Below are 115343 nucleotides of genomic sequence, written 5' to 3'. Positions count from 1 at the left end.
TTTTGGGAAAGACTGTTTGGTAAAGGAGCAACGCTTAAATAAAGCCAAGAATAGATTAGAAGCGTTATCGCTTCGATCAGAAAGGACACAGAGAAAAAATAGTCAGTCACTAAACTATTTAGATCGCTATCAGGCAGAGTTGGCAGAATTAGAAGCAGAAGTAGCCGATTGCGCAGAAACAGAACCAAATAGCACTTACTGCCACCAAGTTAGACACAGATACAATGAATTAACCTACCTAATTCAGCGAGTCAAAACAGAAGCCATGGATAACGATTTTGGTGATAATGACACAACCATTAATTACGAGATAACAAGAAATAATTTCAATCGACGCTATGATGACTTCCTAGCCTTATGTCGAGATTCAAATGCACACTATTCACTGATTCAAAACCCAACAGCTTATGCAGAAGTTTGTTCTAATCAATCAGCAAAAGAATCCATAACTTGCTCTCTTTTCTAAAAAGAGAGCATCACAGGAAAACATTAACTGGCTGGTACATTACTGCTTTGCACTACATTAACCAACTTATCCATCGGGAAGCCTAGAGCTTCCGCTTTTAGCAGTAATCGACGCTTAACGTCTTCTGGCATCGTTGGGGTACGAGACAACAGCCAGAAATAATCACGACTCGGGCCAGAAATCATGGCGTATTGGTAGTCTTTTTTATCCAACTCAAAAATCACGTAGGCACCATAAAACGGCCCGAAAAACGATACCTTTAAATGGCCAACATCTGAAGAATTTACAAAATAAGCGCGACCTTCGGCTTCTCGCCATTTTTTATCTTCCGCAGAATAACCTCGGTTAAGCACTGCAACACCACCGTCACCACGCATAGAGTAAGTTGCCGTGACATTAGACAAGCCCTCTTCAAAAGCATGATCTTGGCGAACAATTTCATACCAAGTCCCTAAATAACGCTCTACTTGAAATTGCGTTACTGGATCAATATTTTTAGGCGCGCTAGTACAACCAACTAATAAAGTGCAGCCAGCTAATAAAATCGCCATTATCGAAACCATTACTTTCATCGAAGTATCCTTTATAAAAAATCGCAGCGTTTAAAGCATCATACAAATGTCACATTTTTATTGCAGTCTAGCAAAACCTATTGTGAGGGAAGAAACCTCTTGTTTAGTACTAGACTAATACGTCCATGGAATCAAAGACGACACAACATTCGCCAAAATAAATCACTTGTCGTTAATCTTAACAGCACAACGCCTATTACAACCATAGACCCTAGATACTTATCTTTCTCGATTGATATTTCAGTACTCGCGGGTGGTTTCTGGTGGGAAGGCAGTAAAGGAACGCAGTGCGGGCTTGGCACTCAGCGGGTTGAACCTCTCAACTTACAACAAGACAAACTCGATTTATTGGTAAAAGCGCTCGGCTCAGCTTATGTTCGAGTCGGTGGATCAGAAGCCGACAAGGTTCGTTACTTTACGAGCACTCCCCCTTCAACTAATAGCAACTCCCCATCTAATAGAAACTCCCCAGCTAATAGAAACTCAGACGCACTTATCATCACACAGGAAATGTGGCATCAGCTTCATGATTTTTGTCAGCGTAATGATTTAGACCTCATGTTCACTATGAAATACGGCCTGTTTGAACGACGTCAACAAGGCACATGGCAAGCAACAGAAGTTAAAAAATTATTAGAATACAGCCAAGCGCACGGACAAAACATAGACATTTGCGAACTGGGTAATGAGCTAAATGCCTATTGGGCATTTCATGGCTTAACCTCACAACCTAGCGCGCGTAATCTTGCCAAAGACTACGATACGTTTATCCGTTGTGTTCGCCAATGTAGCCCAGATAGCAAGGTTGCAGGTCCAGGCAGTGCTTTTTGGCCACGAATCGGCGAAGCCATCAAACCCTTAAGTAATATCTCCGCACCGTTCCTAGGCTATCTGGAAGAACATCTAGATATTGTTGATTGGCATTATTACCCATTTCAAAGCAGCCGCTCTCCGGTTAAAACTCGCGCAGCAACCATCAAAAATATTCTCTCTCCAAGCTCTCTCATGGATTATGAGCGATATTCGAAGCAACTCGAAAAACTTCGTGACCAGTATCAGCCTAGAGCTCAACTGTGGACAGGAGAAACTGGCTCAGCTCAATGCGGTGGACAAGCCAAACTATCAGACCGTTTTGTATCTTGTTTTTGGTGGGCAGATCAACTTGGTCGAGGCGCAAAAATCGGTCAGAAAGTCATGATAAGACAAAGTCTAATCGGCGGTGATTACGCCCTTATTAATCGACAAACTTTGAAACCCAACCCAGATTATTGGGTCAGTTGGCTATGGGGAAAGCTAATGGGAGAGCGCGTTTTTGACGTACAAAGCAACGACCCATTTGTACAGATTTATTGCCATAGCGCCAAAAAAGAAGGCAAATGCACCCTTCTTATTATTAATATGTCAGCCAACCCCAAAATTTTACACTGTAACGGTTTTGGCTCTAAAAAGCGTCGTTTTGAAATCACCGCGGACTCTCTCACATCAAAAAAGATTCGCATCAACGGCCTCAAGCCCAAATTTAAAAATGGCAAAGTCAAACTTAGCGATTTCCCCAAACTATCCAAGCTCGATCTTGTCAGCCCTTATAGCATTAACTTCTGGTGTTTTACTGTGTAACAAATAGAGACACTCAAAAAAATAAATAGAAATGATTATCAATAGTATAAATATTCCATTCTCATCTATATAATGACGCGCTCTTCTTGGTCTACAGGATTTTAGACATGGTTCGCTTTATGACACGCTTCACACCAGTTTTAGCTCTTCTTTTTTTAAGTCTTACTTTAGCAAGCTGTGATCAATCACCCACAGCCTCGCCAGACAAAACACAATTAAAAATAGATCAGGTAGAAAAAAGCACATCGGGTTGGCCAAGAAAAATCATGACTCCGGAAGGCCTGCTCACTCTCAATAAAAAGCCAACCAGAATTGTGTCCACCAGCGTCACCTTGACAGGTACTTTACTTGCCATCAAGGCCCCCCTTGTCGCTTCTGGTGCCACCATGGCGAATACCAGCGTAGCATCTGAACAAGGCTTCATGCGCCAGTGGGCAGATATCGCAGAAACTCGAGGTGTCACTCCCCTCTATCAAACCGAACCCAATGCCGAAGCGATTATCAAGGCCAACCCAGATCTAATCATCATTTCTGCAACAGGCGGCGATTCCGCCATCAAGCTTTATGAGCAACTTAAAGATATCGCACCAACATTGGTTATTGCGTATGACGACAAAAGCTGGATGCAACTTGCGAATATTTTTGGTGACCTTCTAGGTTTAGAAGAACAAGCGAAAACCATGATCCAACGCTTCAAACAAGAAGTTGAACGCACCAAATCAACCATCAATTTACCGCCTCAACCGACTACGGCCATGGTCTACTACCAAGACGACACAGGTGCCAACATTTGGACCTCAGAATCTGCACAAGGTCGATTATTACAAGAGCTTGGTTTTACTCTTGCCGACGTACCTGAGAGCGTAAAAGGCAATATCAGTATGGGCATTCGCCATGACATTATTATTGCTACTGGAGAGCGATTTCCTGATGCGGTAACAGGTAATACCACACTGTTATTTTCTGCCAGCACAGACCGAGAAAAAGCTTTTATGAATAACACTTATTTACATGAAACAAGATCCGTACAAAACAAACAGGTATTCGCTGTTGGCGATGATACCTTTCGCTTGGACTATTACAGCGCCACCAACTTATTAAAACGATTACAAATACTGTTTGGACGTGAAAAGTCATGACCAATAACACAATGTCTGCGTCAAAGAGCAAGCGATATGCTTGGTTATTCGTATTGCTGCTATTTTTACTCATTATTATGATCGTCAGTTTATGCATTGGGGCTAAGCCGATTTCCATGGACATGCTGTGGAATATACTCATGGGCGAAGAACATGGACTGGCCAAAACCATTGTTATTGAAGGTCGTTTACCACGCACGTTAAATGGGCTTTTTGTTGGTATGGCGCTTGGAACGTCTGGCGCACTGATTCAGGCAATAACCCGAAATCCTTTGGCGGACCCCGGTATTCTTGGCGTTAACTTAGGCGCCAGCTTAGCCATAGCGATTGCCATCGTCTTTCTAGGCGCAACTCAGCTGACCCAATTTTTTGGCTACGCGGCTCTGGGCGCTTTTTTAGCCAGTTTATTAGTATATTTCGTTGGCAGCATTGGCGGTGGTAAAACCGACCCTCTGAAACTTACGCTAGCAGGAGTTGCCATTGGCGCTGTGTTTGGCGGTATTAGCTCTGGCCTTACCCTTTTCAATCCTAGCGCATTTGATCAAATACGTTTTTGGGCAGTTGGTAGTCTAGATATTCGCTCATTATCTGTCCCATTATTTATCGCCCCTATTGTCATCGGCGGCTGTTTGTTAGCCGTATCGATTACCCCAGCTCTTAATGCATTTGGATTAGGCGACTCTTTGGCATCTGCACTGGGTAGCAAGCCCGCTCGGATTCAATTGTTAGGGCTCATAGCGGTTACATTACTTTGTGGCGCTGCCACTGCAGCGGCCGGACCCATTGGCTTTGTCAGTCTAATGATGCCACACATTGCTCGCTGGATGGTGGGCCCAGATCAACGTTGGATCATCCCCTTTTGCTTTATTCTAACGCCCATATTGCTATTAATCGCTGACATCATCGGACGTGTATTAATTGTCGGGGAGTTACGGGTTTCTATTGTGACAGCGTTTATCGGTGCACCTATTCTGATTTATTTAGTGCGCAGAAAAGGAGCTTCAGGGCTATGAAGGTCTATCGTACCCACACACTGACAATAACCAACTTTGTCAGCCACTACCCAAAGCAAATCATTTGTTTTTTTACTCTTGCGCTGGTCATTGCCACACTTTTTTTTGGCCAACACATTGCCGAAAATGTTCAAGATATTTGGCGGCTTCTCACAGGTCAAGCTGACCCCTATCAATCTATTGTTGTGTGGCAATGGCGAGCCTCTAGATTGTTTGCCGCCTTAGTAATCGGTGCAGCGCTAGGAATCAGCGGCGCCGTATTTCAATCACTGGTTCGAAACCCTTTGGGTAGCCCTGACATCACTGGCTTTAATGTTGGCGCCTTTACTGGGGTTTTGCTGTCTATTGCTTTGTTTGGCAATCTCTACTGGTTCAGTGTATTGGGCGCGATTCTGGGCGGTCTTTTTTCTGCCTTGCTCGTTTATATTTTTGCTTATAGAAATGGCCATTCCGGTTTTCGATTAATCATCGTTGGCATCGCGATTAGTGCCACCCTTTCTGCGTTTAACCAATGGCTGATTCTTAGCGTTTCATTAGAAACCGCAATGACCGCTGCGCTTTGGGGTGCAGGCACACTCAACGGTATAACCTGGGTGCGCATATTGCCCGCAGCGGTAATCATTGCGGTCTTTATCCTTTGTGCTTTTTTGCTTAATACTCGTATGAAATTGCTCGAAATGGGCGACGATACTGCGGCAGCTCTGGGCGTTTCAGTGAATAAAACCCGTCTCACCCTAATGTTTGTTGGCGTTGCTCTAACCGCTGTCGCTACCGCCATCACTGGCCCAATAGCCTTCATTGCCTTGTCCGCGCCTCAGATAGCAAAACGCCTTGAAAACAGCGCGAGTATCTCATTGGGATCATCTGCTCTAGTAGGAGGGTTGTTATTACTTAGCGCAGATTTTATCGCGCAACATAGTTGGGAAGGCTCGACATTACCGGTGGGACTCATCACTGTGAGCTTGGGGGGTATTTATCTAGTGTTTTTAATTATTCGAGAGGGAAGAAAATGACAGCAACAGTCACAGAAATTCAGCAGAACAAATCAAACGATACAGACTATCAAGCTTTGCCAGAACTTTCTTTGTCGACCCAATCTGTTACCCTCGGTTACGATCAAACCATTATCACCAACAATCTCTCGGTTGATATTCCTGAAGGTAAATTCAGTATTATTGTTGGCCCAAATGGCTGTGGTAAATCCACTTTACTAAGAGCATTGAGTAGACTACTGCCACCAAAATCTGGCCAAGTACGACTAAATGGCCAAGACATTCATACGTTACCAACCCGTGAGGTAGCAAAAATACTGGGGCTCTTACCACAAAGCGCAATTGCTCCAGATGGCATAAAAGTGGTCGATTTAGTCGCTCGTGGTCGTTTTCCCCATCAAAAGTGGTTTCAACCTTGGCGCGAACAAGACCAGATAGCCGTAGAGTCTGCAATGAAAGCTACGGGCATCATGGAGTTCGCTCAGCATCATGTTGATCAACTTTCTGGCGGGCAAAAACAACGCGTTTGGGTAGCTATGGCATTGGCTCAAGAAACGCCATTACTGTTATTAGATGAACCAACAACGTACTTAGATATCGCTCATCAAATTGAGCTGATGGATTTATTTCAAGACTTAAACCGCCTACAAGGTCATACCATGGTGGCGGTTCTGCATGACCTTAATCACGCTTGCCGATACGCTGACAATCTTATTGCTATGAAAGCAGGAAAAATCATTACTTCTGGCGCCCCCAAAGACGTAGTCACTGAAGCGCTTATTGAAGACGTATTTGGCTTACCCTGTATTATTATGGAAGATCCTGTTTCGGGTACACCATTAATCATTCCAAAAGGCCGACAAGTATAGTTGAGCTGAAAGCTATAAATAAAAAATGGCGGTGTCCTGCGACATCGCCATTTTTAAGATTACACCATCTAAAAAGTAATTACGCCGCCGCCTCTTTTGCCTCAACGGCTTCTTTCTTATCAGATCCTTCTTTAGCAACATTCTCATCAGGGAAGAGCGTGATATCGATCAAGCTGACATTTCGTAATGAGCGATTTCCGGCACTTAATAATACCGTTGCTGCAGCACAACCAAAGCCAAGGGCGACTAGCCCCATAATCGGTGACAACACCTTTACGAGTGCACCAATGCCTAATGCACCCGCAGAATCCCCTACCACATCTTGCGCCGTCCAGAAGCTACCAATTCGCCCTAACATGTTATCTGGCGTGTGGCCTTGTACAATGGTGTATTGCAGCAAGCCACCAATCGACCCTAGATAGCCAAACACAGCCAAGGCCAGCAGCATTAATACCAAATGCCCCATAAAACCCAATGCAGCGACACATAAGAAGGATAAAAATGCTGTGAACAACATCACCACACCTGGCCGTTTCGCATGACGAACCCAACCGCTAGTAAGTGCTCCTAAAGTCGATCCCACAGGCACCGCGGCGTACATGAGCCCCACTTCAAACGCCCCGCCACCAAACGCGGTTGCCGCTAAAGCAGGAAATAAAATACGAATAGATTTGGTGACCGCTTCTAGCGTACCCAATGCAACAACCGCACGAATAATTTTATGCGTAAACACAAAGCTAAATCCGTCCATTAAAGAGCGAATTGGATGCTCTTGAGGTCCACCTTCTTGCGGCTTCATGTTTGGCAAAGTAACCAAGGTAATTAACGTACAAAGCGTACCTATCGCTGCCAAGGTATAGTTCCATGTCACCCCAAATGACACAATCACTACACCAGCAACGGCGGGTGAAATGACGGAACCAATTCGAACAATCAACATGCTCAATGCTCCCGCTGTTGGCAGGTTTTCTCGTCCTACTAAATGAGGAATAGACGCCATTAATGCCGTCATTCCAATGGCACTAAAAAAGCCATCCCAGAGAGAGATAGCATACACAGCCCAAAGGCTTGGCTCTGATAAATACGCATTGGCTGCAAGCAAGACAAAACCAACTCCACAAATAAAACGTGAAAATAGAATCAACCACTTACGATCCATCCTATCTGCCAGAACGCCACCTAACATCAGGCCGATAAACATCCCAATACCATCTAATGCGACGGCAACACCTACCTGTAAACTGGAACCCGTTAACTCATATATTTGTACTGGCACGGCAACATTTAGCATGCCAATACCCAACACAGACATCAGCCGAGCAATGAAAATAGCGCGAAAGTTTCTGTTGGTTTTTAGCAAACTAAAGTCCAACATGATATTTGATTTTGACATAACGACTCAGTTAACCCGCCATATCAGCAGGAATCAAAAACGACAATCCCTTTATCAAACCAGAGCGCCACGAGAGCCAATCATGACCACCACAGAAGACCTCATATTGCACACGGCCCCCTTTTCCTCTAATGGCTTGGCACGTCTGCTCATTGTAAACACACATATCCCCTTCACCCGTTCCAACACTTTGATAAACCTTTAAATGCGAAACACTTACTCGGTCATTCAATATTTGCTCTGCAAGACTATTGGCTGGAATAGGTTTAGATGCAATAACCTTATCAGAATCAATCATTCTGTCTTTGTCAGGCCACCAAAAAGACCCTGATAAGCTAATCACCTTCGAAAAAACATCTGGAAAAGTCACGCCCGCATACAAAGAAGAAAGACCACCTAAACTCTGTCCCGCTACGAGATATTCTGAAACAGAACGGTTCGAAGCCGCTAATTTCGACTCTACTATTGGTAACAAACCATCAATCAAAGACTCCCAAAAAGGCCGATAGCAACCCAATTCATGCCAGCGAGTTTTGCTATCTATAGAAGGAATTAAAAGATAATGTGCTGGCGCAATTTTTCCAGTATCAGTCAAATACTGAAGAACCGATAACGTACCGCTAGCAGCATTCCACTTTTGTCCATCAAGTAAAATCACCAATGGAGCATCATCCATCGTAGTTGAGAAGAGCCAACAATCTCGCTGATTATCAAGTACGTAAGATTGCCACATAAGCGTCTGAATACGCGCTTCAGAAACGTCGTTCAGAAGCCCTTTTTCCCATTCATCCCAGCCTAATTCTAACGGTGCATGAGGAAGGTGTAGCACTGAGCTAACACCCCAACCAGAACTCACAGCTGGACGTTTATTTAAGGGGTCGAATGTCTGATTTTTAGCGACCCCCATCCACCAATTCCGCTGTGCCATTCTAGAGTTATCGCTCAATAAACGCACGACTTCGGGTAACTGATTTTTTTCTATAGGGATGAACGAATAGCTACCACGCCATTCTACGCCGATTTCTAGTTGACCGTACCAAACATCGGTTCCTTTTACTCTATGCATGCTAGCCGGTGTCCAGCTATGATGATCGGTGATTGAGTTCACATCCAACAATACGCTCGCCGTTGAAGATTTATCTTCCGTTCCTTGTGGATCCTGCCAAATAAATAGCACAACACTTGTTTGAGCGTTTTGTACTTTTATAAAAGGCGCTCCAATAGAACGAATATCTTTCCACCACTTACGACTACCAATCTGACTTTCAGGTAAAAGAAAACAACGCAACAGTTGTGGTAAACCCGTATTTTCGATCAATCCCCTTCCCTCCACAAAAAACATTCATGAATTAAGTATTTATAAGCCTTGCAAGACACATATGATAATGATTATCATAATCTTTAAATCTATCAATATCTACTTAAAGACATCATTTGTATTAGAGACTCTGATAATGACGCATAAAACTCAACGCCTTTTTCTCTGCGCCAGCCTGCTTTCACTATGCATGCTAATAACAGCTTGTGATGATACATCCAATATTGACGTTAGCACCCAAAATACCACTCAGCTGAAAATTGATGAAGTAAGTAAAGATATTTCAGGATGGCCAAGAACGATTATGACGAGCTATGGTCCTGTTACCCTAACCAAGCAGCCTACACGAATTATCTCCACCAGCGTCACCATGACTGGAACACTGTTAGCCATTGATGCTCCTATTATTGGCTCAGGTGCAACCATCCCTAATACCAATATCTCAGATGACCAAGGCTTTTTCACTCAATGGAGTGAACTTGCTACGCAGAAAGGCTTAAAGGCGCTCTATCAAACAGAACACAACGCAGAAGCGGTTATTCGGGAAAACCCTGATCTTATACTCATCTCCGCAACCGGTGGTGATTCGGCCCTTAAGCTCTATGATCAATTAAAGGACATCGCACCGACAGCCGTCATTAATTACGGAGATAAAAGCTGGATGCAACTTGCCAAGGTCTTGGGCAACTTCATTGGTTTAGAAGACAATGTAAACACACTAATCGACACATTTAATCTGCAAATAGATCAGTTCAAAAAAGTAGCCATATTGCCTCCACAACCAACCACGCCACTGGTTTATTATCGAGACGGCACAGGGGGCAACATATGGACATCCGAATCGGCTCAGGGTCAACTTTTAACTCAGTTAGGATTCACCTTGTCAGCTATTCCAGATTCGGTGCGCGGCGATTTAAGCATGGGAAAACGCAACGACATAGTCATCGCCAGTGGTGAACGCTTCCCTGATGCGTTAACCGGAAATACGTTACTTTTGTTTGCTACGGAACCACCTCAAGAAGCAATGGTAAAAAACAATGCTTACCTTGCTGAAACGCCAGCCGTCCTTAATAACTCCATCTATGCAGTAGGAAATGATACATTCAGGCTCGACTATTTTAGCTCGAGTAACATGATTCAGCGTTTAACAAACTTATTTAAAAAAGACAGCAGTGTGCTGACTTCCAATCCTTAAAAATCAACCCAAGACGCACACCCCTAAGATGAATTTAGACAATTCTATTTCACCGTAGAGTGGGTGCCTTTAAATAAAAAGTCATTATTAAAGTTAACACTATGCTGCAGACACAACCTATTAATCCTATATTCCATCGCCAAGATGTAGGCTCTCATGACTGGTGGCTGGATATTAAGCAAGCAGGGACACCTTTAATCGTAAAGGTCGATGAGAATAAAAGTATTGTCTCCTTTATTTGGCAAGATCCTTGTGGAAAGTGTTCTGATATAGATTCCGTTTATATTGATCTCTATTCGAAAACGCCTCATCCCACACAGCAGCTGACAGGTTTCGCCCGCCTTGAAGGTAGTGATGTTTGGTTCTGGGAAACAGAACTTGAAAACGACTGGCTTGGTAGCTATTTTTTAATGCCAGCCACACACAGTCAACGTCCACCAAAACACAAAACCCGTCAAGAAATTCGCCAATGGTGGATTCAGTTAATGGGCCTTAGTGCGCAGTCTGACCCATTAAACGTATTACCTGCCCATAGTAATGGAAACGGAGTAACACTCTCTGCTATTTGTCTAAGTGAAGATAAAAAAGCCGCATTCAAATATTCAAATGTAGAAACACAAGGCATCCTAAAAGAATCCGTATGGAAAAGTGAGCGGCTCAATAATGAACGCCGAATTTGGCTCTACAGAACAAGTCGCAACACTCAAGAGTCACTGCCTGTCGTACTTTTATTCGATGGGCAGTATTGGGCAAATCACCTACCAATTTATGCAGAGCTAGACGCACTTACCTTATCTTGTCAGATTCCAGAAGCTCAATATATCTTAATCGATTCGATTAGCTCCTCTCATAGAAATATTGAGCTCGCTTGTAATGTCGATTTTTGGATCGCCATCCAGAAAGAATTACTCCCATGGGTGAGAACTCAATACTCTATTACGGATAAGCCTGAAAAAACGATCGTCGCAGGGCAAAGCCTCGGTGGCCTTTGCGCTATTTTCGGAGCTTTTCACTGGCCTGAATACTTTGCTACAGCCATCAGTCAATCGGGGTCATTTTGGTGGCCTGATGTCGACTCTCAACCAGGAGAAGGCGAGTTAATTCAAAAAATTTCAAACGCGGATTTAACCACCGCCCCGCTAAATATTGTGATGGAGGCAGGATGCTATGAGAAAGACATGCTAGAAGTCAGTCAAATAATGGCAAAAACGCTCAAAGAAAATGGACACCGTGTTCGATATCGAGAATTTAGAGGCGGCCATGACTGGTTATGTTGGCGCCAAGGTCTTATTCACAGCCTATTACAGGCACTTAATAGCTGATTTCTAATAACCATACACCGCGTCATAAGGACCAAGCAAACATGGACAATAACCAATACCTCAACCCATTCGACAATGAAGATCTATCATTCCTTGTGCTACTAAACCAACAAGGACAGTACAGCTTATGGCCAGAATTCGCTTCACTTCCGAAAGGCTGGACAATAATTCTGGGACCATTACCTAGAAGTGAATGCATAACCTACGTTGAACAGCATTGGAAAGCGATCAACCCATTTGATAATACAGCACCAGAAAGCCGATAAGGAACCCTATTATGCGATCTAAAAGACTCCCTCTTACCAATACACAACAAGGGATATGGCTGGCTGATCAGGTATCAGAAGACAAACACCTCTACACTATTTCGCACTGCTTAGAAATGAAAGGTAATATTCAAAGTGGATATTTAGAACAAGCCATCCGTTTAGCACTTGGTGAAGCCGATACAGTTCTCGCTCATTACGGAAATGGAAAACAAACACTTCTTGACCCGAAAGAAGCCAATAACATCCACATAGAAAAAATCGACTTAACGCAAAACAATGCAGGTCGCGAACAAGCGCTGGCAATCATGCAAGCAGACACAGAACAAGACCTTCCACTCTCCAATGACGGCCAAAAACCGCTGCAGAAACAGATATTAATTTCCATCACAGAGAATGGTCATAGTGTCTGGCTTTGGTATCAGCGCTACCATCATATTATGTTAGACGGATTCAGCTTCACCGCTCTCACCAAACGAGTCGCCGATATCTACAATCACTTGTTAAAAAAACAACCTATTTCCGATTCGCCTTTTATTTCAGTCACCCAGGTAATAGATGAAGAAAGTACATATCAGGAATCCGAAAGATATCAGAACGATAAAATATTCTGGACCGACTATTGCGTTGACATGCCATCCCCTGTCAGCCTTTCAAATACACCCACTATAAACGATCTAGGTAAATCAAGCTTAATACGCCATATCACGCCAATAACACCTCATCAACTAGAAAAGCTGAACGTACTGGCTGACTCAATTAACAGCAGCAGCGCTGAGCTATTAATGAGCCTTATAACCGCCTACCTCTTCCGAGTAACTGGTCAAACTAGCCAAGTCATTGGAATGCCTTTTATGAGGCGCTTAGGCTCTGTATCTGTGTCATCCGTTGCGCCCATGGTCAATGTGCTGCCGATGAAAATAGACTTAGAACCCCACATGCAATGGCATGACATCACACAAGCATTTAAGCGCTCTTTAAAAACGATTCGTCGCCACCAAAACTACAGCGCAGAACAAATTCAGCGAGACATAGGTAAGGTAGGGTCATCTGGGCTTTATAACACGCTCATCAACTACAAACAGTTTGACTACGAACTCAATTTCGCAGGAATTGCAGGCATTACCCATCATTTGGCCACAGGCCCTGTGGATGATTTTGAGTTCAGCATTATTGTCGAAAAAGAAAAAACCTATTTCGAGCTAAGAGCAAATGCTCGTAAATATAATCGTGCTGCTCTAGAGCAGCACGGCCTACGCCTTTTTACCATGCTAACAAATTGGCTGAAAGCTCCCGAAACTCCATTAGCCCAACTATCCATTCTACCTGAAGAGGAACGCAAAGCTCTTATCGAATGGGGAAAAGGGCGCCAATTCGAACCCGAAAACGTATCCAATATTTTAGACGTTTTTTGGCAACAAGTAGTAGACAAACCAGAAGCGACAGCGCTTGTCTGCCGCCACCCAGACGAAGACATTGAAACACGTTTTACGTTTCTCGAACTAGGTCAAGCTATCAACCGCTTAAGTCATTTTTTACTAGCACACCCTAGTCTTCAAAAGACCGAAGGCAAAACTGTCATTGCCTGCGCCATGCCTCGTAGCGCTCAATCTGTTATCGCGATGATGTCTATTCTAAACACAGGAGCAACCTACTTACCGCTGGATTTAGATTACCCAAAAGAACGCATGGAAATGATGTGTGAAGATACAGATCCCGTTTTGCTATTGACCCATTCCAGTGTCTCGCTAGGGTTAAATATGCCTGTAATTAACCTAGACGATGAATCATTTGTCTCGTTACTCGCCACCCATCCAGACACCCACATTACAGAAGCAGATAGACCAACGCCCAGCAAGGACGACATCGCCTATGTAATCTTCACCTCAGGTAGCACAGGTAGACCAAAGGGTGTGATGAACACCCACGCCGCCATGCTGAACCTGCTACTTTCTCACCAAGAATCAATTTACCGTCCAGCCCAGAAAGTGGTTCAAGAACGTCACCCAGGGCGCGCTCTACGAGCGGCGCACACCCATTCATTTTCTTTCGACTCTTCATGGTTGCAGATTTTCTGGCTGATTCAAGGAGAAGAACTCTATGTGTTTGATGAAGAAACACGACGCGACGCCTATGCCATTGTAGAAGAGGTTCATAAGATCAAAATTGATGCCATGGACTTGCCGCCGTCTCTGTTAGCGCAACTACTTAACAATGGTCTGATGGCAGATCAATCAGGCACATCAAACCATCAACCAAGCCTAATATTGATTGGTGGCGAAGCATGCCCAGCAGCACTTTGGCAGCAACTGAGAAGCTACCCAAAACTAAAATCTCATAATCTTTATGGGCCAACAGAATACACAGTAGATACTCTGCGTGCCGACCTAACACAGCATAATATGCCTATCATTGGTCGCCCTATTGCAAACACACAAACTTATATTTTAGATACTCAGTTACAGCTTGCTCCCATCGGCGTCTTAGGTGAACTTTATATATCAGGCGCAGGCTTAGCCCACGGCTATTTGGCTCGAGCGGAACTCAGTGCTAGCCGTTTTATTGCTGACCCTTTTAGCGATCAAGCCGGCACCCGCATGTATCGAACCGGCGACATCGTACGCTGGAATCAAGAAGGCTACGTAGAGTTTATGGGGCGTGGAGACGATCAGGTTAAAATCCGTGGCTACCGAGTTGAAATAGGCGAAGTAGAGAATGCTCTCTCAAAATTAGAGCATGTCGAAAGCGCCATTGTCATTGCTGAAGCGCTAAATAACAGCCACAGACTAATTGGCTATTGCGTGATACCAGGCTTATCAACAGAACAACAGCAAGACCACGGACAAATATTATTAGCAGAATTACGCAATAATCTACCTGATTACATGGTGCCATCCAGCCTTTGCGTCATGTCATCTTTTCCGCGTAATGTCAGCGGTAAAGTAGACAAAAAAGCCCTACCTAAAATAGACGTTCAAACTTCACTAGAGGCCAAGGCCTTACCTGAAAATGAAGATGAAATACGGCTCTGTGATTGTTTTTCAAAGGTATTAAAAATAGACAAAATTGGCACGACGGACGATTTTTTTGTTCTCGGTGGCGACAGTATTAGCGCCATTATGCTTTGCACAGAACTACGAAATACAGGCTATACATTGCGTCCGAGCCAAGTTTTCAAACTACGCACTCCCCGACAAATTGCCATCGAAATTACACCTATTTCAGACACATCGTCATCCGATAACATCAAGAAATGGGCGCTCTCACAAGATCAGCTAAGTACACTATCATTACATTATGAACCGATTGGCGACATTGCACCGTTACTGCCATTACAAAAAGGCATGCTATTTGAAACCATGATGGATTCGGCTTCCGGTAATTACAACGCATATACGCGCCTAAACTTTACTGGTGAAATGGACCTCTCCACTTTACAGGATGCACTAAATGCCCTGCTAGTCCGCTACCCTCAATTAGCCGGTGCTTTTGATAGCGAACACTTAGCAGAACCTGTATTCATCATTCCCGATACTCAACAACAAACATGGCAATGGCCGCTGAGTACGCATGATATCAGCTTTTATCCTGACGATAAAAAATCAGCTGCATTAGAAGAGCTAGAACAAACATTGTTAAAAACACAACACAAGACAGATACATTCTGCAGTATGATCCACGCCGCTTATGTGGATTTAGGAAAAGATGAAACAACAGGAAAACCTAAATCGGCACTTATCCTAATTGTCCATCATCTTATTATCGATGGTTGGTCTACGCCCCTTTTATTACGCAGCCTACTTGATGCCTACCAGCAACAAACTAACTCTCTTAGCCCTATCCCCAATAGTTACACCGAGGTAATCAAGCAACTATACAATCGTGATCAACAGACGAGTTTAAAAAAATGGCAGGAAGTCATGCATCAAGCACAACCTTGCCTGCTATTTGAGCAGCGCCAAGATGAAGTCAACGAATTTAAACTCTCTTTAAATCACACCACAAGCAAACAATTAATGTCTCAACTTAAAGAGCGTGGTGTGACCTTAAATGTCTTCATGCAAGCACTTTGGGCCCAAGCCTTAAACCTATTATCCGGTAAAGAAGATATCATTTTTGGTTCGCCCGTCTCTGGACGAAGCAGCAATATCCTCGGTATTGAAGACCAAGTTGGCTTATTTCTAAATACACTGCCAATTCGCGTGGCACTAAATTCCACTTCGTCGCTCTGGGAACAGTTACCGATCATGCAAAAGCGTCATATCGAACTCTTAGAACATGACGCCATTGGTCTTGCTGAAATACAAAACATCGCGGGTAATCAAACCTTGTTTGATACTTTATTAGTGGTAGAAAACTACCCGGACAGCGAATATCTAGACACACAATTACAAGGTAAAGACGGCAATCCACTAGCAGTTAGCGACATTCATAACCGCGGCTACAGTCACTATCCATTGGCTTTATTAGTATTACCCGGTGAAGAAATTACTTTCCTTATCGAAAACCGTGGTGCATTAACGCATTTTGAAGTGGAAGCCTTAGCACATAGATTGCAGCAAACTATTGAAATCTGTCTTAAAGACCCTCGACGACCACTGTGCCGATACGAAAGTCTTAGCTCTCAGGAAGTTCGCTTCATTACCCGTATTAACGATACGAAGCAATCTGTTCCTGAATTAACCTTACAATCGGCATTAGCAATACAAGCACAAACTACGCCGGAGGCTCTCTGCCTTTCAGATCAACAACATCAGTTGAATTATCAAGAAGCTCGATATCAAGTGCAAGTCCTGGCATCAAAGCTGCGCAATGAAGGTGTTACTGAAGGTCACATTGTTGCCGTCGCCTTACCAAGAAGCTGTCACTTAAGCTTGGCCATTTGGGCCATTATTGAAGTGGGGGCGGCCTATTTACCTTTAGACCTTGGTTATCCTGATGATCGCCTCGCCTACATGCTCGACGATGCCTCACCTGTATTGTTAGTCACCCAGAGCTCTCAAAAAAACCGTTTTCTTAACATAAATACAAACACAAAACGCCTTGCCTTTGATGAGCTATTTGACCAGTCTTACGATAAAAACTCGGCACATCAATACAAAAACACCAAGCCAATAGCGGCCAGCGCGATTACAGGTGAACATCCTGCTTATTTAATTTATACGTCAGGTACCACAGGTCGTCCAAAGGGCGTATTGGTTTCCCATAAAGCAATAATCAACCGTATTTTATGGATGCAGCATGAATACCACCTCACCCCTGACGACGTCGTCTTACAAAAAACGCCCTGCAGTTTCGACGTTTCTGTTTGGGAGTTTTTTTGGGCGCCAATGGTTGGTGCATCTTTAGTCATGGCGGCCCCTGAAGCTCACCGCGATCCAGAACTACTCATGCAAACCATCGACCAATATGCTATCAGCACCTTGCATTTTGTTCCTTCTATGCTCGCTATTTTTACGGCAAGCATGCAAAGCAAGGACGATAATTCGCCTACTTGCAAATCACTTAAACAGGTATTCTGCAGCGGTGAAGCATTGCTAAAAACACAAGCCATTGCTTTCAAAGACTGCTCTAACGCTCAACTGCATAACCTTTATGGGCCAACCGAAGCCGCTGTTGATGTGACTTATAAACCCGCTTTTGAGGATTTGTCTTCACATGGCCAAGGCGTCGCGATTGGAAAACCCGTGTGGAACACAGAACTAAGGGTGCTAGATCAGTACTTACGGCCCGTCCCTATTGGTGCAACAGGAGAGCTTTATTTATGCGGTACTCAGTTAGCTATTGGCTATTTAGATCGCCCAGAACTCAATTGTGTTCGGTTTGTCGCTGACCCTTTTGGACAAGCCGGAGACAGAATGTACCGTACAGGCGATATCGTCCGCTGGTTAGAAAACGGGGATATTGAGTATTTAGGCAGAGCGGACAATCAAATCAAAATCCGTGGCCAACGCATTGAACTAGGAGAAATTGAAACGCTTCTTCTACAACAAAATACAATCGAACAAGCGGTCGTCGTAGCCCGTACATTGAATAATGAAACCGCCAACAATACGGGACAAGATAATCGCCAGTTAGTGGCCTATCTCACATTAAATGCTTCAACAAACTATGATGAATCAGCAGTTAAACTTGCGCTCTCCGAAGAACTACCAAGTCATATGCTGCCTGTCGCTTATGTCATATTGGACAGCCTACCACTCAGTGCCAATGGCAAACTTGACCGAAATGCACTTCCAGAACCCAACATAGCAAAAAACACGCTCACGTCCAACGTGTCTAGAGCACCATCGATCGGACTAGAAAGTCAGCTGGCACGCCTGTTTACAACGCTTTTAGGAATAGAAAACATCAAAGCTGAAGATGATTTCTTTGCACTAGGAGGTCACTCTTTACTCGCCATGAGGCTAGCTGCGGATATACGTAGAGAAGTGAAACGACCTATTACAGTAGGACAAATAATGGTTACCTCTACGGTTGCCAAACTCGCCCGACTCTTAAGCAAAGACACAGAGCAACATAGCCGCGAAAAGCTGGAAGCCATGATGGATGGCAGCAATGCAATGACTGCCAGTAACGCAAATGGCTTTGACCATTTGATTTACCTTCGTGAAGGGCAAGGTGAACCACTGTTTTGCTTCTATCCTGGATCTGGCTTTGCTTGGCAATACAGTGTGTTATCCCGCTATTTAAAAGGTGAACACCCTATTATTGGCTTACAATCTCCCAGACCCAACGGTTTAATCGCCAGTAGCGCAACGATGGAAGAACTAATCGACCAACAACTTCATGTCATTCGTCAAGAACAAGCACACGGTCCCTATTATTTATTGGGCTATTCCCTCGGAGGAACCGTTGCTTATGGCGTCGCAGCTAAGCTTAGAGAAATAGGGGAAGACGTTAACTTCCTCGGTCTATTAGATACTTATCCAGCCGAAGTTCATGATTGGAATGACCCGCAAGGAGAAGAGGCTGCTATGGGCGCGGAGCGAGAACAAACACAACTTCTAAGCACGGCAATAACAGATGAAGATGGCGACCCTGGTGAAATGGCACTTTTTGTAAAACAAGAACAAGATAAGATGCTTGAGCAAATTTTTGCCAACTATAAAGATGCGGTTCGCTTACTGAAAAAAACCACCACTCCTAACTATGATGCAAAAGTTGATGTCTTTATTGCACAGCAATCTCTTCCGGATTACATCAACCCGGCCATCAATTGGCCACCTTATGCAAGTCAAGTGTGTTTTCACCCTTTAGCTCATTGCAGCCATGAAGACATTCTATCCCCAGAACATTTAAAAACATTAGGACCATTGCTAGATCAACTTATTCATGATGCAAAACAAAATACATTATTAAGTTTAAAAGACCGTTCTGACACATCATCAGAACTGGCTTAACCATTTCAAAAAGAGAGTGAAACGTGAGCGATACCAAGAAAAAATCAATGTTTGTGGATTTCAGTTTATTAGCGACCCACAGGAATTTTCGCAATATATTTATTGCCCGTACCATTTCTATACTAGGTTTAGGCATGCTTTCCGTGTCCATACCTGTACAGGTGTATTCTTTAACCAACGACAGCTTGCATGTAGGCATCGTCATGGCACTAGAAGGAATAGGTCTATTTATTGGCCTACTTCTAGGCGGTGTTTTAGCCGACATGTATGAACGTAAGCGCATAATCCTTTTTGCGCGTACAATTTGTGGGTTAGGTTTTCTCGCTATGGCCGTCAATGCATGGTTACCAGAACCTTCTTTATGGGCCATCTATGTTCTATCAATTTGGGACGGCTTCTTTGGTGCATTAGGCGTCACGGCATTAATGGCGTGCATGCCTTTTATTGTTGGCAGAGAAAATCTCATGCAAGCTCGCGCAATCAGTATGGTAAGTGTTCGTTTAGCAACGGTCATTTCACCCGCTATTGGTGGCATTATTATTGCTGTTTCTGATGTGGCTTGGAACTATATGATTGCTGCTGTGGGTACAGGCATAACTCTTATGGCTCTTCTATCTTTACCAACAATGCGACCCAAAGAAGTAAAAAGTCACAATCCACTCAAATCATTATGGGACGGCTTTACATATCTATGCACCAATAAAATTGTTGCCAGCGTGGTAATAATAGGAACCTTAGTCACCTTAACAACAGCGATACGAGTATTGTTTCCTGCCTTAGCCGACACAGTGTATGGTGGAGGCGCTTGGACAGTTGGCTTGATGTATTCTGCCGTTCCATTGGGTGCAACGATGGGAGCTATTATTAGTGGCTGGACAAATCATATAGAAAAACCCGGTTTAGTAATGATGCTTACCAGCCTTGCTGCTTTTCTCTGCTTAATGGGGATTGGTAGTACAACCTATTTTCCTCTTGCCCTTATTCTTTTGGCTCTTTTTGGCTACCTAGTATCTATCGCATCCCTGTTACAATACAGTTTTGTTCAAGGGCATACACCCGACCACTATTTAGGTCGTATTAATGGCATATGGACAGCTCAAGACGCTTCTGGAGATTCAATTGGAACACTTTCCATTGGCGCTTTAGGGAAACTACTTTCATCATTGGGTAGTATCTTTGCTTTCGGTGCCGTGTCGATGGGAATTGGTCTCATCATGTTAGCTAGCTTAAAAACATTAAGAAGCAGCCCACTCAATGATCCTGAATTAGTAGAAGAAAACTAAACACGTCTAAATACTTACCCTTTTGTATAAGCCTCCTTTTTAGGAGGCTTATACTGCTGATAAAGTCTTCGCCTTCGTGCGAGGACTTTTTATAATAGCCTTATGCTAAAAGAACGCCCCAAACCCAATCGACTCTAGAGTTTGTCTCCATTGACGAGCTCGTTCCAAGTGATCATCTTCTTCGTAAGATTGATCGAACCATCGACTTTTCATTCTTACATGATCTTGTTAAGGATTTTTATTGCGCGGATAACGGTCGTCCTGCTCTAGATCCTACTCTCATGTTTAAGCTGCTATTTATTGGCTACCTTTTTGGTATTCGTAGTGAACATCAGTTAATTCGAGAGTTTCAAGTTAATGTCGCTTATCGCTGGTTCCTAGGCTTAGGCCTAACAAACAAAGTGCCTGATGCCTCAACATTAAGTGCTAATCGTACTCCAAGCAATGAAACGCAAGTTAGTCGGTGGGCATACCTTCTACACAGATTCCACTCATCTAAAGGCCAATGCCAACAAGAAGTATTTTGAGAAAGTTCATATTGAACAGTCTCGTCAGGCGTACATGGATGAACTAGATCAGGCTATTGAGGAGGATCGACTCGCTCACAGAAAAAAGTCACTTCCACCTGATAAAACTCAGTTGGACACACGAGAAATTAAACAGAGTACAACCGACCCTGACAGTGGTTACATGGTACGTGATACCAAGCCGAAAGGGTTCTTTTATCTAGCTCATCGAACGGTAGACAGTCGCTGCAACATCATTACGGATGTTCATGTTACCGCAGGCAATGTCCATGACGCCGTTCCCTATTTAGAAAGACTGGATCGAATCAAGAATCGATTTAACTTCGTTATTACGTCAGTTGGTGTGGATGCAGGGTATTTTACCTCGGTAGTTTGTCATGGATTAGAAGCCCGAAATATCTATGCAGTGATGGGCTATCGTCGTCCAAATCATAGAAAGGCTTCTTCTATAAACGCGAGTACAAATACGATGCAAAACATTTACCTCTACCCACAAGGCGAACCGCTCACTTACAAAACCACGTCAGAGAAGGTTATCGTCATTACGGCTCAAACGGACTGATCTGCCAAGCCTGTCCCGAGAGGCATCGCTGTACAACCAACAAAAAATCGGTGAATACCATCACACGCCATGTTTGGGAGGATAGCAAAGAGCGTATTAATGCCCACCGCTTAACGCCAGCAGGCAAGGCTATCTATGCAAGGCGAAAAGAGACGGTCGAAAGAAGTTTTACCGATGCAAAAGAGCTGCATGGTTATCACTACGCACGTTTTAGGGGAAAAGATATGATCGCCTCTCAATGTCTACTAACTGCAGCAGCCCAAAATATGAAGAAGATCACCTTGATGCTGAGCTAGAAGCTTTTATCTGTTCAAAAAATGACTGATTCGATAATCAGAGCCTCAATAAAGACTCTCAGAGAGTACCCAGTCACTAATGAGGTATATTAAGTTATTTGGAAAGAAATACAGGAAAACATTCAGAAAAATAAAACCCCTGTTAAAAAAAATGGGGTTTATCAGTAACCTGATCTCCTTATTAGAAGGCTTTTCTTTGCCTTAATGCAATGCATTAACTGCCCCTCCCAGACATACGTCAATAACAAAGCAAAAGAAAGAGCATAAACTAAACTATTAAATGACAATACCTGACGAACACTGCAAACAGAGCACTAATAAGCAAGCAAAAAAAAGCACGCATATAAGGGGGTATGCGTGCTTCTCTTAGTTATTTAGAAAGACTAGAAGTTGTATGCTGCGCTTACAAAGTAGTTACGACCTAATTCATAAGTGGTATAGCCTGTATCTTCTTCATCTAAGCGAACATCACCTATATTTTTAATGCCCGCACGAAGAACTAAATTATCAGTTACATCAGCCACTAGCCCAATATCAGTACGGTAATAAGAAGGCAATGTACTATAAACATCACCAACACCACTTACCCAACTTGAATATTGCATCCCAGCGATGTAGTTAACTGAAACATAAGTAGCTAAAATTTCTGTCGCCTGGTAATCCAATGACAAGCTAGCCTGATGCTCAGGGCGACCTGTCAACGTGGTTTTGACACCATCAGAATCTTCCGCTTCTGTATCTAAATACGTGTAATTGACCTTTAATAGTAAATCATCTGTTAATGGCGATGATGCACTCAGCTCAAAACCCTGTGTCATGGCTGTAGCCACGTTAATCCATTTCGCAGAATTGGCATTTCCACTACTATCATAGCCAACTTCACGTTCAATCAAATTATCAATGTCATTTCGAAAGACCGCTGCCGTAGCATTAAAGGCCCTAGTATGGTAATCCACGCCAAACTCATAACTAATGCTGGTTTCTGCTTCTAAGTCAGGATTACCAGATAAGGTACAAGCTCCTCCACAGCTTACAGTCCGATATTCCTCACTTAGTTTGCTCACTTCTGGCGCCTTAAAGGCCTTGGTAACCCCACCTTTTAGTGTCAGTGAATTCGTTGCGTTATATACAAGATAAGCCTTTGGAGAAAAATTGTTTCCGTAGATTTCATGATTATCGACACGTCCACCTAAAGTGAAAACAAGCTTGTCTGTTAATGCCATTTCATCCTGCGCAAATACACCGTACTGATCAACATTGTACTCACCAGTATCCAGCAAAGTGTAGCTATTCTTTAATTGCTCATTCTGGTAATCCACACCTGCCATCAATGCATGCATGCCAATTACTTTATTTGCATAGCCTTTTGCATAGGTATTGTTTGCCTCCAACCCAGAGTGAGCTTCCGGCTCATCATATTGCGAGTTGTAATCGTAAATATCACTTTCTTCACGCTTTATATAAGCTGTGGTATCCCCCCAGTCCCATTTCCCTTTGTGAGTAATAGCCAAATCGGTACGAGTAATTTCTTGCTCGCGAGTCGCTCCACTTGAATTAAAAATCTGGTAAGGACGTTCATCATGGTTATAACCGAAATCCACATCGACTTCTTGGTTCTCTGCTGCCTGCCACGTTAATGTAGAGGATAAATTCTGGGCATTTTTCTTTTCACGCAACGGAGAAATATCTTCATCATTAGCAAACCAGGCTTTCTGCCTTAGATCTTCAACACTAACAGACAAGGCCACTTTATCTGTTATCGCCCCCATTCCAGTAACACCAACACGATATTGGTCGCCACCTTCACCGGACTCAATTTTACGCATTTCCGCACTTGCCGTACCCGTCCATCCTGCATCAGGTTGTGGCTTTTTGGTGATAATATTCACAACACCACCAATGGCATCCGCACCATACAATACAGACATAGGGCCACGAATAATTTCAACTCGTTCGATAGAGTTTAAGGAAACACTATTCAAATCTGTATCGCTGCCTTTATCAAAAGCGGTTCCTGCTGATACTCGCTTACCATTAACCAATAAAACAGTGTAATCGCCATCTAAACCACGAATCTGAATTTCATCTCGCCCTGTGGAGTCACTAAAGTTATTTACCCCAACAGTTTCTCGAAGCAAATCAGCCACACTGCTCACTGTGGATTTAGCAATATCATCTTTCGTCACCACTGTGGCAAATGCGGGAATATCTTCAATTTTTTTTGCAGCCATTGTAGCTGTCACAACGAGAGTATCTAGCTGTTCTGCATCTTCGGTCAGCGTAATGTCGTCACCAGCTGCAAAACTGACTATTGGCATAGCTGCCAGCATACCAACAATGAGTTTTTTCTTAGCAAACATAAAGCGGTATCACTCCTAAAAATGTAAGTAATTATTAAACAATATGGATCTTATTGCGAATCGTTTTCATTATCAATACAATTATCATAATTATTTCACCCGAAAGGAAATTAAAAAACATGTCTATCTCTAATTTCTCCTCAACCCGTTTACCAAGCCGCCTATCTAGCGTTGCTATGGCCGTTATCAGTATCAATGCTGCATGTATCTCAGCAAGTACATTTGCAGAAGAAACAACAGCCCTACCCGCTTTAGTGGTGACGGGTGAAAAAATGGATAAAAATATCAAGGACACAACCACTGCAGTTACCATTATTAACGGTGAAGACGTAGCAAAAGGCGATGCAAAAACGGTCAACGATGTAGTAACAAAAGCACCAAACGTAGTCTCAGCGGCATTTGGAACTGTGAATATTCGCGGGATTAACGGCAGTGGCGCAACAACTGGCTATTACGCAACGGTAAGCGGCAGTAGGCAGCGAATAAATACATCCGTAGACGGTGTAGCTGATGCATTTACAGGCTATAACTTTAGTGGATCTGGTGTTTGGGATATTGAACAAGTAGAAGTACTTCGTGGCCCGCAATCAACCACTCAAGGTGAAAACTCGATTGGTGGTGCAATCTCGGTAAAAACCAACGACCCAACCTTTAACCCTGAAGCTGCTGTACGCCTTGGTTTAGAAACCTATAAAAATGGTAATGTAATGAAAAATTTGGCCGTTATGACTTCAGGCCCAATAACAGAAGACTTGGCTTATCGCATTGCCGCTGATGGCACAGACGGAAAAGGCTATCTCAGTTACGATGGTGAGACGAATGATGTTCCTGTAGACCCAGAAGAATCAAGCAATCTGAATTTACGAGGTAAATTGCTATGGAAAGCAACAGACGATTTAACTGTCAAAGTAACAGCAAATCATCGCAAAGCGGATGGCAGCTATTTGAATTGGGCAAACTGGAGTAATGGCACAGGCTATGAAGACGAGACCTTCACGTTAAGCGCTGCGAATTATAACAATACTCGAATACAAGATTCTGAAGTAAACAACCTGTCCACTGAAATTAACTATGTTTTAAGTAACGACTTAACCAGTGTCACAACTCTATCCAGCAATAGTCAAACAAACCGATTTGATCAATACCCACAAGAAGAAACCTACACTTTCGAAGACAAAACAAAAACACTAGAAAGCCGCCTGCTCTATACACCCAAGGATTCAGAGCTCAATGGCTTCGTTGGTATCATGGTCGCAGACAGAGATAACACACTAGATAATGTGAATACTCAAGGCAAAACTGAAGAAACTCGTATAGGTGTATTTGCAGAAGGTGACTATGCTCTAACAGAAAAGTTAACTCTAATTGCAGGTGGCCGTTTTCAATACGAAGACCAAAGTCGCTACTACTCAAACTATGGTACAGTTAATATTGATAAAGACATAACTGATCAATTTTTCTTGCCAAAACTAGGTGCCACCCTTGCAGCAACAGACCAAACCACTGTAGGCTTCTCAGTTCGCAAAGGTTATAACTCTGGTGGAATCGGATACGATGATGGTTATCGTTCAGGGCAAGGCCAAGTTCAAGCCGCTGAAACCTACAACTTTGATGCAGAAACCGTTTATGCATATGAGCTTAGTTCAAAAACTTCACTAGATAACGGAACTACGTTAAATGCCGCCGTATTCTACAATAGCTATAGTGATTACCAAGCATTAGCCGATAGCCGTATCAGCAATGTTACCAAGGCACATACAATGGGTATTGAACTTGAAGCCACACAATGGCTAACCGAAAACCTAGAAATTCGACAATCAATTGGCTTCATTAAATCAAAAATTGATGAGAATGATAATTACGAGGGCAATGAACTATCTAATGCACCTGAATGGAATGCTTCGGTTGGCTTCACACAGTACATAAGTGACAGTCTAACGATTGGTGCAGATGCCACTTATGTGGGAGAATATTACTCAGACTTGGACAATACAGCTGATTACAAAGTTGGAAACTACACGCTATTGGACACTAATATAGATTATGAAATGGGCAACCTTCTCATCAGTGGTTATATCAAAAACCTAACGGATGAAGATATCGTCTATGTAATCAATAGTGGTTCACGAGCCTCTGTCGGCCAATCCCGCACTATCGGCTTAAGCGCTACGTACAAGATATAGTGTTTATTTAGTCAAATAAAAAGGGGGAATCAGAAATGATTCGCCCTTTTAAATATCAATTTTTATCAATAAAAAGCCCAAGTTAATAGATGCCCTTCTTGCTCTTTATAACCCCTACGCAAAACAAAACTAAGCGACACTTTCTGACTTAACTGCCGCTTTACTTGAAACTCAAAATACTCACCTCCTTCACAAGACGTCAACTCAACATCCAGAAAGTCAAAAAACTCGCCTACCAAAGGGTAAAGTGATTTATAAACACTTTCTTTTAAAGAAAAGAGAGTCAAGGTCAACAACTCCTTTTTCACTCCCGCAATTAATAATATTTCAAACTCACGCTGTGATCCTATTGAATCAGTTACATCTAGCATTTCGGCATTACTAAAGGCTTCCAAATCTATGCCGATATACTGAATCCCTATTTGCGAAGGGCGAAACAAGACAGCAATCGCCTGATTATCCGTATGGGAAATACTGCCGGTATATCCATTTGGCCAAACCGGTGCACCATCTTCAGCTTTTGCGATATCTACTACAGACACACTCAAACAATTTTGTGCATGCTTAACCGCAAGCCGCCCTGCCAAAAAGGTTTCTTTACGCTTCGTTCGCCAATTGCTATAGCCTGACGGTTTTGCAACACTGGCTTCATAGTGTGTCGCAACCAAAGACTCTTCTTTAAAAACAAAATGACTCACATGCAAAACATGAGAACCAAATAACTGTATTTTCGTTTGGAAATAGCAATTCACTTTAACGTCCATATAAAAAAGCTCGATATGAAAATCATACCGAGCAAATTTTCCTTAAAAAACAAGAAAACACTTGATTCATCTTATAACAAACTTACTAAGCGTTTAACGTAGCTCCACCGTCTGCAACAATATCCTGCATAGTAATATGATTCGACATATCGGAAGCAAAAAATAATACCACTTGGGCGATATCGCTCGGCTGAGCAATTTTACCTAATGGAATACCCAATTTATATTGCTCGGGAAAACCTTTGATCGTATTTTGCTCAGCGTCATCACTTGTCCACAACATTCGCTGCATGGGCGTGTCGGTAGAGCCAGGACAGACTAAATTACAACGGACGCCATAAGGTGCTAATTCTAGCCCTGCCGTATGGCTCAACGCTGATAAAGCTGCCTTAGAAGCGCAGTAAGCCGCCATATTTTGCCTCGGCACTTTGGCTGCATTTGAGCTAATAGTGACAATTGCACCACTCTTCTGGCGTTTTAAAGTAGGAGCTGTATGCTTAATCATTAAAAACGCACCGCCCGCATTGACGTTAAAACAGCGTTTGAAATCATCAAAGCTTGTCTCTTCTAGGCTTCCCAAATGCAATATTCCCGCACCATTCACCAATACATCTAATCGTGGAGAATCACTCAATAACCCTGGCACAACACGAGAAATAGCTTCTTCATTACTAATATCTATAGTCACACAATCAAAATCATAACACTCACCATCAAACAATAAATCAAAGCCAACAACCTTGGCGCCAAGAGAAGTAAATTGATTAGCAACCTCCAACCCAATACCGCTTCCAGCACCCGTTACCCAGACAGTTTTACCTGAAAAATTGAGTGGATTAATCATGCAGCTAGCGCCCTCTTGTTTTGGATCAGCTCCCACCAACCATTCAGTGTTGCGGCACTGGCAAGCTCTTGAAAAGAAACCTCAATTCCCTGAGCTTTCCATTTAGTGACCAATGACATGATTTGAATCGAATCAAGGCCATAATCTACAAGCTCTTCATCGGCATCAAATTCCTGGATATCTTCATCATCTAGGAAAGCAAAAACTTGTGCTTTTAACTGCTCATAGCGAAAATCTGTATCAACGATATCGGTTGCAATCAACACCTCTTTTGTTGAAATCACTCGACCTGTTCTTCCACCTGTAAAGGTGAGCGCTTGTCGATGCTCCTCTTCACTAAAATCCGCCAAGGCATCACCTATCACGAAAGGCTGAATATCACGCATAAACGCATCAGCGGCCGTAATCATGCAGCCAATGTGCGCATAAACACCACCAATCAATAACTGGTCACGTCCCCAGCTCTGCATCAGCTCTTGAAGATTAGAACGATGAAATGCGCTATAACGCCACTTCACCAAAACCGTATCTTTTTCGTCTGGAGCCAATTCTTCGACAACCTGTTGCAACTCAGGAAAATCATTTAGCCCACTTCCCCACATATCATTAAGCAAAGCTCTGTCTTCAGGCTTTTGATCATTAGGTTGTGCGGTGTAAACAACCGGGATGTCATTCGCTCGACAATAGGCTTTTATCGCTGCCAAATTTTGTTTAAGTATTTTAATTAACTCGGAATCCGTATCATAGAAACGTAAAAAATACGCTTGCATATCATGAATTAAAAACACTGCTCGATTTGGCTCTAACACCCAATTTACTTTTTGATTAGGAAAAGTATCAGATGCTGGCATGGAATAAGAAGGTATCGTAGGAATGCTCATAATGGTCCTTTTTTACAGTGTTTTATCGAGTTGAGAAGTGAGTTGTAAACGTTGGCGTATCACCTCGCGTAATGCGACTTTGTTCGGCTTGCCAACGGGCGTTAGGGGAAGAGAGTCAATAAACTCAAACCTATCAGGCACTTTATAATCCGCCACGCCGAGCCCTCTTAGATATTTACGTAACGAGAGACTTTTCATGCCGTGACTGGCGATTTTCGGGACAATAAAAGCACAGCTCTTTTCTCCCATCATGCTGTCCGGCATAGAGACAAGCGCACTGTGCATAATCTGCTCATGCCTCAATAAAAGGTTTTCTATTTCTTCCGCAGCAATTTTTTCACCACCACGATTAATTTGATCTTTATCACGTCCGACTACAGTCAAATAACCCTTATCGTTACGGCAAACCAAATCCCCTGAATGATAAAACCCTTCCTCATCAAACACCTTGGCATTATGTTCTGGCGACTTGTAATAACCACGAATGGTATAAGGACCTCGTGTCGCTAATTCACCAACCTCACCTACTGACGCTTCTTCGCCAGCTTCATTGATGATTCTTACCTCATCAAGTGAACACATGGGGCGGCCTTGCGTCGTCACTATTGTTTCGAGGTCATCATCTAATCTGGTATAGTTCACCAAACCTTCAGCCATACCAAGAATCTGTTGCAACTGACAGCCCAATATTTCCGGCACTTGTCGAGCAAGGCTTTCACTCAGTTTTGCACCACCAACCTGCATTAGCTGCAAAGAAGATAAAGACGCATTATTGGACGGTGCCGCTTGTAACCACAGAGCCAAAGCAGGAGGAACCAAAGCGGCAACAGTCACTTGATGGCGTTCGATTAATTCGAAACACGTATTCGCATCAGGACTTGGTGACATAACAACGCACCCACCAACATGAAAAACACCAAAGGCACCAGGAGAACTCAGAGGAAAATTATGAGCACAAGGTAACGCACACAGATACTGTGTAGTGGCCGTAAAGTGGCAGATTTCAGTACTACGACGCACACTAAAAAAGTAATCGTTGTGGGTTCTTGGGATTAGCTTTGGCGTACCTGTACTGCCACCAGAAAGCTGAAAGAATGCCACCTCATCGGCCTTACTTGGCACAGCTGTTAATAAAGTACTTGTCGATGAAGCCAGTACATTTTCAAGTGTCTCAGCCCATTCTGATTTACCAATAATCAAAGCGTGCTGTAACTCTTTTGACAATGCTCTCAACGTATTGAAAAAAGCACCATCATGAAACAAGACGTGCTCATCACTGGCAATAATAATTTTAGGCTCGATTTGGCTGGCGTAAGCGGTCAACTCAATTTTGTTATGGCTAAACAATGCGTTAACAGGAGCAACACCAAGACGCATAAGCGCAAAAAACACCACATAAAACTCAGCAATATTAGGAAGCTGGACCAATGCGGTATCTCCAGTTCGCAAACCAAGCCCCTGAAAATAAACAGCTAATCGCCTAGATTGAGAACACAAATCTTGATAACTCAACGACCTTTCACCACAAATAACAGCGACATTTTCTTGTGGTGCGTTATCAATTAGATCCAGTAATGGCCGATCAGTCCAATACCCCTTTTCTCGATATTTCTTGGCAAACGATTCTGGCCAAGGCGTAAAAGCAATACTCATATCACATCTTCCTTTATTCCAAATGCATTCAGCATGGTGCGCATTTTTGCGCTGGTTTCTAACCACTCACTTTCTGGATTTGAATCAGGCACTACACCAGCTCCAGCGAATAAGGTCACCTTATTACCTGACACTTCGGCACAACGTATAGCAATAGCCCACTCCCCATCACCTTTCGAATCACACCAGCCGACCAAACCGCTAAAGAATCCACGTTGATGAGGCTCAAGTGCTGCAATATGATGCTGCGCGGAGACTGTTGGCGTGCCACACATAGCAGGCGTTGGGTGTATTTGTTTAATAAGATCAAACACGGAAGGAGGATTTATTGCTGGAAGCCTTGCTTCAATGTCCGTTGATAAATGCCACATTGTTGGTGTCGCGATTACACTGGGCTCCTCTTGTGTTTTAAGGCTTTCTACAACAGGCAACAGAGCAGCCCGAATGGCATCTACAACAAGGCGGTGCTCGTATTGATCTTTCGCTGAATTTGCAAGAGTTTTTGCTGCTTGTCGATCTGCATCGGCGTTCTTCAAACGTTTTGCTGATCCAGCCAATGGATTTGAGAATATCTTATTACCCTGCTTCCTAATAAGTAATTCAGGGCTAGCACCAATTAAAACACTATTTTCGAGCGGTACACTAAAGTGATAAGCACTTGGATTTTGCGCCATTATATTGGCCAATAAGCGTGGCACATCAACACTTTTGTCTAAGGTTAACTTCAGTATTTTGGATAAAACAACTTTCTTCAAAAGGCTATTTTCAAAGATAGATAGCGCCTGCTCTATCATGTCTAAAAAATCTACATGATTTGGAACAAAGCTTTGCTCACTTGCATGATGAATAAAATCCTTATCGATAAATGGAGACAAGTTATGATCCAGAGGCTTAACTCTTTCATACCACTCAGGCACCACCAGTTGAGCCGGCTGATTCATATCAAATGGAATAGCTCCTACTAGAATGGGATTACATTTGCCTTGAGCCTGCTCTTTTTTAAATACAGCTTGAACCTCTTGGCGGAAAGAATTACTCAGCAGTGGGACAGCAATGCGTTGGCGAATTCCGTTTGTACGCACAAGACTGGAATTAGAATTGAATAAAAAAACATCATCTTGTGACTGATGAGGCACTAAGATATCGGGATGTTCAGGGAAGGTAACGTCCATAAAATCTCCTGTAATGATAACCATTATCAAAAGATAATATAAACTTAATGATAACCATTTTCAATTAAAACCAAAATAATCACTTGTAAATTATCTGTAAGCGTACTATTAAAAGTAGAGAGCATTTTAAAATTAATAGGTAATTCACCACTTATACAGAGCATAAAAAAAGCGAAAAATCATCCTCAGTAAAGAGTACTTTATGAATCAGCTTCTTAAATTTATACTGATGTTAGGGATGTTTTCCTTGGTTGGGCCAACCCAAGCGAGAATGACCGTGATCAATGACGTTTTAGGCCGCAAGGTAGAAGTGGACTTGCCTGCACAAAGAGTGGTTCTAGGTATATACGCTGAAGATTATATGGCTATCGGCACAGAAAGTGCTTTTGATAAAGTAGTAGGCATTTCACGCGATACATGGGAAATCTGGCGTCCTGAAAACTGGAAGCTTTACACCAACTACCGCCCTTCGTTGAAAGATATTCCTGATGTTGGTGAAGTCGAGACTAAAACCTTCTCCATTGATAAAGTAATTAGTTTAAACCCCAGCGTGATTTTACTAGCAGATTGGCAATATAAAGGCTTAGGTACGGACATTGGCCGTTTCAATGACGCTAACATTCCAATCGTCGTCGTTGACTATAATGCTCAAACATTAGACCGCCATATTAAAAGTACGATGATTATCGGCCAACTTACAGGGCAAAATAAACGAGCGAGAAAAATTTCAGACGAGTACAAGCAGACAACAGAATCTACATTACAACGAATAAAAGCAGCTGACTTAGCGAAGCCTCGTACCTATGTAGAATACGGTAATAAAGGGCCAAACCAATACAGCTTCACTTATGGGAAAAATATGTGGGGGGCAGTCATTACTATGCTTCAAGGAGACAATGTTGCGACACCGTTTATCGCGTGGTGGGGATCGATGAGTCCTCAGCAAGTTTTAGACTCAAAACCCGAAGTAATCTTCATTTCAGGTACCGAGTCTGGAGTAAGAGGAGACGCTATGGTAATGGGACAGGGGATTGACCGAAAGCTGGCTGAATCTCGTTTAAAAGACTTCACAAAGCGCGCTGGCTGGCAGCAATTACCAGCAGTAAAAAACCAACGTATTTATGGTATATACCATGGCGCTGCTCGTACTATTTTAGGCGCCTCTATGGTTCAATTTATAGCAAAGTCCATGTACCCAAGTTTATTTAAAGACATCGACCCAGAAGAAGAATACCTAGATTTCTATAAAAAATATTTGCCTGTCGTACCAACGGGCACCTTTACTACTCAAATAACGAAATAATATTCATTATTTAAACTACGATAGGAGACCTTTGCACTAAACCACCAGCAAAGATCTCTAAATTTGAATAAAAGCCTTCTCTCTCCTAACCCAATAGCATCCTATCTTTATAATATCTAGGAATGATTCTTAAAATCGCCTTAAATCTTAATAAAGCTCTTGATAATTTCTCATCCATACGTAAGATGCCAAACAAAAACCATTCTCAATAAAAAGGATATTTTAAATGAAACTACGAGCTCTACTTATTTACGCTTTGGGGATGTCTATTTTTGCAGGATCAGCCCAAGCAAAAATGACCGTCGTTGATGACGTTTTGGGAAGAAAAGTTGAAATAGATTTACCTGCTAAGCGTGTCATCCTAGGATTCTACGCCGAAGATTACATGGCCATAGGCACCGAAAACGCATTAGACAATGTAGTTGGTATTTCCCGTGACACATGGGAAGGCTGGCGTCCAGCAAGCTGGAATCTTTATACAAACTACCGTCCTTCATTAAAGGATATTCCAGATGTGGGCGAAGTAGAAGCGCAAACCTTCTCTATCGAAAAAGTCATTAGCCTTAAGCCTAGCGTTATTCTACTAGCAGATTGGCAATATCAAGGGCTTGGTACTGATGTTGAACGCCTAGAAAATGCAGGTATTCCAATCGTTGTTATCGATTACAATGCTCAAACATTAGAGCGCCACATTAAAAGCACACAAATTATTGGCGAACTAACTGGGCAAGAAAAACGCGCACAAGAAATAGCAGATGACTATCAATATACGATAGAATCCACCCTACAGCGTATAAAAGCCGCTAAGTTACCAAAACCACGCACTTATGTTGAGTTTGGCAATAAAGGCCCAAGCCAATACAGCTTCACTTATGGAAAAAATATGTGGGGCGCTGTCATTACCATGATGGACGGCGATAACATTGCCACACCGTTTGTTGAATGGTGGGGACCAATGAATCCAGAGCAAGTACTGGCGTCACGACCTGAAGTGGTATTTCTTGCCGGCACAGAATCAGGAATGGCAGGTGATGCGATAGCAATGGGTCAAGGCGTAGATAGAAAATTAGCCGAGTCTCGCCTAGCTGGTTATAAAAAACGCACCGGCTGGAAACAAATGCCTGCGGTGAAAAACAACCGAGTATATGGCATATACCAAGGTGCTTCTCGTACTATTTTGGATGCATCTATGGTTCAATTTATCGCTAAATCTATGTATCCGAGCCTATTTAAAGATATAAATCCAGAGCAAGAATACTTAGACTTTTATAAAAAATATTTACCTGTTATACCAACAGGCACTTTTACCGCGCAAATAACGGAGTAATATTCATCGAGATCATGATGAATCCATACCTATGCAATCAGACTTAATCTCTGATGCGGTCTCAAGCCAACGACGCAGCGAAAAGCGTCGTTGGTCAGTTATCAGCATCCTATTAATCATTCTTGTCTTGTCTTTTGTATTAGATGTCGCGACCGGCCCATCTTTACTAAACGTAAAAGATGTTGCCAATGCTCTACTCAGCCTGATTGGCTTTCCGGTAGACGTGGATCCTACAACTCAGGTCATTGTGTCTAACTTACGCCTTCCCATTGCCATCATGGCGGTGGTTGTCGGTGGCGTATTGGGTGTTGGTGGTGCGGAAATGCAGACCTTACTCAATAACTCTATGGCAAGCCCATACACATTAGGTATGGCGGCAGCGGCGGGATTCGGTGCTGCCATGATGTTGTATTTTGGCTCATTAGGACTTAATACCAATATTGCCGTTCCGCTAGGAGCCTTTGTTTGCTGCATGCTAGCAGCAACATTTTTATTTGCGCTGGCAACCATGAGGCACATTAGCTCAGGACAACTGATATTGGCAGGGATTGCGCTATTATTCCTGTTTCAATCTTTATTATCGCTTGTACAATTTATTTCTTCGCCAGAACTGAGCCAACAGATCCTATTTTGGCTCTTCGGCAGCTTATCAAAAGCCTCTTGGTCTAATCTTTCTATTATTATCGGTGTTACTGTCGTCTGTATGTTCTTTTTAATACGCGATGCATGGAAGCTAACCGCATTACGCTTAGGTGAAGAAAGAGCTAAAAGTCTTGGTGTTAATATCACTCAACTCAGGTTACGAACTTTATTGATCGTTGCCGTTATGACGGCAACAGTTACCAGTTTTGTTGGTATTATTGGCTTTGTCGGCATTGTGGCACCTAATATAGCTAAGATGTTGGTTGGAGAAGACCAGCGTTTTTTCTTACCTCTGTCGTTTATCATCGGGGCCTTTTTACTCTCTAGTGCGTCAGTATTGTCTAAAGTGATCGTGCCTGGTGCACTCTTTCCTATTGGCATTGTCACTGCCATCATAGGCGTGCCCTTCTTCTTCTGGTTAATTTTAGGTAAAAGGCGCTAACCGATGCTGTATGTAAATAACCTTAATGTTATCTTAGATGACCTTGTGCTGGCGAAGGACATGTCTTTTCACTTAGAACCTGGCAAGGTCAACGTCATTATTGGGCCTAATGGCACGGGGAAAAGCACTTTATTAAAAACCATATTTGGCGACATCCATGCCAAATCGGGTAAGATATCGTTCGCAAACGAGACCTTACAACGTAAACAGTTATCTCGTTGGCGAAAACAGTTCGGTTACATGCCACAAGACATTCGTCTTGATGTGGAACTAAGCGTTTTAGAGGTGGTTCTACTTGGGCAATTAAACGCACTAGGCTTTCGATTAGATGATAGCGTTATTAAAGAAGCCTTATCCGCTCTTGATAAAATTGGTCTCTTGCACCTAGCAGATCGTCCAGTCAATAAACTCAGCGGTGGTCAGTGCCAGATGATTTTATTTGCTCAAGCTTTAATGCGTAAACCCAAAATACTTATGTTAGACGAACCCGTAAGCGCATTGGATCTGCATTTTCAGCACGTCCTTCTTGACCATTTAGATACCCAAACAAAAGAACAGGGCTGGATCACCATCATGGTGCTTCACGACCTGAATCTTGCCGCTCAATATGCTGACAATCTGCTGGTTCTTAAAAATGGCAAGCTAATCGCCAACGGTCACCCAAATGACATACTCACGCCATCGCTAGTGAAAAATGTGTATAACGTTGATGCCGATATTACAAAAGACGCTACTGGCATTCCTTTTGTACGCACCATCCGAAGTAATCGCTCAGTCTCCATCAAAAACAAAGAACCAAAAGAACAAACAATAAAAGTCGCTGAAGGTGTTATCTGAGCACTCTAGTCAAAACAAACTTCAACAGCCAAACACCTGCTGCACACTATTATTTTATTAAGGCTTAAATTAACTACATCATGTTTTCGAAACTCTTGATAAAAGATTGGCAATTACTTTCTCCTGCGGGACGAGTATTGGTGATAAACGGTTTTACATTCAATCTTGGCTTTTACATGTTGCTGCCCTATCTGGCTGATCATTTACAGCATAATTTGGGCATCAGCGGTTGGTATGTTGGCGCAATCATTGGGCTGAGAGTATTAAGCCAGCAAGGCATGTTTTTAGTCGGTGGGACTTTAGGTGACAGATTAGGCTACAAACGCTTAATTTTATTAGGCTGTGCGGTTCGTATTATTGGCTTTACCTTATTAGGCGTTGGGCAAACTGTCCCTATTTTAATGTTAGGTGCATTTTTCTCTGGTTTTGCAGGTGCTCTTTTTACACCGAGCAGCCAAGCTTATTTAGCATCTGAGTATCAAGAGCAAAAATCCAGAGATAAGGTTTTTGCGTTGCAAAGCCTAATGTCTGAAGCCGGAATGTTACTGGGGCCGTTAGTGGGCTTGTCTCTACTCTACGTTGGTTTCGCTTTAGTTGGTGTTGTTTCTGCTGGGTTATTTACTTTACTACTCGTTATTCAGTGGCGCTTTTTACCTGAATTGGCATCACAAAGAAACACCACACATGCCCACTCAAAGTTTTGGAAACAATGGGGACAAATGCTTACACACAAAGCCTTTATGCAATTTGTCTTGTGCTCTTCCGTTTACCACTTACTGTTTCATCAACTATACATTGCCATTCCTCATGAAATCCGTGTAGTCACTCAAGATGTGAGCATTATTACTTGGGTTTTCGCAACATCCTCCATTTTGGGCGTATTAATGCAAATGCCTGTGAGCCGATTCGTGGAGTCGCACTTGGGTACAGCACGGGGCATTGGGTTGGGTATGGCAATTATGGGCTCCAGCTATCTTTGGCTCAATCTCAGCTTACCTTGGATACCAGCATTGCCTTTCATAATTTGCGCTGTCTTTTTTAGCCTTGGTTCTATGCTGGTGTTTCCGCTGTTAGGCGCTTATGTCCCTAAGTTTTGCCCACCAAAAGAATTAGGAAGCCATTATGGTTTGTATTCTTGCGTCGGTGGACTGTACGCCTTTATAGGCAACATCGGCACAGGCTGGCTACTGTCTTCGACTAATATAGACCACGGTTGGATTTGGCTAGGGCTTGCAGGATTTGGAGCCTTATCTGGCGCATTACTTTTTTTACAAGTGACCAATCATATAAAAAATCAAAATCTCACCTTTTAACGCTAAACGCCCTACCCTAAAGCCTCACTTAGTCTAAAAAATAAACTTTATTCAAGCGATATATTCATATATATGTAAAGTTTTCTTAATATACTTAATTATAGAATAGACTTATGTTATTTTAAGTAAATATTTAGTATAAAATGATCACTAAATACACATGGATTACGTTTTTGCAGGAGCAGACAAATGATTAAAAGTCATAACAATTGCTATGGTTCAAAAGAGCCTATTTCTAAACAATCATTTGCATTTCCCCTTTCGACTGCTCAACGTGGGCAATGGATAGCCCAAAAACTAGCCCCTAAAGATACAGCTTTTAATGTTGCCGAATACGTCGAAATTAAAGGATTCGTTGACATAGTCCACTTTACTTCTGCTATTAAACAGCTTATCAGCGAAGCTGATTGTATACGCAGCCAAATCGTCGAAGAAGACGACAGAATCTTCCAAATAGTCCATCAAATAGATGAAGGTCATTTCTCGTTATTGGACTTCAGCTCTACGGAAAGTCCTCTTCAAACAGCAATGACATGGATGACGGACGACATGATGCAGCCGCTCACCAACCCCGGCGATATATTGTGGCGTAGCGCTTTAATTAAAATCGATGAACATCATTACTACTGGTATCAGCGCTGCCATCACGTTGCACTCGATGGTTTTGGAGGGAATTTACTTACCTTAAGGCTCGCTGAAATTTACAATGCTCTGTTAGATAATCGAGATACTGGCCCAAACCCCTTTGGCTCTCTAGCAGAGCTTATCGAAAGTGAAAACGTCTATAAATCCTCCAAACGCTACAAAAAAGATCGTCAATATTGGCTAGAAAACCTGATCAACTTACCTGAGACGACATCTCTTTCTCAACGAATTGACCTATCAAATCAGACAAGTCAGTTACGTAAAGCGCTTCATTTATCGCAAGAATTAACAGATAAACTAGCCATAGTTGGACAAACTGTTAATGCTAGTCTGCCACAAACACTTATTGCTCTAGTTGCCGCGTATTTTTATCGCATGACAGGAGCAAATGATTTAGTTTTTGCAATGCCAGTGACAGCAAGAACACAACGCTTACAACGTAGCACACCAGGAATGATGGCTAACGCCGTTCCTATACGCTTAAGCTTATCAACTGAAATCACGCTAGAAGAATTAATAACACAAGTGTCTAAAGTAGTACTTAGAGCCCTGCGCCATCAACAATATCGTTATGAAGATCTAAAACGTGAGCTGGGTTTAATGTCTGCTGGACAGCAAATTGCCTCATTAGGCGTCAATATTGAACCTTTTGACTATAACCTAGCATTCGGTGACTGCTCGACTTCACTGCACAATTTAAGTAACGCCTTAATCGACGATCTCACCGTCTTTATCTTCGACAGACATGATAATAATGGCTTAAAAGTAGAGTTCGATGCCAACCCTACGCGTTACACAGAACAAGAACTAGAAAACCATTTAGAACAGTTTGAACGCCTTATAGATGGAATGATATTAGCTCCCGCCAACCCTATCAGTAAAGCAGCACTATTATCGGAAAATGAACGTCATAAAATTCTGCATACATGGAACAATACTGCTTGCCCTATTCCACAACAGTCCGTGGTTGAAGCATTTAATGCTCAAGTAATCAGCAATCCGACATCCATTGCAGTTTCTTCTGAGCAAAGTACATTAACCTATTCAGAACTTGATGCCTTGTCTAATGCATGGGCGAACAAGCTAATAAAAGAGCAAGTTTGCGCTGGTGATTTAGTCGCTATTGCACTAATGCGAAATACAGACATGTTAGTTGCTTTACTCGGCACACTAAAAGCTGGGGCTGCGTATTTACCACTGGACCCAGACTTTCCAGAAGATCGTCTTCGTAGCATAGTGGAAGATGCTAATCCTAAATTAATACTCAGCTGCCATGGTGCTATTGGACAGTTACCTACAGTCGCTACACCGATAATTCTGATTGACGACCCACATTCTGATATCTCTTTAGACAAAAGTGTTTCGCATCCTACTGAGTTAGCTATTTCAGGAAACAGTTCAGCCTATGTTATTTATACCTCGGGTTCTACGGGTCGACCAAAAGGGGTAGAAATCCCACATGGCGCCTTGATGAATTTCTTATACGCCATGCAAAACGAACTCAATCTTACAAGCCAAGATAAGTTCTTAGCTGTTACCACCATTTCATTCGATATTTCTATTCTTGAATTGTTCTTACCAATGACAGTTGGAGCATCCGTAGTGATTGCTGATAGGAAAACCGTTCGAGACCCACAAGCTTTAACAGAGCTCGCTGTCCAAGAAGGCGTAACCTTGCTCCAAGCTACACCGTCTCTTTGGCAGGCATTATTACCAACCTATAACAATGAACTAAAAGGCATTCGACCTTTGGTTGGCGGCGAAGCGTTACCTGGGCAACTTGCTCAAACCATGTCGAATCTAGGTCACCCAGTGGTAAACCTTTATGGTCCCACTGAGACAACGATCTGGTCGAGTATTATGCCGCTTATTAAGCAAACAGACCTTCGTCACCCTCCAATTGGCAGACCGCTTCTAAATACTCAAATGTATGTTTTAGACCACGCAATGGAACCTGTTCCAGTAGGTGTAACAGGCGACCTATACATTGCTGGTGATGGTTTAGCTCTAGGCTATTACCAACGACCAGACTTAACAAACGAACGCTTTATCTCAAATCCATACGGCAAAGAGGGCAGCCGCCTATACATTACAGGAGACAAAGCTCGTTGGCGCCAAGATGGATTATTGGAGTACCAAGGCCGCGACGACCATCAAATTAAAATCCGCGGCTTCCGTATTGAAATTGGTGACATAGAATCCGCTTTGCTCGCATGTCGAGAAGTCATTCAAGCGATTGTCGTAGCGCAAACATCACCCAATGGAGACAAACAGCTAGTTGCCTATGTTATCCCAGTAGACGCAAATCTAGACACCAGTGAACTACGTCGCCAGTTGATCAATGCTCTTCCTGACTATATGGTCCCAGCACACTTCATGCTGCTCAATGAAATGCCGCTCACTCCAAACGGAAAAGTGAACCGTAAGGCCTTACCCCTTCCGACTTGGCAAGCATCTAATAGTTATGAGGCACCAAGAAACCAGCTCGAGGAAATGCTCACCAATTTGTGGGCCGAAACTCTTGGGCTTACTCTTGTTGGCATCCGAGATAATTTCTTTGAAATTGGCGGTGATTCCATCTCCGCCACAAGAATATTGAATCACATTCAGAAAAACTTATTGATTGAAGTCCCCTTAGGCGTTTTATTTAAAGCCTCAACTATCGCCGACCTTTCTGATTACTTGAGTCGTAGCGAAGATTGGGACCCTATGATTAGCATGCTTCCCATTAAATCAAGCGGTACGGATTCGCCATTATTTTGTATTCATCCAGCACTTGGACTTTCTTGGGGATACGCAGGGCTATTACGTCACTTATCCAAATCAACACCTGTATTTGGCTTACAAGCAACAGGGCTGCGCCATGCAGCACGTTTGCCAGAATCCATAGAAGACATGGCGGAAGAGTACTTATTGCAAATCAAACGCGTACAACCAAAAGGGCCGTATCGCCTTCTAGGTTGGTCATTTGGCGGTCTGGTTGCTCATGCGATTGCAGAAAAACTACAAACTGAAAGGGAAAGTGTATCCTTTTTATGTATGTTAGACAGCTACCCATACAAACTAGACTACCAGCAACCCAAAAACGAAGCAGATATTGTCAGGGCAGCTCTACTCTTCCTTGGTTATGATCTCAGTACATTGGAAAAACTGCCGATTAACAAAGAAGAATTAGCGTCATTGTTATGGCGAGATTATGACGATTCTTCCATGTCAGTGGTTCAAGATATCCAAAAAAGCCAAGCAGATATTATGGACAGAGTTCAAATTATCATCGAAAACAACTTAGCGCTCGCCGGTCGCTTTAAACCTGGGAAGGTTGATACAGGTTTACTGTTTTTTGTTGCAGAAGAAAGTGCTAATGGTTCAATGGGAAATATTCTCGAGCATCAATCCAATGCTTGGGCATCAAGAATTACTGGCAATATAGAAACTCACAGCATCCCTTGCAAACATCAAGACATGCTGGACTCTGATCCTCTCAATATCATTGGCCCAATAATCAAAGAACACTTATTAAAGTCGACTGAAAAGACTTCAAACTAAATTACATAATAGATATAAAAATAGCCCCCAAAATTGGTTGTCCAACTATTGGGGGTCACTTCACAAAGGGGCTATTTTTTTATTAACAAAAGCTGAATCTAAGCAATACCTCTAGCGCTGGAACTCACCAGCACGTTCAGGCTGATAATCCACCTTAACAATGGTAACAGACAGCATATCGCCATTTGGCTTAGGCCAATCAATTTGATCACCTTCTTTTAGACCAAGTAATGCACTGCCAACTGGCGCTAAAACCGACACCGTATCCTCTGCGCCATTAGCATCTTTTGGGTATACCAAGGTTTTTGAAAACGCCTTGCCAGAAGATAAAACCTTAAAAGTAACAGTCGAATTCATCGTCACAATATTGTTAGGCATCTCTCGCGGCTCAACAATGTCGGCGCGATTAATTTCCTCCTGTAAATCATCCTTGTTGGGAAATTGGGAATAACTTAATGAATCCAGTATCTTCTCAAGTCTCTCAGCATCTAATGATGAAATGGTTATTTGCGGTCTTTGCATCATAATCTACCTTTTCTTTCTCTTGGCCTAACCCATTACTTAAAATAGAAAAAAGCCGCAGATAAACATGTTACCTACGACTTGATTCAGAATTTTTTCAGTGTGTAAAACAGTATAAAGGAAGGGAAATTTGCTCTGGCAAGAAACCTTCCTTGTTTTTTTATAACACTCGCTCTTTCCAATTCGTGCGGTGGTTTTGCACCACAATAGACCATCATAAGCGAGTTAGAAGACAAAGTCAGCAAACAAAAAAGAGCTTATGTGCACCAAACACACTCGCTTTTTTCATCAAACCAATTATCGATCAATAACGCAGTTGCTCTAACCCACAAAAAGGATCTATCGCGGCATCAGTATTAAAACTTAATCGCCCTAACAAACCATCCACGACAGCTTTCTGGACCTCTAACAAAGGACTGTACGCGTTGATGTAGGTTGGTACTTTAGGTGCATCATATAAAAGATAAGGATGCCCAAATGACACCATTACCGTTGGAATATCAACCCAAGGGCGGAACATGGCGTTACCAAAGCCTTCATGCAAAGCCATCCAATCAATATAAATATGCGACTTCACCAACATAGATTCATCTGCACTTAGGTAAAGCACCCAATCATAGTTTTTCGTATCCAATGCCATTCCGGCTTCAAACACAGTGACTTCAAAGCCTTCATCTTCCAACATTTTAGGTACATGAAGTGGTATAGCTTCAGGCACAAAAATGTTTTTGATTCCTGTTGATATCACTAAAACGCGTTTGTGTTTCGCTGGACTGATTGGCAAAATATCATGGCGATTTTTCACCAAATGCACAGTACGACGGTTTAACTCAGGAATATTATCGGCATAATCTGAAGCCAATAATGCGTTAAATTTATCGGCATTGATTTCTTCCTGTTTGTGCTGCAACCCCAAAGCGGCTTTCATTGCTAAGATTCGCATGACAGATTGCTCTAATCGCGCTTCCGACACTCGACCTTCACGCACGGCGTTGAGCATATAGGCGTAATCTTCAACTGGATCCTTACAAAACAGCAGCATGTCGCAACCATTTTCGATGATCTCAGCGACCACATCTTCACGTTTTGCCCAGCTACTCAGTCCGGCCATAACAGACGCATCTGACACAATTAAACCATTAAACCCCAGTTCATCACGCAATAGCTGCTTATTGAGCAATTTACTCACACTGGCTGGGCGCCACCACTCTTCAGGATTTTCCTCATGAGCCTTAGCATACTCAGGCAACGCAATATGTGCCGACATGATAGACATCACATTGCTATCAATCGCACTGCGATAAAGCCGTCCGTAACGCTCTTCCCATTCAGGCATAGTCAGCGGATTAACAGTTGTTACTAGGTGCTGGTCTCGATCATCAAAACCTTCGCCAGGCCAATGTTTAGCCGTTGCCGCTATGCCATTTTTTTGGAATGTATTGATATTAGAACAGCTCATGGTTTCAATAATATCCACGTCACTACCGTAAGAGCGTGTTCCTACGACGGCACTACGAAACTTAGCATTAATATCGACAACCGGTGTAAATGACCAATTAATTCCCAGCAACGTTGCTTCTTGTGCTATCACGTTAGTACAGTATTCCACCGCACTCTCGTCTTTCAATCCAGCAAGGCCAAGTTGATTAGGCACTTGAGCACCAAACGAAAAACTCATACCTCCGCCTTCAAGATCACCACTCACCAAAAGAGGAACAGTAGAATGGCGACGTAATTGATTCATCATCTTTACTTCGGTATCAAGATCGTGCCCGACAAACTTAGTCACCGCACCAGGTTGAATCGAATCAATAAGAGACAATTCTTCTGCGGAGTTTGCTCTCACAATAAGATTAAACAACTGCCCTACTTTTTGCTCTAGCGTTAGCTTTGAATATGTTTCATTCACCCAAATAAGAGCTTCATCATCTAAAAAAAATGGTGCTTTACGAAATAGCTCATTCATAAAAAAACCTCAGTATCCCTTAATTTGCTTGGTTTGCTTCACGTGCCACTCGCAATTCGGATTGCATAGTGCCTTCTATTTCTTGTGTAATCGGATAGAAGTAAGCAATAAAGGCAATACAACTAGCACCAAAAGCAGAAATCAAACTCATGAAAAGTAAAATCATCTGCATGGATTCTGCCGTTTGCTCAACGCCCGCTTGATAACCTGCAAAGCTCAAACCTATTCCAACCAAAGCTCCGCTTAATCCCATACCGAATTTATGAGAAAAAGTGGCCGAACTGGTCGACAAACCAACCACTCGTCGGCCCGATTTCCACTCAACATAATCCGCAGTATCAGCGACCAATCCCCATAATGATGAAGCGGCAATACCTTTCGACAACTGATTGAAAAAGATAATCGCGTAGATTAGATAGACATCGGATGGATCAATCCAGTATAGATTGCCAATCAAGCACATACTCAACAACGCACCTGCTATCACTAAGTTACGCTTAGAGAAACGCTTAACTAGCTGAGACATCAAGGCTGCCCCTGCAATCATACCGAGGCTCGCCATAGTAAAAAACATACCAGCTTTACTGGCATCACCAACAATATAAGTAAAGTAATACATGCCGACAGCAAAAGGCATGATAGTAAACGTAAACAACGGAATACCCATTAAAATGGTAACCCACCAAGCGCGATTTTTAATCACCACAGCAAAATCATCTTTCAAAGATGAACGCTGTTTGATCATTGGAATACGTTCTTTGACGCGCGAAAAACACAACCAGAACATCACAATCATGACGGCACTAAGCAACATCAGAGTGTATTGAAAGCCCTGCTGTTTATTACCGTTACCAAAGAATTCAACCTGAGGCAAAGTACTTGCATTCACCATTAACGCACCAGTAAACGCCAATACCATGCGAAACGATGCCATCTGACCACGCTCAACAGGGCTATCTGATATGGTTGCAGGCAAGGAGGAATATGGAATATTGATAGCAGTGTAAAGCGTCATCAATAAAATGTAGGTCACAAATGCCCATATGATCTTACCAGAATCGTCCAAATCCGGTGTGGTAAAAGTAAGCACAGCGACAATCGCTAAAGGAATAGGAACATAAAGCAAGTAAGGGCGAAATTTACCAAATCGAGTTTGAGTTCGATCACCTATCATGCCCATAATCGGATCAGATATGGCATCCCACATTCGCGTGACGAAAAACAACGTCCCAACAACTGCAGCAGAAAGGCCATACACATCGGTGTAGAAAAACATCAAGTAGGTGCCAACCGCCGTAAACACCACATTACTGGCTAAGTCACCAAAGCCATAACTAACCTTATCGAAAAACGATAACTTCTTCATAATGAAACCTTATTTATATTTATTGTTTTCATTCATTATGGGAATTAATCGCAGGCACGCTATCCGATTTTTGACCTCTTCATTAGCCGTTTTTTGACATGGCAGACACTATTTAAAAAAAGAGACCTTTAAAGGTACAAGAATTGCCTATCTAACCACGGCATAATTCGCTGCTTCAATAAAACAAAATCTACCCCTGCATAAGCCTGCCCAATACTCACTAAATTCACCGGTTCCCGCTTAAGGCGAAACTCCGTTGGCGTACAATCGTATTCTCGACGAAAGGCTGTATTAAACGCTTTTACAGAAGGAAAACCGTGGTCTAAAGCGATATCTGATATGGCTTTTTTAGGTTTCTGAGCTAAGTCTGACAAACTTTTTTCTAATCGATAAAGCGTCAAATAGCGTAAAAAAGTCTCACCTACTTTGGCTTTAAAATAGCGGCTTAAATAGGCTTCCGACAGCCCACGCTCCTCGGCAAGCAAGGATAAAGAAATATGTTCTTGGTAGCGCAAGGTTATCTGACGCAAAAGATCATTCATCAATAACGTAGATTCCAGAGAGTCCGTTTTCATTGCATTAATTGAAGGAAAATAACGAACAAACAGCAAACCAAGTTGAGCAAGAAAACTGGCTTGCGCTTGTTGCCAATGATCCGCTTTATAGTGCTGCTCCCACCACAAATGCGCCATTAGTCGTTTAATTTCAGGCAACATATTCTTCTGAACTAGACTCCAGCTTTTCATTGGGGAAGTATCTAGCGCCACTCCAACAAAGTTATATTGCAAACAAAGAACGAGATTATCTTCCTCGGTCGATTGTGTCGCATGAGGCAACGCTTTATTAATAAACAAAACATCGCCTTCCTGCAGCAGCAGTATTTCATCCATCACCTGAACTCGAATTCGACCTTTTACCACCCATAAGCATTCATGGGCATCATGATGGTGTAAATCACACTGAGTCACGCAATGAGCAAATATTCGGCTTTCTTCTTCTAATATTTCCGCTCTATTCAATAAATACATCACAAACTAACACCCTTAATCGCTTAACGAATGATAAGGAAGTTAATGCACAAAGTCACAGGCAAAAAAAGGCCCCGCATGTCGCGAGGCCCTTTCATTCACATTTTTTATTGGGATTAAACGCTGGTATTTTTCACCGAAAACATGCCGTAAGCGGCTACCACAAGGAAACACGCCGCTGGCACCACATAAGAAATAATCGCGCCGTATTCATCAATAGTAGCCCCTTGAACCAAAGGCATAACAGCCCCACCCAAAATAGCCATGACCAAACCCGCAGAACCGAATTTCGTATCGCTACCAAGACCGTCCAACGCGATGCTGTAGATCGTTGGGAACATCAAAGATAAACAGGCAGAAATAGACACGATAGCCCAAACACCGGTTACGTCTGGCACCATCACAGCATAAAGGCACAAAGCGCTACCCAATAAAGCCAAGATACTTAGCAACACAGCGGGACGGAAAAAGCCCATCAACCACGTCATCACAAAACGCGAGATTAAGAAAATGATCAAACTGTACTGTAAATAATCAGACGCACTCGCTTCAGTACCACCAAGAGTCTCTTGAACATATTGAATAGTAAAGGTCCAAGTACAAGTTTGTGCCGCTACGTTAAAAAACTGCGCTACAACACCCCAACGATACTGTTTTCGGGCAAGTAATCGGCCTAATGTCGCCATGAAATCAATCGTCTGAACTTCGTCAACATTAATCTTGTTCTCTGATTTAGGGATACGCATGAAATAGATAAGCGCCCAGATAATCATCAACACAAACGCCATGCCGACATAAGGTGTCATCACACTGTTTAACTCATCAGCGCGAATACTAAGCAAGGCTTCTGGCGCCATGCTAGCTCTTTCTTCGGCTGAAGCTGTGTTTAGATTAGGAAGAATCAATGTCGCAGCAAGAAATACACCTATGTTGGTGCCAACTGGATTAAATGCTTGAGCTAAGTTCAAACGACGTGCAGCACTGCCTTCTGGCCCCATGGTCATCACAAAAGGATTCGCCGAGGTTTCTAAAATAGACAAACCCGCCGCCAAAATAAACAAAGCAGCCAAAAAGAAGCCATATGTCATCGAAATACTGGCAGGATAAAAAGCCAAGGCACCCAAAATAGCCAAGCCCAAGCCTGTCAACACACCCGCTTTATAAGAGTAACGAGCATTGATAAACGCCGCAGGAATCGCCAAACAGAAATACGCACCATAATACGCGAACTGCACTAAAGCCGATTCAAACGTACTCATGGTAAAAATTTTGCTAAACACTTTCACCAAAGGATCTGTCATGTTGGCGGCAACGCCCCATGCAGCAAAACAGGTAATCAATAAGATAAACGCAATTTTCATGTTCGGATAAACGAACGGAGCAGATAAGGATTTTTCTGGAGCTGTATTTTGATTTTTCATAAAGCAAACAACATCTATTATTTTATAGTTGGATGATAGAACGTGCTTGCTATCTGTTCTCAAATAGACAGACTAAAAACACCTCGCCACCATCAGACATTGATATAGGCTAACCGCAGTTTGGGCATTAACTTGGTTGATTTAAAACCACCAAAAGTGCCCTTTCCACGACCAACATCAAACACAAGGTGCGAAATCCTACCACCAACTTTCTATAAAAATGCGCTTGCAGAACAAAACTTAGTACTTTGTAAGTGGATTAATCTTTTCTTACCCATTTCATTAACATAAATGAAATATTCCTGACTTAGGGTTCATTTTTAATCCCCCTAAGTCATTCTGATACTTGCTAATTCTCCCTACCCAACTGTTTTTTACGCAGCAATCGCAAGGCATTCGCAGTGACCAGCGCGGTCGCACCAGAGTCCGCCAATACGGCAAGCCACAACCCAGTTATACCCAGTAACGTAGTGACCAAAAACACCGCCTTCAGGCCTAAAGCTATGGTGATATTCTGACGAATATTAGCATTGGTCGCACGAGACAAACGAATCATCTCTGCCAAGCCTTGCAAGCGATTATGCGTCAATGCCGCATCTGCCGTTTCTAAGGCGACATCTGTGCCGCTTCCCATCGCAATGCCTATGGTAGATGCTTTCATCGCTGGAGCGTCATTAATACCATCGCCCACCATGGCTGTCGCCTGCTGTTGATTCAATTCAGTGACCGCCGTAACTTTGTCTTCTGGTAATAAATCCGCTCGATAATCTATGTTCAATTCGGCAGCAATGGCCGCAGCGGCACGGGCATTATCACCGGTTAACATCACACCATTAATACCCAAATCGGCTAAGTCTTTAAGCGCGCCTTTAGCGTCATCGCGTAATCTATCCCGCAACGCGATCAAGCCAGAAAGTTCGCCATCTTCAAGTACAACAACGACCGTTTTACCCTCTTCTTCCAAGCCAATAACTTGCTGTTGAATAGAATCATCTAACGCTTGCTCTAACTTACTTGGTGAGCTGATTTTGATTTTTCTACCTTCAAAATCCCCTTCTACACCAACACCTGCCAAGGTCTTGCGATTATCAGCATGAACGAGAGCAACACCTTGATGCTCGGTGTAATCCACAATAGCCTTAGCCAATGGATGATGGGAACCCATTTCAACCGACGCTGCGGCCGACAATACATCACTCACATTTGCATTATTAAAAGGCACCACATCTGTCACACTTGGTTTACCTTCGGTTAGCGTACCGGTTTTATCAAAGGCGATGGTTTTGATTCGGCCTAATTGCTCTAACGCCAGCCCGCCTTTAATCAAGGCACCACGACGAGTGGCCGCCGCTAGACCAGAAGTAATCGCCGCAGGCGTAGAAATCACCAAAGCACAAGGACAGCCAATCAATAACAAAGCCAAGCCGCGATAAATCCACGTATCCCAAGGTTGAGCGAAAGCCAGAGGCGGAATCAAGATCACCAAGACAGAAATCAGCATAATCACTGGCGTATAAATACGGCTGAATTTATCTAAGAAACGCTCAAGCGGTGCTCTGCGTTCTTCCGCTTCTTCAATCAGGTGTAAAATTCGATCTATGGCGTTATTACCGGGTTGCGACACGACTTTGAGTCGCACCACCCGATCTGCCAGCAAGCTGCCAGCGGGAACTTTTTCACCAGACGAACGCTCAACAGGAACAGATTCCCCAGTCAAAGCGCTTTCATCGAAGCTTGCCATTTCGGACAAGAGTTCCGCATCCGCAGGTAAGCGCTCACCCGGCGACACTTCAATTTCGTCTCCTGGACGTAAATCCGCAATGGCAATTTTTTGGCGCTCGCCATTTTTGATAATCAAGGCTTCTTCTGGCAGCAAGGCCATCAAGGCGCTGACGCCCTTGCGCGCACGATTTGCGGCAAAGGATTCCAAGCACTCGCCAATCATAAACAGCAACAACACCATGGCCGCTTCTGCGGTGGCACCAATAAATAACGCGCCTATCGCCGCGACACTCATCAAGGTTTCAATGGCAAACGGCGAGCCACTGCGTATCATGCGCCATGATTTTTTCACGATGGGCACTAAACCAACTAAGGTGGTAACAATAAACGCCGTCTCACCCAATACAGGATTAAATTGCGTTATTCCCCAGCTCAATAACATCAGCACAGCCAAAGCTACAATCGGACCGTATTCGGTTAATTGCTGACGCGAAAACCATGAAGCCGTTTGTTGTTCAGAGTGGGTAGGCTTTTGGCTCTGCTGCTTGGAAGCACTGGCGTCAAAAGAAACTAAGTCAAAGCCAATACCTTTTACAGCGTTTTGAATTTTGTCAGACACATCAGCATTCGCCGACACTCGAAGTTTTTCAGTAGAGAAAACCACATTGGCACTTATTACACCTTCAACAGAAGTAACCGCCTTCTCAATGGAACGCGCACAACTGGCGCAATCCATTCCGCTAACTCGCCAACTATAATTCTGATTATCGGTTGCTTGGGCTAAAGAGGCATCGTCATTTGCATCAGCGGGCACACAGCAACTGGCGTCGCCTTCGTCATCGGAAGAACAGCAAGAACTTTCTTTTTTCCCACTATCTTCGCTTGCGCAGCAAGAGGAAACCTCACTCGATGTAGAGCAACAAGAACGGCTCGTTTCTTGATGTGTGTGTGATGAATGGTCTTTTGCTTGGTGACACTGACATGAAGAATGAGATTGGCAGTTTTCTTTATGTTGACCTGATGAATGATGCATACGTCTCTCCTGTTTTTAAGCTATAAGGAGAGTGTAGACCTTGGATAATAGTCCAAGGTCAAGCACCAGTTTCATATCATTTAAATAAAAAAGAGCCTTAGCTCTTGATCGAAACACCTTCTACTTCTAATACTGTTTTCGCATCTGTGCGTTCCATGATTTTTACCAAGGCGGATTGAATCACTTCGTCTTCGCGTACATCGCTTTGGCCCACAAAACGCTGATCTTGTGGCTCGGCACCTTCTTCTGCAGTAAAGGTGACAATCACTTCTGTGGCGATCTCTTCAGTGTCACCAAAATAGGCAATGGAGAGTTGCGGATAACCTTTGAAACCCATTTTTACTTTCTTCGCGATACGTTTTTTAGATTTATCTATGTTCATGCTGCCTGCCTAAAGGGGAAAGGTATTGAGTCTCAATGAAAACTATTACTGGATTAAACCACAAAGCAGGCACTGCGAGATAAATTAACTTACTTAATTAAGCTAAGGGCTGCTCTAAACTCATCCGCTCGACAATCACCAATCAATTCAAACAAACACATTTCAAGGCTGGTCACTTCCGCGCCTTTACGAGCTAACTTAGCAAGCGCCATGTTCTTATTCTCTATCGTTCGAGATGATACACAATCGCTAACCAATTCCACGTCATAACCTAAATCCAACAAGCCTAACGCCGTCTGATACACACAAATATGTGCTTCAATACCCGTAATCAGCCACGTGTTCATCTTGGCCTTTTTAATCGCCTCAACAAAAGCAGGTTCGCCACAGGCGCTAAAAGAATACTTAGCAATAGGTTCAACCATATCTAATACTTCACGTAACTCTGGTACGGTTGCGCCCAATTTTTCTGGGTTTTGTTCTAGCCACAGAATTGGCATTCCCAATAGCTTGGCGGCCTTTACTAACTTGACCAAATTGGCAATAAACGCCTCGCTGTCATGAACAATAGTGGCAAGCTTTCCTTGAACATCAATCACTACCAAACCGGTTTTGTCTTTTCTTAACATGCTGTTTTCCTTTTTATTTTTATCCGTTGCCTTTAAACCAATTTGATCCCCAGGGACGTCAGCAAGCTTACCGCTTCATATCGGCAAAAAGTGGCATTTTTAATGGTGTTTTTTTTCACATCAATATCGTAGTTGGTCGCGCCGTTAAAATCCGCGCCGGTCAGATCCGTGTTCACAAACAAACTGCTGGTTAAATCGGTGCCAGTAAAACGCGCACGAGACAGTGTCGCTTCTCGAAAATCCACGTCATGCGCTCGGCAATCTTCAAACACGACACCTGATAATTTCAAGCCATAAAACGACGAGGCATTCACTAGACATTCTTTAAAAAATAACGGCGCACCGAGCTCCAAGCCTCGCCAATAGGCTTTGGTCCAATCCACACCCAGCACTCTAGATTCATAAAACTGGACATCTGAGAACTTGCTGTTTCTCACATTCACTGCCGTTAATTTGCATTTACGGAACTGACAATCTTTGAAAGTACAAGCATCAAAGAAGGCTTCGCTGAAATCGCAAGATTCAAATACGCAAGACTCAAAAACCTTACGACTCACCTTGCCCTGCTCCATCGACAAATCCATAAAGGTCTTACCATAAAAAGCCTCATCGTTCGGCAATACATGTTCCATTACATTCTCCCGTCACTAGAAAAACTAAAGTAACAAGAGATGTCAGCGTGCTCAATCTAATAAGGTTATTTAAGGAAGGTGTGAACAAGTCCTCTTGTCTCAGCATGTGGATAAAAGCCTGTTATTCGAGGCGAGTAGCGAATGTGAATAGTGGTTCTATTTTCGAGGTGCTCAACAAAGAATACAGGCTTTTAGGCCATGCCCTGCGGGTCTTTCAGAGAAAACGCCACATGTCGTTGCGACTCTTTGAAAGGTATCTACATTCCTTCAGAGTCGCGCCTTATTTGACGATTTCTCTGAAAGACTGAGGCTTAGTAGACTTATTCGCACCTTCCTTAACCTAAAAAACCGTTCGCAAAAACTTTTTTGCACATATGTGCAAAATGTCATCGGTTTGTCATAGAGGAAGATTATTGTTTAGAAAATTACATGTTTTTCTAAGGAATAACCTATGACCATCTTGCTCACCGCAGCAGAGCAAAAAAAGCCAAATATTTGGCGACGCGCAAGGCATGCATTTGCTGTTGCCCGACACGAGCCTGCCAATTTGATTGGTCTTGTTCTGGCTATTTTCTTTGCTTATTTGATTCTTGCACCTGTGGTCTCGATTCTCGTGGATTCCTTTATCGTGCAATCCGGAGACGAAACCAGAACCCACCAAGACGAAGGCAGTTTCACCTTTTATTATATTGTACGAACGCTGTATTCACGCATTTCTGAAATCCTCTTATGGCAACCTCTCTATAACACCTTAGCCATTGCGGCCAGTACGGTGGTGTTTTCTATGAGTATTGGCGTAGTGCTAGCATGGTTGGTAAATCGCACCAACATGGCGGGGCGAGCTTGGTTCGCTACGGCGCTGATTGTGCCTTTTATGTTACCTACTTGGACCTTCGCTCTCGCTTGGACGACGATTTTTAAAAACCGTACTGTTGGCGGACAACCTGGCTGGCTAGAGTCTTTAGGCATCACCACTTCAAACAGCGTGGCTTACGGCTATTTCCCCATCGTTTTCATCTTGGTTTTGCATTACACGCCCTTGGTCATCTTGATTGTCGGCAATGCGTTACGTCGCCTTGATTCACAAATGGAAGATAGTGCTCGAGTACTTGGTGCACCATCTCGAACCATCGCTTTTTCTATTGTTCTGCCGTTAATTCGCCCGGCCTTAATGTCTGCCGCTTTATTGATATTTGCCGATTGTATTGGCGAGTTCGCAGTGCCTTATATTTTAGGTTTACCTGTGCGCTATGACACCTTAGCAACGGGTTTGTATCGAGCGCTAGACACCCGTCAAAACGGCGTGGCTGCGGTCATTGCTGGCGTAATTATGATCATCGGTGTGATTACCTTACTGATTGATGTGCGCATGATGAAAGAGGCTCGCCGCTTCGTCACTGTTGGCGGTAAAGGAAACATGGACAGGCTACGCAAACTGGGCCGTATGCGTTTACCAGCATCTGGCTTTGCTGGGGCCTTTGTTTTAATCGGTGTGGTACTGCCGTTACTGACCTTGTTCCTATCCACAATCATGATTTTGCCCGGTCGCTTTACGCTAGACAACTTCACTTTCGATTACTGGATCGGCAGCAATTTAGACACGATTGCCCTACGCAATGGCATCTTGCTAACACCAGAATTTTGGCAAGCCGCGTGGAACACTATTGTCATTGTCGGCTCGTCTTCAATGATCTCTGGCGTACTCGGTTTGCTAGTGGGTTATGCGGTATTACGCTGTTCATTCAAAGGCGTTGGCGCTTTCTTGCGTCAGATTACCTTCTTACCTTATTTAGTTCCCGGCATTGCCTTTGCGGCGGCGTTTTTATCTTTATTCGCCGTGGCTCGCGGCCCAATTCCAGCGCTGTACGGCACGCCTGCCATTTTGATCATTGCTCTAGTGGCTTCCAAAATGCCGTTTGCCAGCCGATCTGGTATCGCTGCCATGACGCAGTTGGGCAAAGAACCGGAAGAAGCGGCACGCATTGCTGGTGCCAACTGGTTTAGCCGCATGACTAAAATCATTATCCCAATACAAGCTGGGCCGTTGGCAACGGGGATTCTGTTGCCATTCATTTCCGGTATTAAGGGCGTCAGCCTGTTCATTATCTTGGCGATTCCATCCACGGATGTTCTCACCACCTATTCACTGCGTTTACTCGACTACAACTACGACCAAGCCGCCAATGCGGTGGTCTTGATGATTGCACTTATCGCTTGGCTTGGCACCGTCTTGATCCAAAAGATCTCTGGTACTGGTTTGGCTCAAGGTCTGGAGAATTAATATGCCTACAATCTCATTAACCAATCTAACAAAATGCTACGACGGCAATACTGAACCTTCCGTTGATCAAGTATCACTGACAGTAGAAGACGGCGAATTCATGTGTTTGCTCGGCCCATCGGGCTGTGGCAAAACGACGATTTTACGCATGATTGCCGGTATCGAACATTCCACCAGCGGCGAAATTGCCGTAGACGATTTGGTGGTCGATTCGGTTCACCAATCCTGTTTTATTCCACCGGAACAGCGCCGTATTGGTTTTGTATTTCAAAACTATGCCCTTTGGCCCCACATGACAGTGGAACGCAATGTGGACTTTGGTTTGCGCTTACAAAAAGTACCAGCCCAAGAACGCAAAGAACGTTGTTTGGATGTGATGAGCAAGTTACGCATTCTTGAATACGCCGACCGCTATCCGTCTCAATTGTCTGGCGGCCAGCAACAGCGTGTCGCCTTGGCACGTATGCTGGCGGTGAATCCAGGTGTGCTGCTATTAGACGAGCCATTATCGAACCTAGATGCGACTCTGAGACTGGAAATGCGCGCCGAGCTACGTCGCTTACACCAAACTTTTGGTACCACCATTATTTTTGTCAGCCACGACCAATGGGAAGCCATGACGCTAGCCAACACCATTGCAGTCATGAACAAAGGGCAGCTGCAACAAATCGGTACGCCAGACGAAATTTACGCCGAACCAAGCAATCGTTTTGTGGCTGAATTTATTGGTAACCCGAAAATCAATCTGATCAAGCTAAAAGAATCCAATGATAAGTTCATCAATCTTGCCAGCCACATTTTAGCCAGACAGCCAGAAAGTAAATTCGCCGATGTCTGCGCCATTCGCCCTGAAGAAATCATTCTGACCGATACGGCAAACACCAATACGCTGCCAATGACCATTGAAAACATCATGCCAACGGGTGGCAGCTGGGTGATTGAACTGAGTTTTGGTGATGACAGATTATTTCACTCTACTCAGTCTCGTCCAAAGTGGCGAGAAGGAGAGCAAGTAAATGCTTATTTGCCAACGTTGTCACTGCACTTTTTTGATCAAGCAAACAATCGCCTTGTTCTTCCAGAAACAGATCTCGATTACAGCCATTTACTGCTCAACTCGGCGTCAATCAACCAAAAGCACACCAATCAACCACTCGCTAAACAAGCATAAGCTAATCAAAAAAGGAAACCGTTATGAACTTCCCGATGAAAAAAAGCCTTCTTGCACTGACTGTTAGCCTAACCACTTTTGGTGCGGCTTCGACTTTCGCTGCCGACACATTTGATCTTCAAGCATTAATCGCAGCCGCAAAACAAGAAGCACCGCTAACTGTGTATGATTCCACAGGGAAAATTGTTAAACAGGCGGAATCCTTCAGCAAAAAATACGGCATCCAAGCAACGGGGATTAAAGCCAAAGCTTCGCAAATTCTCGAAATTGTCAGCCGTGAAGCGAAAGCCGGCAATGTAAAAGCTGACGTCGCTATTCTGGCCGATGCACCTGCGGGCATGGAGCAGCTACTATCAAAAGGCTATGTCACCAGCTGGGTTCCTACGGACCTTGCCGTTAATATTCCAGCGACCTACCAAAACCCGCTTACGCTGGTCTTAGCGCCCAATATTTGGGCTTATAACACAGGCCTTTATGACACCTGCCCAGTAACAAATGTATGGCAACTTACTAAACCAGAATGGCGTGGCAAAGTTGCCATGCAGGACCCTCTTGGCAAACCATCTTACACAGATTGGTTTAACCAGCTCGCCACACACCACGACAAAGCCATGGCCGATGCCTATCAAGCAGAATTTGGAAAACCATTAAAAACCAGTGAAGACAGCGCCACAGCAGCCTTTGTAAAAGCCCTCGCAGAAAATCATCCACTAGTCACTAGTTCTGATACAGAAGCCGCTAACGCTGTTGGCGCACCAGATGTGAAGGACAGCTTTGTTGGCATGGTCAGCGCGGCAAAATTTCGTCAAAACGAAAATGGTATGAAGCTGGGTCTTTGTGCCGATATGGTGCCATTTAGCGGTTGGAGCTATCCAGGTTTAGGCTTCATTACCACTGGAACGAAAAGCCCTAACGCCGCGAAATTATTTATTCATTACATGATGACAGCCGAAGGCATCGCGCCACAGGGTGTTGATGGAAAAATGTCCACCAACCAAACCGTTAAACTACCTGATAACGAGCCAGCAGGTATAGATAAAGTCCGCGACCAAATCATGGGATACGATGCTTCTACAGCAAAATCTGACTGGGAAAGCCGTCAAGACTGGCAAGACCTATGGAGCCTAAGCTTCAAAAATTAAGCAGTAAAAGGCTCTAGCTATTACTAAGAATGAAATCAGTTGGGACGAATTTTTCCCAACTGATTTATATATAACAAATAGAAAAGGATCCCTCCTTGACACCCAACAACATCAAAAAAAGCGAACTAGAAAAGCGCGAAACCGCCCTGCATTCAATTATTCTAAGCGCAGGAGCATTAGCACTGGAACGCTATCGCGCCAGACAACCTGGCGATTTTACACTGAAGGGCCAACAAGACTTTTTGACCGAAGCTGATGCTCTGGTCGAAGAACACATTCGCCAAGCTATTTATAACCTTTTTCCTGAAGATGGATTACTTGGAGAAGAAACAGGAGGCTCAACATCGAATCCCTCGCTTTGGGTAGTTGACCCGATTGACGGCACCGCTAACTTCGCTCGGGGCATAGATCATTTTTGTATTTCCATCGCCTTTGTGCATAACGGCGATACGTTACTCGGCGCGATTTATAATCCAGCGACGAACGAAATATACCTGGCTAGAAAAGACCAATACGTCACCAAAAATGGTCAAGCCCTACGTGTTTCTAACATAAGGGATACTCATAGCTCATCCTTTGAATTAGGATGGTCTACACGGATTCCCCAAGAAGTCTACTTGGCAATCATTTCTTCTCTTTTGGCAAGCGGTACTAATATTCGACGTGGAGCCTCTGGTGCATTGGCACTGGCATGGGTGGCAGAAGGCCGAACCGACGGCTACGCAGAATCGCATATGAATGCATGGGATTGCTTGGCCGGTTTACTCATGGTGCGTGAAGCTGGCGGGCGAACAGGCGTTTACCCTCAGACCCACGAAGAGATAGCCCATGGCGGAGCCATTCTAGCCGTTGCTCCTGGTGTCGCGGAACAGTTTTCCAATGACACCATGATATCTCTGTCCACTAAGACACATAACCGAAAAGAAAATCAGTTTGGACTAACTGCCTAATCTGTTGACCCCATACAATGAAAGAGACAATTATGACCACCGAAAAAGTAAAAAAACGCTACCCTCGCCCACCAATGAGCCTAATTGAGAGCAATATTCCTGGCTGGGGAGTAGATATCTACATTGGCGGTTCTACCAGTGTGGCAGACGCAGAGCTACTTAAAAAACATAATATAAAAGTAGTGCTTAACTGCGCGATAAACCTAGATATTGACCTTGTAAATTCGCAAGAACCTAACCCACCAGAACACTTACTAAAACATGGTTGGGCGCCGGTTCGATATTACAAAATTGGCATGATCGATGGCCCAGGAAATCCAGAGTCCATGGTATTAGCAGGTTATCACTTAATGCGTTCAGCTCTAGATCAGGTACTGCCTGAAAAAGCCTCCTATAAAGTTCGTGAAAAAGGCAATATTTTGGTGAATTGTCGTGGTGGACGCAGCCGCTCAGTCACTATAGTTGCCCTATTTTTGCATTTAGAATATCCAGATCGTTACCCGACACTGGATTCTGCCATTGCACATATTCGGGAAAAACGAGAGCTTCACCCAGATGAATGGTATGAAACCCCAAAACCCGCCTTAATTCACCTAGCAGAACGTGCCGCCAGCATGGAAAAGGTACTGCGCGATGCGGGCTTTGGTCAGGATATGAGAAAAGCATGAAAAACCAGCAACCGAAAAATATCGCCAGCGCCGCAGAAGTAGCCAAACTCGCTGGTGTTTCTCGGTCTGCTGTTTCTCGCACCTTTACCCAAGGTGCGAGTGTTTCCAAAGACACTCGTGAGCGTGTACTGGCTGCTGCAGCAGAACTGAATTATCACGTCAATCATCTTGCCCGTGGCTTATCTAACGAGAAAAGCCGCCCCGTTTGTATTCTTGGTGCCAACCTGAATGCACCCTATCAAGCTAGCTTACTTGATGCCCTCACCCAGCGTTTGCAATTAGCTGGCCGGGCTGTGATGGTGATCAATACGTCTGGCGGCGAAGCCAGTGCTGATGCAGCATTAAGACAAACGTTAAATTATCGCGCGTCGGCAACGATCGTTTTATCCGGGACGCCACAAACCACCTTGATCGAAACCTGCGTAAAGAGTGGCCAGCAAGTTATCCTTGTGAACCGTGCCGGTCAGTTTGAAGGCACAGACCACATCAGTATCGACTATCAATCCGCCATGGCTGACGCACACCATATGCTTTTAAGAGCCGGCTGCACAAACCTTGCCGTTGTCTCGTCGACCATTCAATCACCCAGTTTACTGACTCGTGAAAAACTGTTTATTCAAGCCGCCGAAGACGCTCAGCAAACTTGTATTTTGTTGCGAACAGGACCAACCAGTTACCAAACTGGCGTAGACGCAGCAAGACGTTTATTAGCCTCACGCGAGAGACCTGACGGTGTCTTTTGCGTTACTGATTTGATCGCCTGTGGTTTTATAGATGTGGCTAAAAATGAGTTTGGTTTAAGAATTCCAGAAGACATCTGCATTGTCGGATTTGATGATATTGAACAGGCAAGTTGGCTTGGCTACCAGCTCACCACTTTTTCACAACCATTAGGCGCTATGGTCGATGCCATTTCAGAACTCTTGGAAAACGCCTCTGACAAAGCGCGTAACAAGCAACATTTAACCTTCCATGCACCACCCGTTTGGAGACATTCTGTGCGGCCAAGCGCTTTATGACTATTCAAATTCTCTGTTAGTAAAATCGAGCGATTTTGTTATTTGATTCCCTCTTAAAGAGCCGTAACCTTTTACGTTCGAGTTTTTAAGAGGGAATAGTCATGCTCAACAGAACAAAAATAAAAGTCCGCGGTTATCACATCGACCTTTTTCAGCACGTCAATAACGCTCGTTATTTAGAGTTTTTAGAAGAAGGTCGCTGGGCTTTTTTTGATGAATTTAATGCTGGAAATGAGCTAATTGAACAAGGCTTAGCGTGGGCCGTTGTCAATATAAACATCAACTTTAGGAGCGAAGCCAGTTTCGGAGATCTTCTTGAGGTACAAACCCGCTACGCTAAAATTGGCAATCGCAGCATTACCATGAAGCAAACCATTCTTAACACAAAAAACCAAAGCCTTGTGGCCGAAGCAGACGTCACTTATGTCTGCTTTTCTAAAACACTAAAAGCAGCGGTTCCATTACCTGATGAGCTTAAACACACTATCGAACAAGCCATTGCCTCATCTGAATAAACCTGTATTTTTCATGCTAACTGTAGACAACCTGACAACAGCATGTATAGATTATGGAAGACCTTGATTTTCATTGAGAAAAAACGCTCTGCGCCTTAATCTAAATGCTAACAAGGAGAAATTAGCATGAAAGCAGAACGACTGAAAAACATCATCACTTTTCTTGTGATGATCTTAAGTATTCTCATCATATTGAGACTGTATTTACCCTATTGGGCACTTTATACAGTGAATCAAAAATTGTCCGATATGGGAGACTATTCAGGACACATAGAAAATGTCGATATAGATCTTTATCGAGGTGCATATCAGTTGCAAGCGTTATCTATTTCAAAGATCAAAGGTACACACAAAGTGCCATTTGTTCGCACCAACAATATAGATATTGCATTAAGCTGGCGTGCTTTATTCAAAGGAAAAATACTTGCGGATATTTCCCTTGATTCACCACAGGTCAACTTTGTCGACAGTGAAAAAGAGGATAACGCCCAATCAGGCAAAGGTGGTGAATGGCAAGGTGTTGTAGAAGGACTAATACCTATTACCATCAGTAAAATCAGTTTAAACAACGGCAGCGTTGCCTTTCGTAATTTCGAGTCAGAACCGCCAGTTAACGTACAACTTACCGAACTTCATGCGGAAGTAGCCAATCTCACTAATATTGCAGGGCAAGATGGCAGGCGTGTAGCGAACTTAAATCTAGGCGCAAAACTGCTGAATTCCGCGTCCTTGGAAATGAACGCCGACTTTGATCCCTTTGTTTCTAACGACTTCAGCATCGCGTTAAAAACAGAATCCGTTTCACTGCCCTTGCTCAATGATTTTGCCCAAGCCTATGCCGGGTTTGACTTTCGAGCCGGTACAGGCGAAGTTGTCAGCGAACTAAAAGCCGCGGATGGAAAACTAAACGGTTACGTGAAGCCCTTGTTCAAAAAAGTCGACATTCTGGATTGGCAACAAGATGCCGTAGAAGATGGTGATGGAATATTACAATTATCTTGGGAAGGATTAAGCGGCGGACTAACGGGCCTATTTACCAACAGCGATACGAACAAAGCCGCCACTATAATCGAGATTACAGGCTCACTAAAGGATCCTGAAATTAGTGCGTTTGACGCTGTTTTAGAAGCATTGAAAAACGCCTTTATAGAAGCGTTCGATAACAAATTTGAAGGGCTTAAACCAAAAAGTGATAATTGAACCTCTCTAACATCAGATAATAAAAAAGGGCTAGCAGCCCTTTTTTATTATCTTGAGTAAAATCACCTCAATAGAAATTACCAGCTCAATGTCACTTTCTGCCCTGTTTCCAACGATTTCTGTGCGGCATCAGCGAGCATTTGTGCACGACGACCGTCTTCGAAGCTTGGAGAGACTGGTTTCTTCGCTAGAACGTTTTCAATGAAAGACGTTAGCTGCAAGTTATAAGCATCCACATAACGATCAATAAAGAAGTTATAAAGCGGATCTTTTACTTGTGTCGTATCTTTGGTGAAACGCGTTACCGACGTTGGCGTTTGGTTGTTTGAAATCACCATGCCTTCCGAGCCGAAGGCTTCCACACGTTGATCATAACCGTAGATTGCACGGCGTGAACCGTTAATGTGAATCAAGCGACCAGACTGGCTTTTCATAATAAGCATCACGCTATCAACATCACCAATTTCGGTGATCTTTTCATCCACCATAGCACTACCGAAAGCTTGTAACTCAACAATTTCTTCACCCAAGACAAAACGCGCCATATCGAAATCATGAATAATCATATCGCGGAAAATACCGCCAGACGATTTCAGATACTCCACTGGCGCCATGCCTGGGTCACGACTGGTAATGATAATTTGCTCTAACTTACCAATACTGCCATCTTGCGCAGCTTTGACCACTGCTGCATGACTTGGGTCGTAACGACGGTTAAAACCAATCTGAATCGGCACCCCACAATCTTTAATTTGCTCTAAACACGCGTTCACCGTGGCCGTGTCCAAATCAATTGGCTTTTCACACAAAATGGCTTTTCCCGCTTTAGCGGCTTTAATAATAAGGTCCACATGCGTGTCTGTACTGGTTGCAATCAACACAGCATCGACTTCAGGATCCGCTAAAGCCACTTCTACGCTATCCGCTACCTTAGCACCAGTGGCTTTCGCCACGGCCTCTGCCGCTGGCGCATAGACATCAAAGACATATTTTAAATTAGATTGGGCAAACGCCTGAATATTTTGGGCGTGCATTTTTCCGATTCGACCAGCACCAAATAACGCAAAATTAAGCATAGTTTTATCCTTAGGTTTATTTTTTTTATACAAGGCGACTAGTAGACTTGTAGATATTGTTAAGTTGTTGAAAACTCTTTCAAGCAAGCGACGTTACGAGTGCTGTCGTCGCTCAAAGGCTTAAACCTTTCTAAGCTTTTTTGTCTCGTTCAATAATCCACTCATGATCCGGATCATTATGAAAAATCCAGTTACGACTTGGCCCCGCCATGACGTTCAGATAATAGGATTGATAACCATGAGGTACGCCAACTGGATGATAGCCTTCTGGCACCATGACGAGATCACCGTCTTCCACGGCCATGGTTTCATCAATGCTTCGGTCATCGGTATAAACTCGTTGGAAAGCAAAGCCTTGTGGCGGATCTATCTTGTGATAATAAGTTTCTTCCAGCTGGGTTTCAGCAGGCGCCGCATCGGTATCGTGTTTGTGAGGCGGATAGCTTGACCAGCCGCCACTTGGCGTAATCACTTCGCAGACTAACAAGCTGTCAGCGGGTTCATTACCGAATAAGATATTGCACACATGGCGAGTGTTGCTGGCCACACCACGAGTTTCATATTGACATTGCTCCGGTGTGATCAATTTCGCTTGGAATCCGCCTTTGCCTGGTGCCTTACAAAATGCCACTTCTACATCAGTAATAGCATCGATACAAATTTCGTCTTGCGCTGGCGAATACACTGAATATGGTGCTTTTTGATCAAATACACTCATGCGGTCACCAATGTTGTCCCAAGTTTCGAGCTTGGTACTAGCATTCGCTTTACCAGACAGAATCACCGCGCACACTTCATCTGTACCAGTTTGAATCACTACAGACTCGCCAGCTTTAAGTTGATGTGCTTCAAAGCCTACATAACGCCAATTAGCACTTTGTGGTGTGACATGCTGCGTCAATGTTGTGCCGTCGAGCGGGCGTTTCTTACTTAATAAATGTGACATACAAACCTCAATCGTTATTATTTTATCGAGAACATTTCCAGTCGTCTAAAGCACTATCGACTCACTTCATATTGCTCTACCTCAACCCATGTTCTTTTTTCATAGGATTCCACTACACTGTCGAGAATGATATTAACCTGAGTCGCAGTTCGAAAATCTGGCCACAAAGGAGCGTCATGAACAACACCTTGGAATAAGTCTCGAATCTCAACCGCTTTCATGTCATTGAAACCCAAGCCATGGCCTGCTGAAACACAAAATGCTTGATAATCAGGATGCTCAGGCCCCACTAGAATACGCTTGAAGCCTTGAGTCTGTGGATTACCTTCAGCGATATACAAAGACAATTCGGACAAGGTTTCTTGATCGAAAATCAAGCTTCCTTTGGTTCCTGTGATTTCGAAAGACAAGCCATTTTTTCTGCCCCATGCGATACGGGACGCCTCCAATGTGCCTTGTGCACCATTAGCAAAGCGCACCATCATATGAGCTTGATCGTCGTTTTCAACTTCGCCAACACCGACTTTAGAATCGCTTGAAGTTTGAGCTAAAGGACGCTGCTGATGTACCACTTTAAGATCGGCACACAATGACGTAATTGGTGCGACCAAATGAGTCGCCAGCTGCACTAGATGAGAAGCTAAATCGTTCAGCGCTCCCGTTCCAGCAAAATGCTTTTGCAAACGCCAACTAAAGGGTAGATTTGCATCTGCAAGATAATCTTCATTAAACACGCCACGAAAATGTACTACGTCACCGATATCACCACGAGCAATTAATTGCTTAGCAAATTGCACTGTGGGGTTCTTGATGTAATTAAAACCAACCAGTGTTTTTACTCCTGCTCGTTCAGCAGCCTCAGTCATTTCTTTCGCATCGGAAGCATTTAGTGCTAACGGTTTTTCACTATAAACATGTTTACCTGCTGCAATGGCAGCCAAAGCGATTTCTTTATGTAGAAAATTCGGAGCACAGATATCGACCACATCAATATCCGGATCGTTAATTAAGCTTTTCCAGTCCCCTGTAGAGCGATTAAAGCCCAATTCCAAGGCTTTCATTTCAGCTAATTCAGGCGTTGCATCAGCTAACATCTCACAATGTAATTGGCTTTGTGGAATGGCAAAAGCTGCCATCGCATTTCGGTAGGCAATCGCATGTGCTTTTCCCATGTAGCCTGAGCCAACCAAGCCAACACGCATTTTTTTTATTGTCATAATCATGCCTCATATTCTGTTGTATTAATTCCACCAAACTACATCAGTCATTAATACATAGAATTTCGTGTTTTTATTCTAACGATAGCCACATGATAGAATATTTATTTCATTTATTTCAATAGATAAAAAATTTTTTTTTATAAAGCCCTCGTGAAAGCATCAAAATACGGCAAAACATCATTGAAAAAAACAATATAAGTTCATATATAACAAAAGGATAGATAACTAATAAAAGAATTATTCACAGTCAAGAAACATGGAATATACATTCTAATAGACCATAATTTTCGTCTTAGACAGATAGGATTCACAACCTAAAACCTACTAATATCCTTAATTTATAGGCTTAACTCAGGCGGTAAGATAAGCGATAGCAAACAAAGAGAAAGAGCAAATCAGTTGTCGTTTTCAAGTCGCTTGCCTAAGCTAACAACTTGATCATCACCGTAACCAATCGCATTGTAAAATGCGATAACGGTTTGATTTGTATTACGGACTTGCAGATTAATTTTTGGGCAGCCTTTAGTAATAATTAACGCTTCTACGGCTTTCATCATTGCCTGTCCATAGCCTTTTCTTTGATAATCAGGACTAACAGCAAGATAATTAATCCAGCCACGATGACCTTCATAACCTCCCATTACTGTGGCAACCACGTCGTTATTGACGACGCCAACAAGAAACAAATCAGCATCTACCTTCAGCTTTCGATCAATGTCTTTATGCGGATCATTCTGAGGAACCACTAAACTACATTGATTCCACAAAGCAATCACCGCTTCTCTATCTGTTTCTTCATATGGACGAATATTCATAAAGTTCAAATCTCTCCTATCTGGTGGCCATCGCTAAAACGACTTTTCACCACGCTTTAGCACCCAATACAAATAAGCAACTATTGCTAAGTTAAACAACAGTATCGAAAAATTGACCAGGTTGGGGGTTTGATAAATAGCATAAAGCTCAAAGGGGATATAGAGCGAACCACTAATAAAGGCGAACCATTCTGTCCAACGCAGTTTATGCCATAAGCCATAGGCGATGACAAAGCGAAAACAGGCGTACATAAGGGAAACTGAGATCACTAAAACTTGGTCTTGCTGAGCCAGTTTTTCAATAAAGGTTAACAGTAAATCGATATAATAATTATTGGGCGAGATAGGCCAATTTTTCATTATCTGTGCTGCAAGCTGATGGAGATCTTGCTTCGCTATTATGTTTACGCTCAATGCAACGCATAAGGCCAATACACCTTTTACACCATCAATAACAGCAATGGCTTTTAGACCTTCAAACTTCATAAGCACCACTTCTTAAAAAAAACCAGCATACATCAATTCGATGACAAAAAAGTGATGATAACAATAGCTTTGCAGAGCAAACAAAAAAGGCGAGTAGGACAAAAAACCCAACTCGCCTTGATAGAACTTAGACAAAGCTACACTTTAAATTTGTCTAAAGATCTCGCTTGTTCAACGGTAATTTCAACCATAGTGTCACAAAGCACAGACTGTCCTTGTGCTGCATCTGAAACCGACTGGCTAATATCACGAATATTGGTGGTATTACGGTTGATTTCGTTTGATGTCGCACTTTGCTCTTCTGCCGCAGCAGCAATCTGAACTGTCATGTCGTTTATTTCATTAATACTTAAGCGAATCGCCTCTAGAGACTGCTTAGCCTGATCGGCAATTTGCTGGGTTGCATTGGCGTTTTCTCGGCTTTCAAGAATGGCTTTTTCAGCACCCCTTACCCCAGTTTGTAACTGTTGAATCATTTTCTTAATTTGTTCTGTCGACTCTTGTGTTTTTGACGCCAATGTTCGGACTTCATCGGCGACGACAGCAAAGCCTCGGCCTTGCTCACCAGCTCGTGCCGCTTCAATAGCAGCGTTCAAGGCTAATAAATTAGTCTGATCAGCTATGTCGGTGATAACAGTAAGAATTGATTCAATATTGTCGCTATATTTCACTAAGTCATTAATAGTTGTTACAACATCGCCCATTTTCTGAGTCAGCTCAGCAATCGAAGTAGTCGTACGATCAACAATAACTTCGCCCTCTTTTGCAGCAGCGTCTGCTTGATTTGCACGGCTTGCGGCTGTTTGAGCGTTGTCTGCCACATCATGCGCTGTCGCTGACATTTCATGCATCGCAGTAGCCAGTTGATCCAACTCATTAAGCTGAGTATACAGTTGTTTCGATGACTCTACGGAAGACACTGCCGTCTTATCTGTATTTTCGCGAATATGACAAGATTGGCTTTTTACTTCGCCAATTAAGCTCTGTAAATAATCAATAAATTTATTAAACTCGCTCGATACATGACCGAATTCATCGTCACTAGTAATCGCAAGGCGTTTGGTTAAATCCCCTTGCCCACCATTTATATCTTTTAGTGATTCATGTAAAGCACGAAGTGGTTTTAGCAAACCAGTCACGACAAAATACAGCACGATAGAAACAAGTAAGGCGGCAATTAAAGTTCCCCAAAAAGCGACCCAACCAAACTCTCGAACACTGGCAAATAACTTGTCTTCATCTAAAACAACACCGACATACCAATCTGAACCGTACAAATTAGGCAATGAACTAAAAGACACATATACAGGCGTACCGTCAGCCAGTTTTTTTTCAACCAAGTCTTTACTCAGTTCTGGCACACCACCTTGCAATAAATTAGATACAGATTTGCCGTTCAAATCTGCATTTGGGTGACTGATTATTTTTCCATCTTTACTCAATAGGAACGCATAACCTGTGTTATTGAAGTTAAGCGCATTAACTGCTTCAGATACTGTATTAAGATTTAGATCTCCACCAAAAGTACCTTTAAATTGGCCATGGTCAGAAAAGTCTGCAATCACAGAAATCAGAATATCGCCCTCAGTCGAGACATAAGGTTCTGTTAGCGCTGCTTGCTTATGCTGCTTCCCCATGCCGTACCAAGGGCGTTTGCGGGCATCCCAGCCCGGTGGGTTCCAATTAGGATCATTGGTGATTCGACTACCGTTAATATCCAAACCACCAAACAGTAAAATAAACTCGTCTTTATAAATAGGTAAGTCGAAAGCTTTTTGAATGGTTTCAGGACTAAAGTCCGCATCAACTGTTTGCGAAATAGCTTCAATCAAATCCATTTTATTTTTAAGCCAGTTATTAACCTGCAAAGCGAGAGCTTTACTACTTTCTTGAGTACTTGTCGTTGTTTTCTCAAACAATGCACTTCTAAGGCTGCTGTATTGCAACCACGAGTACATCGAGAATGCTAAAACAACAACAATTGATGCACACCAGACAACCTTATGAGAAACCTTCATTACTAAATTATCCTATAAAATAAACGAAAAAAACTTATCACTTCCATGCAAATTCAGAGATAACAAAATTAATGACATTGAATTATGTCAATCCAATGAATTTCGGAGGAATTTATAACATCAACTATTAAAGTGCCACCTTTAAAACGTTGTTTTTTTGTAGTAACGAAAGTTTTAGCAGAAAACCGATAATTATTCCTATAAAAAAACCCCGCATTCCTTTCGGAAGCAGGGTTGGGTGTTGGTAACACTAGGAGATTAAGCTAGATCAAAACGATCCAACTCCATTACTTTAGTCCATGCGGCAATAAAGTCTTTCACAAAACGTTCTTGTGAATCAGAGCTCGCATACACTTCTGCAATAGCACGAAGTTGAGAATTAGAACCAAACACTAAGTCGGCACGTGTTGCTGTCCATTTGATCTTACCCGTTGTACGGTCACGACCTTGGAACTCACTCTCTTCTTCAGAGGTAGCAAACCACTTGGTTCCCATATCCAATAAATTCACAAAGAAGTCATTGGTTAACGTTTCTGGTTGGCTTGTCAAAACTCCATGTTGAGATTGACCCGTATTGGTATTCAATACTCGCAAACCACCTAACAACACCGTCATTTCTGGCGCTGAAAGCGTTAATAATTGTGCTCTATCCACCAACATTTCTTCAGCAGATACCGTGTACTTACCTTTCAGATAGTTACGGAAGCCATCTGCAGCAGGCTCGAGGAAAGCAAAAGATTCCACATCCGTTTGCTCTTGAGATGCATCCGCACGGCCTGATGTAAATGGGACTGTAACGCTGTGTCCCGCTGCTTTTGCAGCCTGCTCAACGCCAACAGATCCACCTAATACGATCAAATCAGCAAGAGAGACCTGTTTAGTTGAATCTTGGGCATTAAACTCAGCTTGAATGCCCTCTAAAACAGACAACACCTTAGCAAGTTGCTCAGGCTGATTTACGGCCCAATCTTTTTGTGGAGCTAAACGAATACGAGCACCATTAGCACCACCACGCATATCTGAACCACGGTAAGTCGATGCAGAAGCCCAAGCTGTAGAAACAAGCTGTGCAATGGACAATCCAGAAGCTTGAATTTTTACTTTAAGGTCTGCAATGTCTTGGTCATTAACCGAAACATACGTCACCGCTGGAATCGGATCCTGCCATACCAACTCTTCTTGTGGCACTAGAGGCCCGAGGTAACGAGCCACTGGACCCATGTCACGGTGAGTCAATTTGTACCAGGCACGAGCAAACGCATCGGCAAGTTGATCTGGATTCTCATAAAAACGTTTAGAAATTGGCGCATAAATCGGATCATCACGTAATGCCAAATCCGATGTAAACATAATTGGCGCATGACGTTTAGATGAATCATGAGCATCTGGAACAGAGTTTGCTGCCGCACCACCTTTTGGAGTCCACTGCCAAGCGCCTGCTGGGCTCTTAGTTAATTCCCAATCATACTCAAACAAGTTTTCAAAGTAACCGTTGTCCCAAGCAATTGGGCTCTTCGTCCAAGCGCCTTCAAGACCACTAGAAATAGTATCGACACCTTTCCCCGTGCCCATGTTATTACTCCAACCAAAACCTTGCTCAGTAATGCCTGCCGCTTCTGGATCAGCGCCAACTTGAGCGGCATCACCTGCACCATGGGCTTTACCGAAGGTATGGCCACCAGCAATCAAGGCAACGGTTTCTTCGTCGTTCATCGCCATACGTTCAAAAGTATCGCGAATATCACGGGCGGAAGCGAGCGTATCGGGCTTACCATCTGGACCTTCTGGGTTAACATAAATTAAACCCATTTGTACGGCTGCTAAAGGGTTTTCAAGTTCACGATCGCCAGTATAACGTTCATCATCTAGCCAAGTTTTCTCAGTTCCCCAATAAATGTCTTCTTCAGGCTGCCACACGTCCACACGGCCACCAGCAAAACCAAAAGTTTTGAACCCCATGGATTCCAATGCACAGTTCCCCGTTAAGATCATCAAATCTGCCCAAGAGATCTTACGGCCGTATTTTTGCTTAATAGGCCAAAGCAAGCGACGCGCTTTATCTAAGTTAACATTATCTGGCCAGCTGTTTAATGGTGCAAAACGCTGAGTACCTGACGTCGCACCGCCACGACCATCAGCCGTACGATACGTGCCTGCACTGTGCCAAGCCATGCGGATGAAGAATGGGCCATAATGACCGTAATCAGCCGGCCACCAATCTTGAGAGTCTGTCATCAACGCAAATAAATCTTTGCGAAGCGCTTCAAGATCTAAGCTATTAAATTCTTTGGCATAATCAAAATCTTCGCCCATTGGGTTAGATTTCGGCGAATGCTGGTGAAGAATGTTTAAGTTCAACTGATTCGGCCACCAGTCTTTGTTTGATGTACCGCGGCCCGATGATTGATTTGCACCTGCGGCACCATGATTAAAAGGACACTTACCTTCATTCGACATCTTTTCGTTAGACATAACGCTCTCTCCTACTTGCTGCTTAGAACATCTTATTTTTCAGTAACGTTTTCTTAACTATAGTTATAAACTTAAAAAGAGTGAGTAACTAATAAATAAAAACTAAGAAGATGATAGGCAATGACTGCCTTGGCTTTTGCCTAATCAATTGTGACCATTTTTCATAATCTCGCCACAAACTCATTTGATAAAAAGCATTTACCCAAAACTGGTTCACAAGTTGCTTATAAACTAAAGGAAACCACAAATAAGTGACTTTGACTAAATCATCATGGGGAACAACTATGACGCAATCAGATTATCCATTAATTGAAGTGCCTAAAGATAAACGCCGAGGACTACTGCCAATGGCAGTGATTCTGCTTGGTTTTACCTTTTTTACCGCAACCATGTGGGCTGGAGGAACATTAGGAACCGCGTTTTCATTTTCAGAGTTACTCTTAGTTATTTTAGTCGGTAACTTGCTGCTAGGCATTTATGCTTCTGCATTAGCATTCATTGCCTATAAAAGTGGTTTAAATAGTGTCCTAATGGGAAGGTTTTGCTTTGGTGAAATTGGCAGCAAGTTAGCAGACTTCATACTTGGCTTCACTCAAATTGGCTGGTACGCATGGGGAACGGCAACGCTTGCAATTGTGTTAGTCAAAATTACGAACATACCAGAAGCATGGCAAACGCCCTTAATGATTTTATTCGGCATGGCTTTTTGTATAACCGCCATGATTGGTTTTCGTGGCATGGATATCTTGTCCCGAGTAGCGGTTCCTGCCATGCTCATTTTTATTTTAATCAGCCTTTACACAGGATTAATCGATGTTGGCGGTATATCAGCTTTGTTTGGCATTGAGCCAACACAAAGTTTGAGTTTCACCGCAGCTATCACCATAGTAATTGGTACCTTTGTCAGTGGTGCCACTCAAGCAACTAACTGGAGCCGATTCGCCAATAGCGGTAAAGTCGCTGTTTGGGCAACCATGGGGGCCTTCTTTTTAGGCAATGGCCTGATGGTATTAACCGGAGCACTTGGTACGTTAATTTACCAGCAAGCTGATATTGTCGACGTTATGCTAGCGCAAGGCTTTATGGTGCTGGCTGTACTTATGTTGTTTCTCAATATTTGGACAACTCAAGACAATACCATTTACAACTTTGCCGTCGCCGGCTGCAATCTTCTTCGAACCGATAAGCGTCGAGTTGTGACCATCGCTGGCGCAGCCATTGGTACCGTCATGGCGGTATTTGGCATGTATAACTTTCTCATTCCTTTTCTGGTCTTGTTAGGAACATTTATCCCGCCAATTGGTGGTGTAATCATGGCTGATTTTTGCTTGCGCCATAAAGGCCAATACCCATTGCTAGCCAACGTAAACTTGCCCGCTTTTAATTGGATTGGGCTTGGCTCTTATGCCATCGCCTCAGCAGCAGCCTACACATCTCCGATGATGCCACCTATTGTTGGGGTCTTTGTCGCAATAGTGGTTTATGGCGTATTATCTTTTCTATCTCATAGACAAGCCGTCACTGCATGATAGAAACCATGTGATAAATGCATTGATTATCGAGAAAATATTATTTCACCATCACAACATCGAAGAGCAGGTTTTCACGCCTGCTCTGCAACACGATTGAGGTTTTTATGCACATTATTAACGCCCGTTTGCGCCAACGTTCAGAGCTATTTTCTATCTATATTGATGAAGGCCGTTTCAGCAAAATTGAGGTACAAGAAAATACATTAACAGCAGCTGATAATGCTATAGATGCTGATGGTAAACTAGTTTGCGCACCATTTGTCGAGCCACATATTCATCTTGATGCCGCCCTTACTGCTGGCGAACCAGAATGGAATCAAAGCGGTACCCTTTTCGAAGGCATTGAACGCTGGAGCCAGCGCAAGCCTATGTTGAATGAAGCCGACATTCGTCGCCGCGCACTATCGACCATAGAGTTACTGGTACAAAACGGTGTACAAGCCATTCGAACTCATGCAGACACCACTGATCCGACGTTAATAGGCGTTCGGACCCTTTGCGCTCTGCGTGATGAATTGAAAGACAAAATCGATTTACAAGTGGTTGCCTTCCCACAAGACGGCATGCTGTCTTACCCAAATGGCTTAAAGCTGATGGAAGAAGCCTTAGAAATTGGTGCCGATGTGGTCGGCGGGATTCCACACTTTGAATACACTCGTGAACTGGGTGAGAAATCCGTCAAGCTGATAATAGAACTGGCAAAAAAATACGACCGTTTGGTTGATGTTCATTGTGATGAAATTGACGATCCAAACTCACGCTTCTTGGAGTTTCTGGCCTGTGAGGCTCTGTTTCATGACATGGGATCTAAAGTCACTGCAAGTCATACCACGGCCATGCACTCTTATGACAATGCCTATTGCTCGAAGCTGTTTCGTTTATTGAAAAACTCCGGTATTAGCTTTATATCCTGCCCAACCGAAAGCATTCACTTACAAGGTCGCTTTGATACTTACCCTAAACGCCGTGGCGTGACCAGAGTTAAAGAATTAAGAGAAGCTAATATCAATGTTTGCCTAGGCCAAGATTCTATCTTCGATCCTTGGTATTCACTAGGTAATGGCAAGCTGCTACGCACATTGGATTACGCCATGCACATCTGCCAGATGATGGGGTATCAAGACTACGCCAGCGCTCTAGATATGATCACAGACAACAGCGCTCGCACTATGTGTTTGCAAGGTTATGGGATAGAAGTAGGCAACGCAGCAAACTTTATCTTGTTGGAAGGGTATGACGACTACAGTGTGCTGCGTCAGCAAGGTGAAGTATTACTGTCTGTACGCCATGGTGAAACCATCATGCAACGCAAGCCGTCTCAGGTGATCACTCAACCCTGGATTACACAAGTAATAAAATAATTAGCCAGTAAAAACATAAAAATGATTGCCGATATCTAAGAGATACACCCAGTCATTTTTAATTAAAAAAGACTTTTCTAGAAAAAAGGTGAAAGACATCGCCACGCTCTCACCTTTTCTAATTTTTCGAGTTTTATTGAACACAACATAAAACTGTCACTAAAAAAGGTGCACATTATTTTAAAAATTGATCACTATTTTTTTGCGCTAATAAATATCCTTTCCTAGACTGTAATTAACTTACAAACTGATAAAGGATTATACATGCGCATCCATTCTATTCGGATCAAGATGATGCTCCCTATCATCTTTCTATCGATTATTTTAATCTCTCTTTTTGCCTTTATGATGCTGATGAGCAGCATACAAAAAAATAATATGAAGTTACAGGCAGAGCATTATTTTGAAGCTATTTCAGAAGTATTAAATGCTGACCGCGACATTTATCAAGCACGACTAGCACAAGAAAAAATGCTCGATGGCCAAGGGCCAAAAAATGGCAATGAGGCCGATTTTAGAGAAAACGCCCAACAAGTGTTTGATCGTTTTCAACTATATAGACAATACCTTGCAGACGAACCAAAAGATCTTCTCGCGCCTTTCGACTCTTTTAATACGCTTTATAACGAATGGCTAAAATCAAGCGAGAGTCTTATTGACACCTCAAAAGGCAGCGTTCAGTTTTCAGAAACAATGATAGCGTTAGATAATAAATTCCAAGTCATTCGCAATATGCTCGATGATGCGGGGGAAAAATTACGAGCGCACACCCACAATATACAAGACCAAATAAATTCCGCTGCCGAACTAAATAACTATGTAGAAGCAATTACTGAAGTATTGAATGCGGATAGAGATTTGTACCAAGCACGTTTAGCACAACAAAGAATCATTAATGGCATTGGCGATCGTACTGATAATAAAGAAGACTTCAAACTAAATTCAGCGCAAGCATTAGAAAGGTTTAGAGCATATAGAGGCTACCTTATACATGAACCTGAACTCGCAAAACCTTACAGTGAATTTGATGTACTTTTTAATGAATGGTTTGAAGAGAGTCTAGTTCATTTTGAATCTCCTGAGGCTCAAACGTCTAACAAACTTCCGCAAGAAATAATAAATGCAGACGAAAAATTTGCAGCCATTCGTTCACTTTTGGACAAAGCAGGTGAAGCGGTAAGAAAGCATTCCAGAGAAATTGAAGAAATAACCAAAAAAAATATCGCACGTAATCAAGAAATCGCCATGATAGTTACGGCTATCGCCTTTATCATTTCTCTTATTTTTGGCTATATCATTCCCCTCAAAATCACTAAAAATGTAGAGAATATGGGACGTCGTATTCGAGAAATTGCAGAAGGTGACGGCGATTTAACACAAAGAATCAACTCAAGTGCTAAAGATGAGCTTGGCGATCTAGCTAAAGAATTTGACGGTTTTGTGGAACAGCTGCGATCAATTATTAGCAATATACATAAACAATCATCCGCCCTTGGCAGCATGACAACGGAGTTAAAAAACGCCTCCGAAACCACAAACAATATTACTCATGCTCTAGTGAATGCATCGTCATCTATGATTAATGCAGGACAAGAGATGAATCTATCAAACCAACAAATGGCAGAAGTGGCAAAAGAGACAGAAACAGAAGCTACCGCTTCAAGTAAATTAACTGCACAAGGTATTCAAGCGGTAAATACGTCACACAAAGCTATTTCTAGCTTAATCAGCAATATTGAAGAGTCATTAAAACGAGCTGAAGAGTTAGAAAGAAGCTCAGAGAATATCTCGTCAGTTCTTGAGGTCATTAGGAATATTGCCGAGCAGACCAATTTACTCGCCCTAAACGCAGCCATAGAAGCCGCTCGAGCTGGTGAGCAAGGACGAGGATTTGCCGTCGTCGCTGATGAGGTGAGAACATTAGCAACTCGGACTCAAAACAGTACGGATGAAATAGAGACGATCATCGAACAACTCAAACTAAATGTTAAAGAGTCCTCGATTTCCACTCAAAATAGCCGTGATAATGCCGACAACACAGCGTCAAATTTTGATAGCGTCATCAACATCTTTGACTCCCTCAACTATTCATTCGAAAAAGTACAAAAAATGGCATCAAAAACGGCCAAAGCGACACTTGAACAAGCCACCCTGTCAGATGGTATAAATCAAAGCCTGATAGAGTTAAAAGAACAAACCGATGGCGTGAAAGACGTCTCAAACCTAATAAACAAACAGTCCACACAAATAACAAATTTGTATAAAACACTAAATAATGAAGTAGGAAACTTTAAAATTTAGTGTTACTAGAGATAGAGATTAGTAAAAGATAAAATGAAGTAAAAATAGCGTCTTGCTCTTTAACACCTGCGGTTAAAGAGCAAGACAGTTAATTATTTATTCTCTATAGGACAGTTTTCCATACCAACACGATACGTTGACACGGCTCCCATCCCCGCAAATTTACGGAAAGCGTTAAATGCATCATAGCTAGGCTTATAGCTAACGGTATAATTCATGTTTACTTGTGATCCATAATTACCACAGCAATTAGGGCTAAAAGACGCATCTTGGCTAATGACTTGAAAATCTTCTAGATTATTCTTTTTGCCAAAAGCAATAAGCTCGTCTGTTTTTGCTTTATATATCGCCCCAACATCTATGTCGCTATTAGGCGGAAGATTTTCCATGTAAGAAAAAGACGTTATATCTTTTACCTCGCATACTGGCGCCTCCGTGGTTTCTTCAGCAACAAGCAGGTTAGAAAAAAGTATGGCGGGCACAGCTAAAAGCAGTGCACATGAAAGAGTTTTCATATGAAACATCCTATGTGGTTTAAAATATCCATTGAAGCAATGATGGCTCATTACTTCGATTGATTAAAAATGAACCCAAATAAACAGGCCAATAACAAATGAGATAATACCATTAATTAGACTTAGATTTATGAAATTGCCACCAAATTTTCCGCTTTACCATTGGCGAAAGCCACAACATTTTCAAAAGCAATTTTGAAGTAAAGCTCGTAGCTAGACTTTTCTACATAACCAATATGCGGCGTACACAATACATTTGGCAAAGATAGTAAAGGCTCATTATTAGTATTCGCAGGTTCCGTTTCGAATACATCAACAGCCGCTCGTTTACTTGGATTTGAAGACATCTCACTATACAAGGCACCACTTTCGAGCAACTCGGCACGACTAGTATTTACCAACAAAGAATCAGACTTCATCAAAGCCAAATCCGCTTGCGTCACAATAGCTTTGGTGGCGTCATTGAGTCGCAAATGCAAAGTGATAATATCGGCAGTTTGAAAGAACTCCGCTTTCGATTGTGCTGCTGAAAATCCATGTTCTTGTGCCAATGATCTGGAACTTTCGCTTCCCCAAACCATCACCTTCATACCAAAGGCTTTGGCATATTGCGCGATACGTTGACCGATTTTGCCGTATCCCCAAATTCCCAAAACAGATCCGTTTAATACTCGACCTAACCCTAGAGCCCCAGACTGTTGCCATTGACCTTGTGAAAATTGCGCTACATACTCGGGAATATGTCGACTCGCCGACATAATCAAACCCCAGCATAATTCAGATGGCGCAACCGGAGAGCCAACGCCTTCTGCCACGGCAACACCGTATTTATGGCAAAGCTTGGCATCAATATGATTACTGATTTTTCCTGTCTGGCTAATCAGTTTTAAATTAGGCAAATTATCGAGTAATTCTTCCGAAATAACGGTACGTTCACGTATCAAAACAAGCGCATCAAAATCCTTTAGATTGGTGACTAAATCTTCAGTATTTGTAAAACTCTCATTAAATACATGTACATCATGGCCTTGTAAAACATTGAAGCATGCAAGGTCTTTAACACTATTTTGATAGTCATCTAATATTGCTATTTTCACGAAACAATCCTCGTTTACTCATCTGATATCGCTTGGTTAATGTTGCTTATCATCGACCAAGATAGTACAAAACACCAGAGCAAAAAAAGCCCCGCACATGGCGGGGCTAAAGACAGAGATTACAATTTGCTGTTCTAGAGCAAGGAGGCACACAACTTCATGTACTTAATTCAATATTACTTAAACGCGCTCGAATACCGTCGCTATACCCTGCCCCATACCAATACACATGGTTGCTAGGCCGACGGTCGCGTCTTTTTCACGCATCACATTTAACAAGGTTGTTGAAATACGCGTACCAGAACAGCCAAGTGGATGACCAAGGGCAATCGCACCACCATTCAAGTTCACTTTATCGTCAACAAAATCCAGCAAACCAAGATCTTTTAGTACTGGAATAGACTGAGCTGCGAAGGCTTCGTTTAGTTCGACAATATCAATATCGGCGATAGTCAAACCAGCACGTTTTAGGGCTTTCTTCGTAGCAGGCACTGGACCGTAACCCATAATCGCTGGATCACAGCCGGCAACGGCCATGCTGCGTACTTTAGCAATAGGCGTTAAACCTAATTCTTCGGCTTTTTTCGCAGACATCATCAACATAGCGGATGCGCCGTCAGACAAAGCAGAAGATGTACCTGCGGTCACTGTACCGACCTTCGGCATAAACACTGGGGCTAACTTAGCTAACGATTCCATAGAGGTTTCTGGACGAATCACTTCATCCACTTCCACTAGGATCTTGTTGCCATCCGCATCGTGGCCTTCGATGGAAACAATTTCGTTATTGAAACGACCTTGCAACGTCGCTTCATGAGCTAGACGATGTGAACGTACTGCAAAGGCATCTTGTGCTTCACGACTAATGCCATGCATTTTGCCTAGCATTTCTGCAGTAACGCCCATCATCATGGAGGCTTTCGCCATATGTTTTGAGAGCGCAGGGTTTACATCCACCCCGTGCATCATGCCAACGTGGCCCATATGTTCAACACCACCGACGACAAACACATCACCTTGTCCTGTCATGATAGCTTGAGCTGCCGTATGAATCGCGGACATAGACGAACCACAAAGACGGTTCACGGTTTGCGCCGCACAAGTGATCGGCAAACCAGCCAACAAAGACACAGCTCGCGCCATGTTAAAACCTTGCTCTAAGGTTTGGTTAACACAACCCCAGATTAAGTCTTCTACGTCTTTCTGATCGACATTTGGATTACGTTTGAACAATGCTTTTACCAGCGCTGCAGATAAGTTTTCTGCTCGCACATTACGAAATACGCCATTTTTTGTTTTACCCATTGGTGAGCGAACAGCGTCGATAATAACGACATCATTTGGATTCAGTTTCATGGGGATTCTCCTCTAGCCTATGGGAAATTATGCGCCGTAAAAAGTGTCGTTGTTCTTCGCCATTTCACGCATTTTTGCGGTTGGCTCGTACAACTTACCTAAGTGGCTGTATTTGTCTGCAAGGTCACAAAAGGCCTGCAGTCCCATTTGGTCTAAGTAGTGCAGAGCACCGCCAAGATATGGAGGGAAACCAATACCGTAAATCAACCCCATGTCCGCTTCTGCCGCCGATGCCACGATATTTTCTTCAAGGCAACGTACTGTTTCAATACAAAGTGGAATCATCATGCGTGCCACTATGTCGTCTTCGCTCAATTCAGATTTGGATACAACTATGGAAGAAAGCAAAACATCGATTTCTTCATTAAATATTTTCTTTGGTTTACCTTTACGATCTGGCTCGTAGGTATAAAAACCTTTACCGTTTTTCTGACCAAAGCGCTCCAACTCGAATAAACAATCTACTGCGTTTGTGCCTTCATGCTTCATACGATCTGGGAAGCCTTCTGCCATGACCTGATCCGCATGATAAGCCGTGTCGATACCAACCACGTCAAGTAAATAAGCTGGCCCCATTGGCCAACCAAATTTCTCCATGGTTTTATCTACCACTTGGAAATCCGCACCCTCTTGCATCATCAAGGAGAAACCAGCGAAGTAAGGGAACAACACGCGGTTCACAAGGAATCCTGGGCAGTCATTTACCACAACAGGTGTTTTACCCATGGCTTGAGCATAAGCAACCGTTTTGGCGATTGCTGCATCGCTAGTTTTTTCACCGCGGATAACCTCTACCAACGGCATACGATGCACTGGGTTAAAGAAGTGCATACCACAGAAATTTTCTGGGCGTTTTAGATCTTTTGCCAATTCAGTAATAGAAATCGTTGACGTGTTAGACGTCAGAACGGCGTCGTCGGCTATTTTAGTTTCGACCTCGGCTAGAACAGATTTTTTGATCTTAACGTTTTCAACTACCGCTTCGACTACTAGATCAACATGTTCGAATTCGCCATAACTCAGGGCAGGAATAATCGCGTTCATGGCTTTAAAGGCTTTTTCGGTTGTTAAACGCCCGCGCTCTACTTGACCGTTGAATAGCTTATTCGCTTCACTCAAACCTAACTCTAGGGCTTCAGGACGAATATCTTTCATGATAATTGGCGTGCCTTTTGACGCAGACTGATAAGCAACACCGCCACCCATAATACCTGCACCCAATACCGCTGCTTGTTTAACTGGCGTCGCATTTTTAGCGTATCTGCCTGCGGTTTTCTTAATCTGTTGGTCACTTAAGAATAAGTTCACCAAGGATTTAGCAACAGGACCTTTAGCAAGTTTAATAAAACCTTTGATTTCGGTATCAAGGGCTTTTTCCATGTCTTGGCTGATGCCTTTCTCAATGGTTTTAATTGCAGCCATAGGCGCAGGGTAATGTTTGCCAGCTTTAGCTCCAACCACACCGCGAACCGATTCGAAAACCATCATTTTTTCAATTGGAGAAAATACCATAGGCGCACGTAATTCATCACGACGAGCATGATAATCCAACTTACCATCAAGTACTTGTTGGATAAGATGACGAGCGGATTCATTCACTTTTTCAGCAGGAACGACCGCATCAACAGCGCCGTCTTTAAAAGCATCTTCACTGCGTTTCTGAGCACCACCACAAATCCACTCACAGGCATTATCTGCACCGATTAGACGAGGTAAACGAACAGTACCGCCCCATCCTGGGTAAATACCCAATTGAGTTTCTGGTAAACCGATTTTCGCAGTGCTTGCCATAACACGGTAATCACAAGCCAATGCCAGTTCCATGCCACCACCAAGAGCGATACCATTAATAGCTGCTACAGTTGGACAGCAAAGATTTGAAATGTCGTTGAAGATACTGTGAGCATGACGCAATTTATCCTCTAAATCGTCATCTTCAAGTTTGAACCAAGTGGTAAATTCGGTGATGTCCGCACCGACGACAAAAACATCTTTTGCGCTGGCAAAGATAACACCTTGCAGGTCGTCAATGTGTTTTAGCGCTGTAACGGCTTCGGCCAATTCATTCAAGGTAAGACTATTGAATTTATTGACCGATTCACCGACCAAATCCAGAGTGACGGTTGCCACGCCGGCATCATCGACTGCAACCTTGACTGCTTGTCCTTCGAAAATCATGCTGGTCTCCAATTATTTTTATTTTGATAGCGGCAAAACTACCTTTCACTGCTATCCGGTATTTAAAAGCTGTTTGAGCTTTGTCAAAAGCTCAAACAGGCGACTTTCTATAAAAAATTACAGGCTTTTTTCTAGCTCTGGCACGGCATCAAACAAATCAGCCACTAAACCATAATCGGCTACTTGAAAGATTGGCGCGTCTTCATCTTTGTTAATTGCAACAATTACCTTAGAGTCTTTCATACCAGCCAAATGCTGGATGGCACCGGAAATGCCAACCGCGATGTAAAGATCTGGCGCAACGGTTTTACCTGTTTGACCCACTTGTAAATCATTTGGTACAAAACCTGCATCCACTGCGGCACGGGAAGCACCAATGGCAGCGCCTAGTTTGTCTGCAACACCTTCTAGTAATTTGAAGTTCTCGCCATTGCCCATGCCTCGACCACCAGAAATAATCACACTGGCTGCTGTCAATTCAGGACGGTCAGACTCGGCTAATTGCTCTTTCACAAAACGGCTACGATCTGAAGTAATAACTTGAGAAAGCACTTGGCGCTCGGCATTTCCGCCAGAGCTTGCAGCGGCATCAAAACCCGTTGTACGAATAGTTAGCACTTTTACCGCATCCGTTGTTTTTACCGTCGCAATGGCATTGCCCGCGTAAATTGGACGAACAAACGTATCTGCTGATTCAACTTTGATCACATCGGATAACTGAGCCACATTTAATAGCGCTGCTACACGCGGCAAGGTATTTTTACCCGTCGTCGTTGCTGGCGCTAAAATGTGTCCGTAGTCACTAGCAACTTCAACTACCAATTTAGAAACATTTTCTGCCAACTGATGTTCATAAACAGCATTATCAGCAACCAAAACCTTGGTGACGCCAGCTACTTGCGATGCTTGCTCTACAACAGTTTGGCATTCAAAACCGACGACCAATATATGAACGTCAGCATCAATTTGTGTTGCTGCGGTCACTGTGTTTAAGGTCGCAGGTTTTAGAGATTTGTTATCGTGTTCTGCAATGATTAAAACGCTCATGACACCACCTTCGCTTCATTTTTAAGTTTGTCTACTAACTCAGCAACAGAGCCAACTTTAATGCCACCAGCGCGTTGCGGCGGTGGTGTAACAGAAACGATGCTGACATTAGATCCAACTTCCACACCTAGATCGGCAGGTGTTTTTACATCCAATGGTTTTTTCTTCGCTTTCATAATATTAGGCAGAGACGCGAAACGCGGCTCGTTTAGACGAAGGTCTGTGGTGACAACCGCTGGTAGCGTAATCGCCAAGGTTTGCAAACCACCATCAATTTCACGAGTTACTTTTATTTCATGGGAAGTTTGTGCTTCACCGCTTTCAATAACAACCTCAGACGCGAACGTCGCTTGAGGATAATCCAGTAATGCAGCAACCATTTGACCCGTCTGATTATTATCAGAATCAATCGCTTGCTTACCCATAATCACCAAATCAGCGGCTTCATCTTGAGCAACTTTGGCGATAAGTTTGGCGACAGATAAAGAATCTAAACCATCTTCTGTTTCAACTTGAATAGCGCGGTCTGCACCTAATGCCATTGCGGTACGCAAGGTTTCCTGACAAGACTTTGAGCCAACAGATACCACCACAACTTCAGATGCCACACCTTTTTCTTTTAGACGAATAGCTTCTTCCACTGCGATTTCACAGAAAGGGTTCATGGACATTTTTACATTGGTAAGATCGACCGCAGTATGGTCGGCTTTGACTCGAACTTTGACGTTGTAGTCTATGACTCGTTTTACAGATACTAAGATTTTCATAAGCCCCTCGTATTTATTATTAAGTTCTGTTTCATACATTCAGTCCAGATTTTCACCAGATTGATAGCATGCAAATATTCCCTATCAATAGAACTCTTTACTTACCCTCTATAGTAGTTTGGGAATGGTTTTCATCAATAACAAAAAAGCGCCAGTTAACTGACAAAAATATTCAAGCCTGATCAAGATACGCTTTATTCATGAAGAAAAGAACACACCTCAAGCTTTGATTAGAATCAGTTTAGTACGTTGCAATGAAATTAAATGGTGAAAATATGGATTAAATAAAGAATTGACGAGTTCAGTAAGCGCAATAATCTACTGTTTCAGTGTAGAGATCTCAATGCATGTCAGAAACAAAAAAGCCCCACTGAAACAGTGGAGCTTTAAAGTAGCTTTATTTGCCAAATAACACTATTTTTTATTACGCGACAAAAATGCTGTAAAAGCTTGATGAGCTTCTGTTGAGCGCAAACGATCTTTGAAAATCCGTCCCTCTCGCATTAACGCCATTTGAACATCATCCTGACCTCGATATTTCAATAGATCTTTACTTAATGCTACAGCCTCAACAGGCAATGCCGCTGTTTTTTCAGCATAAAACAACGCCATTTTATAAGCCTCACCCTCTTCACATAAGTGATTTATCAGTCCAAGTTCATAGGCTTGTTCCGCGCTAACAATGTCGCCTAACACTAATATTTCAAAGGCTTTTTGATGACCAACTAACTGAGGTAATAGATGACTCGACGCGGCCTCGGGCACCAATCCTAATTGTACAAAGGGAAATTGTAAGCGAGCGGCACGTGAGGAAAGAACCAAATCACAATGAAGCAGCATAGTTGCGCCAACACCAACGGCTCGACCTTCTACACCTGCAATAAGAGGCTTTTTAAAACTACTTAATACTTGCAAGAAAGCCATAATAGCTTCCATTTTTTCTGGTGTTTGAGCTATCTGAACAAACTCATTAATATCATTGCCCGACGAAAAATCATTCCCCGCTCCGTGAATTAACGTCACTTTTATATCAGGGTTAAGTTCCGCGCTACGCAAGGAATTAGTTAATGCTTGATACATATCTAATGTAATCGCGTTCTTTTTTTCGACTCTATTTAGGCACAAAATCTGCACACCAGACTCAATGCTTTCAGTAACAAAATCACTCATTACTGATTCTCCTCTGATAGTAGTTTAAGTACCTGTTCATCAACCAACTTACGAACCATTGGGCCGTCTTCAGACCAACCATGACAACTATTAATCAGCTTAGTCAGTGCAGCAGGGACATGTTTCGGATATTTTTTTCCTAACGGTCCCCACATAGTCTGAAAAGCAGTCGTAGCAATGACTGGGAAAAGCTCCAAAACATGAGTACAACCTACTTTGCCGCTAAAAGTTTCCTTTAACCAACGATTCCAACCTGACTCAATTCGAGTACCTTTTAGAATCGAGAAACTAGGCGCAGCACCACCACAACTAGGAAAAGGATAGGAATCCATAGAAACCGACACTTCTTTAATTAAAAAGGTGTCGTCTAGTGTTAAGCAAACACGAATATCATGAAAAGGACTACCTTCCGGCACCAAGCTGCCATCAAACTCACGATTAACATCATAAGCCTTAAGGTCTTGCATGGTAGCCTCTATATCCCAGAAGCCATCCTCACGCAAAAAACCATAGGATTCTATGCAACGTCGGTGCATTAGATTACGCTTAATCTGTGCCATTACCGCTCTCCCAATACGTCAAAAGGCTTTTAAAACAAGCTTTATGCCTGCTCTTGTTCGCGCAACGCACGACGCAAGACTTTCCCCACATTGGTCTTTGGCAGTTCTTTTCGAATTTCAACAAATTTAGGAACCTTGTAAGCCGCAAGATTTTCTTTGCAGTACAAGCGCAAGGCTTTTTCATCAAGTGTGTCAACGTTCGCTCTTAAAACGACAAAGGCTTTTACTGACTCACCCGTTTTGTCATCAGGCACACCAATAGCAGCTGATTCCAAAATTGATGGATGAGAAGAAAGGCAATCTTCCACTTCCGTTGGATACACATTGAAGCCAGATACAATGATCATATCTTTCGCACGATCGACGATTTGTAAATAACCATCAGGGTGCTGCATAGCAATATCACCTGTAATTAAAAAACCATCTTCTGTCATCACTTCTCGGGTCGCTTCTTCACGATTCCAATAACCCTTCATCACCTGAGGGCCGCGCACACAAAGCATCCCCGCTTCACCTTGTGGCAAAGCTTCACCATCACGTCCTTGGATCTTAATGTCAGTTTCCGCTACAGGAAGACCAATTGTACCAATACGCTCTTTACCAATTGGATTAAAAGACACAACAGGTGATGTTTCGGTTAAACCATAACCCTCGACTATTTTACAACCAGTAACTCTCTCCCACTCGTCTGCAGCAGCGTGAGTTAGAGGCATACCACCAGAACAGGTTAGTTTAAGCGTAGAAAAATCGAGTGCTTTGAATTCAGCTTTGTTACACAAGCCCACGAATAAAGTGTTCAATCCGACGAAGCCTGTAAATGGCCATTTCTTCAGTTCTTTAACAAAGCCAGGTAAATCTCGAGGATTAGGAATTAATACTGTATGAGCGCCGCGCTCTAATAACGTCAGACCATGAATTAGAAAAGCATAGATATGATAAAGCGGCAGCGGAGCAATATAGACTTCATGCTGATCATCAATAATAGAATGCAATCTCGAGCTTAACTGATACATATTGGCAATCAAATTAGCATTCGTCAGCATCGCCCCTTTCGCAACACCTGTTGTGCCGCCAGTATATTGCAGCACCACAATTTGTTCAGGCTTACCTTCGACTTTAGTTACCCGCTTACCTTTACCTTTGACCAACACATCATTTAGCGTCAAAGCTCCCGTAATATGGTAAGCAGGCACCATTTTCTTCACATACTTAACAACGGAGTTCACTAGCAAGCGTTTTAATGGAGAGTGAAAATCAGCTATTTCAGTAATAATGACGTGTTTTATTGACGTTTTAGCCAATATTTTTTCGACGTTATGCGCCATGTTCGCAAACACGACCAAAGCTTTTGCACCCGAATCGTTAAATTGATGTTGAAGCTCTTTTGGCGTGTAAAGTGGATTGGTATTGACAACAATCAAGCCGGCTTTCATAGCACCAAATAGCACGACAGGATATTGAATAACATTAGGTAGTTGTACCGCAATCCGATCACCGGGCAATAAATCTGTTTCGTGCTGAAGATAGGCCGCAAACTGATCAGATTTCTCATTTAGTTCTCGATACGTCAATGTTCTGCCAACACTCGTAAAAGCAGGTCTATCGGCAAATTTTTTCGCAGCCAATGCCAAAACATCTGTTAAGGATTGGTAACCATGTGGATTAAGCGATTCTGGTAAATAGCTGCCTGGCGCTTTTCCAGTGCTTACATTGCTATGAGCAGAAGTGTCCATTGTCATAATAAGCTCCATTTGTTTTTTTTATTTAGGAGAATGCGAGACTCTTCCACGATTAAACCAACTAAGCCAAGTCGTTCTTAACAAAGTATTGGCGAGTACAGTATCGTGTAAAATCTCAGTACAAAAGCTCAACTGCATACATTGCAGTTGAGCTTTAGAGCTATAAAATCGCTAAAAGATCCCCTATTGAGGGAAAATTTGCGTCAATTTTGTCGCCAGCATAATATCACCATCGGCACGGATTTTTCCCTGCATAAAAGCAGCCATACCATCTAGCTCACCACTCATGACATCTTTCAAGGTATTTAAATCCATACTAAGAGTCACGGTCGGGTCATCATGCTCACCTTCTCCCATATCACATTTCCCATCAGATATACTTAAGTAATAACTGTCAGCATCATCTAAGTCAAATTGAAATACAGCCTCCATATCATCAGCTTCGTCAGCATCGAAACGATTTAACATGGATTCAAAAACACCTCTTGCTTCACTCATATCACCAACCCCTTCAATCTTTTAAAACTTTATTTACTATGCACAGAATAACAACATGCAAAGACACTTATTCGTTATGTTGACTACGCATTAAGAAATAAGAAATTATCTTCATCCATCGCTAATAAATTATCAGCACCGGACAACATAGCTTCTACATGGGCATGAGTACGTGGTAATAAACGCTCATAATAAAACGTTGCCGTTTGTAGTTTGGCTGTATAAAAACCAACTTCATCTGTGCCTTCATCTAGTTTTGTCTGTGCTGTTACGGCCATGCGAGCCCAGAAATACGCTAAGACGACATAACCAGAGAACATCAAATAATCCACAGATGCAGCACCTACTTCATCTTTGTTGCGCATGGCTTTCATGCCGATTTTCATCGTTACATCGCCCCACTCGCCGTTCAATTTATCCAGTGCAGTGATATAAGATTTTAAGCGCTTATCGCCTTTGTGCTCTTTACAGAATTTATGAATGATTTTTGTGAAACGACGTAATGTTGCACCTTGAGTCATTAGTACTTTTCGACCTAATAAGTCCAACGCCTGTATGCCAGTCGTCCCTTCATACAACATAGCAATACGACAATCACGTACGTTTTGCTCCATGCCCCATTCAGCGATAAAGCCATGACCACCAAACACTTGTAAGCCATGGTTAGCAGATTCAAAACCGGTTTCAGTTAGAAACGCTTTAGCAATCGGAGTCAATAATGACATTAATTCATCAGCTTCTTCTTTCTCTTCTTTAGAGCCCTTCTTAGTGATATCCACCAGTTTAGAACAATAATGAATCAAGGCTCGACCACCTTCAGCAAAGGCTTTTTGCGTTAGCAACATGCGACGAACATCAGGGTGAACAATAATTGGATCCGCTGCTTTTTCTGGTGCTTTAGGCCCAGACAAAGCACGCATTTGCAAACGGTCTTTCGCGTAAGCAACCGAGTTTTGTAATGCCCATTCAGCATGAGCCAAACCTTGCAATGCTGTACCAAGACGAGCGGTGTTCATAAAAGTAAACATACAATTTAAACCACGGTTTGGTTCACCAATAAGAAAACCTTTCGCGCCATCAAAGTTCATTACGCAAGTCGCGTTTCCGTGAATACCCATTTTGTGTTCAATAGAACCACAAGAAACGTGATTGCGATCTGCCATTTCACCAGCATCATCAACATTATGTTTCGGCACAATAAACAGTGAAATACCTTTAGTACCAGCTGGTGCATCAGGTAAACGAGCCAATACAATATGGACAATGTTATCCGCCATATCATGTTCACCAGCGGAGATGAAGATTTTAGTACCTGTAATGGCATAGCTGCCATCAGCTTGAGGCTCTGCTTTGGTTTTCAACATACCAAGGTCAGTACCACAGTGAGGTTCAGTTAGACACATAGTGCCTGTCCATTCACCAGACACAAGTTTTGTTAGATAGGTTTGTTTTTGTTCATCTGTGCCGTGTAGCTCGATGGTATTCATCGCGCCGTGGCTTAAGCCTGGGTACATACCCCATGACCAGTTTGATGTGGCGATCATTTCCGTTACCATCATACCAAGAGAGTCTGGTAAGCCCTGTCCACCCACTTCTTCAGGATGAGACAACGAAGGCCAGCCGCCTTCAACATATTGCTGGTAAGCTTCTTTAAAACCGTCTGGGGTTGTTACTACACCGTCTTTAAATTGACAACCTTGCTGATCACCAACACGGTTTAGAGGAGAAAGAACACGCTCAGCAAACTTAGCACCCTCTTCCAGAATCGCCGCCACCATATCAGGCGTTGCTTCTTCAGCACCCGGCAAATTAGCGTAGTGTCCGTGAAAATCGAGAACTTCTTCAGTGACGAATTTGATGTCGCGCAGTGGCGCTTTATATTCAGGCATGGCCTATGACCTCTTATTGTTTTTGTCCATCAGTTCCAATAGGAACCTCTTATGCTAGAAAGGTTCCTCTATCAGAGGCTTTCTCTCAATAACAAAAGGTGCCAAAGTTAATGACAAAATAGACCAAGCATAAGATTTTGCCAGTTAAACAAAGAGAATTAAGTAAAAATAAGCAAACACAAAGCTAGCAAATATAACCAGCTCGATCTGAATTAAAGTAATCCAGCACAGCTCTTATGAGCAAATTCCAGCCAATCACCCTCGATTCCACCGATGATTTCCAATCGACTACCTTCGTACCATGATGATGTTGTGATCACAACTTCCCCTCGTGCCACATTCACAAATAACGCCTCGGTTGAGTTGATAACAAACACACCTTTGATACGATAAACACCATTAAGCTTAGACATATTTTGAATGATTGATGCCACTTTATCTTGATCAAAACCATCAGAATTAGGCCAACGCCAGCCAACAACCTGCATAGCATCTTGTTGTTTATGGTAGCTCCAGCGTTCGTCTTGAGTCGGTATTTTTACATCATTCGCATCTTCATGGTGGTGATGGTGGGAGGGAGAGTGACTCAAATCACTATCAGAAATAGTAGAAACACTTGATGAATCCATTAAGCCGATATCCAACGAATCTGCATCCAAGACCATAGGGTCAGACATGAAAAGAACGGGAGTTGATGCTTTTGATGTTGATGACTTTGAAGTAAGCTTGCCAAAGCGTGCTTCTAATAAGTCGATATCTTGCTGCTGATAACGATCAACATGACTAAATACTATGCCGTCAGCAGACTCAATTTGGTCATTAAAAATATCATGCTTGGTATAACGCTCGTCTTTGAGATTGCGAGCATCTAATACACAAAATGCCCCAGTCAATAACAACACATCTTGATAAGATGCACTGCGTAACTTTTGCATAATCTGTTTCGGATGGCCAAGCCCAGACGGCTCAATAAAAATACGGTCTGGATTATATTGACGAATTAATTGGTTCAGTCCTTGTTGAAAAGCGGCAGATGTCGTGCAACAAACACAGCCGCCAAGCACTTCACTAATTGCCACACCTAAATCCGCATAAAACGCACTATCAAGACCAATATCACCAAACTCATTAACCAACACTGCCCAGCGTTCATTAGAAGGAGATTGTTCAAGTAACTGACGAATCAGAGTGGTTTTCCCAGCCCCCAAAAAACCTGTCACTACCGTGACTTTTATCCCTTGATAACGCATAACGAGAATATCTCAAAATGTATAAGCAAATATGATACTTGTTGTACCATCTATATTTTTTTTATCATCCAACACCTGGCTATTATGGGTAAGACTATAAGCGGCTTTCATACTAAGGTTATCCCTCAACTGCACACTAATAGCTGTTTCAGATTTAGAGCGCGTGTTTTTATCACTTTGTAATGCCGCTTCAGTACTTAATGCTTGCTGAAACGTGGCATTAGAACTAATTGCATACTCATACTGCAATTCTAAATGCACAATAGCCGTTTCATCTACCTCACCATCATCCGTTTCGCTAAAAGAATAACCAGGACCAACACTATAGTCTAAAAACGAATTCTCATCGCCAAACATACGTCCAGAATAACCAACAGATACCGTATTCTGATACTCATAACCACTAAAACGATCGCCAGTATAAGACCCATAAATAAACACAGAGCTATCCTCACTGCTTAATTTATAATCACCTTGGGCTGACATAAATAGTTTTTGAGCTGTGGTTGTGGTTTCATCGTCCGGTGTATTCTTGCCTCTTTTATAAAGAGTATCTATCTGATATTTTGCTTTCCAAGCGACAAAATCCTGCTTTATAGTGGCTTTGGCTTTTACGGCTGTGCTTTCTGTATTACCAGTAATTGCAATGACGCCCAACTCCAACTCAGCACTTAACGGCTCTAAGGGAGCAAAAGGCTCGGCATAAACGATAGGTGCAGAACAAGCAAACATAGCGAGCACGATTCGTTTTAAGGGCTTCATTTAGATGCGTTCCTTTTATCTCATCAAACAAATTCCATGTTGGCGAACAGAGGATGTAACGAAAAAAAAGACATGCAGACAAAACACTAACGCTCGTCCCCTCTAAATCGCCATATAGGCTTAGAGACATTTTTACATTGATACCGCATTATCACAGTCAAAATTCTGTTAACTATATGCAAAGTAATAGATAAGAAAACAAAGAAGCCTTACGTTTACACTAAACTCGCACTTTTACGTTATTGTTTACGTCTTTGCTCTGACGAATAAGTTCATCTCCCGCTGTTGCACGTGTAGATTTTGCCAAGCGATCATAGAGCAAAACATTCACCGATGCCGCAAGATTCATACAACCAACGGTAGGAACAAAGACGACAAAATCCGCCCTATCAACAATTTTTTGCCCTATCGTACCGTCTTCTGGTCCAAAGATGTATAAAGCCTTATCAGGATGATGAAACGCTGGTAAAGGTGTGGCTCCTTGAATCAAATCGACACACACTATTTTTGTATCAGTATCCACAGCATCAATTAAGTTATCGATACCAAGACTGTCTATATTAATCAAAGGAATCGACGTGCTGACTTTCTTAGTATCTGTCGCCATTTTGACAGCGCGGTCGTAGCGGCTACCAGAATAAAAAACTTGATCCACTTGATAGCATCCAGCCGCTCTCATCACAGAACCAACATTAGATGTACTTTTAGGATTCGTTAACCCTATAGAGACACATTCATTTTCCATCAAAAATTCACTACACAAGCATTTTAAAGAACGACGATAATAACACTTTTGTGTATTTTTATAGCCATTCCTTATCTCGTTATTAACTGATCAACTGTAGCAAATAATGAGAAAAAAGGAGTACAACTTTGATAGCCCTCTTCCGCTTCCCCTCAATGTAGGTAAACTAAAAACTATAATAATGACTTATTGATTCACAAATCATTCAGGGAAACCCATGAATCTTCTTAAAAAATTTGGCCTTACCCTACTTGCGGCCGCCACATTTCAAACCCAAGCAGCCTCTGTCTGGAAAGTCACGTCAGGAACAAATACGCTCTACATTGGTGGCACTATTCATTTGCTTACACCACAAGATTACCCTTTACCAAAAGCCTATGAGAAAGCTTATCAAGCGGCCGACAAAATCATTTTTGAAACCAACATGGAAACCATCGGTAGCCCTACGTTCAAACAACAAATGCAAGCTGAGCTGTCTTATTCTGATGGCACGACCATAGATCAAGTGATCTCACCGGAAACCTGCCAATCACTCAAAATCTATTTGAATGCTCGACAAATCCCATTTACCGCCATACAACATCTTAAACCCAGCGCGCTAGCGATTTCCCTAAGCATGATTGAACTGAAACATTTAGGCTTTACCAGCGAAGGGGTGGATCAGTTTTATGCGCAAAAAGCCCAACAAGATCAAAAAACCAAAGGCTGGCTTGAGGAACCTGAAGCTCAAGTCGAAATGCTCAGTAACCTTAATAGCCAAGACAGCAATGATGTTATTAACTATACATTGTCAGACATTAAAGACATGCCAAAAACCATGAATGACCTAAGAGAAAGCTGGCGTAAAGGCGATATGGAAGCCATGGCTGACATAGAATTGAAAGATTTTAAACAAGATTACCCAGAGGTGTATCACTCACTTTTAGTGGAACGAAACGACCTTTGGATGCCTCAAATTGAAGATATGTTAAAAGACAGTGATGTCGAATTCATCATGGTTGGCGCTATGCATCTTGCAGGGCCAGACAGCATCCTTGCAAAGCTCAAAGCTGGTGGCTATGAAGTCACTCGACTATAAGTGACAAATTAACTGTATTGTAAGAGTCAAAAAACACGCAACTAATGGTAAAAACTCACGAAAACGTGCGTTTTTACCGCTTAACTACAATCCATCAATTATTTCTGACAATTTTTCTCCCCAAATCACCTCGAATTTTTTATACTTGCCGCCGAAATTATTTACTGACCAAATGATCAGTTACTAAACTTATCTCGGCGTATTGTACTGTGGGTCAATTTAAACAAATAGCCTCACCGTTAATATTCGCTGCCGTCTACTAGCAAAAGGTCCCCCTCATGCTCGAACGTTATTTCCAACTTAAAGCGCACAACACCACGGTTCGTAATGAAGTTGTTGGAGGTATTACTACCTTCTTGACGATGGCTTACATCATTTTCGTTAACCCTTCGATTCTTGCCCAAGCGGGAATGGATCAAGGCGCTGTATTTGTCGCAACTTGTCTTGCTGCTGCCATTGGTTGCTTGATTATGGGCTTGTACGCAAATTACCCCATTGCTCTTGCACCAGGCATGGGATTGAACGCTTTCTTTACCTACGGTGTAGTCTTAGGCATGGGCTACACATGGGAACAAGCACTTGGCGCGGTTTTCTTATCCGGTATTCTTTTCATCTTCATTAGTATTTTTAAAATTCGTGAATGGGTTATTAATGCTATTCCGTCTTCATTAAAGCTGGGGATCGCGGCAGGTATTGGTCTTTTCTTAGCTATGATTGCCCTACAAAATTCAGGCATCATAGTTAAAAACCCTGCGACCATGGTGTCCTTAGGCGATCTGTCTTCACCAACTGCAATTTATGGTTTGCTTGGATTTTTTGTTATCTGTGCGCTGTCGTATTTAAATATCACTGGCGCAGTAATGATCGGCATACTTTTTGTGACAGTATTGTCTATTTTATTTGGTCAAAATGAATTCAGCGGTGTTGTATCAATGCCACCATCCGTTGCTCCAACATTCCTTGCTATGGACATAGAAGGTGCTTTCCAAATAAGTATGTTAAGCGTGATTTTCGCGTTTTTCTTTGTCGATTTGTTTGATACTTCGGGCACGCTAATTGGCGTTGGCCAACGTGGTGGCTTACTGGATAAAGAAGGCAAACTACCTCGCCTTAAAAAAGCACTACTAGCGGACTCCGGCGCAACAGTAGTTGGTGCTGCACTAGGTACTTCTTCTACAACAAGCTATATCGAAAGCGCTTCTGGCGTTGCCGCTGGAGGACGTACTGGCTTAACCGCCGTAGTGGTTGCGCTACTGTTTATACTAAGCCTGTTCTTTGCACCATTAGCTGGCTCTATTCCTGCTTACGCAACAGCTGGCGCACTAATGTACGTTGCTGTATTGATGACAAGCAGCCTAGCGCACGTAGATTGGGATGATATTACTGAAGCAGCACCAGTTCTGATTGCTGCTTTTACCATGCCACTTACCTACTCAATCGCAGATGGCATCGCGTTGTCTTTCATCAGCTACGCAGTTATCAAACTACTATCAGGTCAAGGCAAGCAAGTAGGCGTTGCAGTATATCTTTTAGCAGCCCTGTTTATCGCTAAATTCTTTATATTCGTCTAATTAAGATAACGAAATATCAATAAAAAACGGGAACAAAGTAATAACCCTTTGTTCCCGTTTTTTTATCCTAACTTCCCCAAGTATTACGATCTTGGTGATTACCTGAACGTTTTTGTAGTCGTACGAAAGTATCTACTATATTATTCGCCATCAAATTTTACCTACCATATTACCAACTCGCCAAGTGAAGAAAACATGTCTGAAAACGCGCTTTATACGGACCTATCCGGCTATTACGATTTAATGTGTGCCGATATTAATTATCAAGCGCAGAGCAACAACGTACATCGACTTCATCAAATTTTCGGCAATGGCGGGAAACAACATTTAGATTTAGCTTGTGGCACTGGACCACATATTAGCTATCTTAGTCAAACAGGTTATCAATCTAGCGGTTTAGATATTAATCAGCCGATGCTAGATCTTGCCAAACTACGATGCCCTGATGCGCAATTCGAACTAGGCAATATGTGTGCATTTGATGCAGCCGAGTCTTATGACTTAATTACCTGTTTTTTATACTCAATTCATTACAGCGGCGACACTAAAAACCTAACAAGTTGCATTCAAAGCGTACACAAATCGCTCAGTGCTGGTGGTGTTTTTTGTTTTAACTCGGTAGACAAAAACCACATTAATAATACGCTTTCTGCGAAACACAGCGTCATTCACGACAATAGCGAGTTCTCGTTTGGTTCTTCTTGGTATTACTGTGGAGAGGGAGAAAAACAAACACTAAAGCTGAGCATTGAAAAAACAACTGCACTACAAACTCAACTTTGGACAGACGAACACCCTATGGTTGCATTAAGCTTTAAGGAGTTACAAGCGCTATTAATGCCGTATTTTGACGTTCATATTTTTGAACATGAGCACGACAAAATCATACCTTGGGACAAGCTATCTGGTAATGCTATTTTTTTATGTGTCAAAAAATAAAGAAGACTTAATGGCTTAAACTTACGACTCTGTCATCGAGCGATATTTTAGAATCAAAGCAATAATTTCATGGTCGCTAACAGAAGAGGATAAAGACTCATTGATAGAGCGTCGTTGCGGCAAACGGATATTAAATTTACTTTTTAATAATCCAACCACCTGCGAGTCTGAATTAGGATCGAATGCCTGACTTGCAAAAATGCAAATCCGCTGTAGTACGAATTCTTTGGCTGTATTAATCATGTATTACCTATGGTTTTAGAGAAAAACGACAAGGCTTTTCTCTTTTTAAAACGAGTCTAAACAAATAGACCGAGCGCTTACTAGCAAATTTCGTATTCAAATAAAGTATAAAAAGGCAAGGTGGCGAGAGAAAAACACTCTCTGCGTTACTCTGTACTTTTAGGGAAATCTTTGGGGAAAGCGATTAACCGACTGCATAATAAGAACGATGAGGTTCTAATATGAGCTGAATTAATCGCTTTGTCTACTAATAAACAAAGATTTAAACATATTATGACTCAGCTAATAGCGGTAAAGTGACTTCCACCAGCAATCCACCTAATGTACTTCGAGCTGCTCTGATCGTACCATTATGTTGACGAATGGCGTTTTCAGCAATGGCTAAGCCCAATCCTGCGCCACCACTGTGTCGATCTCGAGCGGTCGAAACACGATAAAAAGGCCTAAAGATAGAATCAAACTCATCGTCAGGCACACCTTCACCATCATCTTCCACTCGAATACTCAAAGTATCTACATTCACGTCCAGCGAAACCTTTATCTGCTCTTTACCATAGTGAATAGCATTGCGAACAATATTTTCCAAAGCGCTCATTAATAACTGCGGATGACAATTAACCATTCGATTAGGAACATCCGAAGACAGTAAAGTCTTACCAACCTGCTCAGCCTCAAACTGGCTATCAGCCAACAGAGCATCACACAAACTCGCAAGCGGCTGAGCTTCGCGATTCAAATGACTGTCCACTTGAACACTCGACAGTTCAAGCAACTTAGCGATCATCTGCTCAAGCCGCTGAGCTTCGGTATCAATACGTGTCAAATCTGCACTGTCGCCTAACTTTCGTTTCGCCAAAGCTTGCGCCATTCTTAGTCGCGTCAAAGGTGAGCGTAACTCATGAGAGATATCCGACAACAAGCGTTGCTGACGCGAAATCATTAAGTTAACCGCTTCGACCATCTGATTAAAACTAGCCCCTGCTTGGCGAAACTCCGACGTGCCTTTTTCAAGCTCTGGGTCAATTTCAAACACCCCTTTTGCTACACGCTGGGCAGCCAGCTCTAGACGACGAGCAGGTTGACTCAATGCCCATGCCAACCAAAGCAGTAATGGCGTACTGACTAACATCACTGCCAACAACAAGCGAAATGGATGATCAAATAATTGTATTAAGAAGTGCGGCGGCTCACTCCAGCGAGCGCCAATGTAGAGAAAGTAATCTTTTCTTGCCAACCGAACAGGAAAAGGCCCAGAAATCATCGTCTTACCATATAATTTTTGCTGGGGGCTAAGAGGATTATCAATGCTTGTCACAAAGTTACGCAACGCCTTATAACTAAAATCTGGACGACGATCCGTCGTGATTACATTGCCATCAAGGTCTGTAATAAAAAGCCGCAGTTTATGATCATCTGGTCCGCGGTGTGACCAGCCTTCTAAATTATTTAAAACTGGTACCAAATCTTTCGAAGAAGAGAACATTTGCTCGATTCGATCTCTTATTTCCAACATCCGATCATAATGAGGAGGTGGAATATCTCGAGGCTTACGAGGGTCAAAACTAGGCAAAGCCAATACAGCCAAAATCACCAAGAACATAGTGAACCAAAAAATAGCGAAGATACGCCCGTACAAGCTGGTGATCTTTGGCAAGCGCATCAATCGCCCTCCACCAATAAATAGCCTCGCCCACGCAAGGTTTTAATTCGAGGCTTGCCATTTGGCCAATCAGGCAATTTTTTACGTAAATTCGAAACATGCATATCGATTGCTCGGTCAAACGCAGCTAAACGTTTACCTAACACATCCAAACTTAAGTCTTCTTTGGTTAAAACGGTGCCAGGGTGGAGCAAAAAATAATGCAAAAGCGCAAACTCAGTACTGGTCAAATCTAATAAATCACCATTGCAATACGCTTCTAAGCGACCTGGATAAAGCTTGATGTCTCGGTACGTCACAAAATCATTTTGTGGCTGACCTTTACTGACCTGAGTTCTACGTAAAATCGCACGAATCCTTGCCAACAACTCTCGTTCGCTAAAAGGCTTAGGCAAGTAGTCATCCGCACCAAGTTCAAGACCCACAACACGATCAATCTCATCACCTTTCGCCGTTAACATCAGAACCGGCACATCCCATTTTTCACGTAGCTGCTTCAAGGTTTCAAAGCCATTCAGTTTAGGCATCATCACATCAAGCAATATCAAATCCACACTATCATCCACCGCTTCCACACCAGACAAGCCATCATAAGCAACAGATACAGCGCAATTTTCAAAAGACAAAACTTCTTTGAGCAAATCACTCAATTCAACATCATCATCGATTATTAAAATATGTGGCATCAACAATTCCTAAAAACGGTTTAGATAAATAACTAGCTAGAGACCTTGCAGCGATCACCAGGTAAAGCGCAACTCTCAGATAGCATTTTACGTCGAAATACAGTGCGTGATGCAGCCTTTACGATACTTTACCCAGCTGATACGCCACTTTACCTTACAACCTCTATTCTACTCCCATGCGTTCAGAACGCTGTAATTATCAACAATCTGATCCCCTAAAGTATATAAGGAATAAAATATGAAAATGGCAAAAAAACTTATCCTAGCCTCTGTTGTTTTACCACTAGTATTGAGCACTAGCGCCTTTGCATTTGGCGGCAAAGACCACAAAGGTCCACAGGACGAATGTCGTCCAGGTCTAGACCGCGGCATGATGAAAGAACTGAATCTAACTGACACCCAAAAAGAACAATTCAAAACGCTTCGCCAAGCTAACAAAGAAGAAATGAAAGAGCGCTTCAATGACAAAAAAGAGCAAGGCGAAAAAGCTCGCATGGCACATTTTGATAAAGTAAATGCCCTACTTACTGCAGACAAATTTGATCCAACCAAAGCCACTGAACTAGCACAAGAAATGTCCGATAAACAGGTTAAGCGTCAAGTAGACATGCTAAGCAAACAACACAAAATGCTTAGTATCTTAACTCCTGAGCAAAAAACCAAATTCATCGAACTACAAAAAGAACGCATGGAAGATTGTGACGACATGCCTCGCCATCACGGCAAAGATCGCAAATAAGCCACGATCACTACAAATAGCGGATAACAAAAAAGCGATCCTAGTCTAGGATCGCTTTTTTCGTATTCAGCACAGTCGTCGTACAAAGGTCTCAATATAAATGAGTACATTTTAAAACGATCTAATTAACTGCGCTTCCAAATTCTTGCCACTGCACGATCACTACCTAAAAAGCCGACAATTTCACACACCAAGCCCATTAGTAAAAATACCATTATAGGGATGATACCGGCAGCCTCTCCTGTCATCAGAGTCATAGTCAAAGAAACGGATGCAATCACTAAACAGAGCAATCCTAATACAATCAATATGGTTCGATGGGATGATTTATAATCAAAATCTCCCTCACCAGACTCAAACATCCCCAACACTGGAGAGCAGAGCTTTCTCAAAACCTCTTTCATAAATAACGCCCTTCACCTGTATACAAAAGCCAATACCGTAAAGTTACCGTAAAATGCGTCAGATTGACAAAAATAATGCCTCGGTTCACTAAACTAATATCTACATCCGCCGCAGAATATAAAGGGGAAAGAAACGTTCCAGCGCCTTATGTGACAGATTTCCCATAAATCAAAACAAAGGATATGAACATGAAAAACATAATACTATCCGGCTTAACAGCCACAGCATGTGCTTTATCAGCAGGTGCTCAAGCAGGTCCATTCGATTATATCGATTATGGATTTGGCAAAATCGACCCAGATTCATCTTCATCATCCGATGACTATTCATCACTGTCTGGCGCCTTTCAAACATCGGCAGGCCCTTTTATTGCCCTTGAAACCACAGAATACGGCGAACTCGATGTGTTGGCTATCGGTGCTGGTGTCTATGCGCCAGTTGGCGGCCAGTCCAATGTGTTCGGTATGCTGCAATACATAAAGGCGGACTATGGTAACAACGACGAAACAGGTTTTAGAATCTCTGCGGGAGTACGAACCACTCTAACAAACCGTGTCGAGTTAGAAGGTAAAATTAAACACGACGATGTTTACTCACAAACCGATACCAGCTTTGCCGCTGCTCTTAGATACTATGTCACGCCAAACTTTTCTGTGGCTGCAAACTATGACACAGCAGAAACCAATGGCAACGACCTAAACGCCATGTTTACGTCACTAAGACTCAATTTCTAAAGCACTCAATCAGCATAAAAAATGGGCTGACATTCAACATGTCAGCCCATTTTTTTACAACCTAAACAGATCTAACTTAGCAAACCTTTGTTAGCCAGTTATGCTTGTCTTCTGCCTTGCCCCACTGAATATCATTCAATGCTTGACGAAGTTTTAGGGCGATAGGACCTGGCTCACCAGTACCTACTTTGTACTCTTTATCGTTATGGATAAAAGTACCAACAGACGTTAATACCGCCGCTGTACCAGACAACACGGCTTCCACTTCAGGCTTAGCGGCACGCTCTAGTAACTCAGCAACCGTCAAATCACGCTCACTTACCGTCATACCTAGATCTTTCGCAAGCGTTAAGATAGAAGAACGAGTCACACCGTGAAGGAAAGATGAATCCAAACCTTTCGTGATGATCTCATTGCCATCGATCAACAAGAAGTTAGCCGCGCCGGTTTCTTGTACATCGCCATTTGGACAGAACAAAATTTGGTCTGCTTGCACTTCCGCTTTCGCCTTCATCATAGGACCCAAAGCACTGGCGTAGTTACCACCGCTTTTGATCATCCCCATGTGTGGCGCACAACGCATGCCCGTTTCATCCAATAGAAGGCGAAGCGCTTTAGCACCACCAGTAAAATAATCACCTACAGGAGACAACAAAACATACAACATAGACGTTGCTGTTGGCGCCGCCGCTTTACCAACCGCCGCTTCCGTACCAATGTGAGTTGGGCGAATGTACATAGATCCTGGTGGCTCTGGCACATCAGTCGCAAACTCAGCAACCGCATCAATAATCATTTTAGAAACTTGAGCTTCATCCAAAATTGGCAAAGACAATAGACGGCTACTTTGTGCTAAACGCTTAATATTTTGGTCCATACGAAACACATGTACACTGCCATCAGCATGACGAAACGCCTTCAAACCTTCAAAACAGGTACTTGAGTAATGCAACACGTGAGCACCAGGATGCAATTGAATGCTGTCCGATGCGACAATGCTTGCGTCACTCCATTGATTATTTTCGAATGTTGCCAATGCCATTTTAGGCATAAACACGCTACCAAAAGCCGCCATTATTGTTTCCTATAAAGTTAAATGATTACAAACAATACCAGTGATCGACACAGATATTATGTGGACTCTAGACTTTGCTTCTCGCCCAATGACACGATAGTAAAACGGAAACCAACACGAAGAAAGCAAATCGTAAACCACGGATCAAACAGAATGTGTATTTCCAGTATATTTGCTAATTTGAACCAGAAAATAGACTGACAGAAGAGTGATGAAACGTAACAAGGATATTACCTTTTCGATGAAAAGTGCTCAATAACCCAAAGCACATCCCCAAGCAAAAAAACCTAAGAAGCCGTCAAAACAACCTTATCACCGCCATAGTTTTTGGCTTGATACATAGCATGGTCAGCAGACTGCACCAAATCCAACGGCTCTTTACCGTTTTCAGGATAACGGGCAACACCAATACTGGCAGAAACGAGCAAAGAAGAACCTTCAATCACAAAAGCCTCAGCTAACATTGCACGAATCTTCTCAGCAACCAGAGTAGCACTTTCCGTATTACTCACTTTATTTAAAATAATTAAAAACTCATCGCCGCCAAGACGCCCAACCGTATCTGACTTACGAACACAAGCCCCTAATCTTTTGGCAATTTGCTGTAACAACAAATCACCAACCGCATGACCATAACCATCATTGATATCTTTAAAGCCATCAATATCAATAAACAAAACAGATAAACCTGCCTGCTCACGCTCCGCCAAGGTTAGCGACGCCTGCAAACGATCCAAAAGCAAAGTACGATTAGGTAAATCCGTCAAATCATCATGGCCCGCTGCGTAAAGCAACTGAGCCTCCATTTCCTTACGCTCAGTAATGTCATGAGCAACCGCAATTCTCACCTGGTGCTCTTCCGACCACCTAGCCGACCACAGAACATTCACCACCTTACCATCTTTACGCACCCAACGATTCTCAAAGCGAGGTAGCATGTGACCATCAACAACAGACTCTGCGATGCTTAGCGTTCTTTCCCTATCATCTGGATAAACCATATTGACCATAGGCTTGCCAATCACTTCATGGGGCGCGTAGCCAAACATATCCTCAAAAGCCGCACTAACAAAAACGAAACCTCCATCACGATCAACAACACAAACCGCATCGAGCATCAGCTCCATCACATCGGCAAGGCTAATGGCTAGTTCATTGTTTTTCATAAAACATTACACCCAAAGATAAAAAATCAGTGCCATTCATGGATTGTAGAAGACAACCCAATAAAGCGCTCTATCTAGCGCTGCTATCTAAGTAATTATTATCTATGGTTTTTGAATAAAAAACCTACGCCAATTACATAACGTAACGAGATTAACCAACATCAAGAGAATTGAAAAAATAAATGGCATAACTTATTACAGAGACATTCACCACAACCGTCAGCCAAAACACCGCCAGAAAACGCATCTTCTTCGTCTTATGACGAAACACCTTCTGCCCCAACAGAGCACCGAACCAACCACCAAACAGTGACAACAAATGCAAAGTCGATTCTCTAACCCTCTGCTTGCCACGCTTTGCCGCGGACTTATCGAGACCATAGACACAAAAAGTGATTAGGCTAAGAAAGCCATAAATAGAAAACACATAAATCATTTCAACTCACCACCCATCGGGAAACTAAACACGCTTCCCCACTAACCATCAACACATTTTTCGACATAAATAGCTCAAACAAGTCATAGATTTATCCCCTTTCAATAGCGTAATTAAAGAGTAAAAGAAAGGGAACAAAACAGCCAAAGATGAACTCTCCCATGCTTATTCAGTCTGATCAATTAACCAATAAATTAATAGGAGATTCTCAATCGTGAATATCAACTCATTGTTAAGCAGCATTATGGGCTCTACAGGCTCAGGAATTGGCAAAGCCGTCACCAAAGCAAAATCTGGCTCTATGCCCGGTGGTCTAATGGGCGGTGCAGCCGCTGGCGGATTAGCCGCCATGTTATTAACGAACAAAAAAGCCCGTAAAATGGGCGGTAAAGCCATCAAATACGGTGGCATGGCCGCAATCGGCGGAATGGCTTACAAAGCTTGGCGCGCTCACAAAGAGGACAAAACCACGACACAAATAACTAACCTTGAGCCTAATCAGAGCTTCGACTCATCCACTACCATACCCGAAGCGCCCGCTGGTAGCATCTTCGACCTCGCTGAAGAGAAGCCAAGCAAACAGACACAAAATACATACATCATTCTAATAAAAGCCATGATCAGCGCCGCCAAAGCCGATGGTCATATCGATGCGACCGAACGCGCCCGAATCGAACAAGAAATCAATGACCTAGGTATCAGCGCAGAAGAACAAAAATTTCTAATAGAGCAACTACGAGCAACCAGCGACCCAATCGCAATCGCACGCCTGTCTGAAAATGAAGCACAATCGGCAGAGATTTACCTCGTTTCTATGCTCGCAATCGATATCGATACCGACGAAGAACGCCGCTACCTAGATCGTCTAGGCGACGCCCTACACTTACCAAACGACCTGCGTCAAAACATCGAATACGAAGTGAAACATTCACAAACACTGTGACCTGATAAAAAAGGCGCTCTACAGAATATACAGAGCGCCTTCAAATCAATAACCGACCAGCCTACTTATTAAGTTTGCCGCGAATGTCTTCCATACGTTTTCGATTCACGCCAAAGTCGGAATGCCCAACTCGAGACGCCGAGCGAATATCGACAACCACTTCTCCATCACGCTCTTGCGAAAATAAGAACTCCACATCGTCCACAAAACGAAACACCAAGGATGTAAATTCAGCGTGGATATAATTCTCTTCATTCACCACAACCTTAGTGCGTTTCGAAGACTCCAGTACCGCCAACACCTTATCATGGGCAGACACATTGGAACCTTTCAACACAATAGGCTCAATGTAATGCTTATCACTGACCGGTGCCTGACTGCTCACGCAATTTGGCGAGCGAGGACACTCAGCTAACTTCCCATTAGAAACACCTAAATTCGGCATATGGCTTGAACACCCCTGCAATAAAATAAACACCAATAAGTATAAAAGTTTTCTAGTAAACATGCTCAATCCTAATAACTTTAGCCAGAGACTAACAGCTTGCAACAACCAACAGCTCATCTCGAATCATAGATAATAAAAAGGTTTCCCGCTCAATCGACATGCCTTTTTTATCGCTGTTTTTAATGGTATCCAAATTATGCTTAATGGCATCGTGGACATTAATCCACACCGGCTTCATACCGTTTTTGACTTCGTAATCTTCCAGACTCGTCTCGCCTAACTGCTCATCAATCTCACAGGTATAACAGTAAGACTTCATCTGCATGATCTCAAAACCATCCCTATTCCAAGGCCGAAACTCTTCATATAAACCAAACGCCTCGACATTGCGAATATTCCGCGCCCCAGTCTCCTCCGTTAACTCACGGATCAAACCCTCCACCTGATTCTCGCCTTCATCAATCCCACCACCCGGCAAGGTGTAATCATCGTAACGCTGGGTGTACAGCATCAAAATATCCTCGCCTTTTAGAATAATCCCACGGGCAGCAAGACGTAAAAAAGAAGATTGATCGAGGGATTCAAGGCTTGGATGGATAGAGGATTTTAGTAAACGCATAGATTGGGGCGCTTAGTGATTTTAGATGAGCTGGATAATAACGATTGGTGGGGAAGTGAGCAAATTGGGTGCCATTCAAACACTTTGGATTCCCGACCTTTATTCCGCCCTGCTGGGCGGGTAACTTTTGTCTAGCGACACAAAAGTAACCAAAAATTCGCTTTATCGGGCTATCGCCCAAACGTCTCATTCACTTTGCTTAACATCCTGATTAGCAACACGACTTTTATCGTAAGGCATAGATTGGTTATGCTGCTGGAGAGAGCCCTTCCGTTAATGACTTGCAAACTCCATAGAGTCGCGCAATCGGGATTGCGTCGAAGGGTTTTATTAGTTTATCTGATTCCATTCAAACGCTTTGGATTCCTGACCTTTATTCCGCCCTGCTGGGCGAGGGCTTAGTTCCTTCCCCTTTTGTCTTCCAAGGGGAAGGCGGAGGATGGGGTTGTTCTATGGATCTTCAAGTATATTTGTTACTTCTCAATGACTTTGAGCTGCAAGTTTATTCCGCCCTGCTGGGCGGGTAACTTTTGCCAATCGATGCAAAAGTTACCAAAAAATCTTTTATCGGGCTATCGCCCAAACGTCTCATTCACTTTGTTTGACATCACGTCTAGCAACACGACTTTTATCGTAAGGCATAGATTGTTCTTGCTGTTCGAGGGAGTCTTTCCGTTAATGACCCTGGAACTCCATAGGGTCGCGCAATCGGGATTGCGTCGAAGGGGCTTAATCAGTTTATCCACTTCCATTCAAACTCTTTGGATTCCCGACCTTTATTCCGCCCCGCTGGGCGTGTAACTTTTGTCCAGATCCACAAAAGTAACCAAAAAGTCTCTTTATCGGGCTATCGCCCAAACGTCTCATTCACTTTGTTTAACATCACGTCTAGCAACACGACTTTTATCGTAAGGCATAGATTAGTCTTACTGTTAGAGAGAGTCTTTCCGTTAATGACTCGGAAACTCCATAGGGTCGCGCAATCAGGATTGCGTCGAAGGGGTTATTAACACCTCAATAACCGGCGCAGCTTTGCTGCGTCCGGCGCCGTAGGCGCGTAGTTAATTGACTTGTTAGAAGCATCTTAATGGGCAAGCAAGATAAACGAGTCCATGACATGAATGCATGCTGATCTAACCGTCATAATTTTATTATTCACTTTCCACAAACGAAAACCAAATGGATACTCAACCAACTCCATCGAGAAAGTAAACATTTGAGGGTATCCGCCAGTATCGTCTGCTCGAATATGGCCGTCACCACTCTTGTAGAACTTTACTTCCAAGCTGCCTCTTTGAATACTGAAGCCAGAGCTTTCATCTCTAATAGTAATCTTTGCTTTACTATCTGCCTTGAAATTTATCGCCTCGGCTATTCTCTCGATACTATTTCTACACTTTTCGAGTGTCGCCTCTGTATCGCCAATCAAATGAGCCCGTGCAGGACGAAATTGTACTCTTGGAAGAGTTTTTGATTTCAACTTAATTAAAGGCAAGACTATGCAGTAAGATGCAATTAGTCTGATTAGCGCTTCCAGAAGAGCACCTATCAATTTAATGACCTTGAAAGGATAGCCAGCGATATTTTTTATAGCCCAAACAGGCTTCATTAAATAGAAGCCTATATATTTCCCGCTTATACCTTTATAAATCCCTACCTCAGGCTGTTTTAATGACTTGGAAGCCTCTTTCCTTGTAACTGCATTATCTAATAGGGAGTACTCTATGATTCCATTTGGGTCTTGTTGTTCGTTATGCCCCTTAAAATAATAGGGCATAAAAGTTCCAACAGACCTCCAGCCCTTTTCAGGAAGATAATAGAGCAAATCCAGCTTTAAGCTTCCTTCAGGGTTCAAGGTGACCCCCATATATTTTTCAGGCTTAAACTCTACAACAAAATTTTTAGTTGATCTCCCCAAAATAGAAACTGGAGAAAACGAGTTAAATTCACTTTTATCAAAATATGAAGATTTACTTGGCAACTGCTCAAGTGCATTCTCAGCATAAAGCATATACTCAGAAGGGAAAGTTACTCCCGAGTCATATACTCTCACTGCGAAGTCATCAATCCGGCCAATTTTGTTTCTCCTGTTAATAGCCTCAATTTTCAATATGACAGATTCAAGAGATTTACCCCGAATGTTTGGATGCTTTTCTTCAGCCTTATAGCGGAAAAACAACTTGTTTGAGATATTTAGTCTTGGTTTAAATGTCAATATGTAATTATCGATGAAAACAAAAAAGCCCAAAAAGCCGCCGATCATACCAACGATTGAGCTTAATACCTTTAAAGCTTCTAAATTCAAAATCGACTCCATACTTGGGCTTCTAACAATTAAGGGTTATACGGCAGCGTAGCTGCGGCTATAACCCACTGTTGAACGGCTGCGGTCTATAGTCTATATAGGGGATTTGCTTTTTTCATGGTAGGACTTCCCTGTTATATAATTCGCTAAATACCAGCGTCTGTCTGGACTATGCCGCTTCAGATCATCTTTGATCGCCGTTATATTGATTCTTCATTTGTTCTTTTGTAGCGCGATTTGACCAGCGAGGCAAGAAATTCCCTCAGTCCTTATGAGATGATGCGTTTTTTAGAACTTACTCTTCTCTGTCGCTCCATAAGCGGCTTAGCTCAAAAATTAATAGTGCGCATGCTCATTTAGTTTTTTGTAGCCCTGAAGAACAACTGCATGAGAAAATGAAAAAAGGTTGGGAATACAAAGCGTTTGAATGGTGACATATTAGACTTCTGTTAACAGCCTGATTTTCATAACTATCCTTGTTATAAAAAACAAAAAGCCCTTATAAAATAAGGGCTTTTCGAGTAGAACTTCCATTGAGGTTGATGCTATTTATTGCGGGGATGCCTCTACCGCCGCGACTTCAAATGAGGTTGGTGTTTTTCATGTGGGGATGCCTCTACCACCACGTCATCTACATTCTTAGTATCTCCATCACAAGCTTTGATGTCAACACATTGTACATTTATCAACCTAAGAACATACCAAATTAAGCCTAAATAAACACACCATCATTAACCGTCAATGATTGATTCCCACCTTCGAGATTGTCGCTAAAGATAGCGAGCATGTTTTGTAGGCCTGATGAGGGAGGCACGACCGTAATCAGGCGTGCCGGATTACATCTTCGTTCCTTGATTCATCCGGCCTACATATCGCTGATGATCGGGCTTTAACGACAGCCTCCTTCGCAGGGAAGAGTTGCATCGGGTACGATGAAAACGGCGGATCACGGTCGTACCTCCCTCATCTCGCCCTACAAAAACCGGCATCACCAAAAAGTCAGTTCGACGCGACGAAGTTGCGCGACCCTATGGAGTTTCAGGGTCATTGTTTGACAATCCATCTATCACGAAATAAACAATCTATGCCTTACGATAAAAGTCGTCTTGCTAAATGTAACGTTAAACAGAGTGAAAGAGACGTTTGGGCGATAGCCCGATAAAAGATTTTTTGGTTACTTTTGCATCGATTGGCAAAAGTTACCCGCTCAGCAGAGCGGAACCAAGCTTGCAAACTAGGAATCGCTGAGAAGTAACTATTTGACCTTATAAAAACAAAAAAAGAGGCCGAGGCCTCTTTACTTGTCGATCTTAAAAAGATCTAAGATTTGTCACCTGAAATCCGGCTACCAACCGCGGAAGTCTGGTCTTTATACTTAGCATTATCACGCTTGTTATAAGGACGCTCCGCTGACCCCGACATGGTTTCAAAGTTGATGGCGCCGATGGTCATGCCTGGGCTTAGGGCGATTGGTAGTTTGCCGCCGTTGAGGAATTCTAGAACGATGCCGCCGCTCCAACCTGGGTCGATGCGGTGTGCGGTTACGTGAACCATTAAGCCAAGGCGCGCTAAGGAAGAGCGACCATCTAACCAGCCGACTAGGTTATCAGGCAGGGTGACAGATTCTTTGGTAACGCCAAGTACGAGTTCGCCCGGATGAATAAAGAAAGGTTTGCCGTCTTCGACGAGAATTTCTTCGCTCATGACGGATTCGATGACTTTGCTTAAGTCGGCTTTAGAGCTACTTAGGTCAAGGTAAGGCGCTGGGTGACCTTGAAAGACGCGAAACGAGTTGCCCAATCGTAAATCAACAGATACACCGCTGATAACGCTGTTGTCGGGGCGAGGTTCGATAACGATAGAACCTTCGTCTAGGGCTTTAATAATATCTCGGTCACACAAACGCATTACTTTTCCTCAATTTTCTATTAAATCGCTCTAATTTCGGTGTTTTTTTAATCGTCGCTCATGCTAATGGTCGGCATGGCAAATTGCTCACCTTGTTCAGAGCCTTGTTGGGATGCAAGGGTAGCACCAAGCTTGCGTGCAATCGACTGATAAATGCCTGCGGTATCACTTTCTGGTGCATTTACTACAATTGGTCGGCCAGCGTCGCTCTGTTCGCGGATCGCTAGGCTTAATGGCAGTTTGCCCAACACATTGACGTTATATTCTTTCGCTAAGCTCGCGCCGCCTTCGTCACCAAAGATGGCTTCGTGATGACCACAGTTGGAGCAAATATGCGTCGACATGTTTTCAACCACGCCCAATACGGGAATTTTTACCTTGTTGAACATTTCGATTCCGCGACGAGCATCCAGCAAAGCGATGTCTTGCGGTGTTGTCACAATGACGGAACCTGCTACTGGCACTTTTTGCGCTAGGGTCAGTTGAATGTCGCCAGTGCCCGGTGGCATGTCGATGAATAAGTAGTCGAGATCGTTCCAATCGGTTTGCGTTAGGATCTGCATCAAGGCGCCAGTCACCATAGGGCCACGCCAAGCGACAGGCGTGTCTTTAGTGGTCAGAAATGCCATGGACATCACTTGCACGCCAAACGCAGTTGGCGGCACAAAGAATTTGTCTTCACGAACTTGAGGACGAGTACCTTCGGCGAAGCCGAGCAACATACCTTGGCTTGGGCCGTAGATATCCGCATCCAGAATACCAACGCGAGCGCCCTCTTTTGCCATAGCAAGGGCAAGGTTAACCGTGGTGGTAGATTTACCCACACCGCCTTTACCTGACGCTACGGCAATGATGTTCTTCACGCCTTTTAGTCCTGCGATGTTGCCTTGAGTAGCGTGGCTTTTGACTTGAAAGTCGATGTCTAGCACCAAGTTGCGAGAATCGTCCAAGAGCTCTTTGATCTTGTCTTCTAGTTGAGCTTGTTGTTTTTGCGCTGGGTAGCCAAGCATCAAGGTGACATGAACGCGATTATCATCTGCTACGACGTTCCAAACAGCACCATAAGGTTGGCCGCTATTATCATCAATAAGGTTTTCTAAAGTCGCCTGTAGTTGGGCATCAGTTAACATAGGGGGATCCTTGTAAGGCGTAATGTAAATCTTTTAATGTTGAGCCAAGTTTGGGGGCAAATTGCAGAAAAGCAAGCCCAGAAACCAGAAAAGCAGAGCTATGGAAGAAGACAAGCTCTTGCACATGGATGATTGGGTCTTATAATGTCGCTTTTCTTAGACTATCTATCCTTTAGGCGCTTTATTTATTCGTCATCTACGCCTAATTATTGATAGAATACCCGACCTTTTTTAATCCAGCAGGCTTATCAAAAATGGCACAAACGCAACGCAAAATTTTAGTCACCAGCGCCCTTCCTTATGCCAATGGTTCTATCCATTTGGGGCATATGCTGGAACACATCCAAACAGATATCTGGGTGCGTTTTCAAAAAATGCGCGGCCATCTTTGTACAGCAGTGTGTGCGGATGACGCTCACGGCACGGCGATTATGATCAAAGCTGCGCAAAATGGCATCACATCAGAAGAGTTGATCGAGGGTGTTCGCCAAGAACACATGGCGGACTTTAACGACTTTTTGATTGGATATGATAATTACCATTCAACGCATTCTGAAGAAAACCGCGAATTCTCAAACAGCATCTACAAAGCCCTTCGTGACAATGGCAAAATCGCTGTTCGTTCTATCGTGCAAGCGTACGACCCTGAAAAAGAGATGTTCCTTGCGGATCGTTTCATTAAGGGAACTTGTCCTAAGTGTAAAGCAGAAGATCAATACGGCGACAACTGTGAAGTCTGTTCTGCCACTTACACGCCAATGGAAATGATCAATCCGCGCTCTGTTTACTCTGGTGCGACGCCGATTGAAAAAGACTCTGAGCATTATTTCTTCAAATTGCCAGATTTCCAAGACTTCCTAGCAAAATGGACGCGCAGCGGCACCTTGCAAGAGCAAGTGGCTAACAAGCTATCTGAATGGTTGGATTCTGGCCTAAAAGAGTGGGACATCAGCCGTGATGCACCTTACTTTGGTTTTGAAATCCCAGATGCGCCGGGCAAATATTTCTACGTTTGGCTAGACGCACCGATTGGTTACATGGCGAGCTTTAAAAACCTGTGTGATCGTACGGAAGGTTTAGAGTTTGATGATTACTGGGGCAAAGACTCTGACGCTGAGCTTTACCACTTCATCGGTAAAGACATCATCAATTTCCACGCTTTGTTCTGGCCTGCGATGTTGGACTGTGCAGGCTACCGCACACCGACAGCGGTGAACGCACACGGCTATGTAACCGTTGACGGCGAAAAAATGTCTAAGTCACGCGGTACTTTTATTAAAGCCCGCACTTACTTGAAGCATTTGGATCCGCAATACTTGCGTTACTACTACGCAGCCAAACTAAACTCTCGTGTTGACGATATCGATCTTAACTTAGGTGATTTCTTACAACGCGTTAACTCTGACGTTGTTGGCAAAGTGGTTAACATTGCTAGCCGCACAGCGAGCTTCATCAGCAAGAAATTCGACGGTCAATTAGCCAGTGAAGTGAGCGAAGCGGAAATGATTCAATCTTTCATCGATGCTGGTGAAGTGATTGCTGATCACTTTGAAAGCCGTGAATACGGTAAAGCAATTCGTGAAGTGATGCGTCTTGCTGATATGGCAAACGAATACATTGCCATGCAAGCACCTTGGGTATTGGCAAAAGATGAAGCGACATTACCGAAAGTTCAAGACGTTTGTACTGTTGCCTTGAATTTATTCAGCATCTTGGCTACTTATTTGAAACCAGTTATGCCAAACATGGTGGCAGAGGCTGAAGCTTTCCTTGGCAAAGAACTAACTTGGGACAACCGCAGCGAATTGTTGTTTGGTCGTACGGTGAATACCTTTAAACCGCTAATGGGTCGTATTGAGCAAACTCAAATCGATGCCATTATCGAAGAAGGCAAGCTAGAAGCGGCGGCAGAAGCCGCAGCGAAAGCAGCCGCTCAACCGACTCAAGTAGAAACGGAACTAAGCAAAGAACCTATTGAAGCGGAAATTAACTTTGATGACTTCGCTAAAGTAGATTTGCGCATTGCTTTGATCGTTAAAGCTGAGCACGTTGAAAAAGCCAATAAGTTGCTAAAACTGACTTTAGATATCGGTGGCGAAACTCGCACCGTGTTCTCTGGTATCAAGTCAGCTTATAAGCCAGAAGACTTAGAAGGCAAACATACTGTCATGGTTGCTAACCTTGCACCACGCAAAATGAAGTTTGGCATGTCAGAAGGCATGGTATTGGCGGCTGGTCCTGGTGGTGAAGACATTTACCTACTAGAACCTCATGCAGGTGCGAAACCAGGCCAACGCGTGATGTAACAACTATTCAGCAAACAACAGAGCACCTCTTGGTAGCTCTAAAAATTGCATGAGAAACCAATGCTCACCTTAGTTAATAAGAAACATTCTTAATAAGGTGGGCATTGGCATTAATAAAGAAACATAAATCGAACTTATATAAGCATAACTTATTATCTATATACTAAATCGGACTAGAAATACAAAAGCTTTAGTCTTGTTAGTTATAAGCAGATTGGTATAGTTACGCTCAAAGATACTTTTGTCTAAAGGTGTCTAAAACCACACAATATTCACCACATACTTTGGATTTGAGATGACTGAATATCTCCTGATACTGGTCAGTACCATTTTGGTTAACAACTTTGTATTGGTACAGTTTCTGGGCCTATGCCCTTTCATGGGCGTGTCTGGGAAACTAGAAACCTCTATTGGCATGGCGATGGCCACGACTTTTGTTTTGACATTGTCTAGCCTATGTAGCTATCTCACTTATACCTACATACTTCAGCCATTTGGACTTGAATACCTGCAAACCATTTCCTTTATTTTGGTGATTGCGGTGGTTGTACAGTTCACCGAAATGGTTGTCCATAAAACCAGCCCTCTGCTTTATCGCGTATTGGGGATTTTCTTACCCTTGATCACCACAAACTGTGCGGTTTTGGGTGTGGCACTGCAAAACATCAGCAAACAAAACGGCTTTGTTGAATCTATCCTTTACGGCTTTGGCGCTGCGGTGGGTTTCTCCTTCGTATTGATTCTGTTCTCTGCTATGCGCGAACGAATTAACGTTGCAGATGTACCGACTGTTTTTAAAGGCTCTGCCATCGGTATGATTACCGCAGGTCTTATGGCTCTCGCTTTTATGGGCTTCACCGCCCTCGTGCAGATTTAGGAGCCAGACGATGTTTACTGTTTTACTCGCTATCGGCATCTTAGTACTTTTATCGCTTATTTTCGGCGCAATCTTGGGTTATGCCAATGTACGCTTTCACGTGGAAGGCGATCCAATTGTTGACCAAATCGATGCTCTTCTTCCACAAACCCAGTGTGGCCAATGCGGTCATCCAGGTTGTCGCCCTTATGCAGAAGCCATTGCGAACGGCGAAGCCATTAACCATTGCCCACCAGGCGGACAAGCAACAATCCAAGCCTTAGCCGACTTATTGGATGTAGAAGCGGTTCCGTTAGATGGCGATCACGGTGCAGAAAGCGCAAAGCGTGTGGCTGTCATTCGTGAAGACGAGTGCATCGGCTGCACCAAGTGCATTCAAGCCTGCCCTGTAGACGCGATTTTAGGTGCAGCAAAGCAAATGCACACCGTCATAGCGGACGAATGCACAGGCTGCGACCTTTGTGTCGAGCCTTGTCCTGTAGATTGTATTGATATGGTAGAAGTAGGCGTGACAGCGAAAACTTGGTCTTGGGACAAACCGCAGGGTATCGCGGCAACCTCGTTAAACATTATTGCCACCGACCGCCAAGCGGAGGTTGCACACTAATGTCAGCAGTAAACATGCAAACAGCAAACGTTTTTTCTTTTCACGGCGGCATTCATCCACAGGAAAACAAAGCGCAATCTTTGCAATTACCTTTGGGCAGACCAAGCCTACCGAGTGAGCTTATTTTGCCGCTTGGACAACATATTGGTCAAAGCTCTCGCCCTCTAGTAAAAGTGGGTGACAAGGTACTAAAAGGCGAAACCATTGCAATTAACAATGGCTTTTTAAGCAGCTTTTTACATGCACCAACCTCTGGCACCATTGCTGCTATTGAAGAGCGCCTAATTGCCCATCCATCTGGTTTAAGCGACCTTTGTATTATCCTCATCCCAGACGGTAATGAAACCTGGACAAAACTTGAACCATTAAGCAATTGGCAAGACATTAGCAAAACTGACGTGCTGGCGTATTTGTCTGAAATGGGCATCATCGGCATGGGCGGCGCAGGCTTTCCAACTCAAGTAAAATTACAAGGTGCACACAAAAACCCGCTAACGCACTTCATTATTAACGCGGCAGAATGTGAACCTTACATCACCGCCGATGACATGCTGATCCGTGAAAAAACGCTAGAATTGATTTTAGGCATCGAGATACTTCAACATCTTGTAGAAGCCGATAACGTTGTCATTGGTATTGAAGACAATAAACCGACTGCCATCGCCGCACTAAAGTCGCTACTCACCAAGCGCAATAGCAAGATTCAACTTGCCGTGGTGCCGACTAAATACCCGTCTGGTGGCGAGAAACAATTAATCCAGCTATTAACGGGCAAAGAAGTCCCAAGCGGTCAATATCCAGCGGACATCGGTATTTTGTGTCAAAACGTCGGTACCTGTGTTGCGGTTCACGACGCTATCACACTGGGTAAGCCTTTGATTTCACGCTTCACCACATTGACCGGTGACGCACTAAAAAATCCGCAAAACGTCGAAGTGCTACTTGGCACACCAGTTGCGCATTTATTGGATTACGCCGACTCTGAACAGAAAAAACTCAGCCGTCTGATCATGGGCGGCCCAATGATGGGCTACACCTTAGATTCAGCGGCTGTGCCGATTGTTAAAACCAGCAACTGCATCTTAGCGGCCAGCAAAAAAGAACTTCCGCCACCAGCACCTGAACAAGCCTGCATTCGTTGCGGCATGTGTGAACAAGCCTGCCCTGCTAGTTTGCTACCTCAGCAATTGCTTTGGTTCAGCAAAAGCCAAGAGTTCGAAAAAGCCGAACACCACAACTTGTTTGATTGCATCGAATGTGGCGCTTGCTCTTATGTTTGTCCAAGCAGCATTCCGCTGGTGCAATATTACCGTCACAGCAAGAGCAGCATCCGTGAAGCTCGCGAAGCCAATGTGAAATCTGACTTAGCCAAGCAACGTTTTGAAGCGCGTAAAGCTCGTCAAGACGCAGAAGCCGCTGAAAAAGAAGCGAAGCGTCTTGCTCGTCAAAAAGCGACATCAAGCAAAGCAACCGATGCGAAAAAAGCCGCACCAGCAAAAGCGGCTCCAACGGCCGCTGCTGCGCCAGCAAGCAATGACGAATCGAAAAAGCTCAAGGTCGATATCGCCATTGGCAAATCCAAATTGAAGAAGCTGCAAAAGCAGCTGCTTGAAGCGCAAGAAAACGAACACGTGGAAGAGATCAACAACTTGCAACTGCAAGTCACTGATCAAGAAAAAACTATCGCATCACTAGAAGAGCAGCTTGCGCAAGTTCCTAGCGCGGCGCCTGTCGCTCCAGTAGAAAATACCGCCAAGGCAAGCCCTGCGCCGGTTAGCGACGAGCTGAAAAAAGCCAAAGTCGATGTAGCCTTGATTGGCGTGAAACTGAAGAAACTACAAAAGCAGCTTAGCGAAACACCAGATGATCAAGAGCT

90 protein-coding genes and 1 pseudogene (2 of these 91 cut by a window edge) are annotated in these 115343 nt (G+C 43.1%); 40 read left to right on the top strand and 51 right to left on the bottom strand.

Annotated features, from left to right (window positions below; translation table 11 throughout):
- Positions 1-466: the 3' portion of a hypothetical protein gene (locus CYL31_RS08040; RefSeq protein WP_212918403.1), read on the top strand. It extends 83 nt beyond the left edge of the window; 466 of the gene's 549 nt are visible here — the last part of the coding sequence; the start codon falls outside the window, past its left edge; the stop codon is at positions 464-466.
- Between the two features lie 23 nt (positions 467-489).
- On the opposite strand, the gene CYL31_RS08035 is transcribed toward CYL31_RS08040, so the two are convergent.
- On the bottom strand, positions 490-1038 hold the full coding sequence (locus CYL31_RS08035) for a lipocalin family protein (protein WP_212918402.1): 549 nt from the start codon (positions 1036-1038) through the stop codon (positions 490-492).
- Positions 1039-1137: 99 nt separating this feature from the next.
- Here CYL31_RS08035 and CYL31_RS08030 point away from each other — a divergent pair, with 99 nt between their 5' ends.
- The 5 genes from CYL31_RS08030 (at position 1138) to CYL31_RS08010 (ending at position 6668) form a co-directional block, all read left to right on the top strand.
- The gene (locus CYL31_RS08030; RefSeq protein WP_249411734.1) at positions 1138-2655 is read left to right on the top strand and encodes a glycosyl hydrolase family 79 N-terminal domain-containing protein; all 1518 of its coding nucleotides are present in this window, start codon (positions 1138-1140) and stop codon (positions 2653-2655) included.
- 107 nt (positions 2656-2762) lie between these two features.
- Positions 2763-3794 (top strand): Fe2+-enterobactin ABC transporter substrate-binding protein, encoded by a 1032-nt coding sequence (gene fepB / locus CYL31_RS08025; protein ID WP_212918401.1) that lies wholly within the window; start codon positions 2763-2765, stop codon positions 3792-3794.
- Positions 3791-4807: a Fe(3+)-siderophore ABC transporter permease gene (gene fepD / locus CYL31_RS08020; protein ID WP_249411733.1), complete on the top strand. Its 1017-nt coding sequence runs from the start codon at positions 3791-3793 to the stop codon at positions 4805-4807. Before fepB (CYL31_RS08025) ends, fepD begins: the two co-directional genes overlap by 4 nt.
- Positions 4804-5820 carry a FecCD family ABC transporter permease gene (locus tag CYL31_RS08015; protein WP_212918400.1) on the top strand — a complete coding sequence of 339 codons (1017 nt, stop codon included), beginning with the start codon at positions 4804-4806 and terminating at the stop codon, positions 5818-5820. Before fepD ends, CYL31_RS08015 begins: the two co-directional genes overlap by 4 nt.
- Positions 5817-6668: an ABC transporter ATP-binding protein gene (locus CYL31_RS08010; protein ID WP_212918399.1), complete on the top strand. Its 852-nt coding sequence runs from the start codon at positions 5817-5819 to the stop codon at positions 6666-6668. The genes CYL31_RS08015 and CYL31_RS08010 overlap by 4 nt, the downstream gene beginning before the upstream one ends.
- Positions 6669-6747: 79 nt before the next feature.
- Here the strand turns inward: CYL31_RS08010 and entS (CYL31_RS08005) are convergent, their stop codons facing one another.
- Together entS (CYL31_RS08005) and fes (CYL31_RS08000) are read right to left on the bottom strand one after the other, a co-directional pair.
- Entirely contained in the window at positions 6748-8061 is a 1314-nt protein-coding gene (entS, locus tag CYL31_RS08005; RefSeq protein WP_212918398.1) for an enterobactin transporter EntS, read from the bottom strand.
- A 10-nt stretch (positions 8062-8071) separates the two neighbouring features.
- Entirely contained in the window at positions 8072-9379 is a 1308-nt protein-coding gene (fes, locus tag CYL31_RS08000; protein ID WP_212918397.1) for an enterochelin esterase, read from the bottom strand.
- Between the two features lie 136 nt (positions 9380-9515).
- Between fes (CYL31_RS08000) and fepB (CYL31_RS07995) the strand changes: the two genes are divergently transcribed.
- The 6 genes and pseudogenes from fepB (CYL31_RS07995) to CYL31_RS07970 all read left to right on the top strand — a co-directional run bounded on the left by fepB (CYL31_RS07995) (position 9516) and on the right by CYL31_RS07970 (position 22233).
- The gene (gene fepB, locus CYL31_RS07995; protein WP_212918396.1) at positions 9516-10574 is read left to right on the top strand and encodes a Fe2+-enterobactin ABC transporter substrate-binding protein; all 1059 of its coding nucleotides are present in this window, start codon (positions 9516-9518) and stop codon (positions 10572-10574) included.
- A 101-nt stretch (positions 10575-10675) separates the two neighbouring features.
- On the top strand, positions 10676-11896 hold the full coding sequence (fes, locus tag CYL31_RS07990; RefSeq protein ID WP_212918395.1) for an enterochelin esterase: 1221 nt from the start codon (positions 10676-10678) through the stop codon (positions 11894-11896).
- 41 nt (positions 11897-11937) lie between these two features.
- Positions 11938-12162: an MbtH family protein gene (locus tag CYL31_RS07985; protein WP_212918394.1), complete on the top strand. Its 225-nt coding sequence runs from the start codon at positions 11938-11940 to the stop codon at positions 12160-12162.
- 11 nt (positions 12163-12173) lie between these two features.
- Positions 12174-19565 carry a non-ribosomal peptide synthetase gene (locus CYL31_RS07980; RefSeq protein ID WP_212918393.1) on the top strand — a complete coding sequence of 2464 codons (7392 nt, stop codon included), beginning with the start codon at positions 12174-12176 and terminating at the stop codon, positions 19563-19565.
- 23 nt (positions 19566-19588) lie between these two features.
- On the top strand, positions 19589-20848 hold the full coding sequence (gene entS / locus CYL31_RS07975; protein ID WP_212918392.1) for an enterobactin transporter EntS: 1260 nt from the start codon (positions 19589-19591) through the stop codon (positions 20846-20848).
- A gap of 149 nt (positions 20849-20997) precedes the next feature.
- A pseudogene (locus tag CYL31_RS07970) lies at positions 20998-22233 on the top strand (IS1182 family transposase).
- Positions 22234-22616: 383 nt separating this feature from the next.
- On the opposite strand, the gene CYL31_RS07965 reads toward CYL31_RS07970, so the two are convergent.
- Positions 22617-24593 carry a TonB-dependent receptor plug domain-containing protein gene (locus tag CYL31_RS07965; RefSeq protein WP_212918391.1) on the bottom strand — a complete coding sequence of 659 codons (1977 nt, stop codon included), beginning with the start codon at positions 24591-24593 and terminating at the stop codon, positions 22617-22619.
- Between the two features lie 119 nt (positions 24594-24712).
- On the opposite strand from CYL31_RS07965, the gene CYL31_RS07960 reads away from it, so the two are divergent.
- A complete protein-coding gene (locus tag CYL31_RS07960; RefSeq protein ID WP_212918390.1) occupies positions 24713-26776 on the top strand; it encodes a TonB-dependent receptor in 2064 nt (687 codons plus the stop codon).
- A gap of 65 nt (positions 26777-26841) precedes the next feature.
- Here CYL31_RS07960 and CYL31_RS07955 read toward each other — a convergent pair whose 3' ends face one another.
- The 5 genes from CYL31_RS07955 to CYL31_RS07935 all read right to left on the bottom strand — a co-directional run bounded on the left by CYL31_RS07955 (position 26842) and on the right by CYL31_RS07935 (position 32090).
- Entirely contained in the window at positions 26842-27528 is a 687-nt protein-coding gene (locus CYL31_RS07955) for a 4'-phosphopantetheinyl transferase family protein (protein WP_212918389.1), read from the bottom strand.
- A gap of 97 nt (positions 27529-27625) precedes the next feature.
- A complete protein-coding gene (gene dhbA / locus CYL31_RS07950) occupies positions 27626-28384 on the bottom strand; it encodes a 2,3-dihydro-2,3-dihydroxybenzoate dehydrogenase (protein ID WP_283248218.1) in 759 nt (252 codons plus the stop codon).
- Entirely contained in the window at positions 28381-29265 is an 885-nt protein-coding gene (locus CYL31_RS07945) for an isochorismatase (protein ID WP_212918388.1), read from the bottom strand. The genes dhbA and CYL31_RS07945 overlap by 4 nt, the downstream gene beginning before the upstream one ends.
- Before the next feature lie 12 nt (positions 29266-29277).
- Positions 29278-30918 (bottom strand): (2,3-dihydroxybenzoyl)adenylate synthase, encoded by a 1641-nt coding sequence (locus tag CYL31_RS07940; protein WP_212918387.1) that lies wholly within the window; start codon positions 30916-30918, stop codon positions 29278-29280.
- Complete coding sequence (locus CYL31_RS07935; RefSeq protein WP_212918386.1) at positions 30915-32090, bottom strand: isochorismate synthase; 1176 nt, start codon at positions 32088-32090, stop codon at positions 30915-30917. Before CYL31_RS07935 ends, CYL31_RS07940 begins: the two co-directional genes overlap by 4 nt.
- 202 nt (positions 32091-32292) lie before the next feature.
- On the opposite strand from CYL31_RS07935, the gene CYL31_RS07930 reads away from it, so the two are divergent.
- The 6 genes from CYL31_RS07930 to CYL31_RS07905 all read left to right on the top strand — a co-directional run bounded on the left by CYL31_RS07930 (position 32293) and on the right by CYL31_RS07905 (position 42145).
- Complete coding sequence (locus CYL31_RS07930; protein ID WP_249411732.1) at positions 32293-33393, top strand: ABC transporter substrate-binding protein; 1101 nt, start codon at positions 32293-32295, stop codon at positions 33391-33393.
- Between the two features lie 226 nt (positions 33394-33619).
- Positions 33620-34720: an ABC transporter substrate-binding protein gene (locus CYL31_RS07925; RefSeq protein WP_212918385.1), complete on the top strand. Its 1101-nt coding sequence runs from the start codon at positions 33620-33622 to the stop codon at positions 34718-34720.
- Positions 34721-34751: 31 nt separating this feature from the next.
- On the top strand, positions 34752-35804 hold the full coding sequence (locus CYL31_RS07920) for a FecCD family ABC transporter permease (protein ID WP_212918384.1): 1053 nt from the start codon (positions 34752-34754) through the stop codon (positions 35802-35804).
- A 3-nt stretch (positions 35805-35807) separates the two neighbouring features.
- On the top strand, positions 35808-36641 hold the full coding sequence (locus tag CYL31_RS07915; protein WP_212918383.1) for an ABC transporter ATP-binding protein: 834 nt from the start codon (positions 35808-35810) through the stop codon (positions 36639-36641).
- A gap of 80 nt (positions 36642-36721) precedes the next feature.
- Positions 36722-37954: an MDR family MFS transporter gene (locus CYL31_RS07910; protein ID WP_212918382.1), complete on the top strand. Its 1233-nt coding sequence runs from the start codon at positions 36722-36724 to the stop codon at positions 37952-37954.
- Positions 37955-38143: 189 nt separating this feature from the next.
- Positions 38144-42145, top strand: coding sequence for a non-ribosomal peptide synthetase (locus CYL31_RS07905; RefSeq protein WP_212918381.1), 4002 nt, complete (start codon positions 38144-38146; stop codon positions 42143-42145).
- A gap of 111 nt (positions 42146-42256) precedes the next feature.
- On the opposite strand, the gene rnk is transcribed toward CYL31_RS07905, so the two are convergent.
- The 9 genes from rnk to CYL31_RS07860 all read right to left on the bottom strand — a co-directional run bounded on the left by rnk (position 42257) and on the right by CYL31_RS07860 (position 52846).
- Positions 42257-42670, bottom strand: a complete 414-nt coding sequence (gene rnk / locus CYL31_RS07900) for a nucleoside diphosphate kinase regulator (protein ID WP_212918380.1) — start codon at positions 42668-42670, stop codon at positions 42257-42259.
- Between the two features lie 301 nt (positions 42671-42971).
- A complete protein-coding gene (locus tag CYL31_RS07895; protein ID WP_212918379.1) occupies positions 42972-44633 on the bottom strand; it encodes a glycoside hydrolase family 3 protein in 1662 nt (553 codons plus the stop codon).
- A 19-nt stretch (positions 44634-44652) separates the two neighbouring features.
- Complete coding sequence (locus CYL31_RS07890; protein ID WP_212918378.1) at positions 44653-45999, bottom strand: MFS transporter; 1347 nt, start codon at positions 45997-45999, stop codon at positions 44653-44655.
- A 128-nt stretch (positions 46000-46127) separates the two neighbouring features.
- Positions 46128-47027, bottom strand: a complete 900-nt coding sequence (locus CYL31_RS07885) for a helix-turn-helix transcriptional regulator (protein ID WP_212918869.1) — start codon at positions 47025-47027, stop codon at positions 46128-46130.
- Between the two features lie 116 nt (positions 47028-47143).
- Entirely contained in the window at positions 47144-48448 is a 1305-nt protein-coding gene (fucP, locus tag CYL31_RS07880; protein ID WP_212918377.1) for an L-fucose:H+ symporter permease, read from the bottom strand.
- 349 nt (positions 48449-48797) lie between these two features.
- A complete protein-coding gene (locus CYL31_RS07875; protein WP_212918376.1) occupies positions 48798-51203 on the bottom strand; it encodes a zinc/cadmium/mercury/lead-transporting ATPase in 2406 nt (801 codons plus the stop codon).
- 97 nt (positions 51204-51300) lie between these two features.
- Complete coding sequence (locus CYL31_RS07870; RefSeq protein ID WP_212918375.1) at positions 51301-51585, bottom strand: hypothetical protein; 285 nt, start codon at positions 51583-51585, stop codon at positions 51301-51303.
- A gap of 89 nt (positions 51586-51674) precedes the next feature.
- Positions 51675-52214 carry a hydrolase gene (locus tag CYL31_RS07865; RefSeq protein WP_212918374.1) on the bottom strand — a complete coding sequence of 180 codons (540 nt, stop codon included), beginning with the start codon at positions 52212-52214 and terminating at the stop codon, positions 51675-51677.
- Positions 52215-52246: 32 nt separating this feature from the next.
- On the bottom strand, positions 52247-52846 hold the full coding sequence (locus tag CYL31_RS07860) for a pentapeptide repeat-containing protein (RefSeq protein WP_212918373.1): 600 nt from the start codon (positions 52844-52846) through the stop codon (positions 52247-52249).
- 451 nt (positions 52847-53297) lie between these two features.
- Between CYL31_RS07860 and CYL31_RS07855 the strand changes: the two genes are divergently transcribed.
- The 8 genes from CYL31_RS07855 (at position 53298) to CYL31_RS07820 (ending at position 61792) form a co-directional block, all read left to right on the top strand.
- Positions 53298-55127 (top strand): ABC transporter permease, encoded by a 1830-nt coding sequence (locus CYL31_RS07855; protein WP_212918372.1) that lies wholly within the window; start codon positions 53298-53300, stop codon positions 55125-55127.
- A 1-nt stretch (position 55128) separates the two neighbouring features.
- Entirely contained in the window at positions 55129-56298 is a 1170-nt protein-coding gene (locus CYL31_RS07850) for an ABC transporter ATP-binding protein (protein ID WP_212918371.1), read from the top strand.
- Between the two features lie 23 nt (positions 56299-56321).
- Positions 56322-57440 carry an ABC transporter substrate-binding protein gene (locus CYL31_RS07845; RefSeq protein WP_212918370.1) on the top strand — a complete coding sequence of 373 codons (1119 nt, stop codon included), beginning with the start codon at positions 56322-56324 and terminating at the stop codon, positions 57438-57440.
- 95 nt (positions 57441-57535) lie between these two features.
- Positions 57536-58390 (top strand): inositol monophosphatase family protein, encoded by an 855-nt coding sequence (locus CYL31_RS07840; protein ID WP_212918369.1) that lies wholly within the window; start codon positions 57536-57538, stop codon positions 58388-58390.
- Between the two features lie 32 nt (positions 58391-58422).
- On the top strand, positions 58423-59058 hold the full coding sequence (locus CYL31_RS07835) for a dual specificity protein phosphatase family protein (RefSeq protein ID WP_212918368.1): 636 nt from the start codon (positions 58423-58425) through the stop codon (positions 59056-59058).
- Positions 59055-60077 (top strand): LacI family DNA-binding transcriptional regulator, encoded by a 1023-nt coding sequence (locus CYL31_RS07830; RefSeq protein WP_212918367.1) that lies wholly within the window; start codon positions 59055-59057, stop codon positions 60075-60077. Before CYL31_RS07835 ends, CYL31_RS07830 begins: the two co-directional genes overlap by 4 nt.
- 101 nt (positions 60078-60178) lie before the next feature.
- Positions 60179-60592, top strand: coding sequence for an acyl-CoA thioesterase (locus tag CYL31_RS07825; RefSeq protein ID WP_212918366.1), 414 nt, complete (start codon positions 60179-60181; stop codon positions 60590-60592).
- 126 nt (positions 60593-60718) lie between these two features.
- On the top strand, positions 60719-61792 hold the full coding sequence (locus CYL31_RS07820; RefSeq protein WP_212918365.1) for a DUF748 domain-containing protein: 1074 nt from the start codon (positions 60719-60721) through the stop codon (positions 61790-61792).
- Positions 61793-61869: 77 nt separating this feature from the next.
- On the opposite strand, the gene iolG is transcribed toward CYL31_RS07820, so the two are convergent.
- The 7 genes from iolG to katG all read right to left on the bottom strand — a co-directional run bounded on the left by iolG (position 61870) and on the right by katG (position 70825).
- Positions 61870-62868, bottom strand: coding sequence for an inositol 2-dehydrogenase (gene iolG, locus CYL31_RS07815; RefSeq protein ID WP_212918364.1), 999 nt, complete (start codon positions 62866-62868; stop codon positions 61870-61872).
- 130 nt (positions 62869-62998) lie between these two features.
- Positions 62999-63814, bottom strand: a complete 816-nt coding sequence (gene iolB, locus CYL31_RS07810) for a 5-deoxy-glucuronate isomerase (protein WP_212918363.1) — start codon at positions 63812-63814, stop codon at positions 62999-63001.
- A 53-nt stretch (positions 63815-63867) separates the two neighbouring features.
- Entirely contained in the window at positions 63868-65031 is a 1164-nt protein-coding gene (locus CYL31_RS07805; protein ID WP_212918362.1) for a Gfo/Idh/MocA family protein, read from the bottom strand.
- A gap of 398 nt (positions 65032-65429) precedes the next feature.
- The gene (locus CYL31_RS07800) at positions 65430-65849 is read right to left on the bottom strand and encodes a GNAT family acetyltransferase (protein WP_212918361.1); all 420 of its coding nucleotides are present in this window, start codon (positions 65847-65849) and stop codon (positions 65430-65432) included.
- Between the two features lie 33 nt (positions 65850-65882).
- On the bottom strand, positions 65883-66335 hold the full coding sequence (locus CYL31_RS07795; RefSeq protein ID WP_212918360.1) for a DUF2127 domain-containing protein: 453 nt from the start codon (positions 66333-66335) through the stop codon (positions 65883-65885).
- 137 nt (positions 66336-66472) lie between these two features.
- Positions 66473-68353: a methyl-accepting chemotaxis protein gene (locus CYL31_RS07790; protein ID WP_212918359.1), complete on the bottom strand. Its 1881-nt coding sequence runs from the start codon at positions 68351-68353 to the stop codon at positions 66473-66475.
- A gap of 258 nt (positions 68354-68611) precedes the next feature.
- On the bottom strand, positions 68612-70825 hold the full coding sequence (katG, locus tag CYL31_RS07785; protein WP_212918358.1) for a catalase/peroxidase HPI: 2214 nt from the start codon (positions 70823-70825) through the stop codon (positions 68612-68614).
- Between the two features lie 284 nt (positions 70826-71109).
- Between katG and codB the strand changes: the two genes are divergently transcribed.
- The 3 genes from codB (at position 71110) to CYL31_RS07770 (ending at position 76019) form a co-directional block, all read left to right on the top strand.
- Entirely contained in the window at positions 71110-72354 is a 1245-nt protein-coding gene (gene codB, locus CYL31_RS07780; protein ID WP_212918357.1) for a cytosine permease, read from the top strand.
- Positions 72355-72461: 107 nt separating this feature from the next.
- The gene (gene codA, locus CYL31_RS07775; RefSeq protein WP_212918356.1) at positions 72462-73718 is read left to right on the top strand and encodes a cytosine deaminase; all 1257 of its coding nucleotides are present in this window, start codon (positions 72462-72464) and stop codon (positions 73716-73718) included.
- A 264-nt stretch (positions 73719-73982) separates the two neighbouring features.
- A complete protein-coding gene (locus tag CYL31_RS07770) occupies positions 73983-76019 on the top strand; it encodes a methyl-accepting chemotaxis protein (protein ID WP_212918355.1) in 2037 nt (678 codons plus the stop codon).
- 92 nt (positions 76020-76111) lie between these two features.
- Here the strand turns inward: CYL31_RS07770 and CYL31_RS07765 are convergent, their stop codons facing one another.
- The 14 genes from CYL31_RS07765 to CYL31_RS07700 form a co-directional block, all read right to left on the bottom strand.
- Positions 76112-76534 (bottom strand): hypothetical protein, encoded by a 423-nt coding sequence (locus CYL31_RS07765; protein WP_212918354.1) that lies wholly within the window; start codon positions 76532-76534, stop codon positions 76112-76114.
- 128 nt (positions 76535-76662) lie between these two features.
- A complete protein-coding gene (locus CYL31_RS07760; RefSeq protein WP_212918353.1) occupies positions 76663-77631 on the bottom strand; it encodes a D-2-hydroxyacid dehydrogenase family protein in 969 nt (322 codons plus the stop codon).
- 180 nt (positions 77632-77811) lie between these two features.
- On the bottom strand, positions 77812-78987 hold the full coding sequence (gene fadA / locus CYL31_RS07755; RefSeq protein WP_212918352.1) for an acetyl-CoA C-acyltransferase FadA: 1176 nt from the start codon (positions 78985-78987) through the stop codon (positions 77812-77814).
- Positions 78988-79014: 27 nt separating this feature from the next.
- Positions 79015-81165, bottom strand: coding sequence for a fatty acid oxidation complex subunit alpha FadB (fadB, locus tag CYL31_RS07750; RefSeq protein WP_212918351.1), 2151 nt, complete (start codon positions 81163-81165; stop codon positions 79015-79017).
- Positions 81166-81282: 117 nt separating this feature from the next.
- A complete protein-coding gene (locus CYL31_RS07745; protein WP_212918350.1) occupies positions 81283-82212 on the bottom strand; it encodes an electron transfer flavoprotein subunit alpha/FixB family protein in 930 nt (309 codons plus the stop codon).
- Positions 82209-82979: an electron transfer flavoprotein subunit beta/FixA family protein gene (locus CYL31_RS07740; protein WP_212918349.1), complete on the bottom strand. Its 771-nt coding sequence runs from the start codon at positions 82977-82979 to the stop codon at positions 82209-82211. Before CYL31_RS07740 ends, CYL31_RS07745 begins: the two co-directional genes overlap by 4 nt.
- Before the next feature lie 414 nt (positions 82980-83393).
- Positions 83394-84149 carry an enoyl-CoA hydratase-related protein gene (locus tag CYL31_RS07735; protein WP_212918348.1) on the bottom strand — a complete coding sequence of 252 codons (756 nt, stop codon included), beginning with the start codon at positions 84147-84149 and terminating at the stop codon, positions 83394-83396.
- The gene (locus CYL31_RS07730) at positions 84149-84709 is read right to left on the bottom strand and encodes a DUF2889 domain-containing protein (RefSeq protein WP_212918347.1); all 561 of its coding nucleotides are present in this window, start codon (positions 84707-84709) and stop codon (positions 84149-84151) included. The genes CYL31_RS07735 and CYL31_RS07730 overlap by 1 nt, the downstream gene beginning before the upstream one ends.
- Positions 84710-84750: 41 nt before the next feature.
- On the bottom strand, positions 84751-86448 hold the full coding sequence (locus CYL31_RS07725) for an AMP-binding protein (RefSeq protein WP_283248217.1): 1698 nt from the start codon (positions 86446-86448) through the stop codon (positions 84751-84753).
- Positions 86449-86631: 183 nt separating this feature from the next.
- Positions 86632-86946, bottom strand: coding sequence for an SCP2 sterol-binding domain-containing protein (locus CYL31_RS07720; RefSeq protein WP_212918346.1), 315 nt, complete (start codon positions 86944-86946; stop codon positions 86632-86634).
- 83 nt (positions 86947-87029) lie between these two features.
- Entirely contained in the window at positions 87030-88835 is a 1806-nt protein-coding gene (locus CYL31_RS07715) for an acyl-CoA dehydrogenase C-terminal domain-containing protein (protein ID WP_212918345.1), read from the bottom strand.
- Positions 88836-89047: 212 nt separating this feature from the next.
- A complete protein-coding gene (locus CYL31_RS07710) occupies positions 89048-90085 on the bottom strand; it encodes a CobW family GTP-binding protein (RefSeq protein WP_212918344.1) in 1038 nt (345 codons plus the stop codon).
- Positions 90086-90097: 12 nt separating this feature from the next.
- Positions 90098-90847 carry a DUF481 domain-containing protein gene (locus CYL31_RS07705; protein WP_212918343.1) on the bottom strand — a complete coding sequence of 250 codons (750 nt, stop codon included), beginning with the start codon at positions 90845-90847 and terminating at the stop codon, positions 90098-90100.
- A 220-nt stretch (positions 90848-91067) separates the two neighbouring features.
- Positions 91068-91592 (bottom strand): RNA methyltransferase, encoded by a 525-nt coding sequence (locus tag CYL31_RS07700; RefSeq protein ID WP_212918342.1) that lies wholly within the window; start codon positions 91590-91592, stop codon positions 91068-91070.
- A gap of 217 nt (positions 91593-91809) precedes the next feature.
- On the opposite strand from CYL31_RS07700, the gene CYL31_RS07695 reads away from it, so the two are divergent.
- From CYL31_RS07695 to CYL31_RS07685, 3 genes are all read left to right on the top strand, one after another.
- Entirely contained in the window at positions 91810-92670 is an 861-nt protein-coding gene (locus CYL31_RS07695; protein ID WP_212918341.1) for a TraB/GumN family protein, read from the top strand.
- A 278-nt stretch (positions 92671-92948) separates the two neighbouring features.
- Complete coding sequence (locus CYL31_RS07690; protein ID WP_212918340.1) at positions 92949-94241, top strand: NCS2 family permease; 1293 nt, start codon at positions 92949-92951, stop codon at positions 94239-94241.
- A gap of 195 nt (positions 94242-94436) precedes the next feature.
- Positions 94437-95180 (top strand): class I SAM-dependent DNA methyltransferase, encoded by a 744-nt coding sequence (locus tag CYL31_RS07685; RefSeq protein WP_212918339.1) that lies wholly within the window; start codon positions 94437-94439, stop codon positions 95178-95180.
- A gap of 21 nt (positions 95181-95201) precedes the next feature.
- On the opposite strand, the gene CYL31_RS07680 is transcribed toward CYL31_RS07685, so the two are convergent.
- The 3 genes from CYL31_RS07680 to CYL31_RS07670 form a co-directional block, all read right to left on the bottom strand.
- Positions 95202-95423, bottom strand: coding sequence for a hypothetical protein (locus CYL31_RS07680; protein ID WP_212918338.1), 222 nt, complete (start codon positions 95421-95423; stop codon positions 95202-95204).
- A gap of 271 nt (positions 95424-95694) precedes the next feature.
- Positions 95695-97083 (bottom strand): envelope stress sensor histidine kinase CpxA, encoded by a 1389-nt coding sequence (cpxA, locus tag CYL31_RS07675; RefSeq protein ID WP_212918337.1) that lies wholly within the window; start codon positions 97081-97083, stop codon positions 95695-95697.
- Positions 97083-97769, bottom strand: a complete 687-nt coding sequence (locus tag CYL31_RS07670) for a response regulator (protein WP_212918336.1) — start codon at positions 97767-97769, stop codon at positions 97083-97085. The genes cpxA and CYL31_RS07670 overlap by 1 nt, the downstream gene beginning before the upstream one ends.
- 238 nt (positions 97770-98007) lie before the next feature.
- On the opposite strand from CYL31_RS07670, the gene CYL31_RS07665 reads away from it, so the two are divergent.
- Complete coding sequence (locus CYL31_RS07665; protein WP_212918335.1) at positions 98008-98508, top strand: CpxP family protein; 501 nt, start codon at positions 98008-98010, stop codon at positions 98506-98508.
- Positions 98509-98633: 125 nt separating this feature from the next.
- Here CYL31_RS07665 and CYL31_RS07660 read toward each other — a convergent pair whose 3' ends face one another.
- A complete protein-coding gene (locus CYL31_RS07660; RefSeq protein ID WP_212918334.1) occupies positions 98634-98912 on the bottom strand; it encodes a hypothetical protein in 279 nt (92 codons plus the stop codon).
- 189 nt (positions 98913-99101) lie between these two features.
- Between CYL31_RS07660 and CYL31_RS07655 the strand changes: the two genes are divergently transcribed.
- Positions 99102-99647: a hypothetical protein gene (locus tag CYL31_RS07655; RefSeq protein WP_212918333.1), complete on the top strand. Its 546-nt coding sequence runs from the start codon at positions 99102-99104 to the stop codon at positions 99645-99647.
- 76 nt (positions 99648-99723) lie between these two features.
- On the opposite strand, the gene CYL31_RS07650 is transcribed toward CYL31_RS07655, so the two are convergent.
- From CYL31_RS07650 to CYL31_RS07640, 3 genes are all read right to left on the bottom strand, one after another.
- A complete protein-coding gene (locus CYL31_RS07650; RefSeq protein ID WP_212918332.1) occupies positions 99724-100722 on the bottom strand; it encodes a branched-chain amino acid aminotransferase in 999 nt (332 codons plus the stop codon).
- A gap of 287 nt (positions 100723-101009) precedes the next feature.
- On the bottom strand, positions 101010-101888 hold the full coding sequence (locus tag CYL31_RS07645) for a diguanylate cyclase domain-containing protein (RefSeq protein ID WP_212918331.1): 879 nt from the start codon (positions 101886-101888) through the stop codon (positions 101010-101012).
- A gap of 151 nt (positions 101889-102039) precedes the next feature.
- Positions 102040-102324, bottom strand: a complete 285-nt coding sequence (locus tag CYL31_RS07640) for a DUF1294 domain-containing protein (RefSeq protein WP_212918330.1) — start codon at positions 102322-102324, stop codon at positions 102040-102042.
- Positions 102325-102538: 214 nt separating this feature from the next.
- On the opposite strand from CYL31_RS07640, the gene CYL31_RS07635 reads away from it, so the two are divergent.
- Positions 102539-103267, top strand: a complete 729-nt coding sequence (locus CYL31_RS07635) for a tellurite resistance TerB family protein (RefSeq protein ID WP_212918329.1) — start codon at positions 102539-102541, stop codon at positions 103265-103267.
- 61 nt (positions 103268-103328) lie between these two features.
- Here CYL31_RS07635 and CYL31_RS07630 read toward each other — a convergent pair whose 3' ends face one another.
- The 5 genes from CYL31_RS07630 to apbC all read right to left on the bottom strand — a co-directional run bounded on the left by CYL31_RS07630 (position 103329) and on the right by apbC (position 109677).
- Positions 103329-103775 (bottom strand): DUF1499 domain-containing protein, encoded by a 447-nt coding sequence (locus tag CYL31_RS07630; RefSeq protein ID WP_212918328.1) that lies wholly within the window; start codon positions 103773-103775, stop codon positions 103329-103331.
- Between the two features lie 28 nt (positions 103776-103803).
- Positions 103804-104334: an NUDIX hydrolase gene (locus tag CYL31_RS07625; RefSeq protein ID WP_100187309.1), complete on the bottom strand. Its 531-nt coding sequence runs from the start codon at positions 104332-104334 to the stop codon at positions 103804-103806.
- Between the two features lie 1084 nt (positions 104335-105418).
- Positions 105419-106639, bottom strand: a complete 1221-nt coding sequence (locus CYL31_RS07620) for a hypothetical protein (protein ID WP_212918327.1) — start codon at positions 106637-106639, stop codon at positions 105419-105421.
- A gap of 1320 nt (positions 106640-107959) precedes the next feature.
- Positions 107960-108547 (bottom strand): dCTP deaminase, encoded by a 588-nt coding sequence (gene dcd, locus CYL31_RS07615; protein WP_212918326.1) that lies wholly within the window; start codon positions 108545-108547, stop codon positions 107960-107962.
- 47 nt (positions 108548-108594) lie between these two features.
- A complete protein-coding gene (gene apbC, locus CYL31_RS07610) occupies positions 108595-109677 on the bottom strand; it encodes an iron-sulfur cluster carrier protein ApbC (RefSeq protein ID WP_212918325.1) in 1083 nt (360 codons plus the stop codon).
- 254 nt (positions 109678-109931) lie between these two features.
- On the opposite strand from apbC, the gene metG reads away from it, so the two are divergent.
- The 4 genes from metG to rsxC all read left to right on the top strand — a co-directional run.
- Positions 109932-111983, top strand: a complete 2052-nt coding sequence (gene metG / locus CYL31_RS07605; RefSeq protein ID WP_212918324.1) for a methionine--tRNA ligase — start codon at positions 109932-109934, stop codon at positions 111981-111983.
- Positions 111984-112278: 295 nt separating this feature from the next.
- Complete coding sequence (gene rsxA, locus CYL31_RS07600; protein WP_012069258.1) at positions 112279-112860, top strand: electron transport complex subunit RsxA; 582 nt, start codon at positions 112279-112281, stop codon at positions 112858-112860.
- Positions 112861-112870: 10 nt separating this feature from the next.
- Positions 112871-113467 (top strand): electron transport complex subunit RsxB, encoded by a 597-nt coding sequence (rsxB, locus tag CYL31_RS07595; protein ID WP_100187299.1) that lies wholly within the window; start codon positions 112871-112873, stop codon positions 113465-113467.
- Positions 113467-115343 carry the 5' portion of an electron transport complex subunit RsxC gene (gene rsxC, locus CYL31_RS07590; protein WP_249411731.1) on the top strand. The gene runs 1099 nt beyond the window's last position, so the window shows 1877 of its 2976 coding nt (coding positions 1-1877); the start codon lies at positions 113467-113469; the stop codon falls past the right edge of the window. The genes rsxB and rsxC overlap by 1 nt, the downstream gene beginning before the upstream one ends.

Origin of the sequence: Marinomonas sp. A3A (assembly GCF_018336955.1) — a bacterium.
Lineage (GTDB): Bacteria > Pseudomonadota > Gammaproteobacteria > Pseudomonadales > Marinomonadaceae > Marinomonas > Marinomonas lutimaris.
This window is presented reverse-complemented; position numbering and strand designations above follow the sequence as displayed.

Excerpts from the sequence above, each read along its gene's own strand:
- CYL31_RS08035 (WP_212918402.1), bottom strand. The coding sequence starts at position 1,038 with ATGAAAGTAATGGTTTCGATAATGGCGATTTTATTAGCTGGCTGCACT.
- fepB (WP_212918401.1), top strand. The coding sequence starts at position 2,763 with ATGGTTCGCTTTATGACACGCTTCACACCAGTTTTAGCTCTTCTTTTT.
- fepD (WP_249411733.1), top strand. The coding sequence starts at position 3,791 with ATGACCAATAACACAATGTCTGCGTCAAAGAGCAAGCGATATGCTTGG.
- CYL31_RS08015 (WP_212918400.1), top strand. The coding sequence starts at position 4,804 with ATGAAGGTCTATCGTACCCACACACTGACAATAACCAACTTTGTCAGC.
- CYL31_RS08010 (WP_212918399.1), top strand. The coding sequence starts at position 5,817 with ATGACAGCAACAGTCACAGAAATTCAGCAGAACAAATCAAACGATACA.
- entS (WP_212918398.1), bottom strand. The coding sequence starts at position 8,061 with ATGTCAAAATCAAATATCATGTTGGACTTTAGTTTGCTAAAAACCAAC.
- fepB (WP_212918396.1), top strand. The coding sequence starts at position 9,516 with ATGACGCATAAAACTCAACGCCTTTTTCTCTGCGCCAGCCTGCTTTCA.
- fes (WP_212918395.1), top strand. The coding sequence starts at position 10,676 with ATGCTGCAGACACAACCTATTAATCCTATATTCCATCGCCAAGATGTA.
- CYL31_RS07985 (WP_212918394.1), top strand. The coding sequence starts at position 11,938 with ATGGACAATAACCAATACCTCAACCCATTCGACAATGAAGATCTATCA.
- CYL31_RS07980 (WP_212918393.1), top strand. The coding sequence starts at position 12,174 with ATGCGATCTAAAAGACTCCCTCTTACCAATACACAACAAGGGATATGG.
- CYL31_RS07965 (WP_212918391.1), bottom strand. The coding sequence starts at position 24,593 with ATGTTTGCTAAGAAAAAACTCATTGTTGGTATGCTGGCAGCTATGCCA.
- CYL31_RS07960 (WP_212918390.1), top strand. The coding sequence starts at position 24,713 with ATGTCTATCTCTAATTTCTCCTCAACCCGTTTACCAAGCCGCCTATCT.
- dhbA (WP_283248218.1), bottom strand. The coding sequence starts at position 28,384 with ATGATTAATCCACTCAATTTTTCAGGTAAAACTGTCTGGGTAACGGGT.
- CYL31_RS07945 (WP_212918388.1), bottom strand. The coding sequence starts at position 29,265 with ATGAGCATTCCTACGATACCTTCTTATTCCATGCCAGCATCTGATACT.
- CYL31_RS07940 (WP_212918387.1), bottom strand. The coding sequence starts at position 30,918 with ATGAGTATTGCTTTTACGCCTTGGCCAGAATCGTTTGCCAAGAAATAT.
- CYL31_RS07935 (WP_212918386.1), bottom strand. The coding sequence starts at position 32,090 with ATGGACGTTACCTTCCCTGAACATCCCGATATCTTAGTGCCTCATCAG.
- CYL31_RS07930 (WP_249411732.1), top strand. The coding sequence starts at position 32,293 with ATGAATCAGCTTCTTAAATTTATACTGATGTTAGGGATGTTTTCCTTG.
- CYL31_RS07925 (WP_212918385.1), top strand. The coding sequence starts at position 33,620 with ATGAAACTACGAGCTCTACTTATTTACGCTTTGGGGATGTCTATTTTT.
- CYL31_RS07920 (WP_212918384.1), top strand. The coding sequence starts at position 34,752 with ATGCAATCAGACTTAATCTCTGATGCGGTCTCAAGCCAACGACGCAGC.
- CYL31_RS07915 (WP_212918383.1), top strand. The coding sequence starts at position 35,808 with ATGCTGTATGTAAATAACCTTAATGTTATCTTAGATGACCTTGTGCTG.
- CYL31_RS07910 (WP_212918382.1), top strand. The coding sequence starts at position 36,722 with ATGTTTTCGAAACTCTTGATAAAAGATTGGCAATTACTTTCTCCTGCG.
- CYL31_RS07905 (WP_212918381.1), top strand. The coding sequence starts at position 38,144 with ATGATTAAAAGTCATAACAATTGCTATGGTTCAAAAGAGCCTATTTCT.
- rnk (WP_212918380.1), bottom strand. The coding sequence starts at position 42,670 with ATGATGCAAAGACCGCAAATAACCATTTCATCATTAGATGCTGAGAGA.
- CYL31_RS07895 (WP_212918379.1), bottom strand. The coding sequence starts at position 44,633 with ATGAATGAGCTATTTCGTAAAGCACCATTTTTTTTAGATGATGAAGCT.
- CYL31_RS07890 (WP_212918378.1), bottom strand. The coding sequence starts at position 45,999 with ATGAAGAAGTTATCGTTTTTCGATAAGGTTAGTTATGGCTTTGGTGAC.
- CYL31_RS07885 (WP_212918869.1), bottom strand. The coding sequence starts at position 47,027 with ATGTATTTATTGAATAGAGCGGAAATATTAGAAGAAGAAAGCCGAATA.
- fucP (WP_212918377.1), bottom strand. The coding sequence starts at position 48,448 with ATGAAAAATCAAAATACAGCTCCAGAAAAATCCTTATCTGCTCCGTTC.
- CYL31_RS07875 (WP_212918376.1), bottom strand. The coding sequence starts at position 51,203 with ATGCATCATTCATCAGGTCAACATAAAGAAAACTGCCAATCTCATTCT.
- CYL31_RS07870 (WP_212918375.1), bottom strand. The coding sequence starts at position 51,585 with ATGAACATAGATAAATCTAAAAAACGTATCGCGAAGAAAGTAAAAATG.
- CYL31_RS07865 (WP_212918374.1), bottom strand. The coding sequence starts at position 52,214 with ATGTTAAGAAAAGACAAAACCGGTTTGGTAGTGATTGATGTTCAAGGA.
- CYL31_RS07860 (WP_212918373.1), bottom strand. The coding sequence starts at position 52,846 with ATGGAACATGTATTGCCGAACGATGAGGCTTTTTATGGTAAGACCTTT.
- CYL31_RS07855 (WP_212918372.1), top strand. The coding sequence starts at position 53,298 with ATGACCATCTTGCTCACCGCAGCAGAGCAAAAAAAGCCAAATATTTGG.
- CYL31_RS07850 (WP_212918371.1), top strand. The coding sequence starts at position 55,129 with ATGCCTACAATCTCATTAACCAATCTAACAAAATGCTACGACGGCAAT.
- CYL31_RS07845 (WP_212918370.1), top strand. The coding sequence starts at position 56,322 with ATGAACTTCCCGATGAAAAAAAGCCTTCTTGCACTGACTGTTAGCCTA.
- CYL31_RS07835 (WP_212918368.1), top strand. The coding sequence starts at position 58,423 with ATGACCACCGAAAAAGTAAAAAAACGCTACCCTCGCCCACCAATGAGC.
- CYL31_RS07830 (WP_212918367.1), top strand. The coding sequence starts at position 59,055 with ATGAAAAACCAGCAACCGAAAAATATCGCCAGCGCCGCAGAAGTAGCC.
- CYL31_RS07825 (WP_212918366.1), top strand. The coding sequence starts at position 60,179 with ATGCTCAACAGAACAAAAATAAAAGTCCGCGGTTATCACATCGACCTT.
- CYL31_RS07820 (WP_212918365.1), top strand. The coding sequence starts at position 60,719 with ATGAAAGCAGAACGACTGAAAAACATCATCACTTTTCTTGTGATGATC.
- iolG (WP_212918364.1), bottom strand. The coding sequence starts at position 62,868 with ATGCTTAATTTTGCGTTATTTGGTGCTGGTCGAATCGGAAAAATGCAC.
- iolB (WP_212918363.1), bottom strand. The coding sequence starts at position 63,814 with ATGTCACATTTATTAAGTAAGAAACGCCCGCTCGACGGCACAACATTG.
- CYL31_RS07805 (WP_212918362.1), bottom strand. The coding sequence starts at position 65,031 with ATGACAATAAAAAAAATGCGTGTTGGCTTGGTTGGCTCAGGCTACATG.
- CYL31_RS07800 (WP_212918361.1), bottom strand. The coding sequence starts at position 65,849 with ATGAATATTCGTCCATATGAAGAAACAGATAGAGAAGCGGTGATTGCT.
- CYL31_RS07795 (WP_212918360.1), bottom strand. The coding sequence starts at position 66,335 with ATGAAGTTTGAAGGTCTAAAAGCCATTGCTGTTATTGATGGTGTAAAA.
- CYL31_RS07790 (WP_212918359.1), bottom strand. The coding sequence starts at position 68,353 with ATGAAGGTTTCTCATAAGGTTGTCTGGTGTGCATCAATTGTTGTTGTT.
- katG (WP_212918358.1), bottom strand. The coding sequence starts at position 70,825 with ATGTCTAACGAAAAGATGTCGAATGAAGGTAAGTGTCCTTTTAATCAT.
- codB (WP_212918357.1), top strand. The coding sequence starts at position 71,110 with ATGACGCAATCAGATTATCCATTAATTGAAGTGCCTAAAGATAAACGC.
- codA (WP_212918356.1), top strand. The coding sequence starts at position 72,462 with ATGCACATTATTAACGCCCGTTTGCGCCAACGTTCAGAGCTATTTTCT.
- CYL31_RS07770 (WP_212918355.1), top strand. The coding sequence starts at position 73,983 with ATGCGCATCCATTCTATTCGGATCAAGATGATGCTCCCTATCATCTTT.
- CYL31_RS07765 (WP_212918354.1), bottom strand. The coding sequence starts at position 76,534 with ATGAAAACTCTTTCATGTGCACTGCTTTTAGCTGTGCCCGCCATACTT.
- fadA (WP_212918352.1), bottom strand. The coding sequence starts at position 78,987 with ATGAAACTGAATCCAAATGATGTCGTTATTATCGACGCTGTTCGCTCA.
- fadB (WP_212918351.1), bottom strand. The coding sequence starts at position 81,165 with ATGATTTTCGAAGGACAAGCAGTCAAGGTTGCAGTCGATGATGCCGGC.
- CYL31_RS07745 (WP_212918350.1), bottom strand. The coding sequence starts at position 82,212 with ATGAGCGTTTTAATCATTGCAGAACACGATAACAAATCTCTAAAACCT.
- CYL31_RS07740 (WP_212918349.1), bottom strand. The coding sequence starts at position 82,979 with ATGAAAATCTTAGTATCTGTAAAACGAGTCATAGACTACAACGTCAAA.
- CYL31_RS07735 (WP_212918348.1), bottom strand. The coding sequence starts at position 84,149 with ATGAGTGATTTTGTTACTGAAAGCATTGAGTCTGGTGTGCAGATTTTG.
- CYL31_RS07730 (WP_212918347.1), bottom strand. The coding sequence starts at position 84,709 with ATGGCACAGATTAAGCGTAATCTAATGCACCGACGTTGCATAGAATCC.
- CYL31_RS07725 (WP_283248217.1), bottom strand. The coding sequence starts at position 86,448 with ATGACAATGGACACTTCTGCTCATAGCAATGTAAGCACTGGAAAAGCG.
- CYL31_RS07720 (WP_212918346.1), bottom strand. The coding sequence starts at position 86,946 with ATGAGTGAAGCAAGAGGTGTTTTTGAATCCATGTTAAATCGTTTCGAT.
- CYL31_RS07715 (WP_212918345.1), bottom strand. The coding sequence starts at position 88,835 with ATGCCTGAATATAAAGCGCCACTGCGCGACATCAAATTCGTCACTGAA.
- CYL31_RS07710 (WP_212918344.1), bottom strand. The coding sequence starts at position 90,085 with ATGCGTTATCAAGGGATAAAAGTCACGGTAGTGACAGGTTTTTTGGGG.
- CYL31_RS07705 (WP_212918343.1), bottom strand. The coding sequence starts at position 90,847 with ATGAAGCCCTTAAAACGAATCGTGCTCGCTATGTTTGCTTGTTCTGCA.
- CYL31_RS07700 (WP_212918342.1), bottom strand. The coding sequence starts at position 91,592 with ATGGAAAATGAATGTGTCTCTATAGGGTTAACGAATCCTAAAAGTACA.
- CYL31_RS07695 (WP_212918341.1), top strand. The coding sequence starts at position 91,810 with ATGAATCTTCTTAAAAAATTTGGCCTTACCCTACTTGCGGCCGCCACA.
- CYL31_RS07690 (WP_212918340.1), top strand. The coding sequence starts at position 92,949 with ATGCTCGAACGTTATTTCCAACTTAAAGCGCACAACACCACGGTTCGT.
- CYL31_RS07685 (WP_212918339.1), top strand. The coding sequence starts at position 94,437 with ATGTCTGAAAACGCGCTTTATACGGACCTATCCGGCTATTACGATTTA.
- CYL31_RS07680 (WP_212918338.1), bottom strand. The coding sequence starts at position 95,423 with ATGATTAATACAGCCAAAGAATTCGTACTACAGCGGATTTGCATTTTT.
- cpxA (WP_212918337.1), bottom strand. The coding sequence starts at position 97,083 with ATGCGCTTGCCAAAGATCACCAGCTTGTACGGGCGTATCTTCGCTATT.
- CYL31_RS07670 (WP_212918336.1), bottom strand. The coding sequence starts at position 97,769 with ATGCCACATATTTTAATAATCGATGATGATGTTGAATTGAGTGATTTG.
- CYL31_RS07665 (WP_212918335.1), top strand. The coding sequence starts at position 98,008 with ATGAAAATGGCAAAAAAACTTATCCTAGCCTCTGTTGTTTTACCACTA.
- CYL31_RS07660 (WP_212918334.1), bottom strand. The coding sequence starts at position 98,912 with ATGAAAGAGGTTTTGAGAAAGCTCTGCTCTCCAGTGTTGGGGATGTTT.
- CYL31_RS07655 (WP_212918333.1), top strand. The coding sequence starts at position 99,102 with ATGAAAAACATAATACTATCCGGCTTAACAGCCACAGCATGTGCTTTA.
- CYL31_RS07650 (WP_212918332.1), bottom strand. The coding sequence starts at position 100,722 with ATGGCGGCTTTTGGTAGCGTGTTTATGCCTAAAATGGCATTGGCAACA.
- CYL31_RS07645 (WP_212918331.1), bottom strand. The coding sequence starts at position 101,888 with ATGAAAAACAATGAACTAGCCATTAGCCTTGCCGATGTGATGGAGCTG.
- CYL31_RS07640 (WP_212918330.1), bottom strand. The coding sequence starts at position 102,324 with ATGATTTATGTGTTTTCTATTTATGGCTTTCTTAGCCTAATCACTTTT.
- CYL31_RS07630 (WP_212918328.1), bottom strand. The coding sequence starts at position 103,775 with ATGTTTACTAGAAAACTTTTATACTTATTGGTGTTTATTTTATTGCAG.
- CYL31_RS07625 (WP_100187309.1), bottom strand. The coding sequence starts at position 104,334 with ATGCGTTTACTAAAATCCTCTATCCATCCAAGCCTTGAATCCCTCGAT.
- dcd (WP_212918326.1), bottom strand. The coding sequence starts at position 108,547 with ATGCGTTTGTGTGACCGAGATATTATTAAAGCCCTAGACGAAGGTTCT.
- apbC (WP_212918325.1), bottom strand. The coding sequence starts at position 109,677 with ATGTTAACTGATGCCCAACTACAGGCGACTTTAGAAAACCTTATTGAT.
- metG (WP_212918324.1), top strand. The coding sequence starts at position 109,932 with ATGGCACAAACGCAACGCAAAATTTTAGTCACCAGCGCCCTTCCTTAT.
- rsxA (WP_012069258.1), top strand. The coding sequence starts at position 112,279 with ATGACTGAATATCTCCTGATACTGGTCAGTACCATTTTGGTTAACAAC.
- rsxB (WP_100187299.1), top strand. The coding sequence starts at position 112,871 with ATGTTTACTGTTTTACTCGCTATCGGCATCTTAGTACTTTTATCGCTT.